At 49.2% G+C, this 115,343-nt stretch carries 89 protein-coding genes and 1 pseudogene (2 of these 90 running past the window's edge); 16 read left to right on the forward strand and 74 right to left on the reverse strand.

Annotated features, from left to right (window positions below):
- The 3 genes from ACFQ0N_RS12445 to ACFQ0N_RS12455 all read right to left on the reverse strand — a co-directional run.
- On the reverse strand, window positions 1-642 hold the 5' portion of the coding sequence (locus ACFQ0N_RS12445; RefSeq protein ID WP_379326413.1) for an ABC transporter substrate-binding protein. The gene continues 798 nt to the left of window position 1, outside the view; 642 of the gene's 1,440 nt are visible here — the first part of the coding sequence; the start codon lies at window positions 640-642; the stop codon falls past the left edge of the window.
- Between the two features lie 76 nt (window positions 643-718).
- Window positions 719-1,843: a glycoside hydrolase family 183 protein gene (locus ACFQ0N_RS12450; protein WP_379326415.1), complete on the reverse strand. Its 1,125-nt coding sequence runs from the start codon at window positions 1,841-1,843 to the stop codon at window positions 719-721.
- 31 nt (window positions 1,844-1,874) lie between these two features.
- Window positions 1,875-2,984, reverse strand: a complete 1,110-nt coding sequence (locus ACFQ0N_RS12455) for a glycoside hydrolase family 172 protein (protein ID WP_379326417.1) — start codon at window positions 2,982-2,984, stop codon at window positions 1,875-1,877.
- Between the two features lie 317 nt (window positions 2,985-3,301).
- Between ACFQ0N_RS12455 and ACFQ0N_RS12460 the strand changes: the two genes are divergently transcribed.
- Both ACFQ0N_RS12460 and ACFQ0N_RS12465 read left to right on the forward strand, forming a co-directional pair.
- The gene (locus ACFQ0N_RS12460) at window positions 3,302-4,171 is read left to right on the forward strand and encodes an AraC family transcriptional regulator (RefSeq protein WP_379326419.1); all 870 of its coding nucleotides are present in this window, start codon (window positions 3,302-3,304) and stop codon (window positions 4,169-4,171) included.
- A gap of 224 nt (window positions 4,172-4,395) precedes the next feature.
- Window positions 4,396-4,719 (forward strand): DUF2642 domain-containing protein, encoded by a 324-nt coding sequence (locus tag ACFQ0N_RS12465; RefSeq protein ID WP_379326421.1) that lies wholly within the window; start codon window positions 4,396-4,398, stop codon window positions 4,717-4,719.
- 690 nt (window positions 4,720-5,409) lie between these two features.
- On the opposite strand, the gene ACFQ0N_RS12470 is transcribed toward ACFQ0N_RS12465, so the two are convergent.
- From ACFQ0N_RS12470 to ACFQ0N_RS12500, 7 genes are all read right to left on the reverse strand, one after another.
- A complete protein-coding gene (locus tag ACFQ0N_RS12470; RefSeq protein ID WP_379326423.1) occupies window positions 5,410-5,796 on the reverse strand; it encodes a LytTR family DNA-binding domain-containing protein in 387 nt (128 codons plus the stop codon).
- A gap of 23 nt (window positions 5,797-5,819) precedes the next feature.
- Window positions 5,820-5,942: a cyclic lactone autoinducer peptide gene (locus tag ACFQ0N_RS12475; protein ID WP_379326425.1), complete on the reverse strand. Its 123-nt coding sequence runs from the start codon at window positions 5,940-5,942 to the stop codon at window positions 5,820-5,822.
- Window positions 5,943-5,947: 5 nt separating this feature from the next.
- Complete coding sequence (locus ACFQ0N_RS12480) at window positions 5,948-6,463, reverse strand: accessory gene regulator ArgB-like protein (RefSeq protein WP_379326427.1); 516 nt, start codon at window positions 6,461-6,463, stop codon at window positions 5,948-5,950.
- Window positions 6,460-7,086, reverse strand: a complete 627-nt coding sequence (locus ACFQ0N_RS12485; RefSeq protein ID WP_379326429.1) for a hypothetical protein — start codon at window positions 7,084-7,086, stop codon at window positions 6,460-6,462. The genes ACFQ0N_RS12480 and ACFQ0N_RS12485 overlap by 4 nt, the downstream gene beginning before the upstream one ends.
- 533 nt (window positions 7,087-7,619) lie before the next feature.
- A complete protein-coding gene (locus ACFQ0N_RS12490) occupies window positions 7,620-8,075 on the reverse strand; it encodes an 8-oxo-dGTP diphosphatase (RefSeq protein ID WP_379326431.1) in 456 nt (151 codons plus the stop codon).
- 775 nt (window positions 8,076-8,850) lie between these two features.
- Window positions 8,851-10,110 (reverse strand): Glu/Leu/Phe/Val family dehydrogenase, encoded by a 1,260-nt coding sequence (locus ACFQ0N_RS12495; protein ID WP_379326664.1) that lies wholly within the window; start codon window positions 10,108-10,110, stop codon window positions 8,851-8,853.
- Between the two features lie 181 nt (window positions 10,111-10,291).
- Entirely contained in the window at window positions 10,292-12,229 is a 1,938-nt protein-coding gene (locus ACFQ0N_RS12500) for a DUF2207 domain-containing protein (protein ID WP_379326433.1), read from the reverse strand.
- 467 nt (window positions 12,230-12,696) lie between these two features.
- On the opposite strand from ACFQ0N_RS12500, the gene ACFQ0N_RS12505 reads away from it, so the two are divergent.
- The 3 genes from ACFQ0N_RS12505 (at window position 12,697) to ACFQ0N_RS12515 (ending at window position 14,304) form a co-directional block, all read left to right on the forward strand.
- Entirely contained in the window at window positions 12,697-12,936 is a 240-nt protein-coding gene (locus ACFQ0N_RS12505; RefSeq protein WP_379326435.1) for a DUF362 domain-containing protein, read from the forward strand.
- 240 nt (window positions 12,937-13,176) lie between these two features.
- Window positions 13,177-13,812 carry an iron-containing redox enzyme family protein gene (locus ACFQ0N_RS12510; protein WP_379326437.1) on the forward strand — a complete coding sequence of 212 codons (636 nt, stop codon included), beginning with the start codon at window positions 13,177-13,179 and terminating at the stop codon, window positions 13,810-13,812.
- A gap of 42 nt (window positions 13,813-13,854) precedes the next feature.
- Complete coding sequence (locus ACFQ0N_RS12515) at window positions 13,855-14,304, forward strand: hypothetical protein (protein WP_379326439.1); 450 nt, start codon at window positions 13,855-13,857, stop codon at window positions 14,302-14,304.
- A gap of 99 nt (window positions 14,305-14,403) precedes the next feature.
- Here the strand turns inward: ACFQ0N_RS12515 and ACFQ0N_RS12520 are convergent, their stop codons facing one another.
- Together ACFQ0N_RS12520 and ACFQ0N_RS12525 are read right to left on the reverse strand one after the other, a co-directional pair.
- Entirely contained in the window at window positions 14,404-14,760 is a 357-nt protein-coding gene (locus ACFQ0N_RS12520) for a HesB/IscA family protein (RefSeq protein WP_379326441.1), read from the reverse strand.
- On the reverse strand, window positions 14,750-15,286 hold the full coding sequence (locus tag ACFQ0N_RS12525) for a riboflavin kinase (protein WP_379326443.1): 537 nt from the start codon (window positions 15,284-15,286) through the stop codon (window positions 14,750-14,752). The genes ACFQ0N_RS12520 and ACFQ0N_RS12525 overlap by 11 nt, the downstream gene beginning before the upstream one ends.
- A 146-nt stretch (window positions 15,287-15,432) precedes the next feature.
- On the opposite strand from ACFQ0N_RS12525, the gene ACFQ0N_RS12530 reads away from it, so the two are divergent.
- Both ACFQ0N_RS12530 and ACFQ0N_RS12535 read left to right on the forward strand, forming a co-directional pair.
- Window positions 15,433-15,693: a DUF1450 domain-containing protein gene (locus ACFQ0N_RS12530; protein WP_379326445.1), complete on the forward strand. Its 261-nt coding sequence runs from the start codon at window positions 15,433-15,435 to the stop codon at window positions 15,691-15,693.
- Window positions 15,694-15,878: 185 nt separating this feature from the next.
- A complete protein-coding gene (locus ACFQ0N_RS12535) occupies window positions 15,879-16,091 on the forward strand; it encodes a hypothetical protein (RefSeq protein ID WP_379326447.1) in 213 nt (70 codons plus the stop codon).
- Here the strand turns inward: ACFQ0N_RS12535 and ACFQ0N_RS12540 are convergent.
- From ACFQ0N_RS12540 to ACFQ0N_RS12620, 17 genes are all read right to left on the reverse strand, one after another.
- Window positions 16,066-16,275 (reverse strand): hypothetical protein, encoded by a 210-nt coding sequence (locus tag ACFQ0N_RS12540; protein ID WP_379326449.1) that lies wholly within the window; start codon window positions 16,273-16,275, stop codon window positions 16,066-16,068. The two genes, ACFQ0N_RS12535 and ACFQ0N_RS12540, sit on opposite strands and share 26 nt — an antisense overlap.
- Window positions 16,275-17,000, reverse strand: a complete 726-nt coding sequence (gene gpmA, locus ACFQ0N_RS12545; RefSeq protein ID WP_379326451.1) for a 2,3-diphosphoglycerate-dependent phosphoglycerate mutase — start codon at window positions 16,998-17,000, stop codon at window positions 16,275-16,277. The genes ACFQ0N_RS12540 and gpmA overlap by 1 nt, the downstream gene beginning before the upstream one ends.
- Window positions 17,001-17,039: 39 nt before the next feature.
- The gene (locus ACFQ0N_RS12550) at window positions 17,040-17,648 is read right to left on the reverse strand and encodes an HD domain-containing protein (RefSeq protein WP_379326453.1); all 609 of its coding nucleotides are present in this window, start codon (window positions 17,646-17,648) and stop codon (window positions 17,040-17,042) included.
- Window positions 17,649-17,934: 286 nt separating this feature from the next.
- The gene (locus tag ACFQ0N_RS12555; RefSeq protein WP_379326455.1) at window positions 17,935-20,712 is read right to left on the reverse strand and encodes a DUF4855 domain-containing protein; all 2,778 of its coding nucleotides are present in this window, start codon (window positions 20,710-20,712) and stop codon (window positions 17,935-17,937) included.
- A gap of 100 nt (window positions 20,713-20,812) precedes the next feature.
- On the reverse strand, window positions 20,813-21,733 hold the full coding sequence (locus ACFQ0N_RS12560) for a carbohydrate ABC transporter permease (protein ID WP_379326457.1): 921 nt from the start codon (window positions 21,731-21,733) through the stop codon (window positions 20,813-20,815).
- A gap of 117 nt (window positions 21,734-21,850) precedes the next feature.
- The gene (locus ACFQ0N_RS12565; RefSeq protein ID WP_379326459.1) at window positions 21,851-22,750 is read right to left on the reverse strand and encodes a carbohydrate ABC transporter permease; all 900 of its coding nucleotides are present in this window, start codon (window positions 22,748-22,750) and stop codon (window positions 21,851-21,853) included.
- A 1-nt stretch (window position 22,751) separates the two neighbouring features.
- On the reverse strand, window positions 22,752-25,343 hold the full coding sequence (locus tag ACFQ0N_RS12570; RefSeq protein WP_379326461.1) for a DUF5696 domain-containing protein: 2,592 nt from the start codon (window positions 25,341-25,343) through the stop codon (window positions 22,752-22,754).
- A 16-nt stretch (window positions 25,344-25,359) separates the two neighbouring features.
- Window positions 25,360-27,417 (reverse strand): YIP1 family protein, encoded by a 2,058-nt coding sequence (locus ACFQ0N_RS12575; protein ID WP_379326463.1) that lies wholly within the window; start codon window positions 27,415-27,417, stop codon window positions 25,360-25,362.
- A gap of 15 nt (window positions 27,418-27,432) precedes the next feature.
- Window positions 27,433-28,308, reverse strand: a complete 876-nt coding sequence (locus ACFQ0N_RS12580) for a carbohydrate ABC transporter permease (protein ID WP_379326465.1) — start codon at window positions 28,306-28,308, stop codon at window positions 27,433-27,435.
- Window positions 28,309-28,310: 2 nt separating this feature from the next.
- Window positions 28,311-29,261 (reverse strand): carbohydrate ABC transporter permease, encoded by a 951-nt coding sequence (locus tag ACFQ0N_RS12585; RefSeq protein WP_379326666.1) that lies wholly within the window; start codon window positions 29,259-29,261, stop codon window positions 28,311-28,313.
- A 5-nt stretch (window positions 29,262-29,266) separates the two neighbouring features.
- Window positions 29,267-32,194, reverse strand: a complete 2,928-nt coding sequence (locus tag ACFQ0N_RS12590; protein ID WP_379326467.1) for an extracellular solute-binding protein — start codon at window positions 32,192-32,194, stop codon at window positions 29,267-29,269.
- An 84-nt stretch (window positions 32,195-32,278) separates the two neighbouring features.
- A complete protein-coding gene (locus ACFQ0N_RS12595; protein WP_379326470.1) occupies window positions 32,279-33,682 on the reverse strand; it encodes an ABC transporter substrate-binding protein in 1,404 nt (467 codons plus the stop codon).
- Between the two features lie 173 nt (window positions 33,683-33,855).
- The gene (locus tag ACFQ0N_RS12600; RefSeq protein ID WP_379326472.1) at window positions 33,856-34,800 is read right to left on the reverse strand and encodes a helix-turn-helix domain-containing protein; all 945 of its coding nucleotides are present in this window, start codon (window positions 34,798-34,800) and stop codon (window positions 33,856-33,858) included.
- Window positions 34,801-34,999: 199 nt separating this feature from the next.
- Window positions 35,000-36,556, reverse strand: coding sequence for an extracellular solute-binding protein (locus ACFQ0N_RS12605; RefSeq protein ID WP_379326474.1), 1,557 nt, complete (start codon window positions 36,554-36,556; stop codon window positions 35,000-35,002).
- A 112-nt stretch (window positions 36,557-36,668) separates the two neighbouring features.
- Window positions 36,669-37,535, reverse strand: coding sequence for a carbohydrate ABC transporter permease (locus ACFQ0N_RS12610; RefSeq protein ID WP_379326476.1), 867 nt, complete (start codon window positions 37,533-37,535; stop codon window positions 36,669-36,671).
- A gap of 73 nt (window positions 37,536-37,608) precedes the next feature.
- A complete protein-coding gene (locus ACFQ0N_RS12615; RefSeq protein WP_379326478.1) occupies window positions 37,609-38,544 on the reverse strand; it encodes an ABC transporter permease in 936 nt (311 codons plus the stop codon).
- Between the two features lie 207 nt (window positions 38,545-38,751).
- On the reverse strand, window positions 38,752-40,959 hold the full coding sequence (locus ACFQ0N_RS12620; protein ID WP_379326480.1) for an AraC family transcriptional regulator: 2,208 nt from the start codon (window positions 40,957-40,959) through the stop codon (window positions 38,752-38,754).
- A gap of 270 nt (window positions 40,960-41,229) precedes the next feature.
- Between ACFQ0N_RS12620 and ACFQ0N_RS12625 the strand changes: the two genes are divergently transcribed.
- Entirely contained in the window at window positions 41,230-42,993 is a 1,764-nt protein-coding gene (locus tag ACFQ0N_RS12625; protein ID WP_379326482.1) for a DUF6528 family protein, read from the forward strand.
- Between the two features lie 189 nt (window positions 42,994-43,182).
- On the opposite strand, the gene ACFQ0N_RS12630 is transcribed toward ACFQ0N_RS12625, so the two are convergent.
- From ACFQ0N_RS12630 to ACFQ0N_RS12755, 26 genes are all read right to left on the reverse strand, one after another.
- Window positions 43,183-46,791, reverse strand: a complete 3,609-nt coding sequence (locus tag ACFQ0N_RS12630) for a DUF4855 domain-containing protein (RefSeq protein ID WP_379326484.1) — start codon at window positions 46,789-46,791, stop codon at window positions 43,183-43,185.
- Between the two features lie 204 nt (window positions 46,792-46,995).
- A complete protein-coding gene (locus ACFQ0N_RS12635) occupies window positions 46,996-48,627 on the reverse strand; it encodes a helix-turn-helix domain-containing protein (RefSeq protein WP_379326486.1) in 1,632 nt (543 codons plus the stop codon).
- Between the two features lie 291 nt (window positions 48,628-48,918).
- Window positions 48,919-50,079, reverse strand: a complete 1,161-nt coding sequence (locus ACFQ0N_RS12640; RefSeq protein WP_379326488.1) for an RNA-guided endonuclease TnpB family protein — start codon at window positions 50,077-50,079, stop codon at window positions 48,919-48,921.
- Between the two features lie 132 nt (window positions 50,080-50,211).
- Window positions 50,212-50,676, reverse strand: a complete 465-nt coding sequence (locus tag ACFQ0N_RS12645; RefSeq protein ID WP_379326668.1) for a DMT family transporter — start codon at window positions 50,674-50,676, stop codon at window positions 50,212-50,214.
- 291 nt (window positions 50,677-50,967) lie between these two features.
- A complete protein-coding gene (locus ACFQ0N_RS12650; RefSeq protein WP_379326490.1) occupies window positions 50,968-52,074 on the reverse strand; it encodes a glucuronyl esterase domain-containing protein in 1,107 nt (368 codons plus the stop codon).
- A 266-nt stretch (window positions 52,075-52,340) separates the two neighbouring features.
- Window positions 52,341-56,258: a sugar-binding protein gene (locus ACFQ0N_RS12655; protein WP_379326492.1), complete on the reverse strand. Its 3,918-nt coding sequence runs from the start codon at window positions 56,256-56,258 to the stop codon at window positions 52,341-52,343.
- Between the two features lie 131 nt (window positions 56,259-56,389).
- Window positions 56,390-58,045 carry an extracellular solute-binding protein gene (locus ACFQ0N_RS12660; RefSeq protein WP_379326494.1) on the reverse strand — a complete coding sequence of 552 codons (1,656 nt, stop codon included), beginning with the start codon at window positions 58,043-58,045 and terminating at the stop codon, window positions 56,390-56,392.
- Between the two features lie 111 nt (window positions 58,046-58,156).
- Window positions 58,157-59,032, reverse strand: a complete 876-nt coding sequence (locus ACFQ0N_RS12665) for a carbohydrate ABC transporter permease (RefSeq protein WP_379326496.1) — start codon at window positions 59,030-59,032, stop codon at window positions 58,157-58,159.
- A gap of 37 nt (window positions 59,033-59,069) precedes the next feature.
- The gene (locus ACFQ0N_RS12670) at window positions 59,070-60,035 is read right to left on the reverse strand and encodes an ABC transporter permease (protein ID WP_379326670.1); all 966 of its coding nucleotides are present in this window, start codon (window positions 60,033-60,035) and stop codon (window positions 59,070-59,072) included.
- Between the two features lie 337 nt (window positions 60,036-60,372).
- Complete coding sequence (locus ACFQ0N_RS12675; protein ID WP_379326498.1) at window positions 60,373-62,619, reverse strand: AraC family transcriptional regulator; 2,247 nt, start codon at window positions 62,617-62,619, stop codon at window positions 60,373-60,375.
- Between the two features lie 554 nt (window positions 62,620-63,173).
- A complete protein-coding gene (locus ACFQ0N_RS12680) occupies window positions 63,174-66,545 on the reverse strand; it encodes a carbohydrate binding domain-containing protein (RefSeq protein ID WP_379326500.1) in 3,372 nt (1,123 codons plus the stop codon).
- A 54-nt stretch (window positions 66,546-66,599) separates the two neighbouring features.
- Window positions 66,600-67,433 carry a carbohydrate ABC transporter permease gene (locus tag ACFQ0N_RS12685; protein WP_379326502.1) on the reverse strand — a complete coding sequence of 278 codons (834 nt, stop codon included), beginning with the start codon at window positions 67,431-67,433 and terminating at the stop codon, window positions 66,600-66,602.
- Complete coding sequence (locus ACFQ0N_RS12690) at window positions 67,426-68,307, reverse strand: carbohydrate ABC transporter permease (RefSeq protein ID WP_379326504.1); 882 nt, start codon at window positions 68,305-68,307, stop codon at window positions 67,426-67,428. The genes ACFQ0N_RS12685 and ACFQ0N_RS12690 overlap by 8 nt, the downstream gene beginning before the upstream one ends.
- A complete protein-coding gene (locus ACFQ0N_RS12695; RefSeq protein ID WP_379326506.1) occupies window positions 68,300-69,625 on the reverse strand; it encodes an ABC transporter substrate-binding protein in 1,326 nt (441 codons plus the stop codon). The genes ACFQ0N_RS12690 and ACFQ0N_RS12695 overlap by 8 nt, the downstream gene beginning before the upstream one ends.
- A gap of 304 nt (window positions 69,626-69,929) precedes the next feature.
- On the reverse strand, window positions 69,930-70,946 hold the full coding sequence (locus tag ACFQ0N_RS12700) for a LacI family DNA-binding transcriptional regulator (protein WP_379326508.1): 1,017 nt from the start codon (window positions 70,944-70,946) through the stop codon (window positions 69,930-69,932).
- 148 nt (window positions 70,947-71,094) lie between these two features.
- Window positions 71,095-71,280: a stalk domain-containing protein gene (locus tag ACFQ0N_RS12705; RefSeq protein ID WP_379326672.1), complete on the reverse strand. Its 186-nt coding sequence runs from the start codon at window positions 71,278-71,280 to the stop codon at window positions 71,095-71,097.
- Window positions 71,281-71,555: 275 nt separating this feature from the next.
- Window positions 71,556-73,166 carry an ABC-F family ATP-binding cassette domain-containing protein gene (locus ACFQ0N_RS12710; RefSeq protein WP_379326510.1) on the reverse strand — a complete coding sequence of 537 codons (1,611 nt, stop codon included), beginning with the start codon at window positions 73,164-73,166 and terminating at the stop codon, window positions 71,556-71,558.
- A 140-nt stretch (window positions 73,167-73,306) separates the two neighbouring features.
- Window positions 73,307-75,256 carry an ABC transporter ATP-binding protein gene (locus tag ACFQ0N_RS12715; RefSeq protein WP_379326512.1) on the reverse strand — a complete coding sequence of 650 codons (1,950 nt, stop codon included), beginning with the start codon at window positions 75,254-75,256 and terminating at the stop codon, window positions 73,307-73,309.
- 84 nt (window positions 75,257-75,340) lie between these two features.
- A complete protein-coding gene (locus ACFQ0N_RS12720) occupies window positions 75,341-75,616 on the reverse strand; it encodes an aKG-HExxH-type peptide beta-hydroxylase (RefSeq protein ID WP_379326674.1) in 276 nt (91 codons plus the stop codon).
- A 544-nt stretch (window positions 75,617-76,160) separates the two neighbouring features.
- Window positions 76,161-77,489, reverse strand: a complete 1,329-nt coding sequence (locus ACFQ0N_RS12725; protein ID WP_379326514.1) for an ABC transporter permease — start codon at window positions 77,487-77,489, stop codon at window positions 76,161-76,163.
- Complete coding sequence (locus ACFQ0N_RS12730; RefSeq protein WP_379326516.1) at window positions 77,482-78,384, reverse strand: ABC transporter ATP-binding protein; 903 nt, start codon at window positions 78,382-78,384, stop codon at window positions 77,482-77,484. The genes ACFQ0N_RS12725 and ACFQ0N_RS12730 overlap by 8 nt, the downstream gene beginning before the upstream one ends.
- A 24-nt stretch (window positions 78,385-78,408) precedes the next feature.
- A complete protein-coding gene (locus ACFQ0N_RS12735; protein WP_379326518.1) occupies window positions 78,409-79,314 on the reverse strand; it encodes an ABC transporter ATP-binding protein in 906 nt (301 codons plus the stop codon).
- Window positions 79,315-79,725: a GntR family transcriptional regulator gene (locus ACFQ0N_RS12740; RefSeq protein ID WP_379326520.1), complete on the reverse strand. Its 411-nt coding sequence runs from the start codon at window positions 79,723-79,725 to the stop codon at window positions 79,315-79,317. It abuts the gene before it with no gap.
- A 45-nt stretch (window positions 79,726-79,770) separates the two neighbouring features.
- The gene (locus tag ACFQ0N_RS12745; RefSeq protein WP_379326522.1) at window positions 79,771-80,499 is read right to left on the reverse strand and encodes an ABC-2 transporter permease; all 729 of its coding nucleotides are present in this window, start codon (window positions 80,497-80,499) and stop codon (window positions 79,771-79,773) included.
- A gap of 162 nt (window positions 80,500-80,661) precedes the next feature.
- The gene (locus tag ACFQ0N_RS12750; protein ID WP_379326524.1) at window positions 80,662-81,549 is read right to left on the reverse strand and encodes a hypothetical protein; all 888 of its coding nucleotides are present in this window, start codon (window positions 81,547-81,549) and stop codon (window positions 80,662-80,664) included.
- A 329-nt stretch (window positions 81,550-81,878) separates the two neighbouring features.
- The gene (locus ACFQ0N_RS12755; RefSeq protein WP_379326526.1) at window positions 81,879-83,693 is read right to left on the reverse strand and encodes a glycoside hydrolase family 13 protein; all 1,815 of its coding nucleotides are present in this window, start codon (window positions 83,691-83,693) and stop codon (window positions 81,879-81,881) included.
- Window positions 83,694-84,293: 600 nt separating this feature from the next.
- Here ACFQ0N_RS12755 and ACFQ0N_RS12760 point away from each other — a divergent pair.
- The 3 genes from ACFQ0N_RS12760 to ACFQ0N_RS12770 are packed head-to-tail and all read left to right on the forward strand — an operon-like array spanning window position 84,294 to window position 87,771.
- Window positions 84,294-85,610 (forward strand): sugar ABC transporter substrate-binding protein, encoded by a 1,317-nt coding sequence (locus tag ACFQ0N_RS12760; protein WP_379326528.1) that lies wholly within the window; start codon window positions 84,294-84,296, stop codon window positions 85,608-85,610.
- A gap of 20 nt (window positions 85,611-85,630) precedes the next feature.
- Window positions 85,631-86,938, forward strand: coding sequence for a sugar ABC transporter permease (locus ACFQ0N_RS12765; RefSeq protein ID WP_379326530.1), 1,308 nt, complete (start codon window positions 85,631-85,633; stop codon window positions 86,936-86,938).
- Window positions 86,935-87,771 carry a sugar ABC transporter permease gene (locus ACFQ0N_RS12770; protein WP_379326532.1) on the forward strand — a complete coding sequence of 279 codons (837 nt, stop codon included), beginning with the start codon at window positions 86,935-86,937 and terminating at the stop codon, window positions 87,769-87,771. Before ACFQ0N_RS12765 ends, ACFQ0N_RS12770 begins: the two co-directional genes overlap by 4 nt.
- A 129-nt stretch (window positions 87,772-87,900) precedes the next feature.
- On the opposite strand, the gene ACFQ0N_RS12775 is transcribed toward ACFQ0N_RS12770, so the two are convergent.
- The 6 genes from ACFQ0N_RS12775 to coxB form a co-directional block, all read right to left on the reverse strand.
- Window positions 87,901-88,362 carry a DUF420 domain-containing protein gene (locus ACFQ0N_RS12775; protein ID WP_379326534.1) on the reverse strand — a complete coding sequence of 154 codons (462 nt, stop codon included), beginning with the start codon at window positions 88,360-88,362 and terminating at the stop codon, window positions 87,901-87,903.
- A 55-nt stretch (window positions 88,363-88,417) separates the two neighbouring features.
- A complete protein-coding gene (gene ctaG, locus ACFQ0N_RS12780; protein WP_379326536.1) occupies window positions 88,418-89,338 on the reverse strand; it encodes a cytochrome c oxidase assembly factor CtaG in 921 nt (306 codons plus the stop codon).
- A gap of 140 nt (window positions 89,339-89,478) precedes the next feature.
- A complete protein-coding gene (locus ACFQ0N_RS12785; RefSeq protein WP_379326538.1) occupies window positions 89,479-89,796 on the reverse strand; it encodes a cytochrome C oxidase subunit IV family protein in 318 nt (105 codons plus the stop codon).
- A gap of 3 nt (window positions 89,797-89,799) precedes the next feature.
- Window positions 89,800-90,420, reverse strand: coding sequence for a cytochrome (ubi)quinol oxidase subunit III (locus ACFQ0N_RS12790; protein WP_379326540.1), 621 nt, complete (start codon window positions 90,418-90,420; stop codon window positions 89,800-89,802).
- Window positions 90,417-92,285 (reverse strand): cytochrome c oxidase subunit I, encoded by a 1,869-nt coding sequence (ctaD, locus tag ACFQ0N_RS12795; protein WP_379326542.1) that lies wholly within the window; start codon window positions 92,283-92,285, stop codon window positions 90,417-90,419. The genes ACFQ0N_RS12790 and ctaD overlap by 4 nt, the downstream gene beginning before the upstream one ends.
- A 9-nt stretch (window positions 92,286-92,294) precedes the next feature.
- On the reverse strand, window positions 92,295-93,332 hold the full coding sequence (gene coxB, locus ACFQ0N_RS12800; protein ID WP_379326544.1) for a cytochrome c oxidase subunit II: 1,038 nt from the start codon (window positions 93,330-93,332) through the stop codon (window positions 92,295-92,297).
- Window positions 93,333-93,685: 353 nt separating this feature from the next.
- Between coxB and ACFQ0N_RS12805 the strand changes: the two genes are divergently transcribed.
- The 4 genes from ACFQ0N_RS12805 to ACFQ0N_RS12820 all read left to right on the forward strand — a co-directional run bounded on the left by ACFQ0N_RS12805 (window position 93,686) and on the right by ACFQ0N_RS12820 (window position 97,168).
- The gene (locus ACFQ0N_RS12805; protein ID WP_379326546.1) at window positions 93,686-94,426 is read left to right on the forward strand and encodes a hypothetical protein; all 741 of its coding nucleotides are present in this window, start codon (window positions 93,686-93,688) and stop codon (window positions 94,424-94,426) included.
- A 193-nt stretch (window positions 94,427-94,619) separates the two neighbouring features.
- Window positions 94,620-95,072 carry a MarR family winged helix-turn-helix transcriptional regulator gene (locus tag ACFQ0N_RS12810; RefSeq protein ID WP_379326548.1) on the forward strand — a complete coding sequence of 151 codons (453 nt, stop codon included), beginning with the start codon at window positions 94,620-94,622 and terminating at the stop codon, window positions 95,070-95,072.
- Between the two features lie 78 nt (window positions 95,073-95,150).
- Window positions 95,151-95,936: a pirin family protein gene (locus tag ACFQ0N_RS12815; RefSeq protein ID WP_379326550.1), complete on the forward strand. Its 786-nt coding sequence runs from the start codon at window positions 95,151-95,153 to the stop codon at window positions 95,934-95,936.
- A 254-nt stretch (window positions 95,937-96,190) separates the two neighbouring features.
- Entirely contained in the window at window positions 96,191-97,168 is a 978-nt protein-coding gene (locus ACFQ0N_RS12820; protein WP_379326552.1) for an alpha/beta hydrolase, read from the forward strand.
- 328 nt (window positions 97,169-97,496) lie between these two features.
- Here ACFQ0N_RS12820 and ACFQ0N_RS12825 read toward each other — a convergent pair whose 3' ends face one another.
- The 7 genes and pseudogenes from ACFQ0N_RS12825 to ACFQ0N_RS12855 form a co-directional block, all read right to left on the reverse strand.
- The gene (locus tag ACFQ0N_RS12825; RefSeq protein ID WP_379326554.1) at window positions 97,497-97,691 is read right to left on the reverse strand and encodes a hypothetical protein; all 195 of its coding nucleotides are present in this window, start codon (window positions 97,689-97,691) and stop codon (window positions 97,497-97,499) included.
- 7 nt (window positions 97,692-97,698) lie between these two features.
- A complete protein-coding gene (locus ACFQ0N_RS12830) occupies window positions 97,699-98,259 on the reverse strand; it encodes a GNAT family N-acetyltransferase (RefSeq protein ID WP_379326556.1) in 561 nt (186 codons plus the stop codon).
- Window positions 98,240-98,821: an Rpn family recombination-promoting nuclease/putative transposase gene (locus ACFQ0N_RS12835; RefSeq protein ID WP_379326558.1), complete on the reverse strand. Its 582-nt coding sequence runs from the start codon at window positions 98,819-98,821 to the stop codon at window positions 98,240-98,242. The genes ACFQ0N_RS12830 and ACFQ0N_RS12835 overlap by 20 nt, the downstream gene beginning before the upstream one ends.
- On the reverse strand, window positions 98,805-98,906 hold the full coding sequence (locus ACFQ0N_RS12840) for a PD-(D/E)XK nuclease family transposase (RefSeq protein ID WP_379326560.1): 102 nt from the start codon (window positions 98,904-98,906) through the stop codon (window positions 98,805-98,807). Before ACFQ0N_RS12840 ends, ACFQ0N_RS12835 begins: the two co-directional genes overlap by 17 nt.
- Window positions 98,907-99,089: 183 nt before the next feature.
- A complete protein-coding gene (locus tag ACFQ0N_RS12845; RefSeq protein ID WP_379326562.1) occupies window positions 99,090-99,965 on the reverse strand; it encodes a permease prefix domain 1-containing protein in 876 nt (291 codons plus the stop codon).
- 31 nt (window positions 99,966-99,996) lie between these two features.
- Window positions 99,997-100,708, reverse strand: a pseudogene (locus ACFQ0N_RS12850) (IS4 family transposase); the annotation flags it as partial.
- 831 nt (window positions 100,709-101,539) lie between these two features.
- Window positions 101,540-103,876, reverse strand: a complete 2,337-nt coding sequence (locus tag ACFQ0N_RS12855; RefSeq protein ID WP_379326564.1) for a glycoside hydrolase family 31 protein — start codon at window positions 103,874-103,876, stop codon at window positions 101,540-101,542.
- A gap of 170 nt (window positions 103,877-104,046) precedes the next feature.
- Here ACFQ0N_RS12855 and ACFQ0N_RS12860 point away from each other — a divergent pair, with 170 nt between their 5' ends.
- The gene (locus ACFQ0N_RS12860; RefSeq protein ID WP_379326566.1) at window positions 104,047-104,424 is read left to right on the forward strand and encodes a hypothetical protein; all 378 of its coding nucleotides are present in this window, start codon (window positions 104,047-104,049) and stop codon (window positions 104,422-104,424) included.
- 79 nt (window positions 104,425-104,503) lie between these two features.
- Here ACFQ0N_RS12860 and ACFQ0N_RS12865 read toward each other — a convergent pair whose 3' ends face one another.
- The 6 genes from ACFQ0N_RS12865 to ACFQ0N_RS12890 all read right to left on the reverse strand — a co-directional run.
- On the reverse strand, window positions 104,504-109,279 hold the full coding sequence (locus tag ACFQ0N_RS12865) for an Ig-like domain-containing protein (protein WP_379326568.1): 4,776 nt from the start codon (window positions 109,277-109,279) through the stop codon (window positions 104,504-104,506).
- Between the two features lie 93 nt (window positions 109,280-109,372).
- On the reverse strand, window positions 109,373-111,298 hold the full coding sequence (locus tag ACFQ0N_RS12870; protein WP_379326570.1) for a type 2 periplasmic-binding domain-containing protein: 1,926 nt from the start codon (window positions 111,296-111,298) through the stop codon (window positions 109,373-109,375).
- 83 nt (window positions 111,299-111,381) lie between these two features.
- Window positions 111,382-112,272: a carbohydrate ABC transporter permease gene (locus ACFQ0N_RS12875; RefSeq protein WP_379326572.1), complete on the reverse strand. Its 891-nt coding sequence runs from the start codon at window positions 112,270-112,272 to the stop codon at window positions 111,382-111,384.
- A 12-nt stretch (window positions 112,273-112,284) separates the two neighbouring features.
- A complete protein-coding gene (locus ACFQ0N_RS12880; protein WP_379326574.1) occupies window positions 112,285-113,028 on the reverse strand; it encodes an ABC transporter permease subunit in 744 nt (247 codons plus the stop codon).
- 302 nt (window positions 113,029-113,330) lie between these two features.
- Complete coding sequence (locus tag ACFQ0N_RS12885) at window positions 113,331-115,061, reverse strand: sensor histidine kinase (RefSeq protein WP_379326577.1); 1,731 nt, start codon at window positions 115,059-115,061, stop codon at window positions 113,331-113,333.
- 15 nt (window positions 115,062-115,076) lie between these two features.
- Window positions 115,077-115,343 carry the final stretch of a response regulator transcription factor gene (locus ACFQ0N_RS12890; protein ID WP_379326579.1) on the reverse strand. The gene runs 1,344 nt beyond the window's last position, so only the last 267 of its 1,611 coding nucleotides appear in the window; its start codon lies beyond the right edge, outside the window — the gene reads right to left on this strand; its stop codon occupies window positions 115,077-115,079.

The following is a 115,343-nucleotide window of genomic DNA, read 5'->3' on the forward strand; positions in this document are numbered from 1 at the left end:
TTCCGCCCAAGTGGCCGGCGGCTTCTCCGGATCCAGTCCAGCATCCTGGAACATGTCTTTCCGGTAGAAGAGCACCGCGGACGGCTCTACCAGCTTCGGATATGCATAGTACTTGCCGTTTACCGTAACGAACTCTTTAACGTTGTCATACAAATCGTTGAAAACGGCTGAATCCATCAGATCGTTCAGAGGTAAAATCTGTTCCAGCTTGGCGGCGTTCGCGATGTTGCCGTAGCTCATCGTCGTAATGTCGGGCGCTTTGCCCGCGGCCTGCGCGGCTTTCATCTTCTGCGCCCAAGCGTCTCCGGGGACGATCGTCAGCTTCACTTCGACGTTCTCATGAGTTTTGTTGAATTCTTCCGTCCATTTCTTGAACCAAGCGTCTGTGGTGTCCTCAAATTTCTGCGCCCAGAATTCGAGTTTGACCTTCTCGGCGGGGGTATCGCTTTCGGATGCCGAAGGCTCGGCACCCTTGCTTGGCGAACCGTTCTCGCTGTTGCCGCCGCTGGCGGCAGGGCTGGCATTCGTACCATTCGTACCTTTGTCGCCATTTCCGCCGCATCCCGCTGCCGTCAGCGCCATGATGACAAGCGCCGATAACAGGGCCGTGTATGGCTTTGACTTTCCCCATTTTCCTTGCATGAATGAATCCTCCCTTTGTTTAATCATGCTATTTAAACGCAGAAGTGCTTAAAGCGAATGAAAAATGGATACGCTTTCATTTTATTAACGAAGCCTTGAACCAAAAGACGTTATAGGGATCCCACAAGGATAACGCGAAGTAAATGGTTTTGCCGCCGTCGGCCGTATACCGGTCGTTCATGAAAGGAGCGTACAGACCGGGATAATCGGCCGGACTGACCAGTTCAAGCTTATCGCCCCATGGTCCCCATGGGGTAAATCCTTCGCGGATCACGACCCCGTTGCCTTCGTTGAGATAAGTCATCAGCCAGCGCTCCAAATATGGATTCCAGACGACCGACAACTCGCCGACCGAATCCTCCACCACCGTCTTGGCTTGGGCCGGATCCTCAATCCAGACCGGGGCCCCCTTATCGTCCGTTCCTGCGAAGTAGCGGTATTTCGCCGGTTTCTCCACGTCGTTCTCGGCGACCTTCATCACTTGCACGCCGCCGAAACGGCCGGAAGGAATGCACCAGAAATAGATTTCAGGCGGGTTATCGCCGTCTTGCACCTTATAAGGGCTCACCTGAATGAAGTTGCTGTCGCCCGGCCATTTCACGTTATCCAGCAAAGTCCAGTTCTGTCCTTGATCCGTAGACTTGGCCACGCTTGCGTAATTGGCATCCCAGCGGCCCGGATCTCCCCAGTGATTGACCGACATGTAATAGAGATAGAGAGCGCCGTTCGCGTATAAGCCGTGCGTCGGAATTTTGGTCATTTCATCGTAATCAACTTTGGCGGACGGCAGCAGTTCCTTGGCAAGCCCGAGCTCGTCGACAATCATGCCGTCGAAGGAAATTCCGTCGGAGGGATCTTGATCGGTCGCATACGCGATCGTATTGGAACGCCAGAAGCTGCCCCCTCCGCCGGTCATACCCGCAGGCCGTTCGCCGAACGTGTCCCCGAACACGAAATACGTCCGATCATCCGCGTTGATCATGGAGCCAAGATCCGTGCCGTACACGCCGAAGCGATCCGTCTTGTTCGGGGAATCCGCCCCGGTCAGCTGCCCCACCTGCGTAAGATCCGATATGCCTTTCAGAATGAATTCCTTGTCCTTCGCCTCCAGCATCGGGTTCGGTTTCTGCTCGCCCGAGCACGAGACCAGGGCGAGGAGAACTGTGATAGCCATAACGGTAATGCCCGACGATTTTGTCAAAAGCCCCCCTCCTCTCCTTCACGTCTCCTGATCATGGATTTAAATGCCCGAAAATACGTTTAATGCTCGTATCATCGAATGGTTTAAGGTCGGAAAGCGGCATCCTTTCGGCGACCTTCGGCAACGGGCGGTTCGGGCGATGCGGCTCTTCCTGGTACCAATACGCCGTCGAGGACACGTCGTCGCTTCTGTGGTTATTATGGCCGTGCTCGATCGTCACCCGGATGCTCTTCTCGAACATGATCGGATCGAGAATGTGATAGCGGTACGTCGAAATTTTGCCGCTCCAGTTCCATCCGCCGCCCATAATGATGCCGTGATAGGGTGTGCATACTTCCTGCTGCGGGCACCACGCGGTATTGAAATAGTCTTCCATACCCGTACCGTGAATCGCAGGCGGCCAGGACTCACCATCGATGAAAATCATGTCGTCCCCCTCTCCGTACCAGTTCCACTCCCGCGTCTCGCGCAGATTATGAACGTTGAAATTGCAGCCGACGTAGTGGCCTCTGCCTTCCGCCTCCAAAATGACGTAATTCCCGTCCCCGGTCACATTTTTCCCGCCGAATTCGAAATACGCGTTGTCCATCCCTTGATCCGGAACGCCATCCGTCGGGCACTCCCTGCGCCACTGGGCATGAAACCGGAGTTCGTCTTCCGGCAGCCGGTCATACTCTTCATAATCGATATAAAAGTAGAATTTGATCGCTTCGTCCGTTTCGCTTTCGACTTCGATTCTGGCTTCGGTCGCGTAAGGCATCCGGAAAAAGCAGTTGAACGCTTTGCCGTCTTCCGGACTCATCATCAGCGCGGCGGACGTGAAGTTCCGCGTTACCCCGTGACCCATGCCGAAGAAATCCCCGATAGGCGCTTCCACACTCGGTTCAGGCTCGTTGTCCCAATACATTCGCAGGATGATCTTGCGGGGTAAATACTCTTCCTCCCGTGGGCCATCCGTCGCCATCGTCATCCAAATATGCGTGATCGCTCCTGCGCCCTGAATCTGGCAGATCGTCTTATTTTCTCCCGGAAAGATCGAAAAGTAATCCTTGTTTCCTCCCGACCGATCATAGCTAGACTCCCGTTTTCGTCTGCCCGTTCTCGCCAGGCTCAAGGAGGAAAGTTGTTGTGAAATGTGCATCTGCTGCAGCTCCTTTTGTCGATGATTGCGCATTTCCGTCTGTTGACGACCAGCGCGAAACAAAGTGAATCCAATCGTGACCCTCACCTGAAATATACGAATATTGTCGTACGAGACCGAAATGCTTATAATGAGAACAGCGCTTACAACTGTTATTTTATAAGAGGAATTCGAAATATTCTTTAGCTAAATCGATGAGATATTTAACCCAAATTGCTCTATTCGAATCGCATGCAGCTTCAGCGCGGGATGTGGCGCTGATGATAGCGGCCGATCGACCGCATGCATAATTGAGGAGCGAAGGAGGAGGACTGGATATGGACTTGAACTCTCTCTCCCCGTACATTCGCGTGGCCTGGGACAGCACCATCTATCCTCCGGTGAACATTACCGAGAGGATTATTTTCGACTATGAGCTTATGTTCGTGAAGGAAGGGGAATGCGAGGTTACCGTGGAGGACAATAAGTATCATGGGGTCCCGGGAGATTTGTTCCTGTTCAAGCCGAATCAGGTCCACTCCATCTACCTGCTGAACGGCAAACCTCTCCGGCAGCCCCATCTGCACTTCGATCTCTTTTACCAACCGGACAGCCCGGAGGTCAAAGTGTCGTTCAAGCCGTATTCTTTGCTGACCGAGCAGGAAAAGCATTGGATTCGTCCGGACATACTTACGGAGATGGACGATCCGCTGCCCAATCACATCCGCTTGAACAAACCCGGCGTCATCGAACAGCTGATTCAAGAGATCATTTTCGAGTTCGATCGCAAATTCCCTTATTACGAAACGACCGCGAAAGGACTGTTCATTCAGTTGTGGGTGCTGCTATTGCGGGAAATTCATTGGCAGCACAACGCGCATCTTCATTCTAACTGGGAGCAGCTCGATCGGGTCAAAAATTACCTGGCGCATCATATCGCTCACGATTTGACGCTGGATGAGCTGGCCGCTCTGGCCAACATGAGCAAATATTACCTATGCCGGTTGTTCAAAAAAGCGTACGGCATGACGCCGATCCAATACCACGTCTCCATCCGTCTGGAGAAGGCCAAGCAGATGATCCAGTTTACCGGCCAATCCCTGACGCAGATCGCCGACGAGCTCGGATTTCAGAGCATTCACGCCTTCAGCCGAACGTTCCGCAATTGGGAAGGCCAATCTCCTTCCGCCTACCGTAAAAAGAAATGACTCGAACATGCTCCACTTGGCTTAACAAAACACTTCACGTCTTTATACGCTAGTGAGCCCCCAGTTTCGGTCGCCACCAGCCGAAATTTTATAAATATAATAGCAATAACCCCCCGCCAGCCGAAGCCAGCGGAGGGTTTTTCTCCACTCATTGGAACACCACATAGGTATTTGTCATATGTTATAGATATGTTTTCAATTTATGACAAAGGAGTATGCAACATATGAATATACCTGTGTACTATGGCTATCCGCAAACCTATGCCCCATTCCCAGCCCCGCAATATTATCGGAATGAAGACGTACAGCGCAAGGAAGCTCTGGTATTGCCCAAAAATATTACGTACACAACAGCTGTGGAACCCACATTCACCCAGCATTTGATCCAACACAAAGGGTTAATGGTTAGCATCACGACAACTGTCGGTAAATTGGTAGGCACTCTGGACGATGTTTTTATTGATCACGTAGCTCTTTCAGTTCATGGAAAAACGCATCACATCCGATTACGTGAAATCGTTTATTTTGAAAAAGCAGATGAGAAATAAGCCATGAACGAGAGTCATGTGTTACCGAAAATGGAAGAGCCTCAATCGTTCACTTTAATGAGAAAAACGACTGACGACGCCCTATGGCATGTGTTACCGGCAGGCGGAGGTCAGGGTGTTAGCCTGGGTTGAGCCCCGTTTCATCTTACGGAAGCCACAGACGTTATTTCTCCAATAATTCCCATTTTTTAAAATCTAACGGAAGTGGGCGGTCTTAATTTGGCGTTTTCTTGCGAAATCGTGCGCATGACCATCAAATAGCGGCGCTCAGTTCCGTTACAATTTCAGATCAGTCGATTTTTCGCAAATAGCGGCCGCGACATCCGTTAGCATTCGTTCATCACGAACGAAGCGGACCTGAGCGGACTCGATCCGTTATCTGTGAACAAACCTGCCAAAACGACTTCCTCGCAGACCGTAGATCCGTTATTGATCTCAAAACGCCGCGAAAACCCGGCAAAACCAGCAAATAACGGATCCTGTGTATCCTGTGTCCGCGAAACCTCTGAATGGGTCGGTATTCGACAAAATAGCGGATCGTGTGTCCACTTGGCTAAGAAAACACTTGAAATTCTCCTACGCTAGGGAGTTACGCCCGCCCAGATAAGACCACACCAGCCGAAATTTTATAAATTCTATAAAATGAACGATAAAAAACCACCGCCTCTTCGACGGTGGTTTCACGTTTTACTATGCGAAACTGATTTGTCCTTTACCTGAAAGCTGACCCTCAACTTCTGCAAAGTGTTTGCGAGAAAATGTACAGCCTTTTGAATGCTTCGTAACCGGCCATTCAAAATAAGCCATTTTGGTTGAATTGTCCATATAGACGACGTTATCAATATTGGCCGCATTATTACGATCGACCAGTTTGAAATTGAATCCGCTGCTATTCAGCGATTCTACAAAATATTTCAACGTTCCCATCGTGTAATAGTGCTTGTCCAAAGTATGAACAATTATTCGATTGATAATACTGTCATACTCGAAGTAAGTGATGTCACGAATTTCTACAAGCTCTAGCCCTTGGTTCCCGTCAATATCGAGCGTGACAGACAAATGATTGCATTCCTGCATCTTTTGACCATCCCCTAAAAAATTTACTTAAGCAGCTCCTCTGGAGTCTCGGGCTGATGAACCCATCCCCAACTAGCTGTGGATACGACCAAGACAGCCGCCGCTGCAAGTGCGGTTGCGATGAATGAATAAAGCCGTTTTGTCACCCTGATCACCTCCCTATCCGAATCAGCGTCAATGATTGTGCAAAAAACGTCATAGCTAGAACAGGATAGGAAATAACACCGCTAATAATTATTAAACACAACGCCATAACTTTGAGCAATGGAAAATAACGAGCCGGAATTCTAGTCTGGCGTTCGATTCTTGATGGTGCAAACATAAGGACTAGTATTGCCGAAGCTATATTTAAGCTCATCGTTACAGTTGAGTTGCAATCAGTAAATGATAACAAAACGATTACCGTTGTTGATATAATAATACATAATAGTCCCGATTTCAAATGATATCCGCCAGATACTTGCCTCAAAACAGCAAAAGCGGTTAAAGCCACGAAAGTTTCAAAAATTTTGCCCGTAAATAACGAAATACACATTGTTAAAACAATAATCGATAAGGAGTTTAAAATAAATAAAAGAGAGTATTGCAAAACTGCAACACTAGCTGGATGTTCTGGTACCTTTGACTTGATTCTGATCGCCAAAATATTTGCCAAGGAGTTAATCAACTTTCGATTGTCTCCTTTCTAATAGAATAGAAAAGGAAAACAATCAGACAGATCAAAAAACCTATTAATCCACCAAAAACATTCAGGGAATACATCATTAATGTTAGGAAAAAAATAAATACAATAATAAGGACTATGACTAATATATGCTCCCACTTTATTCGAAGTCTCTCAAAATCGAAAGTAAAACCTATACCTTGTCTATATAACCCCCATCCAATAAGTACACCTAGCACACCCGTTAAGAATTGAAGTGTATAGCCTTTAACTGGAATACTCTGAACTTCTTCAACTGAAAAGAATATGGTAATTAATGCTGTCTGCAACGCAATATAGGCCGCATATCCAACTGAGGTCATTAGAAGTGACCAAAAGAGAGGGATCCTTACAATCGTTCTTAAAAACAGCACCGTGATGAGGAAGTTAATGGCAGGTGCCAAATATGACAAAGACGCCACTTCTTCACGCGTCAAAAAGTTTTGCAAATTAATCAGCTCAATAATTACAAGCGAATGCCAGAAATATTTACGAAAATCCAGCCTGAACGTATACAAAGTCAGTGCATACACCGCAAACCCTTCAATCGTTGAAAACAACATAAACCAAACAAAGTTCATCCCCATTATCATAGCAACCCGTCCCGTTAAGCCCAAGGATCGTCGCAAAGGGGTCTACATACCCCGCCGCCCTTCCTTCGCTTCCATATATTCAGCGTGATCTCTTTAGTCTCATTTGTTGTCTATTTATATCGACACACTGCTAGCAATATAAGCTCCACTCCCCAACAGCGCGGCTTCATCCTGTTTCAATAGTCCTCTTACCCGAACAGAGTCCTTCGCATACCCTGCTCCAAAGGTCTCCATCTGATTTCCGCGGCGAAAGTATGTATCCGACTGATATCTCCCCCTTATTCCTCAACATGATGGTGTCTGTTATAGGATTGAAGAACTCAAGTCATCATCTGCTTTGTCTGTCGTCTTCAATATACGACTTTCTCTACTATTTCGCAACAATTTTCCACTTTTCTTTCTACCTTTTACATTCGTTTAAATCGACACTTTTTCCTGCTACCAATTTCCGAAAAAACAAGAAAATCATTATGAAAGTTATGAATTTGGAACTATTCTCAAAAATAGCTCTTTAGACTTAATCTCCTCTACTTCCATACCATGGCCTCTTTACAATTGTCATTCCACACGCCGAAGCCTTCGGCAAACTTGTCCCCAAAAAACATCGGCAGCCGCTCGCCAAAACCGGGCGCGAGTGCCAGCGAGGCCAATTCATTTTTGTCGACCCAAAAATGCCGCCCTTCCTCCGTCTCCTCCATCAGCTTGCCTCTAAAGACTGTAGTGCGGTAGCTGAACACCAAATAAGTCTCGTCCGTCTCATTATTGTACCAATGAACGATTCCGCATAACTCCAGATCGCTGACATCCAGTCCGGTCTCTTCCTTCACTTCTCTGATCGTTGAATCTGCGATGCTTTCCCCGTTTTCTACATGTCCCCCTGGAAAGGTAATTCCTTTCCATGATTTGATTCTTTCCTGAACAAGCACGCGGTCTGTCTCTTTATCGTAAATCATGCACATATTCGTCATTTCCACTTTAGACATTTACTCATCTCCTGTTACTGCAACTTCATCTTTCTATCATATACCATTATGGATATACATACACCTGTCCAAATGAAGCGCAAACGAAAAGCAACCTCCCCGAAAATTGCTTTTTTGAGGAGGTTGCCTGTGCAAGGAAGGCGTACCCTAGCTCGAGTCCCGTTCATTGCGTAATAACATGGAAAGGTTCACGGTCCAATTGTTGTAGAAAATACAACATTCGAACCTACATTCTGCCGTTTTAGACGGAATTGTTGTACGTTCTGCAACATTCATCGCTCTTTAAGCCCCCTGGAGGAGCGAATTGTTGCATTTCATACAACAATTGGGAGCATACTTACCTCCTGCCATCAATTTTTTGCAAAAACTGCAACATTTGAGGGTCTTTTTCACTCATCCAAGTATCAACTATGTTGAGATACCTCTACAAATAAAGAATCTACGGAGGCTATCGATTTTCTGTGGACAACGATTTTTTGTCGCAGGTGCAGGCAACTGTGAGCCATGCGGACACAGGATCCGTTATTTTGTCGAAACCCGGCTCATTCGGAGGTTTCGCGGACAACACACGATCCGTTATTTGCTGGCTTTTTCGGGTTTTCGTGACGTTTTGAGGCAAATAACGGATCTACGGTCCGCGAGTCAGCCGCTTTAGCTGTTTTGTTCACAGATAACGGAACCACGGTCCGCTCAGGTCCGTCCGGGGTCTCAAACCGGCACAAAAAATAACCGCCAAAGCCATTAAGCTTCAGCGGTTATTTCATTCATCATTTCATTACACCCAGCCGCGCAGCCTGCTTGCCTCAGCAAACTTCTTCACGCCGACCATATATGCAGCCAACCGCGGGGTAATGTTGCGGCTTTGGGCCATGTCCATCACCTTATGCACCGCCTCAACCATTTTCTTCTCCAGCTTCTCATTGACTTCTTCTTCAGGCCAGTAGTAGCCTTGATTGTTCTGCACCCATTCGAAGTAGGAGACGGTAACGCCGCCGGCATTTGCCAGCACGTCCGGAATAACAAGCACGCCGCGTTCGTGCAGCTTCTCCGAAGCCTCGATCGTGGTTGGGCCATTGGCCGCTTCGACGATCATCTTTGCGCGAATGTCGGCAACATTGTCCAGCGTCAATTGATTTTCCAGCGCGGCTGGTACAAGCACATCACATGGCAATGTCAAAAACTCGTCATTGCTCAAACGATTGTCAAACAGACTGGTAACACTGCCGAAGGAATCGCGGCGGTCAAGCAGTTCCGGAATATTGAGTCCCTGCTCGTCATAAATGCCGCCATGCACGTCGCTGATGCCGACAACCAACGCTCCCCATTCATTCAAAATGCTGGCCAAATGGCTGCCGACATTGCCAAAGCCCTGCACGCACACCTTCAGCCCTTGCAGGCTCATTCCCTGCAAAGCCGCGGCCTCGCGAATCGCGATCGCAACCCCAAGCGAAGTAGCCCGTTCGCGTCCTCTGGAGCCTCCGAGCACAATAGGCTTGCCCGTAATAAATCCCGGGGAATCATTTTCCCGTAAAATACTATATTCATCCAGCATCCAAGCCATAATTTGCGCATTGGTATATACGTCCGGAGCCGGAATATCTTTATTCGGTCCTACAATCTGGCTAATCGCCCGCACATAGCCGCGCGCCAGCCGCTCTACCTCGCCAAGAGACATCGTACGGGGATCGCAGATAATACCGCCTTTGCCGCCGCCGTACGGCAAGTCAAAAATACCGCATTTCAATGTCATCCAGATCGAGAGAGCAGATACCTCTTCCGCAGTTACGCTCGGGTGGAAGCGAATTCCGCCCTTCGTCGGGCCGACAGCGTCATTATGCTGTGCCCGGTAGCCTGTAAACACCCGGAGCTGACCGTCATCCATCCGTACCGGAATCCTTACCGTCAGCAGCCGCATCGGCTCCTTCAGCAGCTCATAGTATTCCTCGCTGTAGCCTAGTCTCGTCAGCGCTTCGTGAATCACTCGTTGCGTCGAATCCAATACGTCGTTGCTAAGAGCCGGCGTGTCCGCCCCCATCAAAATCCGTTTGTTCTCGCCCACTGATTTCACCTGGTTTCTATAATTTTGTACTAGGACTTATCGTCCCTTCCTATCCAAGTTAACGACACCTGGCAAGCAAAGTCAAGGTATAATGATGACAATCTCACTTTACAGGAAATTACCGCTTGCTAAACCGGCCATCTATGCCCGTCACATTCTAATAGGCACCCGTGCCGCCGCCGTCCGAGCTGCTGCTTGAACTGCTGGAGCTAGCGCTTGTGCCGCTCGAATAATAATCGCCAGTGCGCGCCTTCCTCCCCGAACTTAGCAAATGACGCTGTGTATACATAATGATCGGCTCAACATTCAAGCTTAACGAGTCAGGTGCGGCTTCTGACCCTGCTTGCCCATAACGCACATAAAGCTTCTGCTGCACCTTCGCCCCGTATCCAAGCACAAAAGCATGGCCCAGCAGCTCTGCTAATTGCTCTGTTTCGTACCTGTCGGCATTTATACGATTGCGGTGCCAAGCCCGGCGCTGCCCGGCAACCGCCACCCGCAGACAGCGCGCCTCCCATGAAATGGAGAACTGCGGCAAAAGGAAGACGAGCAGAATGGACGTTAGGGCAACCAGACCATACGAACCCGATGGAACCTCCCCGACAATTTGCGATTCAATTACACAGCACAGCAAAAAATAAATAATGGCATATTTTTTCTTCCGGTGTTTGAAAGCTGCGAATATACCGCAGACGCCGGCAGCCAGAGTTGCCGCCCAAAACGCAAATGCAGAAGCAAGATCGAATTTATATAGTAAGGTCACGGCCAGCCAGTGAAAAATTATAAGCCCGATGACAGCCCATTTTCGCCCCTTGTTCGGCCAAATAGAGCTATTGAACGGTGCCGATTCTGTTACGGCTTCCTCCCATTGCTCAAAACCTTTATGGAACCGCCTGCCCTTATTTATATAGTAAGCTTGCCTACGGCCGCCAATACGCTCTTCCTTCGTCGCTCCGACCAGATTATCGAGACGGCACGTCCAGCTCTTCCCTCTCCTCGTAAACAACCATCTCACTAAGCGCTGATCAGCCTCGTGCAAAGATTCAATATCGCCCGTAAAAGCAAACTTTAATGTTGTGTCCGGCGCGTTCGAATGCAATAGCCGCTCGTTCATTTCGATCTCTTGAACGGTTATGAGCCCGCGGCGGTGCAAAGAGAACAGGCCTGCGGCAAAATCGCGCTTCAGCAAACGCCCTTTGCGAAGCAGATAGGCCGCCATTAGCGGGTCGCTCTGCTCTGCCGCTTGCTTATATTTTCCGCGCTGCAGCCATACCAAAATCGTTAAAGGGGACAACAGCAATAGCACTGCAGCTGCAAACAAGGCAATCGCAATATGGTCCAGCACATCATCTGCCAGCTCCAGACGATTCATCCGCTCTCCCAGCTTGAGCTGGTAGCTTTGCTCGGCTTCCAGTTCCTTGGAATAATTCACTTTGGCTTCATCCTGCGGCATTTGTGCCAGCAGCCGCGATGGAAAGAACAGGCGAATTTCTGCATCGCCATTTTCGGAAAGTACCTCGTTATGGTAGCGAATGCTTTTATCCATCCCGATTATCCTTCCCCCGCTGCGATCACGCAAAAAAGCTTGCACAGAGCCTGGGGCAAAAGCGCCTGATAAAAATATGTTCAGATGGACTTGATTAAGCTTTTGATCGTTGCGCTCTAAAAACGCCCATTTCAATTCACCGTAATCGGCATGACGCACCGCTGCGCTCTCGATGCGATAGCGATAGATGAATCGCTGCGTACGATCCTGCTCCCGATTCGCAATATAATAGGTCTCATTTTCCTCATCGTACTCGACGGGCAGTTGCTCCAGCGAGTCATATGAAAATGTCCCGAGTCCCTTGCCCTCCGGTGCAAGATAGGCCTCAAAAAAAAGATGGGTCTTATCTTCCGGCAAAAAGCGCTTCACGCCATTGAATTCGCCTTGAAATGTATATGTAAACAACTCCTCCACATACAAATCACCGTTGTCTTCAACATATGCGTTTATGTCTACTTGATCAATCGTATATGAACGGCTTTCGCTGCAGCCTGTCATGATGGCGGCCAAACATATGACGAGGAACAGCGGCAGCAGTTTCCTTCTCATCCCATCACCTCTGGTTGTCTGATACTCAAGTTGCTGCTCTCATAATTTTAACCTACCGGCAGTATAGAAGCACGCTGCAGCATGCCTGCTTTAACAAATCTTTAAGTATCATTGAGAATCATTCCCGATTAAGAAAAGGCTTTCATTTGGAAATTAATCATGCTATAGTAATATTACAAATCGATTCAGGCAACAATGAATCTATAGCAGACAGTCGTCAGTCAACTTCGTACATGGCACATACAGCACATGCAGGGTTGATTATTTTTTATTTTCATTATTATAATTTTTATAGTTTTATGTTGACTATGTTTTCGATTAGTTTTAAACTTATGCTGTATTAATGCTAATCAAGGCATTTTTTATGATGGACATGCATAAATGATAGATATAAGTTCAGTCCATCGTCGTCAAATTGCCGGATTGGATTAATGCAAGAGAACATCATTCGATAAGGATGTGAAGGTATGCCATTCGTTATTTTGGGCGCATGTATTGATGAGAAGGCAGCAGATTGTGTAGATGTATGTCCTGTAGATTGTATTGCAGAAGGTCCGGACCAATATTTCATAGACGTTGATACGTGCATTGATTGTGGCGCTTGTGAAGCTGCATGTCCTGTCGGAGCAGTCGTATGGGATGAAGACATGTCAGACGAGGATCGCGTCTACTTGGAGAAAGCCGCGCAGTTTTATCAGAACCGCTAATTAACCTGGATCCATACGCAAGAGTCAGCATCCGCCCCATCGCCGATTCCACCGCTGACTCGGTTTAGGCTATCAGGCCCATAGATGAGCAAAAGAGCCCAAAGAACAAATTGTGTCTTTGGACTCTTTTTATTTTGTTCAAATTAATTATGTATAAATTGTGAAATATTTTTGTAAGTATTCATTCCCATCCTCCTCCTGCCGATAATTGTAAGGTGAACCATAGAGAGGAGAGAATATATGACCATTGCAAATTCACAACTCGTAGTCGACAGTATTAGTTCCATCATCTCGTCAGAGCTTGCAAGAGTGAAGCGCGAAAATCCTTTCTTTCTTCACTTCCCGCAAGAAAAAGATCCTTCCTACTTTGTTTGGTGCAACAATTTGTATCATCTGTCCAAACATTTTGGTGAGCTGCTCAAGCTAAGATGGGAACGTTTCCCGGATGTAGATCACGATGTATTCTCCACTCACTACGAGGAAGAGAAGGATCATGCAGAGATGCTGCGCAAATGGATGATTGGCATCGGCCTCGACGACCCTGAGCTTCATCCTGCCAACTATGAAACCGAGCATTTCATCTCGCTGCAGTATCGCGCAGTTGCCGCTATGGACGAAAATCTTTCTCTGCTCATTATCAATTCTACGAGCGAAGGTTTCGCCCATGCCGTTTATTTGCATGCTCACGCTATTTTGCAGCGCACCGGCTTTACCGATCTGGAATATTGGGCGATTCACTGCGAAGCAGATGAGGAGCATAGCGATGTGTATCATTTAATTAAAGGTATGAGCGAACAACAACTAGATGAAGCCAAGCATCTTGTGCAATACACTTGCCATACGCTGGATGTCATGCTGGCCTCGTGGTTCAAATAACGATCATAACGAAACTTTCATACAATCTACTGAGGTGAACGCATGAGTACCGCGCTTAAAAGCAAATTCGTATCGCATATGGATACAAAAACACAAGTATTTTCCTGGCAAGTGCTTGATAACTTGACATCAGAGGATGCGCGAGCGGCTGCCGATATCATCGTCAACACGGTAAAAGCCAATTCTTCCTCCGTTAAAGTAAAGCTGCTTGTCGATAACCGCTTTATGGAACGCAACGGCAGGGCGATTGTTTTCACGCCGGAAGTGAACGAAATTTGGGAAGAAGCGCAGCGGGCGGTCTTCCCTCACGTCTCCCATATTGCAGTATTGTGCAGCAGTATTTTGATGAAAATGCAGATGGACCGGCTGTCGCGCAATTCCAATATTACGGATGTCAACCAATGCTTTTGGAACGAGCAGGATGAGGTTATGCTGAAGGAAGCTTTCGATTTCCTTGGCATTGATGCTAACCCGCTTGTTACAGCCCGCTAACCGCTAGCGGCTACGCAGAGGCTGCATGAACAAGAGGCTGTCCGGGAAGTTATAGATATAACTTTCGGCAGCCTCTTCGTTTTTTTGCCACAAAAGAAATCAGCACTTTTTCGGAGTCCCCTTATAGTTCGCAGTACGGAAGCTCGCGCCGCAGCCGCAGCTGAATTTTGCATTTGGATTATCCATCGTAAATCCTCCGGTCATGCCCTGCATCAAGAAATCCACCTTCAAGCCGTCAAGGTACGGCCCGCTGGCCTCGTCAACCACTACTTTGACGCCCCTCTGCTCAATTACCTGATCTCCTTCGGATATCGAGTCGTCAAATTTCATATTATAAGATAGGCCGCTGCAGCCGCCATCCTCTACCCCAATGCGCAAATACATATCCGCCATTTCATTTTGCTCCAGCATTTCATTAATTTTTTCCGCTGCCATGTCACTGATTTCAATTTTCATTTTTGCTCACCCCTATATTGTTAGGATTAATTTGACGCTGCAGCGGCAAACCGAATTTTTGCCGGGCCAGTTGCTCATCGGCATGCATCTGCTTTATGAGATCGTCCGTTGACGTAAAATGCAATTCATCGCGAATCTTTTCCAGAAAGGAGACTGTGAGCTGCTTGCCATATAAATTACCCGCATAATCAAGCAAGTAGGCTTCCACTTTGTACGAACGCCCGCCCACAGTCGGCCGGTAGCCTGCACTAATCAAACAATTCCAGTGAAAAATTCGCATATCGTCTGCCTGCTGCTCTTCCCATTCGACACTGCCCAAATATACGCCCGGCTTGGGATGAATAAAGTCGCCGCTCAATTCCAGATTAGCTGTCGGAAAGCCGAATTTGCGCCCCAGTTGGTTCCCGCTTACGATCCTGCCGCTCATACTGTACGCTCTGCCCAACAGTTGACCGGCAGTCTCCACCTCGCCCCGGGTAATCAGCTCCCGAATATGATCATGACTTACATGCTGTTTAACGGACATCCTGCCACTCCTCCGCATACATTTTATACTTTTATATTTAATATATATCCTTTCGATCAAAGCGTCAACAGGTTGGACATACTGATATTATTCGCGTAGCATATAGAGAGATATCCATCATCACGAAAAGAAGGAAGGTATCGCCGATGCTTCCACCAGGGTTAATTATTGTTGAGGTCTGCCAGCGCAATGCGATTAATTCTGCCGAACTGGAGCAGTTTGAACAGGATATGCCGGAAGTAACAGTAATGCGCATGGAATGTCTCAATCATTGCACGCTTTGCACTGTACAGCCGCATCTTCAGGTGAACGGCAAGCTCATCACTGCACGCACTGCAAAGCAATGCTTCGAGCGGGCCGGACAAGCGATCGAGAAGGAAGTTGCATTCTTCACTGGCGAGAAATGATCTTATAAATTTGTGGATTTTGCCTGGTTTTTGCGGCGATTTGGGAGACGATAGCGGAACCACGGTCCGGCAGACGGAAAAGGTGATCAAATGTTGCAGTTTGTGCAACAAAGCCACGGCGGGAAGCAAGCATGCCCCTGAATTATTGTACAAAATGCAATAATCTACCCCCTTAAGGGGGCCAAATGGCGATGATTGTTGCAGATCGTACAACATTTTGGGACAGTTCGCCTGAATCTGCTTCAATTGTTGCATTTTGTGCAACAATGCGCAGGCACTATGCCACGGTGCCCTCTGCCGCCGCGCGGCACATGAAAAAAGACCATCCCCTTGCAGCAACATATGCGCTGTCAGAGGATGGTCTTCACCGTTTCACGGTGTTCCAAACCAGAACATAAACATAAACACCAGAAGAATACAAACAAAGGTCACGACAAAGCTAATGATCACATTGACTAGAAACGGGCGCTCCTTGCCTCCGGAATCAGCATGCTGCCTCGCAACTTGCTCACTTAGCCAGGCCACTCTGGCTTCGAGAATAGCCACCCGCTCCTTCAGTTCCGCGGTCTCTTGCGTATCCATTATATTTTCTCCCGAATGTCGCCTGCAGGAAGCTCGCCTTCCATGCCGAGATAATAATGACGGATCGGTTTCAATTCATCATCCAGCTCGTAAACGAGCGGCACCCCCGTCGGAATGTTCAGCTCGACAACCCCGTCGGCTGGCAATTGGTCCAGATACTTGATGAGCGCCCGGATCGTGTTGCCGTGAGCGGAGATGATCACCTTTTTGTCCTCGCGGATCGCCGGGGCAATTTTCTCATTCCAGTAGTCCACCATACGCGCCTCAGTATCCAGCAGATTTTCGGTCAACGGCACCTTGACCCCTTTATACTTGGGGCTGCCGGCTTCATAACGCGCATCCTGCGGATCCAATGCCGGCGGTCTGATGTCGGCTGATCTCCGCCACACATGCACTTGATCGTCGCCATATTGTGCAGCCGTCTCCGCTTTATTCAATCCCTGCAAAGCGCCATAATGCCGCTCGTTGACCTTCCATGATTTCTCGATCGGAATCCACATCAGATCCATCTCATGCAGCGCAATCCACAGCGTGCGGATCGCCCGCTTCAATACCGATGTATATGCCTGATCAAATGTATAGCCATTCGCTTTCAGGATCCGTCCCGCTTGTCTTGCCTCTTCAAGCCCTTGCTCGGACAGATCGACATCTGTCCACCCTGTAAAACGATTCTCAAGATTCCATACACTTTGTCCGTGCCGGATCAGCACTATCTTATTAGTCATTGCCATAACCTCCTGATCGATAGCTAGTTGTCATTTCGTTTATTGCTCGGATTTCTTTTCCGCCAAAAAACCTTTTTGTACGGCGTCTTCGATAAAAGTTTGCGCATACTGCCACAATGCTTCCGATCCGTTCCCGATATGACGGTTGCGCGCGATCACCTGATCGCTGGTAATCCCATATTCTTTCCACGAATGGCCCTCTGTATAGTAATTTAGGAGCATCGGCGCGAGCCGGTCAATCGCTGCGGCAAATTGAGATTCCGGCGTCGCTCTCGCCTCGAACTCCTGCCACAGTTCCATCAATTCGCATCCCTGCTCTTCCGGCAAAATACCGAAAATGCGCTCAGCCGCGGCCAGTTCCCTGTCATATTTATCTTCATGACCAGCGTCGTCGTAAGCAAACGTATCTCCGGCATCGATCTCTACCAGGTCATGAACCAACACCATCTTGATCACCCGCAGCGGATCAATGCTCTTTGCATTCGCGTGCTCCAGCAGTACGACAGCCATCATCGCCAAATGCCAGGAATGCTCCGCATCATTCTCCTGCCGCGATCTATCGGTTATAATCGATTTCCGATAAATGCTTTTCATCTTGTCAATTTCCATAATAAAAGCAATCTGCTGCTGCAACCGTTCCAAATTCATTTGCAAAACCTCGCTCGCTTGTTATTTGTTCAATTGTTGACCGTCTGCAACATTCTGGTTTGTCTTATTTTACCACACTTCCGGCAAATAGTTACCCCGGAGGTTAAGAGGAAACTGCTTCGCCGTCCTTTGTCAGTATTATGTATAAAAACAAAAGCCATAGGTCACAGCGTGGAAATAACGCTGCGTCCATGGCTTTTTTTACGAATCATATGTTATCATGCATCATGACGCGGCAGATCAGGCCGTATGCCATCGAATTCTGAGCTCGCGCGGGAAATAAACATCAGTCCTTTTTGTTGTATTCGAATGAAATCTTAAGGGGAGCCGACATTCCCTCCGTAGAGAGATAGGCGTCGCAGGTTCCCTTCAGATTGCCGGTAAGCTTGATCGTAAATTGGAAACTCCCCGTTTCCGTGCTTGTCGTCCGGCCTTCATAGCGAACTTTCCCTTTCGAATCGAGCACTTTCAAATTCACTTCGGACTGGCTGCCGTTCATTACCAGACCGTCGATCGTCAATTTCTTCGCAGCGGCATCCACCGCGGCTCTTGCGCCGTCGATTGTTACCTCGCCGCCCCCCTCAAGGCCGTCAATGCCGAGAACTTCGATTTCATCAAGGAAGACCCAGGTGTTGACCGGGAATTCGACCTTGACATAGCGGGCGTACACTTTATCGGCTCCCGCTTTCCCCGGCACGCCGTCTGTTACCCCGCTCCATCTCACGAACTGGGCCGAGACAGCATCTTGTGCCGGTGGCGGAGAAACGGTTGCCAGCGTGCTCCAGGTTTGGCCGTTAGTTGAAACGGAAAAAGTAACGTTCTGAGGGAAATAGATGCCGGGTCCTTTATCTTGAAGAAAATGGGCTCTAATCAGCCCGATCGATTTGTTGCTGCCCAAATCAAATGTAATTGTGCGGCTTCGTTCCTCAGGGTAATCGCTTCCCGCATGGCCCTGCCACTGCTCGTTGCGGTAATCCGTCCCGCCGAATAGGCCGTTCGTAAGTTCGTTCCCGGAATCGGGATAGTTGCTGTTAGGCGGCCGTGAAATCGTATAGCTTTTGCCAAGAACCAGATTGCTAAGCCCCCAGCCGTCAGACCAGGTTTGAATGAGAACTTGGGCGTAGGTATCAAGCATCGTTGCTGCCGAGGCCGAAATCAGCCCTTGCGCTTGCACGGCCGGGTCGTGAATGTGCGCGAGAAAATCCTGCATATACGTTACGGCGTCCTTCGGCTTGTTTTGGTCCAGAAGAAGCTTGATGGTCTGCAAACGATACGACAACTCATTGCCAAAAACCGAATTGATTTCGTTCGATGCGACATAGCCCTGTACAAGCTCCGCCATCTTCTCCGGAGACGGACTGCTGTCAATGGCGTACGTTCCATTCAAATACTGGTACAGCCAGTCATACATTAAACGCAAACCCGGATCCTTGCTTACCCCTAAGTTGTATACTGCATTATTGCCTTGATAGTAAGCTCTGAAACCGTTTTGCATCAGCCCGGATCTGACACCGCTGTCCAAGTATTCGATAAAACGCTGGCGGAGTACGGGGTCTGTCAGCATCCCGTCATCAAATTCAACCTCGTTTCCCATCCCGAACCGCTTGGCATTATTCGCAGCATCTTCCAGACGGTCGGCATCCATTCCGCCAAAGAAGTAATTCGGCTGGTAAGCCGCGGCGTCCACGCCGACGTCTTTCCACATAAACATTTTGTAAGCCATAGAGTGCGGAATCCAGAAAACCTTCATGTTCATGGCGTGCACTTTTTCAGCCATCGCGCGAATCATGTCCGCTCCCGATTCGGATATCTCGATTTGTTCCGGCATCCAGTACATGCCGACAAGATCAAGATTGGAGTAGCTCGCGGCCTGCCATCTTTGCTGGACCTGATCCAGCCACCACTGCACCGCTTTTTCCCTGTTTTCAAACGCTTTTTCTTTGCCTGCGACGGACTCGTTAAAGTTTAAGGAACCACTGCCGTCAATATCGCCAAAATCGGTTAAGGATTCCCCAGGATTCGGAATCATTAACACAACCTTGACTTGGTGATCGGGCTGGTTCAGCTTGGCTCCGACTTCCTTGGCAGCCTCGTTCAACTGCTGCATATCCCCCGATGCCGCAAAGGTTTTATTCAAATACCAGTTCCAATCGTCCAGATTCGTTTGCCCAGTGCCGAAATCGCGGCCGGCAGGCGATGCAATCCCGAGATAGAGTACGCCGTCAAAAAGCCAATCGACCGGCTCGCCGTCTTTATTTACATAGCTAATGTTAGGGATAATCCGTTCCTTGTTCCAATCGCCCAAACCATTCGCGTATTGCCCGTTATACAGCAGATTTAGATTTCGGATACCAGCTGTAGCCTCCCCCGGCTCCAAAAAATGAGGCTGCTCGGCAGGAACCTTTACCGCACCTTCAACCTTGCCGTCCATACCCATGATTTCGATTTCGTCAATATATTCCGATAGCGAATGATGCATCGAAAATGCTACTTTAACGTAACGGGCATAAGCAAGCTTGCCATCCGTATTCCCGCTTTTGATTCCGTCCCGGCTGCCATCCCATTCAAAGGTCTCCTGTCTGGGCGGTCCTCCTCCCCAAAGCAGCTGCGTAGCGTTATGGGAAAGCAGCCCCCAATTTTCCTTATCGTCGGAGACATACATCGAAACCGACAGCGGCACGAGAATCGAGTTTGTCGGAAAATCTTGAAAAAAATGAGCGGTTATTTTCCCAACCGACTTTTCCTCCCCCAGATCAAATACGACTTCACGCGTTTGTCCGCGCAGATGTCCTACCCATGCCGGGTCATTCATATCCAATTCGCCGTATTTTCCGTCCGTAAGCTTGTATCCGTCATCGGGATGCGAAGCATCCGGCGCTTCAGACCATTCATACGGGAGACCTGCCGCGAGATTGCGGAAATTCGTCTGCTCCGCTGCCGATGGTGCCGCCGCCTGATTTGCGGCCGCAGCCGCAACAGGCGATGTCGCCTGCACCGCAGAAATCGGGGTTATCAGCAAAGCTGCTGCCATCAGGATCGATCCCCATTTTTTGTTCGTAATCATCTGATCAGCTCCTTTTTCTCTCGAGTATAAAAATACAAAAAACCTGTGCCCGCTGTTATTCGATTCCCAACCTGTACATCACCTCCTTAACGGCATTAAATCAGCCGACGATGCCGGAGCGTTCGATCCCTTCGACAAAATATTTTTGCAGGCATAAGTAGAAGATGACGAGAGGGATGATGACCAGCACAATGCCCGCATTAAGCCGAATGGAGGTCAGCATATATTCAGGCGTTTCGGCAGCCAGCAAACCGGGGAGCGAAGCAAGCTGCATCGACAGCACCTTCGTATCGGTCAAGTACATCGAAACGTAGAAGGCGTCGTTGTACTGCCAGACAAATGAGAACAGCACGACAGTAATGATCGCCGGCAGCGCATTCGGCAGCATCACCCGGTAAAAGGTTTTGAAGACGCCGGCGCCGTCCACGAGAGCGGCTTCCTCCAGCTCGCCGGGAAGCGAGCGGAAAAACTGTCTGAAAATATAAATGTATAGCCCGTTTTTAAGCCCCGTCGCCGTGATCGACGACAGGACAAACGGCCAGCGTGTATCAAGCAGATTGACGCCCTGCCGTCCGGTAAACAGCTCCACCAGCCCCAGCGGGTCAAAATACCGGAAATGCATGTACGTCGGAATCATAATCGTCTGGGGCGGGACGATGATCGTGAAGATGACCAATGCAAACAGTATACTCTGCCCCGGATACTTCAAACGGGCGAAGCCGTAGCCGGCCAGGGCGCAGGAAGCCGTCTGCAGGACAGCAGCCATCGCCGAGATGCCGACCGTGTTCAGCAGTGCGTCCAGATAGTGCATTTTGTCCAGCACGAACAGCAAGTTGTCGAAGGTGGCATGCTTCGGAAACCAAATGATCGTTTGATCGTAAATATCTTCTTTTCCCCGCAGGGCAAGTGAAACTTTCAGCAAAATCGGGTACAGAATGACATACCCGATCCCGATTACGAGGACTGTGCGGAACAACGCCCATGACCAAGCCTTGATTTTACTGGCGGCTGTTATAAGCATGATGCCCCTCCTCCCAATGTAGTGTAGCTGTGCAAGCTCCCTGCAAGCGAGTCCGCCCGGCAAATTCTGACGGCAGCCCGGACCCGGCGGCCAGCGCGTTCCATACGCTATGATGCGCTATGAATCGTAATAAAACGCCCGGCGCGAAATGACCGCCGCAAACAAACCGAGCAGCACCAGGATAACGCCGAAATAGATCCAGGACATCGCGGCGCTCAAGCCGAAATCGAACAGCTTGAACGACGTTTCTTTCAGCAGGCCGGCCATCTGGCTGTTCAGGAACGAATCGATGATCGTATAGATCACATTGGTCAAAATGAGCGGCGTCATCATCGGAAACGTAATTTTCCAGAAATTTTCGTAGCCTGTAGCTCCCTCGATTCGCGACGCCTCATACAGGGATGGAGGGATCGACTGCAGCCCGGCCAAAAAAATGATAATTTGCACGCCGGATGAACTGATGATGTCATAGATCCGCTCGACCGCATCCGCCAAATAATTGACGAGTCCCCGGTTCATTCCCATATCATAGAGAAAGCCTTTCAGCTCGAAGCTGCCAAGCCCGCTGAAACCGCCGCCCTCCGCAAGCGTTTGCCCGATCGCCTGTGACATGTAGTCGGCCCAGCCCAGGCTGGAGATGACTCCGGCCGACACGATGACCGGCAGGAAGAAAATCATGCGGGCGATGGAGCGGCCCCGGAATCTCTGGTTCAGCACAGTAGCGATAAACAGACTGAAAAAGATGATAAGCGGCACGTTCACGGCCATACCGATGACCGACTCGGTCAGCACGCGGTTGAACGCCGCATGGACGTAGAAGGCGTGCTTGTAATTTTCCCATCCCAAATATTCAAGCTCCAGACCGCTTTCCCCCAGCTTGAGCTCATGCAGGCTGAATTGAAAGGATTGCATCAGCGGAACAGCAAAGAGAAAAATGAATCCGATCAGCCACGGCAGGGTGAACAGCACGCCCATAAGCGCCCTCTTGCGCGGCAGGGTGAAACGGAGCAGACGCATGTCACTTCCCTCCTATCCGGTAACTTAGCGCACCGACGGTATAGCCGTCCGCGGAAATCGGTTTGTCGTTGTAATTGACCGTAAATGCCGTTCCATCCTCATATGTCGTCCGGTAAACTCCCTCGGCAAGCTGCTCATGCCGGGAGATGCACAGGTGCCGGACCGGCTTCATCGCCTCGTTCACTTCCTTGTAGGCCGCAGCCGCTTCCTTCAGCCAGTCGGCATAGCCGGCCGCGTACAGCTCGCGTGCTGTGGCAGACTTCAGCTCGGACGGCGCGCTGTATGTCCAGCGATAGTAAACGCTTGAGCCTGTCTCGATCGCCTTCAAAATATTTTTGCGGACAGACTGGTCGTCCGCCTGATTGAACGGCTGTCCGGCCAAATCCGCGTAGCCGTGAAGAACCATCTGATAAAAAGGGACTTGTTCATCCTCCAAATTAAAGCCGCTCGAAGCGGCAGGCGCATTCACGATCGTCTGCGCATACGGCAGCATATAGGCGTTTCCTCCGCTTGCCATCAGATCCGGAAATTCCGCAGACAGCTCCAAAAGCTGGGATTCGATGACCGCAGCGCTCTGCTGGCGGTCAACCGGCTTTTTCTGGTCGAAGTCGGAATAGAGCGCGTCGCCCAAATCCCGCAGTGAAAGCCCGCTGATGCCAAGCGTCTGCACTTCCTTGGCGAAGCTGCGGATAACGGCAGGCAGCCGAACGGGAGATAAAGGATAGTGGGAAAATGCTTCCCCGTCAAGAATAAAGCTCGGCATGTCAACAAGGTACACGCCCGCAGTCTTTTGCGACATATATTTGATCGCATCCCGGCCGGTCTTGAATCCGGGACCGCTCGCATAGACGTTCAGAAAGGCTGCGTCCGGATAGAACCCGAAGCCCTGGCCGCGCAGCGTCTGCGCGAACTCGGCAAACTTTGCGCGCCCGCCGATCCCTTCATCGACCGCGACCCGCGACGGATAACGATGATCAGCCCCGCCGTTAAACCAGCCCGTATAGCGGAGCTTGACGGCCGTAACCTGTTCCTCGCGCAAGGCGGCAAGCACCTCCAGCGCCTGATCAAGCGTTGTCAGCGGCACAACTGCGTCATACGGCACGCCCAGCATCGACTTTCGCGTCTCCAGGCTCCCGATAAGCTCCAGCATGAACGGGGTGTCTGCCGCCGGCTCCAGCCTCCGCAGCCCGCGGCGTTCGGCCAGATAATCGCGGTACAATGCCGCCATACCGGAGTAGTCGGCCTCGCCGCCTTCCAGAAAACCGTACCGGACGACGATGTCCCCGGCATACGGCGTTGTCTGGTGAACCGGATTCGTGCTGGTCGCCGTATTTCCGGCGATGATGATCTTATCCTTGCTCGCCAGCGTGAATGACGGGGCGATATAGTTATAGCCGTTCAGCCTGCCGGCGACGTCAGCCTTGATGGCAGCAACCGCATCGCCCTGTTCGATAATGCCGAGCCAGGCCGCATCTCCCGCCTTCAGCCCGAATACGGGCAGACGAACCGTCTCATGCTCCGCCAGCTTTTCCTCCTTGGTGATCGCTCCGTCCTCGCCATACACCGGAGCAAGAAAAGGCTGCTCGGCGGTTCGCCCGTTGTTCAGCCGTATGAGCGCTCCCGACCCGTCAGGGACGAACATATAGCCGGACTGCTGCGAATCGGCCGCCCCGAAAAACTCCAGCAGCGTTAAAGTATGCAGCGGCATCTTCCCCGTCTGCTTAATCGCTCCGGCATCGATGCGGACGGCCAACTGCTCCCCGTCCAGCTTGTATTCGACCGGAATGGAGAACTGGGGCCGTCCGGAGCCGGCTTCCGGCTCCAGGCCGTTTTCCTCGTTGTCGTAAGCAAGCTCCTCCTCCCCGTAGCCTATCTGCTCCAAAATGCCGTTCACAGCATCCACCGCCAGACTTGGCAAATCCCGCCGCGTATACACATCGCGGTCAGCCTCGTATTTGAACCGCTTTTTTATCTCGGCAACCGCCTGCTCATCCGTCAACCGGCCGATAATCCGCTCCTCAAAGCGGCTCCTGCTCAGCACTCGCGGTATAGACTCAATCCCGCGGACAACCTTACCGACCGTATAGGTCACCTTTACCCCGTTCTCGATCGGCTCTGCTTCAAACTGCCCGAGCGCAACGCTGTCCGCATAGCTGTCATATTCCTGCTCCTGGCCCGTATCCAGCAGATAGGACAGTGAAAACAGGGATGACAGCCGCTCTTTGTGACCTGCCGACGCGATCGGGTCCGCTTCGCGGCCCGCAGGGTTGGAGTACCACAGACGGCCGCTTTCCTTGTGCCTGACGGCAAACGCCGTCGTCTTCCGGTCCATGAACAGCGTCAGCCTGCCGTTCTCGGCCGCCTTCTCCATCCCGTCCGGCACGGCGCCCCGATCGGGAATCCAGGAAAGCGCGGACGACGAAGCGGCTGCCGCCAGCCGGCTTGCCCCGATACGGGCTTCCGCTTCTGCAATTACAGCCGCCGGGTCTTCCGGCGCAGACAGCGAAGACAGGAGAACGGCGGCCAGAAGCACAAGCGCCGAAGCTCCGGCCGCGACGACAGCCAGCAGCATCCAATGCCTCGTCATTCGCATCAAGCGCATCTCCCCCTCACATCCGTAATGATAGTTCCTGATAGGCGGTCGAAATAAAGACGACCAGCTGCTGAATCAGGCTTAACACCAGCAGGGCCAAAAAAACGATAATGGCGATAACGACGACGGTCAAAATCATCGTCACAACCGTTTTTAGCGGCGTGTACTGATGCACCGTCAGTGTGGCCGCGAATAGCAGGCCGGCAAACCACAGCAAGCCGATTGTGCCCAGCAGCGAATAGAAGCTCAGCTCCTGTGATGTAATGATCCAGCCGAGCACCAGCTGCAGCGCGCTGGCCAGCAGCAGCGGCAGCATGGCATAGCCGCTTGCGACAACGATTTCCCTGAACGTTCCTTCCCCGTCCATAAGCGTCGTCAGCGACCAGTTGGCCACGCACCAGATGAAAAAGGGAATGACAATAAAGGAGAATTCCTTCACGCTGCTGATCTGGCCCCATTGCCCGCCCGAGACGAGATAGCCGGAGTAGAAGGCGCGCAGGACAAACACGAAGCCGGCAAGCGCGACGATGGTCAGCGCCACCCAAAGCCTTCCCTTCCCTTCATATTTCAACTCCCAGAACAATTTGAACGGCCTGACGGCCGCAAGCAGCGCCGTGCGCACCGGGCCGTAATTGTCGTCGTCCGCAGCCCGCTTTGGCGCAAGCCGTCTGCCGAGCATGAGAGCGGCAAGGACTGCGGCGAGACCGGCGAACAGCCAGGTAAAGTTATTCCACAGGAACGCTTTGCGATGGCCGGCGAACGCCTTGGAATAGTACGGGCGCGAATCGCCAAGCTTAAAGCTCGCCATCGCGGCTTCGTAATTCCCTTCCTCCAGTTGGGCCTTGCCGATGCCGATATAGGCCAGCTCAAGATTGCCGTTCAGCTTGATCACTTCACCCCACAGCCTTGCCGCCTCCTCTTCCTTGCCGTTGTAGTAAGCCGAGGCCGCATCAAGCACAAGCGAGCCGTAGCGCGTCGGCTTGAACAGCGTCAGCCTGCTCAGCGCGCGGTCGAGTACGAGAATATCCCTCCCGAACCAGGCGGCATCCGCCGGCGCGCGGAAATTGCCGGCCTTGTCGCCAAGCTGGCCGAATTGGAACAGCAAATTCCCGTCGTAATCGTAGGCGAACGTGCGGCCCCGCTTGGAATCCAGCGCGAGGTAAATCTGGTCGGCGTTGACATCGATGGAGGTCAGCGTAGAACTTCCTCTCAGGCTGCCAAAACTCGGAAAGCGCAAATCTCCCATAATCGGAATCATGCCGTCATGGCGCAGTACGTTGATCCCTGAAGGATTGAGCCGCTTCACCATATCATCGGAAACCCTGTTATCCGTCGCCGTTGCATAGACGAATTGCTCGGCGTCGACGGCCAAATTATTGAATTCGGTCGGCACGTACAGCGCCATCTGCCGGCGCTGCGCATCGGTGGCAATCTGCTTCCAGAACAAGTCCGCCGCACTGAAGCGGACCGGATTTTTGCCGAAAAATCCGCTAAACGCCCCGTTGGCATCAAATTCTACGATGCCGTCGAACACGCCCTGGCTGACGGCGAACAGCCGCCCTGCGGAATCGAGTGCCAGCTTCGTCGGCAAAAACTTGAAATCCGGACGAATCGCCTCGGACTCGGGCCTTCCTACGATACGCACGAGCTTCCCTTGCCCGTCCAGCTCGACGATCCGGCCGTTCTGCGTATCGGCCACATAAACATGCCGCTTTTTGTCGACGAAGACGCCTTGCGGCTTATTGAACGCATCGTCCCTGCCTTCGTGCTTGAAGGTATCGATTACCCGGACAAGCCGCCAATTTTCGTCCAACACGACGATGCGGTTGTTGCCCGTATCCGCGATATAGACGCGCTTGTCCGGGCCGACGAACAGATCCTCCGGATTGTTGAAGGCGCCGGCAGCTGTTGCCGCGCCATAGATGACCTTATCCGGCATATACGGCAGCGGAGCCGGCACGGCTTCTCCGTAGGAGGAGTAATGGTAGCCGTAATAGGGAGCCGCTGCGGCGAGCGGAGGTACGGCCAGCGCAAGGACAAGCATAACGAGAAGCGGCAGCCAGATCCGTTTCATTCCGTTGTCCTCCTCTCAATCTTTCATGCCGGATGTCGACATCGTTTGGATAACGTTGCTTTGCGAAATGATGAAAATCGCGATAGGTACCGAAATCATCAGCAGCGTTGCCGCCATCGAAGGTCCCGTGCGCACGATGCCGCCCGCCAATATTTGCCCGAGCGCATGGTCGAGCGTCTTGAGCTGTTCGCTGTAAATGTAGATTTTGCCGGTGCCTCCCGCGCCCCACAGCCCCTGGAAGGAGAAAATAACGAGCGTCATCCAGGCCGGTTTGACAATCGGCATCACAATGCGCCAAAAGATCCGGTACTCGCTGCAGCCGTCGATGCGGGCCGCCTCCAGCAGCGCGTCCGGCACCATTTGCTCCATAAACTGCTTCATCAGGAACAGGCCGAGCGAAGAGCCGAGCGCCGGGACGATGACCGCCCAGTAGCTGTCGAGCAGACCGAGCCATGACATCGTCATATAGTTGGGAATGGCCGTCACATGCCCGGAAAACATAAGGGAAAGGACGACGATGGTAAAAAGCGCGCCCCGTCCCCGAAACCGCCGTTTGGCCAGCGGATAAGCCGCCAGCGACGCCAGTATGACATGGCCGGCGGTACCTGCGACCGCGATAAAGACCGTGTTGAAAATATAGCGCGTATACGGCACCCAGAATGAGGACAGCAAATAATATAAGTCCGTAAAGTTTCGCAGCGTCGGATACCGGACGAAAAACTTCGGCGGAAACAGGAAGATTTCGTCAAGCGGCTTAAACGCGTTGCTGACGACAAACAGCAGCGGCAGCACCATAAAGGCGCCGACGCCCGCAAGCGCCAGAAACAGCAGAAGATCGACGGCAAGTGAACGATTCCATCTTCGGTTACGGCGAATCCGTATCGTCGCCAACTTTATTCACCGACTTTCTTGAGCAGCTTTTGAACAAACAGATTGGAGCCCAGCATCATGACGAACAGCACGGTTGCGATCGCCGACGCGTATCCCATCTCATACCGGATGCCGCCGTAATCGTCCAGATGGGTGACAATCGTATGGCCGGCGTACTGCACGCTCGGAAATCCGGCGATTTCGGTCGAAACCTCGGCGATAGCGAACGAGGCGGTAATTTGGATAACCGCGCCGAACATAAGCTGCGGGCGCATCGACGGAAGCGTGATATACCACAGCTCCTGCCAGCGGTTGCGGACGCCGTCGATGGCGCCGGCTTCGAACAGCGTTTTGTCCATCCCCTGCAGTCCTGCGATGAACGCCAGAAAGCTCGTGCCCAAACTGAGCCAAAGCTGGACGATGATCAGAATCGGCAGGATGTAGTTAATGTCGGACAGCCACAAAATAGGCTCCATAATGATCCGGTTGCTCAGCAGGAAGGCGTTGACGAAACCGTAGGAATCATTGGCAAACAGCAGCTTCCAGACGATAAAGGCATTGCCCGACAAGGACGGGGCGTAGAATACGAGCGTGACGAAGGCGCGGATCTTCGGCGATACTTCGTTGATCAGCCAGGCCAGGACAAAACAGGCCAGATAGCTGATCGGACCGGTAATCGTCGCGAGCAAAATCGTATTCTTTACTGCGATGAGAAACACTTCATCGTTAATAAATAAGCGCGCATAGTTATTCAGCCCGACCCAGTTCGGAAACGCCAGCATGTTGAAATCCGTCAGGCTGAGCAGCATAGACATGACAACCGGCAGAACAGTAAAAGTAAAGAAGATGGCAAAGAACGGCGCCAGCATCATATAATCCTGCCTGCTTGCCTTCAGCTCAAGCAGCAGTCCGCGCAATCGGGTCGGACGTCCCGTCCGCAGCGGAGCCGCACTTGAATTCGTCTGTTTGGACAGTACGCTTATGGCGCATCCTCCTCTCTAACTGTCGGCAGATGGAACTCGCGGCGCTTGACCGTAATTTCCTGGTTGATTGTCCGCACGTAATCCTTCAGCGTCTCGCGCGGGTTGGCCCCCTTGTTCAGCACCTCGAAAAACGCATTGTTCAAATGGCGCTGCGTAAAGTAGCCGCCAGGCACATCCGGAACGCCACGCACCCATTCCAGTTGCTCCTTGAGCCGCTCAAAATCTTCGGCCGGCCAAGGCAGCTCCCGCAGCGCCTCCAGATTGGCCGTCGGGTACCGGGCCGCCGCGCCCATAAGCGCCTCCAGCTCGCGGCCGTACGCCAGCTGGGCCTCCTTGCCCGTCCACCAATCGATAAACGTCCAGGCATTATCCTTGTTCCCCGCACGCTTGAACATGACGGAGCCGAGCGTGACGGACGCGGTTTCGCGGTGGACGGCTCCGCCGCTTCCCGCTGTTCCCGGCACAGGGGCGAAAGCCCACAGTCCGCGGATTTCCGGAGCGAAGACGACCAGGGAGTTATAGGTCGTATAATCCGCGATGCCTACCGGCATTTCGCCGATGCGGAACCGGTTGATGAAATCAAATTGCTGCGGCGCCTTGTAATTGACATACAGATCCGTCCACCGCTTGAAAGCCGACAAGGCTTCCTCCGAGTCCAGCCCCGACGCCTTGCCCCCGTCCTTGTAATAGGCGCCGCCGCTCTGGTACAGCAGAATGTCCATCGTCAATTCCGGCGTCAATCCGACGGACAGCTGCCGCTTGTTCAACACCGGAATAAGCGCATACAGCTCCTCCCATGTCTGCGGCACCTTCGCACCGATCTCATCCAGTACATCTTTGCGGTAAAAGAGCATCGGGAACGTCTGCTGCTCCGGAATCGCGTAAACCCCGCCCTCGTACTCGAAAGGAACGAACGCGCTCGCCGCAAACCGCGCCTTCACATCCTGGAATGAGTCGAAAACCGACAGATCCTGCAAAGCGCCGCGCAAGGCAAAATTGATGACGTTGTTGGACGCAAGCGCCACATCCGGCCCGGATCCGGCCAGCGTTGCCGGAAGCAGCACCGACGGGTCGACAAGCCGCAAATTGACTGGAATGCCGGTCCAGGGCGTGAAGGAGGTGTCGATCATCGATTTGATCAGTTGGGCCTGATCCCGCCCGCCTGTAATCCAGACATCCACCGCCTCCGTCTCCTCGCCGGTCACGCCAACCGCATCGTAATCGGTAAAGAACGACAGCAGAAACTGCCGGACGCCGTGTTCCGCATGGGCCAGCCATGATGCGTCAGCTTGCGGCAGCCGGGCCTCCCCGGAAGCGATGATCAAATAATCGATTTCCAGCGGCAGCTCTTTCGCTGTCAGCATCCATGTCCCCAAGGCGACAATATTGGATTTGAACGCGTCCAGGCGCTTCGCGATCGATTCCGGATCTTCCGCCAGATCCTGGAGCTGGAACGCGACTGTATTCAGCACCGCCATCCGTTCGCCCTTGCCGCCGTACATCTGCTCCATGCTTCCAATTACGCCGCGCAGCACGCGGCCCTGTTCCTCGAATGTCTCGCGCAGCTCGGGAATCCGCTTCTGCAGCTCGTAGTCGCGGAACGGGTCCGGGGACGCGCCTGTAATCATAATGATTTTGCGGTACAGCCGGTTCAGCTCCAGCACGGCTTGCTCGACGCTGTGAAGATGCGGCGCCATTTCGCCCAGTGTCACCTCAAGCGACAGCCGGTGCTTCCCTTTCGTTAAATAAAACAAATAAGGCTCACCGTTTTCGCCCCGCTCATTGCCCAGCTCCATCATTTGCCAGCCGCCGCCCGGCTTAAAGCCGATCCGGTTCGCCTCTGCGAAGGGTACCTGGCCGTCGATCCTTAGCCGGCGCGGCACTTCCAGCGACTGCACAAAATGCTGCCTGTACTTCACGGCGATCTTGTACAATCCGTCTTGCGGCGCGTCGAATGTCCACGTGATAGACTGACCGGGAATGCGCCAATTGTTGCCGCCGATCGTGTTCAGCCGGATTTTCGTCGGATGGAACGGCTCGGTGGCGGGACTGGACCGGTCTGCAAGCGGATACAATGTCGGGCTTGATTTAAACGCGGCGTCTTCGCCCTGCACGGTAATCATGACGCCGGCGGGACTGCCGTATCCAAGCCGCTCGTAGTCTGCCCGCAGGTCTTCGTAAGCAGGCGTATCCCGGGCCGGGCGCAGCGCCAAATAATCGATCAGCATCGGCTCCCGTACGGAACGGAGCGTAATCCGGTGCTTTCCCTTGGTGAAATAAAACCGGTACGGTTCCTCGTAATAGCCGTCCGCATCGGAGAGCGCCAGCTCTTCCCATGCCGGAATTTCCACTTGGGACGGCCGCAGGTCGTTTCCGTTCGCATCCTGGCGAATGCGCTCCTCCTTATTGCCCCAAGCCCTTGGAAACACCAGCCGCTCCGCCTCGTTAAACGGCAGCCGGCCGTCGATAAGCAGCGCCCGCTCGATCGCTTCGCTCCGGCCCTCAAGCGAATAATAGCGTACAAATAGCTGATAAAGGCCTTCCTCCTGAACGTCGACATCCCAGCTGATTTCACCGCTCTCGCCGGACAAAACGGCGCTTCCTTCGGCTCCCTCGCGCTCCATGGCGGCAACAACACCGGACCCGGCGATCGGCTGCCTCTCAGCATCGATACGTATTTCGGCTGAGGGAATACGCCCGTCCGCATGCTCCCGAAGATAGCGGGCGTACGCGCCCTTCTCCCCTTCGCCGGTCTTCACAGGGAAGGCAGGCTTCGAGGCCGCATCCGTCACTGCACCCGCCGCCGCGTCCGTCGCCGCCAGCGGTTCGAAACTCCCGCCGGGTAACAGCAGCAGCACGGTCAAGCCAAGCACTCCGCACAGCGCGGCCAACAAGCTTCGTTTCCAGACGACTTGAACTCTCATTCCCTGTTCCCCACTTTGCCCCGCGAACGCGCGCGGCATCCGGATGCGTACTTTCGGGTGTCCGGACGCCGCGGATGTTCGCCGTTATTTCTGCGCTGCATCGAGCAGCCCTTCCAGTACCGGGCGGACTTTCTTCATAGCCGTTTCCGGTGTTTCCTTGCCTGCGCCGATATTTTTCCACGAATTGCCGATTTCCTGGCCGAAGTCAGGGATTCCCTCCCAATCCTTCGGCGTCATTATTTTGCCCATCTCGATATAGTTGTCAAGGCTCTTCCGGTCGGCAAACAGCGATTCTGTCCAATCGTCCAGCTCGCCCTCTTGCGGCATGTAGCCGATCAGATACTCGGCATAGATGCGAACCGCATCCGGATTCGCCCCCTTCGGCACGAACCAGAGCGTCGGCTGCATCGCGTTGTGGTAAGCGGTCGCTTTCGGCCCTTTCGGGATGAACACAAAGCCGTACTCGCTGCCCAGGTTCGTCTGGATGCCTCCCCCTTCCCATCCTTCTCCGTACCGCATCGCGACGATGCCTTCGTTGAAGGCGTTAATGTAATCGTCCCAATTGTCAGTCTGCGGTTTGACGACTTTGTGCACATTGCTTAAATCGCTGTAAAACCGAAGCGCTTCCATCGCATTTTCGTCATCGCCGGCGAATGCCAGCTTGCCGTCGACCACCTTCGTCACGTCGCCGTCATTCGACGCGATAAATGCCGGTACGAAGTTTGTCGGGGTAAGGGCAAGCCCGTACTGGTCAGTTTTCCCGTCTCCGTTCGTATCCTTGGTCGTCTTCTTCGCAATATCCAGAAACGTATCCCAGTTCCATTCCCCTTTGTCCTGCAATTCCTGCGGGTCCGGCAAGCCCTCCTTTTTAAGAATCGCCTTGTTGTAATAAATGCCTCCCCCGCCGCCTACTGCTGTCGAAAAGCCGTATACTTTACCGGCAAAGCCTCCGGTCTTTCGCAAATCGGCAGGCCACTGCTTGCTGTCAATATCGAGTATGCCGTCAATCGGCTGCAGGAAATCCTTCTGTAGCATCGACGGGAATGCCCGGGAACGCTCCAGCAAGAAAACGTCCGCGATCGGCTCGCCGGCTACGACGGACGCTGTAATTTTATCCTGAATATCGCCCCAGGGAATCTGGTCGAATTGAAACTTTGTATTGTACTTCTTTTCCAATTCTTGCTCGAGAGCGATTCGCTCCTCGCCCGCCTCGGTACCCTTTTCGCCTCCGGCGTATCCCCATGACAGGACGCGTACAGGCTTCCCCTGCATATCGATCGTTTGCTCCGGCTCCGGTTCTGGCTCCTGCTGTTCTTCCCCGTTCTTTGGCGGATCCTCCTGCCCCTCCTTTTGCCCGGTTTCGGCCGCCGGATCCTTCGGCTTCGGCTCGTTGGCGGGACCGCTTCCGCCCCCTGTGCACCCCGTCAAAAGAGCGATAATAACAAGCACTACAACAAAAAGCCATTGCTTCTTTCTTTTTTTACTCATTTCTGCAATGCCTCCTCTTCGCTTATCCTTCCGCACTTGCCGGGCTGCCCGGTGTCTCTCGGGGCTCGCTTGCGGAAGCGATTACATTTTCTCCTAACGATTATAGCACCGTCCCTATTTCTCTCCTTTCACTATCGTTCAAACTTGTTGGATAATCGTACAGCCAGATGAGGCTAGCAAAAGCAGGCATTCTTTTTGTATTGGGCGGGAGACATTCCGGTGTGCTTTTTGAACATGCGGCAGAAATAAGGCAGCTCGTTGAAGCCGACCTTGAAACAGACGTCCGTCACGGTCGCAGCGGGCTGCGTCAGCAGCTCCATCGCCGCACGGATACGGCGCTCCGTCATGTAGCGGCTGAACGTCGTGCCGGCAACCTGCTTGAACAAATCGCAGAATTGAGTGCGGGAAAGCATCGTCATGGCGCAAAGCTCCTCCAGTCGCAGCGGCTGGTCATAATGCGCGTCAATGTACCGGATCGCCTCCGCCATCGCCGCACGCCGGCTGTCCGCGACGGCGTCCACGCTTCTCGCTCCGCTGTTGCTGCCTGCATGCTCCCGCACAAGAATCGTCAGCAGCTTCAGCAGGTTCGCCTTCAGCAGCATTTCAAAACCCGTCGCCTTGTCGGCGTATTCGGCAAGCATCTCCGCGAGCAGCTCAGATACCGTCTGGTCTGCGGCTCCCGTCAGCGTAATCTTGGGCAAAATCCGCTCCTCCTCAGTCAGAAAAGGCGCAATAAATGTCAAATCGAACGGCATATCACCATCCGCTGGCGTCTCGAGCCGTTCATTAACAAAGGAAGGCAAAAATTCACAGCCGATCACCTCTGCCTCGCGGCCCGGAATCCAGTCCACACGATGGACTGCGTAGGGCGGCATGACGAAAATATTTCCCTTAATCATGTGATAGTTTCGCCCGTGAATGGTATGCATAAACTCGCCTTTGCTGACATACCAAACTTGAAAATAATTATGCATGTGATCCCGGATACTGCCCATTTGCTCCGTAATCCGGTACATTTTGCACTGCAGGCTGTCCGCCATTTCCGACTCGGAATGAAAATACACGATCCCTCTCCTTGTAAATTCAGCCAAATCGGCATGAATCCAATGAATCGCCATCAGTCATCGTCCTCCTCGAATCAAGAATTCGCCGTGCGCGTTTCTTGCTGCGATCACGAAAGGCACCTCCGCCAAAATACAATGCAATTCAGGGAGGTGCCGCTTTCGGTTCACATCATCGGGCGGTCATGAAGCATGGATGAGCAACCTCGATTTTCCTTCTTCCAAACGATTCTGTTATTTTATGTTCTTTTCCGTTCTATTTGCCCTTCGCCGCCAGAAACTCATCGATCTGCTTTTGCAGCTCCTGCTGAATTTTTTTGAGGGCAGGACCGGCCTCCGCTTCGAATTTCTTCAACGTATCCTCCGGATCGATAACGCCGTTGAACAGCGCTGTGTAATATTGTCCATCAACTGTATTGTACTGGCTGACCTCGTTTTGCACCGGGGTACTGTCAAATTCAAAGCCGGCCAAAATATCGGTGGTGAACATGTCGGCATCGCGAAGCACGGCATCCAATTCATCATTCTTCGGGTCGCCACCTAAAGCACTGCGCTCATCGACCGGATTCCACAGCCAGACATAGCCGAATGCATTGTAGCCGGATGTATCCAGGTTTTTCATTTTGTCCTCGCCTACCGCTTCCCAATGCTTCCCTTCGATTCCGTAAGAGAGCAGGTCGTAGTTTTCCTTCTCATTCGCCCAGTTCAGGAACATAATCGCCCGCTCCTTGTTTTTGCTTACCTTCGGAACAGCCAGGAAATTCCATTGTTTAAAATTGGTGAGATTTGCGCCTTTTTCCGGGTTAAAGAAGGTGACCGTTTCCAGCTCGCCGTCCGGTACATTGTTCTTGAATGTTTTCTTCAGGGAATCGCCGATGCCGAACGCACCGTTCGTGACGATTGCCACTTTGCCTGCCGAGATCGGCTGATGAAAATCTTTCGTCGTCAAAATGTCCTTGAAAATCAGTCCGTCTTTAAACCATTTGTGCGTGTTCGCCAGCCACGTTCCGATCGGCTCCCGATCCTCCAGCAAATTGTAAACTTTGCCGTCATTGTTCTTGTAGTAGAGCATCAGGCTGTTGCCCAGCGCGTGGGTCGGTCCAACATGAGTGTCGTAATCGTTCAGCGCATGGTGAGCGACAAAGGAATATGTGGCGGAGCCTGCGGTCATCGGGATGATGCCTTTCTCCTGCTCCTTCACCTTGTAGGCGAAAGCGATCAAATCTTCATAGGTTTTAATCGGCGGTACGCCGAGCTTCTCGCGAATGTCTTTGCGCACCATATAGGAATTGCCGGACATGTAACTGACGCCGAGCGGAATGGCCATAATTTTGCCGCCGTACTTGTTGTAGTCCCACATTTGCGGCGGCCGTTTCTCCAGCACTGTCTTGCCGTACTCGGCCAGCAGGTCGTCCAGCGGCTCATAGAAACCGCTTGCAATCATCTGGTTAATGTGCAGCCACGGCGCATCGAAGATAAGATCGATGTTCTCGCCGGAAGCAAGCGTCACCTGCGTCTTTTGCGCCAAATCGGACCAAGGCACGAACACGACGTCAAGCTTGACATTGATCGTATCCTTCATTCGTTTCTCCGCTTCGGCAATGACCAAATCCATATCCGGCGGCCGGTCGCCCGGAATCATAATTTTCAGCGTCACCTGCTCCAGCTTGGCGTCGCCGCCGGCGCCGGTACTGTCTCCGGTCTTGCCCGAAGGCTCGGACGGCTTCCCTTCCCCTTCGTTCTTGCCTGTGCAGCCTGCAAGCGCGACGAGTGCGATCAACAGCACAAGCGCAGTGGACAAAAGTCTTTTCATGGTTGATTCCCCCTGTTTTGGAAAATAAAGAAAATAGGCGGACGGGCCGGTTTATAAACGGATGCAGCCCGCAGCCCGAACGGCCAAACAAGCCGCAACGCTTTTTGCCTTTCTACCCTTTTACCGATCCAAGCGTCAAGCCTTTAATGAAAAAGCGCTGAATGAACGGATAGACGAACACGATCGGGCCGATGGTAATGCAGACGATCGCCAGCTGCATGCCGTAGGTCGGCACGACGACGTTGTACTGCGTCTGGCTGCCGCTCACATAAGCCATCACATTCAAATTGGACATCAGCTGGCGGATCATCATCTGCAGCGGCAGCATTTTGTAGTTGTCGATGAACAGCAGCGACAAGTACCAGTCGTTCCAATACTGCAGCGCATAAAACAGGCTCACCGTAGCGATGGCGGGCAGCGAGATCGGCCAGATGATGCGAAAGAAAATATAGAGATCATTGGCGCCGTCCACGGTCGCCGCTTCATTCAATTCATACGGCAGCGTCCGGTAGAAGGAGACGAGAATGAAAGCGTAGAACGGATTGAGCAGATAGGGCAAAATGAGCGCCCAAACCGAGTCTTTCAGATGCAGCCAGTTGGCGATCAGCATATAGAAGCCGACAAGTCCCGCGCCGAACAGCATCGTCAGAAAGGTCAAAAACGATAAAACGTTGCGGTATTTCACTTTCCGGTGGCTTAGCGTATACGCATAGGCGGCTGTCACAAGGACACCTAGCGCAGTGCCAGCGATCGTCACGATAATCGTAATGCCGTAGCTGCGAAACACTTGCTTGCCGGAGAGCAGAAATTCGTACGCATGGAGGCTGAATTTGCTCGGCAGCAGCTGATATCCCGCCGTTTGCAAAAGCGATTCATCGGCGAACGAGTTGATGAACACAATCCAGAACGGGATGAAGCAAAACAGCGCAAACGCGCACAGCACCGCGTACATGAAAACAAGAAAGAACCGTTCTCTCACGTCAATCACACCTTAAACTGTCCGGCGAAAAGGCTATTTGCGCCGAGCCTCCGCCCGCTTCGCCGAACCCTTTTTAGAATAGTCTTGAATCCGCGTCCACCTTGCGCGCTATCGCATTGAAGATCAGAATCGTGACAAGCCCCATGCAGGACTGGTATACGATGACGGCGGAGGACATGCTGAAGTTGCCCAGCTGCCGCAGCGCGCGGTACGCATACGAGTCGATGACATCCGTCGTTGGAAAAAGTACGCCGTTATCTCCAATGATCGCGTAAATCATGCCGAAATCGCCGTAGAAAATGCGGCCAACGCCGAGCAGCGCCAATACCATCACGATCGGCCGCATGAGCGGCAGTGTAATGTAGAGCATCTGCTGCATCCGGCTCGCGCCTTCGATTCGCGCGCTCTCGTAATATTCCGCGGAGATGCCTGTAATGACCGCCAAAAAAATAATCGAATTATATCCGGCGATCTTCCAGGCGCTGATTACGGTCAGGATGTACGGCCATACGCCGGGCGTCAAATACCAGTCCACGCCTTCAAAGCCAAGAACGGCAAGAGCGCGGTTTATCAGCCCCTCCGATGTGCTGAACAGCGTTAGCGCCATCATGCTGACGACAAGCCATGAAATAAAGTACGGTAAAAAAACAAACGATTGCGCAATCCGCTTGAACAGTCTGTTTCGGACTTCATTCAGAAAGATGGCCAGCACAACTGCGCTGCCGAGACCGGATACGAGAAACAGCGCATTGAGGAACACCGTGTTCAGTGTCACGCGCAGCCAGTCTTTCCCGTTGAAGAAAAACTCGAAGTTTTTGAATCCGACCCATTCGCTCCCCCATATTCCATCCGATAGCCGGTAATTCTGGAAGGCGAGCAGGTGCCCAAGCATCGGCATATATGCGAATACAGCCAGAAACGCGATGCCGGGCAGCGCCAGCAGGTACAAATATCTGTTCCGCGACAGCTCGCGCACGAACGCCCCGCCAAACCTTCTCCGTCGCTCCAAAAGCGTTCCTCCTTTCTTATTTGGCTTGCAGGATTCGAACGATGTCATCGTAGCATTCACAATGAGAAGCTGCCTAGTTCTCATTGGCCTTATCCGGTTCTCGATCGGCCGATTTGCTCGTATTGGCGGGTTATTATTTGCCCGGCAAGTTCGCAATTGCCTGATTCGCCTGCCAAAGCGCCGGGCTCTCGGTCATCCCCGCATCCGCTAGTTCGCCGAGTTCCCGGTCATCCGCTCGACCGCCTTGCTGTCGCGGTATTGGGTCGGCGTCATGCCGGTCGCTTTCTTAAAGGCGGTGAAAAAGTGGCTTTTCGTCTGGAAACCGGACTGCTCTGCGATATCGGTCACCTGCAAGCTCGTCTGTTCCAGCAGTTCCTTAACCTTGCTCAGCCGTTCGTTCAAAATAAAATTCGATAGCGGCATGCCATATTGCTCATGAAACAGGTGCCGAACGTATTTGCTTGTCAACGCGATATGATCCGCGATCTCTTCCACTGACAAAATCGGGTCATGAATATGGTAGCGAACATATTCTATTATTTCCTCGACCAGCTTTTCTTTGCGGTTGAAGCCTTTTCGGTCGCTGAGCAGCCGAATGATCCGGCCGCTCTCCTCCTTTAGCCATTCACGGACGTCGGCAAGCGTGGCAAACTGCCTCAAGTGATGTTCAATCCCTTCAACACTCTGGATGGACGTCATTTTGCTGAACGATTTGACGATCGCAAACAGAAGCAGCTTTAGCTGGAATTGGCACTCGGTATATTTCATCGTCTGCAAGCGTACGAACAACTCCTCCAGCATCGCCAGCGCCTTCTCCTCTTTGCCGCTGCGAATCGTCTGGATCAGACTTTCATGCACGGCCTCCTCAATCGGAGCCTGCAGATCGGCATAGCGCTCAAAGTCCTGTTCGATGTAGATTTTGTCATCGCCGCTGACAAACTTGAACAAAGTCAGTTCATTCATATCATCGTATACTTTGCGCAAATCATCATGCACGCGGCGGGCATCGCTTTCCGCGATCGTGACGTCCAATTTGACGTAGCTGGCAACTTGCCGGCGCAGCTCCTTCAGCTCTTCGGTCAATTCAGGATCAGGCGAGGAACTGGCTGCGCCAACGAGCACAACGAGATGGTCCGAACCGAAATCGACCACCTCTATCGGCCGTTCCGGCCGGCCCAGCAGCTCCTCCGCGATGTTGCCGATTGCATACTTGAGCAGCTTGCGCGAGACAAAATCGTACTGCTCGGACATTTCATAATAGGAATCAATTTTGACAACGGCCAGCCGAAGCCATTCGTAGTTAAGCAGACCGGATTCACGGACAATCGCCGCTCTGGCGCTATCGGTAAGCCTGCCCTGCAGCAGCCACTGCCGCAAATATTCGGTCTTGATCAGCGGGTAATGATCGCGAAGCATGACGACTCCCTTTTCAATGACGCCATAATCGTTCTCCCCCTTCACGCCCAGCATCCGCTGCAGCTGATCTGCCAGCCGGCGGAATGGCCCGACGAAACGGCGTGAATTCCAATAGGCGATCAGGAGCAGCGCCGCAAGCAGCAGCAGCGAGCAGGCGATAATGACGGTTTTGAACGCATCGGCCTTTTCCCGGAATTGCTTCATCTCCGTGATGGATATTATGGTCCACCCCAGCGATTCAAGGCGGGCATAATTAACGAACGCTTCCCCTTCGGCACGGTTCAGCTCGAATGATCCCCGCTTCAATCCAGTCTGGACGTTACTAACGCTCTCCTCGAGCCGCTCATCCGATTGCCCCAGGATCAGCCTGCCCTGATCATCCACAATCGAGAGCAGCGCATCCGCCCTTCCGCCGCCCGAGATCAAATGCTTTTGCAGCTCCTTCTTGTCGAACAGGACGACAAGATACCCGTCGCGGTTTTTCTGGACAGGAGTCGAAGGAAGCTGAAGCGCCAAATACGAGTTTTTTCCTATTTGGTGATCAAAGTAGCGGAGGAAGGACCCGGGATTACGCTCGATCCGCTGCAGCATCGGCTGATCGGCGAACTCCTCGAACGGGAGCAGTCCAACTTTGGAGTCGATGACCTCACGTTTGCGCATGCTGAATAAGTAAGCGGATTCAATATAAGGCTCATTAGATAAATACTTGGTTAAAACCCGCATCGTACCGGCATTTTGCAGCAGATTTTCGGCGGAAGCATATATCCAGCTTTGAACGGTATTGTCTTCATACATATTCAGGCTGTACCATTTCAGCTTGGCCAGCATAAACTCCGTCCGCTCTGCCATTTCATCGATGCGGTCCTGATTGAACGTTCCCATCTGAGAGTATGCGAATTGAGAAAATCGGTTAGCCAGAAACAACGAAAACGGAATAATCGTAATTGCGAAGAAAATGCCGCTGATCACAAATATGCGCCAGGATGTCGATCTGAACATAGCTGATAACCCCTTTCCCCCTTCATCATTAAAGGTTCTCTTTTGACCGGTATGTTCTATCTTATAGTAGCCCCTTCCTATTTGCCTAGTCCTCATTTGTCCGTCAAGTTCTGATTTACCGATTCTGCCCTGCTCTGCATGTTTTTAATCCTATTGTTCGGAAATGACATGCAGGAAGATACGAAGGGACTGACGAAAGGAACAGGCGTAGAGCATGAAAGGCAAACCAGTGTTGAGATCATGAAAGATGAGAAAATGAGGAGGATGGAAATGATGCGCAATGAAAACTCACGGCCTGATCAAGGGCAGGAAAGGGCTGTTCGCTCTGCCCTGGCTGCTCCGTCCGCATGGCTGCTTGGAACCTCGCTGCGAATTGGAGCGGAAGCTGTTCTTTCAATGGAACTAAAGGATATACAGGCCGCAGGCATCCATTATGTAGAGCTTGCATGGCGAAATGATGAATTCGACCTGACAGATCCCGCCAATGTACAGCGCTGTACCGCAATCGTAGATCAGGCGCGAGCATTAGGGCTTGAAGTGTGGTCCATTCATCTGCCCTATGGGCCGGAATGGGATGTGTCCAGCACACGGACCGAGGAACGGGAGGCTGCAGTTGCGCGTCATTCGCAGCTGCTGCGGCAAGCTGCGCAGTGGAATATTCAAACGGCTGTCCTTCATCCCAGCTGGGAGCCGATCCCTTTTGAGGAAAGAGATGAACGGCTGCGCGGCTGCAAGCAGGGATTGGCAAGGCTGACGGGGATAGCAGCTGGGCTTGGCATCCAGCTCGCTGTAGAATGCCTTCCAAGAACCTGTTTGGGGAATACAAGCAGTGAAATTGCGCAGCTGCTGGAGGCAGACAAACGGCTTGGCGTATGCTGTGATGTGAATCATTTGCTTCAGGAAGCGCCGGAGGATTTCATACGAAAGATTAGCTCCCGCATTTATACGGTTCATATGTCCGATAACGATGGCGTGGATGAACGGCATTTTTATCCTGGCGAAGGAGTGATCCGCTGGAATCATGTGATCGCCGCATTGGCGGATAGCGGCTACCAGGGGCCTTTTTTATTTGAGGTTCGTCCCGTCGATCCTTACAAGCTTAGCGATTGCTGGAAACGCCTGCTCCAATCCTATATGGATGCGCATGAACGCTACATTGCGGTAACGGACCAACAGGTAAAGCAAATTATTTTACTTGATCCGGAAGCTGAAAATTGGGCTGTCTCCACTGCTGTATGGACATGGGCGCCTGAAGAAGACAAGGGATTTGCTTCCTTGCTGTCTGCCTGGGGACTGCCGACTGATGCGAAGCTGAGGTGGAATAGCGTTTATGAGAGCTATTCGATGATTGTTTCTGATTCTGCAGGCTTGGCAGCAATCGTCGCTTATCCTCAAGGAGACAAGCAATGGGGGCTGAATGTCGGAGACAATCCTCATTCTGTCGAGCTGCTGCCTGACGGTAATCTGGCGGTCGCCGCAAGCCATAGCGGCTGGGTGCGCATCTATCTTTCATCGCTTGGAGCGGATGCGGCCGATTATGCCGAATTTTCTCTGGCAGGCGCTCATGGCGTTCAATGGGACCCGCAGCTCCAACTGCTTTGGGCAGTCGGGGATGATGATCTGGTTGCGCTGGAAATTGCAGGAACAAGTGAAGCGCCGGTTATCCGGGAGGCCAGGCGGACAGCGTTGCCGACAAGCTCAGGGCATGATTTGCAGCCGGTCTACGGTAATCCGGACCGGTTATGGGTGAGCACGGAGAGTCATGTCTATCAATATATAAAATCGCGGAACGAATTTGATGAAACCTATCCCGGCCACGAATTCATTAGCCGCGCAAATGTGAAGAGCGTGGGCAACATGCCGTCAGGCCAGGTCGTATCTACGGTTCCGGATCAGCTTGTACGGACCGAAACCGGGTGCGGATTGAATGACTGGTGTACAGACACGGTTGACTTTTCCATCTCCAACAAGAAGGCAGTGCTCCCAGGGGCGGCGATCTATAAAGCGCGTGTCTGGCGCGCCAGCTACAATTAAAATCGGCCACAGCTTTGCCTGAAGCAAGTTGGGGCCTGAAAGCCTTGTTGATCCTGCCCTGTTTCAAATATAGAAAAAGCCGCCATCCCGCTTTCGGCGGGGGTTGGCGGCTTTTTCACCCTGGATTTGGGATAGTTATACGCGGGCGCTTCCCATTCTGACAGCCCGCCGGCTGCGATTGCAGGTTAGCTACAGCATCCGCGCGATGCGCAGCAAAATCGTCGCTGCTTCGCTGGCGATATGTTTGCCGGCTTGCGCCTCTACCTGATTGATAAAGCTTTTGGCATTGCCTTGCTCCAGCTTGCTCTGCAGGCTGTTGGCGATCCCTTTATTGTCGATCCAGCCGTCGGTATAGAATTTTTGCACCAGCTGTTTTAAGCTGTCCAGACTGGCGGCAACTTGGAAACGAACGACGTTGCTTGCCGTATTACCCGCCAAATCCGCGGCCGTAACCGTAAATTCATGTGCTCCCGGCTCCAGCTGGTATAAGTCGATCGCAGCACCGGCCTGCACTGCTTTGCCATCCAGCAGCGCTACAGTCTTGGAGACATCTGCGCCTGATAAAGCGTCGCTTACTGCGAACTGCAGCGTTACTTGCTCGGCGCTCGTATACGTTCCGTCAACCGGAGAAGCGATCGTGATGACAGGAGCGGCTGCATCGATCTGGAAGCTGACCGCCTTCGCCTCTTCCACGTTTCCTTCGTTGTCTGTCGAACGGTAGCTGACGCTGTAGCTGCCATCCTTGTCAAAAACAAGCGGCTGCGAATAGACCTGCCAGTTCGTCCCGCCATCCAGGCTGTATTCGGTTTTCGCAATGCCGGATTCCTCATCCTCGGCCGTCAGGCTGACCGTTACCGCCTGTTTGTACCAGCCATTTTGCCCATCCGGCTGTTCCGGAGAAACTGCAGCAGTTGTGACCGGAGCCGTCTGGTCCGTCTGCTTATACTCAAACCTCACTTTTTCCGGCTCAATCATGCCATTCGTGGACAATTGAGCTTCATACACGCCTTCAGCGGCAGCGGCAAGCGGAATGGCAATCTGGAAGCTGCCCGCTTCGTTCACGGCCGTCTTGCCTTCATAATAAACCTGACCTTGCGGATCAAGCACTTTCACATTGACCTCGGCAAGCTTGCCGTTCATGATCAGACCGCTCACAACTGCCTGTTTAGCCGCTGCGTCAACGGTTGCGCCAACACCGTCAATCGTGGCGATTGTTTCTTTTTGCGCCAGGTTATAGACGCCGAATTCGTAGAAGGAGTAGCCGTAGAAGGTTTCCCTTTTCAGGCCTACAAATTTAATATATCTCGCTTTAACCGGAGCGAACAGTACGGTTTCCTTGCCATCCTTGGCGGTAATGATTCCGTCGTTTTCCGTAATGACACTGCGCCAATTTTGCTTATCGTCGGAGACGAGCAGCTTATAGGTTTTGGCACGGGCATATTCCCAATCGATCCTAACCGCATCCATTTCGGTCACTTCGCCAAGATCGACCTGGAACCAGACATCGTCCACCGTATTGCTTGCCCAGCGTGTAGCCGGGAAGCCGTCAACAGCATTGCCAGGGGCAAGCGTTGCCAATCCGCCCTCTACCGAGGACGCTTCGGCCGGCTTATCCTGTGCCAGACTTCCTGCCAGATGGTATACGCCCTCTTTGAGCTCCGTATAAGCACCGGCTGAGATGCCCTGCTCCTTCGTCAGCTGATCCAGCTTGGCATTAAAGCCCTTCAAGTACTTCGTAACCTTTTCCGCATCGCTGCCTTCGTAACGCTTCATCAGCTCCAGATGAGCCTTGAGTGCACGGATGCCGTCGGCATTCGTAATTTGGTTGCTTGCTTGATATTTGTCGACCAGCTTCATCATGCTGGAAGCGTCCATAGTTGCTTCAATAATGTAGGAAGTTGTCTTCGTTTTACCTGCCGCTACAGTAATGGCCAGCTCATGCTTGCCGGCTTTGCCCACCAGGTCGATTTCCGCGCCTGCCGTATACGGCTTGCCGTCGAATTTGGCCGTTACTTGCGCCAGGCCGCTTTCATCCTCATTTTTGAGCGCCCATGTGAAGGAAATCTTCTCGTTATCCGGCACGGAAACGCCGCTTTCCAGCAGCTGCCCGTTCATTTGAACCTCAACCTCAGGCGGAGCCGCGTTGTTGACTTGATAGGTGCCTTTTACAAACTGATAGAGCCAGTCATATAATACACGCGTTGCAGGAGCGCTGCTTACCGCTGTGTCATATACCGCATTGTTTCCTTGATAATACGCCTTGAAGCCGGACTGCATCAGTCCCGTCTCCACGCCGCTGTTCAAATAATCGATGAAGCGCTCGCGGAAAATGCCGTCATTCACCATACGGTCATCAAATTCAAGCTCAAGCGACATTCCGTATCGTTTGGCTATATTAGCTGCATCCTCCAGGCGGTCTACTCCCATCTCCTCGAAAAAATAATTCGGCTGGAAAGCTGCTGCGTCAAACCCTACATCCTTCCACATGTATGATTTATAAGCGAGGGAATGCGGAATCCAGAAAAATTTGAAATTGCTGTCATGTACAATTTTGCTGACCAGCTTTAACGTATCAGGACCGACAGAGCTTGTGCTAATTTGCTCCTCCAGCCAGTATAAGCCGACAAGCTCGAGATGCGCGTAATTTTTTTCCGCCCATTTCTGCTGTACCAGATTCACATACCATTGTACCGCCTTGGCCCTGTTCTCCAGCGCTTTCTCTCTGCCTACATCGGACACTCTAAAGTTTTCAACGATGCCGTCGCCATCGACATCCCCGAAGTCCTTCATATATTCCCCCGGATCGGGAATCATCAGCACTACTTTTGTTTTATGCGCTGCATCATTTAATTTGGTCCCGACTTCAGCGGTTGCCGCATCCAATTGGTCCATATCGCCATTGGCTGCAAACGTCTTGTTCAGATACCACTGCCAGTCATTCATGTTGGCGCTTCCATCGAAGCCGTGTCCTTCAGGAGTATGTAAGCCCAGGTAGAGCACGCCATCAAACATCCAGTCCACCGGCTGGCCGGACTTATCTACATAACTGATGTTCGGAATAATTCTTTCCTTGCTCCAGTCACCTTTGCCGCCTGGATAATGGCCGTTGTACAGCAGGCCCAGATTTTCAATGCCGGCAGTAGCCTCGCCTGCCTGCAGCAGCCCCGTCTGTTCCGGCGGAACGACTACCGCGCCGGCCAGCTTGCCATCCGCACCCATAATTTCGATTTCGTCGATCAGCGTCCATGCCCGCGTGTGCATGGAGAAGGTCACCTTCACATAACGGGCATAAGCCGCCTCGGCATTCAAGTTGCCGCTTCTAATCCCGTCTCTGCTGCCTTTCCAGGTATAAATCTCTTCCCTTGGCGGGCCGTCTCCCCAGAGCAGCTGGGTGGCGTTATGCGAAAGCGTCCCCCAATTTTGCTTATCATCAGAAACGTACATTGATACCGTAAGCGGGACAAGCGTTTCGTTGTTCGGCCAATCCTGCAAAAATCTAGCATTAATTTGCGAGATCGATTTCGGTTCACCCAAATCAAAAATGACTTCACGCGTCTGTTTCTGTCTGTGCCCAACCCAAGCAGGGTCTGACACATTCAATGCGCCATGCTGTCCGTCTGTCAGCTTGCTCCCGTTATCAGGACGGCTTGCCTCCGGCGCCTCTGACCACTCGTAATTCATACCCAAGGCAAGATTGCGAATTTCAGGCTGTCCCTCTTGCGCTTGAACAGCCGGCACTGCAGACAATAGCATTGCCGAGATGACGGTGATTGCAGTCCATTTCTTGTTTATTCTCATGTATGTCAGCTCCTCTGTAGTTTAGAATAACAAAGCTTATATGTGCTGCCGCACCGCTCCTTTCCCGTTAATATCGTCGCCCAGATTATAAAACGCTTTCAAAAAGAGCTTTAACATAACAATATGAAATTTGAGCCATCATGCAAAGAGATTAATCATTACTTTGATATACAATTCTTTACCCTGATCGTTTTACTGTAGAAACTATTGAATAATTGAAGCAGATGAATTCCCCCCGGCCCCCTCGCTCCCGGTAAGGACATTCCCGGCGTGAAGGTCGCGATACTGCTGTGGACTCATCCCCAGAGACTTCCGGAAAATTTTCGTAAAATATGGCGGATATTCATAACCGGCCATCCTTGCAATCTCATATATCTTGTAATCCGACTCGCGCAGCAGCTCCGCCGCCTTATTAAGCCGCGCTTCCTGAATATATACGTTCAAATTGATTCCCGTCACCCTCTTGAACAACCGGGACAAGTAGGAGGGATTCAAGCGGCTTACCTCCGCCAGACGGACGAGTGACAAGTCCTGCTCCAGATGCTCCTGCACATAAGACTGCACGAATAGAATGACGGAATTGACCCGGCTATCCTGCTCGTGCTGCCTCCATTCAAACAGCAGATCCGTAAATGTGCGGAAAGCTTCTCCTGCCCGTGCGGGAGCAAGGGCAGGATTATACACAAGCTGCAAATCCGGCTCCAGAAGCTCTGTCAGCTGTTCCTCCATTTTCCAGCCCTGCACATGTGCAAGCAGCATGAGCGAGAGCGGATAATAGATGCCCAGCGCGGCTTGCGGGAAATCGGCGGCGACAGGACGCTCCGCACTGCTCAGCATTTCCTCCAGCAGCTCCGAGAAAGCGGTCTTTTGCCCCGACTCGAGCAAGCTGGCCAACAAATCAAGCTTCTTCACCTGCAGCAGCGCCATATCGTGCGCCCGGGCCTTGGGCACCGGGGAAAGCGCAGCAGCATATCCGGCTATACTCCCCTTGCCGCCAACCGCGGGCAAGCTGGCGATTTCCTTTCTAAGCGCCGCAAATCTGTCCGCTACTTCCTCCCATTTTGCACGCCTGTCATCAAGCAGAAAGTGAGCGGACACGCCAAACGTTTCCTCGCACGTCTCCAGCGCCAGCTCCAGATTGCCCTTCAACTGGCAGGTTTCGCTGTCTTCATCCGGTTGTTCGGGCGTTGATGGCGCCGGCTGCAGCAGCCAAATCAGCGTTCTGTCTTCCCAGATGAGAAAAGCTTTGCTGTACTTGCCTCCCATGTAGCGCTCAATCGCAAGATCGAAGCGAAATGCATTCTCGTCAGCCGTTTCCCCGGAAATCTCCATACGTGCAAGCAGCAAGCGGACTCCCCGCTGAGCATCTAACGGAAAATCCAGTTGCCCGAACCGGCTGATTCGCCGCTCGGCCGTAATCCGCCCGCCGCGCAGAAGCCCAGACAGCATCTCTTTATGCAGCATAGGCAAGGCGAGCTTCATTTGATGGTCGGCCGTTGCGATCAAGTCCGCCTTCCGGTGCGCCTCGTCGATTTCTGCAATCGCAGCCCGCACCAGCTCCAGAATGGCATCGTAGCCTTCCGTTTTCAGTAAGTAGCGAACACCGTCATAGCGTATCGCTTCATATACGTAGTCAAAGGCATTGTGTCCCGTCAGCAATATCACCTTGCAGTGCGGCCAGCGCTCCTTGATGAGCGTTAGCAGCTGCAGTCCGGACATTCCCGGCATTCGGATATCCGTAATGACAATGTCCATTTTCGTCCGCTGCAGCCAATCGATCGCCTCATCGGCGGAAAACGCCTTATATACGTCAAGCTCCAGCCCCGAGTCCAGCATCTTGACATCCTCCCCCGCCTACACTTTGCTTAGAGGCGGGGGATTCCCCTTATTCCCCTCATTAGCGTGAAGCAGGTTCAGTTACCATTACCTTAGGATTTTGTTCTATGATCACAGAGGAGATGCGTACTCTCATATCTGTATCCGAGCAAACTCCGGGGTTCAGTTCCGTCCATGTTGAACGTCTTTGGTGTGACGGATAGAACTTCTCGGTTAGGTATTCAGCACAGTCAGGTGCCTTATGCAAGGTATCTAGCCCTGCACAACGGCTTTTTACGCCGTCGTTTTGTCTTATATGACAAGAGATGGTCTGCGGGATATGACGAAGGCGGCATTGACGTCCGCGTTATCGTGATAGCCGCATGAGCATTGGAATTGATCTTTCCTGCGATGGTTCTTCCGAATGATTCTGCATTGACTGCATTCCTGTGAGGTTTTATAGGGATTCACCTTTTCCACGTTTAGCTCGGCTAACGCGGCTTTATAGGTGATCTTTCGTTCCAAATCATAGAACGCCCAAGCATGAATATTGCGATCTGCACGCTTCCAATATTTTTTCATCGAACGAATGTGGCTCAGGTCTTCCAGCTTGATGATGGACGCCCCGCCCATACTCGCAAATTGCACGATGGTTTTGGCCATCACATGATTCCAATATTGCATCATGCGTCGTTCTTTATGTTCGAGTCGTTTGAGCGCTTTCATGTTTTTCGCTTGCTGGATTTCCCTTCGTAAACGGGCATACCGCCTCCGGATATGGCCAATACGTTTCCCGTTAAAGGTCAGGTAGTTCCCCGTATCGGCATCGGCGGCAACCGCAATGAGGCGTAATCCGCGATCAACGCCAATCGCTTTGTTCGTTTTCGGCGTTTCCCGAAGTTTGAAGGAAAAGGTGAAAGCAAAATACCACTTTCCCTTACGCTCAAAAAGCTGCGCATTCCCTTTTTTCGGTTTCGAGATTCCTTCGTAAGAAGGTTTATAGTGTTTGCTGTTTGGATCCATTTCCCCGGTCAGAAGGTAATTCACCCAAAATAAGGAGTAATCGTTGGTGCTCACAGGCACATATTTATCGATGGTTAAATGGCCTTCGATGGTGGGGATGCCGATTTTCAGGCGTCCTTGATTGAAACGGAGCCGCCAGTTCTGATTGTCAAACAGAATCGAGATATTCGCTCGAAAGGAAGGAAAACCCTTGGTATTTTCATGCTTCCTCCAATCTTGATACCGGCTGACAGCCAGTTTTCTTGCTTCTTGAAGCAGTGTGGATGGTAATGGTATGGAACGAAGCAGGCGATCCAGCTCTGTTGCCTTACGTACTGGGACTTCCTGTAGGTACAGAAGGGCTTGGTTGCTAGCTTGTGAAAAGTGGGATCGCATGGTTTTATACATGTCTTGTTTCACCAATGTGGGCCGATACAAAGGAAGTTTGATCGTAATCGTATTCAGACTCATTTCCAATCCCCCCATATCTACCATTATACCAGAACACTAGTTCGATTTCAAATAGGAAAGAAACTGCTTGAAAATCATGTCGGACAATTGAGATGGCAAAATTGCCACCCTTGTCCGAAGACGATTCATCTCCTACCTAAGCTTCCGCTTTGAGGAAGGAGTCTTCTCGTCTGTATTTGATAAATTAATGATGTTAAAGACGATTGCAGAGGTAACACTCATAAATGCTGTAATTTCCATAGAGCTAAATGAAGCTGAGGCCTTGCGCGAAAAGGCAAGAAACAAACTTCCGCTTAATACCGCTAATAGCAAGAACAATATTCCCTTTAATTCATTGCTTCCTTCTTGTGTTGAATTAAGGAAGACAATGATGATGGCACCCAAAATACCCAGACATACAAACGGCTGTTGCAGCAAGGTCGTTCTCTCCCGCAGAATGATGCTTTCTGTTATGAGAGTGATTAGCGGCATTAAGGCTAAAATAATACCAGCCATCACAGTAGAGGTTTGCTGAATTCCCAATGTTTCAAACAAAAAATATCCAATCGGCTCAAAGATTGCACAAGAAGCAAAATTTAACTGGCTTCCCCTGAAAATGAAGCTTGATTACTCCAAACCGGACTAATACAAAGATGCCAAGTGCACTTAAAAGAAAGCGCAGTGCTAACACATCAAAGACCCAATATTGTGCAGCAATCTTCCGAGCCATAGAACAGATAACCCATAAATGAAAGCTTTCAGAACTAAAAGAGCGTAGACAACAAATTTTTCAGCCTGCATATGTACGCCCTCCGTTCCATTCATCTGTGCTTCCTTCAGTCCAACTGCTTACTTGTAACATCAATAAAGCCTCTCTTTCGCATTAAAAAATTGTGTCAGCCACAACTGCTACTTCTTCAACCGGCTGTCTGCAAAATCCATAAAATATTGCCAATCCAATTCCGTTAGGTCATGTATGCCTTCTCTAAGATGATAACCTGTCCGCTCTGTGCAAACTTGCACGCCGGGTTCCGGCATTTTAGAGACAGATTGGACCTTTAACCCGTACAACTTGTACACCTCTTCCGCAAAGCACAACGAGCTGTATTCGGCTTCAGGATCCGCCCATGCGTCCGCCGATGCGCTTGAAACATAAAGCAAACGCGGGGCGATTAGGCTAAGCAGCATATGCTGATCGACCGGCAGCCCATTTTCCTTCCCGTTAAACAACTTGTAGTTAGCAGCAAACCAATGCGGAAAAGCTGTATTGATATCTTCAATTCTCTCTCCTTTGTTTTGTCTGGAAATCGCTGCTCCTGTGGAGCCTGAGTTATTGCTTATGGCCATGGCAAACCTTTCATCTTGGGCAGCCGCCCATAATGCCGTCTTGTCGCTGCGTGAGTGGCCGGTTATAGCGACCCGCTTCGCCACGATATCCTGATCTTGTTCCAGCGCATCGAGCACACGTGAGGCTCCCCAAGCCCAGGCACCGATTGTTCCCCATGCATCGCCGGCTCGCTGCCTGTTGTCAAAAATACCGTGCACACCGTTGAGAAAACCGTCATGCTCATCCGGGTCAATATGGCTGACATGAAAAACAGCCGTCGCATAGCCTCGCTCAATTATTTGCTCCGCCGGCCAAAAACCGCTTATCACATTACGATTCGAATCCGCAGCATGGGGCTCGCGGTTGTTAATTAGAAGAAATACAGGTACGGGTTCTTTTGCATTAGAAGGAATAAATACTGTAAACGGAATGTCCAGCTTGCCTCCTGGCCCTGTAATTGTAATTGTGCTGCATTTACGGATAGCGCGGTTAGCCATCATTACCTCCGTACTATTCAAAACCACCCTCATATAATCTGGTTTTTCAATCAGCGCTCTTCCGTAGACATGCTTGCGGAATAACTCCAGCAGTTCGTTTCTTCTCCGTTTTTGCCAATCGCCTATGCTCTTTATTCTCTTTCCTTGCTCATCCGCCAATATATTCGGCAATTCAACACCTCTATATCGCAAGTTCAGCCTCTCCTTTACGCAAGCAGCGCTGAAGCGCTGCCATTGCCTTTTCTATGTCTTATCTGCTTTGGCGCTAAGCGTACAAGAGGGCTGCCCCGAGTCATAACACGACTTTGGACAGCCCCCCTTATGCTTTATTGCTTACTCAGCATGTGCAAAATGACGACTACCGCTTCGGCACGTGAAGCCTGCTCCTCCGGTGCAAATGTTTGCTTCGTGCCGGCAAAACCGCTGAAATTCACACCGGCTGAGCCGCCGTCAGTATGCTAGTTCTTCCCGTTATTGCCTTTGTTGCCATTGTTGCCGCTGTTACCATTGCCATTGCTATTACCGTTGCCATTACCATTACCATTTCCGTTGCCATTACCATTACCATTACCATTACCATTACCATTACCATTTCCGTTGCCATTACCATTGCCGTTGCCATTGCCATTGCCATTGCCATTGCCATTGCCATTGCCATTGCCATTGCCGTGACCGTTGCCGTTACCGTTGCCATTGCCGTTGCCGTTACCATTGCCATTCCCGTTGCCTGGTTTCTCCTTCAATGTTTGCGCACTCCCGCGAAGCTCCTCACTCTCATTTCCGGCCGCATCGTATGCCTTTACCGCCAACTGATAAGCAGTACCCGGCTTCAAGCCGGCAATAACATATTCGCACCTGCCTTCCGCCGCGCCCGCTTCCTGTCCTGCACAGCCGGCATCCCCTGCGCTAATATCGTGAGTTACGGCTCCATCTACATAAATCCGGTATCCGGCTACGCCGACATTATCAGCCGCCGCCGGCCACTGCAGCTTCATGCTCGTTTGCGCGACATCCGCCGCGGATAGCTTACTACCCTCCCGCCATACCGGCGCTTCGGTATCTGCCAGCGGTTCGCTCTCCGCACCTGTCAGCCTAACCGGTTTGAAAAGTGCCGGGTTCTTGGCAGTTCCGATCCCTGATCCCCATTCGACATACCCCTTTCTCCCTTGACCGTCATTATCATTGACGAGGAAGGACAGGCTGAACAATCCGTCTGCCGGATCGATCGGACTTATTTCCTCCCATGGCAGGGCGAATTGATAAACGGTTTGCCGCTTGTCATCGTCACGTTTAACAACCAGTTGCCCATTTTGGAGGCCGGGACTTCTCCCATGTGCATACCAGCTGTAAATTTGCGGTCCTTCCGGGGTTAGTGCGATCCCATATTCAAATCGTTCCTGACGCTCTCCCGGATACCCGGCCGCCAAGGCAAGCTGAATGCTGTCCCCTTCCCATATCTGATCCCCTGTACCCGTTTGTGAAAAAACATCATCCTGAATTCGCGCGCTGAAATACAAATTTTGCTGATCCCAGCTCAGCCACGCCTGACCGCTTAAATCCGCTGCGCCATTGTATGGCGATAACCGATTGTTGCCCTCCTTCATAATATCGATTACAGGTAAATCTGAGACCTCATCAAGCGTGCCGTCCATCTTGATCGTCTGCTTTGGAATCTCGGTCACAGCAGCATTGCCAGCGATAACGACCTTGCCGTTATAACTCAACATTTCACTTTGATGTGCAACCAGTTTCAGTCCAAAATCATAGGTTTTGGGCCCGTCAAGCTCACTTAATGGAAGAAGCACATCAATGCTCGAACGGCCTGGAACAGATTTCTCAAGCGGCTCGATTCCATTGCTGCTGCCGATGCTCCACACCAGACTATCTATTGACTGGGAGGCTTCTGATTGATTACTGATCGTAACACGCAGAAATTCGGCATTCTGCTTTTCATCCCACTGATGCTTCGCCTGAAGGGTAAAAGGCCGTTTAATCTCCATTTGCGCTTCCAGTCTGCCGATCACTTGGCCATTCATGACCAATGCTCCCGCTACTGTCCATATACCAACTTGATTTCGCGGCGGCAATGTGATGCTAATTTCCTCGCGCACACCAGCGTCCACCTTTACCGGATAGGTCAATTCTCCGATTTTCAGCGTGGCATCGATCGGTTTAGCTGCTGGAGATGTATTGCTCACCGTCAGCTTCGTCGCAATCGGTTCGCCAATCAAAGCTTCACCATTATAGAGAATATATTGGCCGCCAGTTGTAACCGCTGTAAGACTGCCTCGAATATATACGGGATTCGCGGAGAGAGACAGATAAATATTGCCAGTTCCATCAGGCGTATAGGATTGAGTCACACCCATCATATCGGTAACCGTAATCGGTGACGGCGCTTTCAAAGTAATCTGCTGCGGCTCAGAAGACCACATGACCCGGATATCCTGATTATGATCGCTGAACAGATAACTGCGTATCGAATTTCCTGGCGTTTCCTGCTGTACGAAGCTTGCCTCGCTCAGCTCTCTGGCCATTACCCCATAGGTTACATACGCCGGTTTAGGTGTATACTTCCCAAGCTTGCTCCCTGAGTTGCGAATAATACCGAAGTTTTGTTCTCTTTCGCTGGCGAGCACCCCATCATTCATAAAGTCATACCAGAAATATTTTTCAACGCCATTAGCGAGTGCCAATACATAACTGTTGACCAGATATCTTGCCTGCGTCTGTTCGCTTATGCCTTCAGGCCCTTGGTTTGAGGGCCAGCCAAGTTCGCTGAGCCAAATTGGCTTTGTTTGTTGGTTATTATACTTTTTTATCAGATTTTGAACATTGTTCAAATCCGAAACGAGCAATTCCTCTGGAGAATGCGGATAGCGATACGGGTGAATGGATACTGCATCCAAGTACTGCAGCCCGCCAAACTTAAATAACTCCTCCATCCAAGAGATCTCCGCCCCCCCGGCAGTTGCAGGTCCCACAATTGCAACATCCGGATGCTTCGACTTGACTTGCTCATAAGTCTCTTTGAGCAGCTTGAAGTAATACTCCGCATTTGATTGGGGTGTATTGCCAATATTCCAATGGTTGAACTCATTATAGACCTCAACCCAATCAATTTGATTCGGATAATGATCCAGGATTGCGTTCCCATATTTGGCAAAACCGTCGCGCCCGGTATCGGAATAGGGTGTTTTTCCCTCGTCATAGAGCGGATTGCCATAAGCTAAAATGATAAAAGGATTGATTCCGTTCTGCTCAACCGCATTCATATACATGTCGTGCTTGGACAGAAACTCGTACTGGCCTTGCGTCTTCTCAACGTTGCTCCAGTAAATTTCGTCCCGAATGCTCTTGGCTCCCATCTTGCTGATCAAGGGAACCAGTTCTGCATTCCATGTCTGCCCAAAATGTGTGGCCAGTCCAAAAGGCGAGTCGTCAAATTGCGTGATGTCAAATGGATCAAGCATGGCAAATGACGTTTCCTCTGCCGCCAGCTGTACTCTGTTTTGCAAAGCCGTTACTTGCAAGGAGTAATAGCCGTTTGCCGTCACTGGTAGTGTAATTGAAGCTGTCCCGTTAGGAGTTGGAATCGTGCCCTCCGCTACTTGGGTGCCCCAAAAATCCACAGCGCGCCAGGATATTTCATCACCAGCCGTTACTGCTTTTATAATCGATTGCTCCCCTTGTATAAAAATATTGCCAAGCTTCGTTTGGTCAAGCCTGAGCGGCGGCATCGGAGCGAAAGCGGTTACATCACTAACCTCAATCTGCCCGACTTTTTTATTATCTTTAAGATCCCTACGCTCCAAAATAAGTACAATTCCTTTGGCGGGAGCGTGCCAGATTCCGTCATTGACACCTCCCCAATGAGAATAGTCAATTCCATCGTTAAATACATTGACTTCAATCTCCTCATATTGACCATTCGCAGATAAAGCAAGCTTTTGCTGGTGAATCTGCCCGGTGCTATCCGTCATACGCAGACGAACAAAGGAGGTATCTTCTGTTTTCACGCGCAGACCCAGTTTCTTAATATCGAGCGGATCAAAGGGACGCCGGGCGGCTACATATAGCCCCCCATTCGTAAAGTTACCCGTCAGTTTCGCTATATAGCCATCTGTTCCAATGTTTGAATCTGTCTCCTGCTCTTGCTGAAAAGAACCGACAGCTCCAGGAAACTCTGGTCCATTTTCAAAAATCCATCGACCGAAATCATCTTTAAAATTGCCCAGTGTGTGAGCCTCTGTGTTCACAGTTTTAGCGACAGCAGCGTCAGCTGCCAGGGCTGGGCTAATGGAGGTAAGAAACAGCACCAAAGTCAATGCTGCTGCAATGACTTCATGTATTTTTCTGTGCCTGCTCAGTTTCATTCTTCTTCCTTCCTTCACTTTAAATTTGATGATGCCAGATATGCCCGGCCGCAAAATCTACTATTGTGCCAAGCTGCAGCAGCCGGGTATTCTTTCATAAAACAGAAACGGGATAGCAAAAAGACGAGCGGTTAAAATTTCATATTATAAAGATCATCCATAAATACCCATTTATCCTTATTTTCGTTGTACCAGCTCTTATGCCAATCTTCCGCCTTCTGTCCTCCCGAGCTGTACCATGCATCCTTAATTTGTTGAACAGCCTGATCAAGATCGCCATTGCTGACAATAGCCTTCAGAATGATGTCATGCCACTGTGTCCAGCCACCGTCTACGGTAGCATTAATACCCTTTTCTAAATTCGGCCTGATTTTGAAATGCGTGTAGCCTGGCGTTGGACGACTCGGATCAACATACATCTTATCCATCTGCTGGGAAATTTTAATCCATTCCTGGTCAAACGGATCTGTAGAATTCAACGCTACGCCATCCTTCTGATATTCCTTCATGGCATAGCTTGACATAAACATCTGGTAATCACTGTTATAGTCAATTTCTTTCGCTTTTTTATCTCTGTCAATCACCTCAGGCGTACCGTCTGTTCCCTTTGTATAATAAACGCCCTCTTCTCCAAACTGGAAATATTCCATTGTAGATGGCTCCAGCATGAAATCAATATATTGCATCACAGCTTGCGGATCCTTTGCATTCGCATTGACAACCCCTACAACATCGAGCGGCGAATTAAAGTCGGGGCTGTATTTTCCAAAGGACGATTCCGGCAGCAGAATGGGAATAATATCAGCATTCGGATCATTATCTTTCAAAATTCCATAGTTTTTCTTGATGTTTGCCACATAGTCGACAAAAATGCCTGTCTTGCCATTAGCAAAGTCCTGCTGCGCCTTTTGCCCGGTCTTATCGGTTAGAAAATCCTTGTCGACAACTCCGTTTTCAAACAGCTTCTTCTTAATCTCGGCAGCGGGCTTGATCCGGTCAAACTGTCTGACCAGCTCTCCATTTTCTATAATAAACAGCTCGCTGCCAAACATTTTATCGATAATCGTATGCTGGTTCATATTAAAGCCGTACGTATCATCCTTGCCATTGCCATCAGGATCTTGATGGGCAAATGCATAGGCGACATCATAAAATTCGTCTACCGTTTCCGGTACCTTCAAATTCAGCTTATCCAGCCAATCCTTGCGAATAACCATGGCTATAAGTGCTGTAGGCTTCATTACTTTACCAATTTGGTAGGGCTTTCCGTCCGGCATCGCGGTAATACGCTTCAACTGTGGAAATTGCTCGAGCAACTTCTTATAATTTGTACTATATTTATCAATCATCTCGTCCAACGGCATCAATTGTTTTTGCACCCACAGTTGATTACGCATGGTGGCACTATATTCCAGAACAAGGTCGGGAGCAGTGCCAGATGCGAAGATCACCGGAATTTTCTGGTCAGATCCCGTTCTTGGCACAGGCACATAGGTGACATCGACCGGTCCGTGCTCATTGACCCATTTCGTCCAGCGATTGTTATCGTAGGTACCCTCATCAGGGGATATCTGTCCGCGATCATAGATCGTCACACTTACTTTTCCGCGCTTCCCCGTCTCCGGTGCTGAGCCTTCTTTTGTTTGTTTTTCAGAATTGCCGGCAGCGGGAAGCGGGTTGTTCTTGCTGCCCTCCTCCTTGCTATTGCCGCAGCCAGCCAGAACCGTACCCGCCGCCAAAATTACTGCAAAAGCTGTCGAAAAAACGTTCATCGTCTTTTTTCTCATCCGTGCCCCTCCATCGTCTTTGTCCCTCAGGACTACTATTCAATGCTAGCCGTTTAACGCAACCTGAGCTCTCCTATCAGCTCTTGGCATCCCCCCTCTCACATCGTCCCCTTATCCCTTCACTGCACCAAGCATAACGCCTTTGACAAAATATTTTTGCAGGAATGGATAGACCAGCAGCATAGGAAGCGTCATGACGATGACACTGGCCGATTTGATCGACTCCGGTGTGAGCATTTTGTAATCGTCCGGATTCAAATTGCTCATTTCGGTCAGAAGCGTCGCACTTTGAATCATATTTTGAACCAGGACGGAAAGATTGTACTTATTCGAATCGTTAATGTAGATCATGACGTTGAAAAAGGCGTTCCAATGCGCCACACCGTAGAACAACGTCAATGTCGCAATGACCGGCAGGGACAACGGAAGGATAATCTTCAAAACCAGCTTCCACTCGCTGCATCCGTCTATCCGTGCCGCATCCTCCAGCTCCTCGGGAATCGCTGTAAAAAAGGAGCGCAAAAGCAACATATTGTAGACACTAATAAGTCCCGGCAGCCACAATGCCCAATAGCTGTCAACCAAATGCAGCGACTTCACCAGCATGTAGTCGGGAATAAGCCCCGCCTTGAACAGCATTGTAAATACAATGGCCAGTGTGAAGAATCGTCTGAAGTAAAAGTGTTTTTTAGACAAAGGATAGGCGGCCAGTATGGTCAACAGCATATTAAAGGCCGTACCAGCTGCCGTGATGACCAGACTGTTCCGGAACGCCTTGACAATATTCGTCCCCTCTATCATGCTCACATAAGCCCGCCATGAAGGCTCGACAGGCCACAAGCTGACCTTCCCTGTCGAAATCGCAGTGTTACTGCTGAGTGAAACCGCCAAAATATGAATAAGGGGCAGCAAGCAAACCAGTGCCGCAGCAGCCAATATGAGAATATTAACGGCGTAAAAAATCCGTTCTCCTAAAGAAGCTTTCATCCTTGATCTCTCCCTAAAATTATTGCTTCCTCCTGCCTTACCACAGCCCCTGATCAAATTTGCGGGCGATTGCATTCGCAGTTAATACGAGGATCAGACCAATCAGCGATTCGAATAGCCCCAGTGCCGTACCATAGCTGAATTCCCCGGTTCCTAGCCCGTACTTGAAGTTCCAAGTGCTGATGACCTCCGAAATATCGGCTACAAGCGGATTTTGCAGGACAAACACTTGGTCAAAGCCAACCTCCATCACATGCCCAATGTTCAAAATAAACATCAGTACCACGGTAGTCCGTATGCTCGGCAGGGTGACATGCCATATTTGCCGCCACTTGTTGGCTCCATCAATGTTGGCCGCCTCGTAGAGACTCGTATCAATGGCAGTCAGCGCTGCCAAATAAATAATGGCGCTCCATCCGGCCCCCTTCCAAATGGCAGAGCCGACATAAATCGAAATCCAGGAAAAATGCTTATACAAAAAAGGGTAGGCGTCTCCCGTTATTGCTTTCACTGCATGATTGACGATCCCGGTCTCTTGTGCAAATACCATTACAATCAAGCCGCCAACAATAACCCAATTCAGAAAATGCGGTAAATAGACCAAAGTCTGTACCCATTTTTTAAACCATGCCTTTCGGACTTCATTGAGCAGGATCGCCAGCAAAATCGGAAACGGGAAGCCGATCACGACATTAAGCAGACTCAATATAAATGTGTTGCGGATGACACTCATCATTTGCGGGTTGCTAAACAAATAATTGTAATTATCAAAGCCTACCCAAGGACTTCCCCATATCCCGTCCGCCATGTTGTAGTCTTTAAAAGCGATAATAATACCCAGCATGGGGATGAACTTGAAAATAACAAAATAAGTGACAACTGGAATAAACATTACGATCAGCGGCTTGTTCAAATTCCATATTCGGCTGCTCGCGGGCCGTTTGCGGCTGGCTGGCTGATTAAGCTGAGCCGATGCAGGCCCAGCATCAATTTGATCTCCCATCATATTCGCCCCACCTCTCTATCTCTCTTGTTCCTGTTGCATCTGCCCGGTCGATACAGTTGCATTATAGTTCGCCTGTCGCCGCAGTGACAACTAACACCTTTTGCAGCAGGTAACAGAATTGGAATCCTCCCTTCAGCTGGTTAATAACGGTTAATTCGGGGCCGTTATCTCTTTTTTTGCGGGGTAACCAAAATGAACGGCCGGCCAGTTTTTAAATTTCTATACAATCAAGAAGAAACATTGGACGCCGTCCTTTAGGCGCAGCAAGTTTCTTCCCTTAGAAGCCAAGTTTACGGGAAAACTTATACTTTTTTGTATTTCAAAAAGGACGCCCTTATCGGACGTCCTCCCTGCGGTAATCCCCCGGTGTGACACCGGCAATTTTCTTGAACACACGATTGAAGGATACATAATGGCTGTACCCGGCCAAGCCGGCAATTTCTTGCACCGGCAGCTCGGTTTGCTTTAACAGGCGCATCGCCTGTTCGATTCGAATACGCGCTAAATAATCAACAAAGTTTTCTCCGGTCTCTTCCTTAAATAACCGGCTCATATAGTTGGACTTAATATGAAAATGCTCGCCGATATAGGTCAGCGACATATCAGGGTTATGGTAATGCTCCCCGATAAAGGCCCGTACCTCTTGAATGACCGAATGGGAAGCCCGCTGCTCCCGAATTTGTCCCAGCTGGATATCCAGCTCCGACAATACCTCCGTTACTTGCCTGGACAATTCCTGCAGCGTCTCCATACGGCTGATGGCGCGCTCAAGAGCGGACGCTGCTGCAGCCTCCCAATATTTGCGAAAGTCTTCAGGCAGCTCCATTAACTCCTTGTTAAGCTGATACAGCATATAATTCATCAGGTTCACAATATCATCTCTGGAAAACAGGTGTTGTTCCAGCGCCCCCATTACTTGTTCCAAGAGCTCCCGCCATTTTTCCTCCCCAAGACGATATGCCGTAGCCATGGCGCGTATCGGCTGCAGCTGATTATAAACATCCCCCGTGGATTGCACTGGCATATCAAATTGGGTAATTACGCGGTTGTTGCCAAGCACAGATTTATATTTCAGCGCTTCCGCCGCGCTTTCATAAGAGAGGCCGATATCCGCCGTTTGTTCAACAGCTACGCCTAAGGCGACCGTAACCGTTATACGCAGGTTTCCCTCCACCCATATAATCATGCCGTTCACAGCGCGAAGCAAGGAAGCCTCGTGATCTATCGGATTCTCCTCATGAAAGGGAATCAACACCCCCATGCGCTGGTTTGATATCCATTCGGGCCAAATGGCCAAGCCCTGCTGCTCTGCCAGCTCTGAGATCACATTGGTAAGAGCGAATCGCAGAAGCCCTCTGTCGCGCTGGCTATACTCCTGGCAAAAGTCCTCGTACCGGTCGATATCCATAATGCCGGCCTGAAGCCTTGCCGCCGACTTTCTCCAGCCCAGGCTGCGCGTATGTTCCTCCCATTCTTCTCCGGCGATGATCCGGCTCCCTTCAAAAAGCTCCTGAAAAAACAGCCGGCGCTTGAATATCACATCTTCGCCGGTTTGCTTGATCAGATCGTCCAGCGCCTTGGCAATAAAAGATAACTCATCCTTGCCTCCGCCGTTCCACAGCTTGGGCGGATCCGCAGAACTGTATGCCTCTATTCGCTCCATAATTTTGCCTATCGGCTTGTAGTTGCGCACGGTAACATATATCATCATGCCCATGCCGCCCAGCACCGCCAGAATGGCCAACGTTATCCATGAGCTTGAAGGAAAGGAATAGACGGCTGCATAGCCTTCATTCTTCAATCCGCTATGCACCACCCATCCGGTATATTCCGATTTAACACTGGAGAGTACCCTGGATCCCGTGCAAGCCTCTGCTCCATCGGCATTAACAAAGCGCCGGCCTTCGGAACCTGCCATAAAATTGCCTGCCTCGTCGCAGAGCATAACGAAGCTCAGCTCTGAGTTCGACAGCCCGGCCAGCAAGCTCCCAATGGCTGAAGTTTGGAAATTGACTACCACCATACCATTCTCCCCCGAAAGCAGAGGATAGCGGAGAACGAGTGAAAACAAGCTTCGCGCCGGCATACCGGCATTTTGCACGGATCGGGGGCTGGTCCAAAATCTTAAATTATCGGACTGGCTTTCGGCCTGCAGAATAAAGTCCTTATCCGGCAAACTGTCGAAGCGAAGCATGGAATAGTTGGTCATAACGATTTGATCTCCCAAGCGAACCAAATAAATGGAATCGATAAGCGGATAATTGCCGACAATCCCAAACAGCTTATTGGAGAGTTCATACTCGATCAAATATTTGTTGGCTCCAGCAGGCGGATTGAAGAAGTTGCTCCAAGCCTCATTCGATCCAAGCTCATTAAGCATCATTTGATCCACTGTACGCAAGGAAGAATCGACAGACTGCAGCACCTGTCGAGCAAACACCTGATTGGCGCGTGCCGCTTCTCTTTTTCCCTCTTCAATGGCCGCCAGCATGAATATACAAATGAGAACGGCTGAAATCCCTATAAGAACGGGCAAATAGGAGAGCAGAAGCTTTTTGAACCAAGGCTTGTGCATGAGCATTAGCTGTCCTCCCATCTATTCAAGGGAAATGGTATTGCTCCCTTTCCTCTTAATACCGCTTGTATCAATGATCAAATCCGCTGCTCCCGCGGCTATCCGGCTGATTTCCGTCCTCCCCCTGACACCTAGCCTCTGCCCTTCTTATTTCTCGGGTAAACATTTTCGACTATCAATTGTTCGCCACTCGTAACAGTAATCCTCCCATCCCCGGCATTAACCTCCCCTTTTATCTGAAGCAGCCATTGGAATACGCCTTCCTTGTCTCGTTCCTTCATCCCTTACAGGTAATGAAAGCAGCGCCTGCAAGCGCCCGTTTCTTTGTCCACTTTATGCGATTAGCGAATGCTGCACAACTTACAGATTTGGAGCGGGTAACATTTTTATACTTCTAGATCCATTAGGTCAAAAAAGACCTATTTGCGGGCGAATAAAAAAATGGAGTGCGACCCCAACAGGGTTCGAGCACTCCTTTTTTTATAGCTTATATGGCCGGCGGTACGGCGGTAAAAGAGCCGCCTGACGCGGAAATGACCAAGACACCTTCTCCTATACCGCTACGGAACTTCCCTCAGCTCGACATCATCAAGCCATGCCGGGCCGTTGACCGCTTGATCTACTTTGAAATATACCCACAGCTTTACAGTATTCGGCTGAATCGTAACAGGCAGCTCATATTTCGTCCAATCGCTGTTTGCCGCTGCTGCTATCCAGGTATATTTAACCGAGGCATCGTTGGCATCCGCTTGCCTCAGCCCTAACTCTACCAAACCTGCCGACGATCCATTTTTAACCCAGCCGGATAAAATGTATTTTTTGCCCGGAACGGTATCAATGCCCCGGCCCACTCCAGTATTAATGGTATTCCAGTTATTATTCGCATCCGGATTTAGCCGGACAGAGGAGCGGCCGCTATGTGCCACTTCATGATTCCATACCCCATTGCGCAGCAGCCAGCCGTCTAGTTGACCGGAATTAGCCGCTGCAAGCTCAAAGCCCGGGTTATAGACAAGATTGGGATCTGTCTGAATCTGCAGCGGGACTGTCTCGATCAGCTTGCCTTCAACCCGCACTTCAATATTAAGCTGGTAGACAGCTTCAGTAACTGTTGTTCCAGCAGGAAGTATAATATTGCCGGTGACCGCTGCCGATCCCCGATCTTGCAATGTAACAGATGCGGGCAAATCGACTGTAAGCTGGTCCGCTCCCTGATGAGATAGGCTTACATTTACAATCCGCGAAGCGTGATTGACAAGCTCTACCGTGAAAAGATATGTTCCAGCTGCATGAATGCGCAGCTTCTCCGGATTGCTCTTGGCTGACAGGAGCGCAGAAACTTTAAGCCCCTTAATGATTGACGCCGTTAGTTCTACACCGTTATACATGTAGCTCGCTGTCACATTGACGGAATAATCACCAGCGGCCGTTGCTGCCGGGATCATTATAGATTCTGAGACGGCCGAATTCGTACCGCCTGCCAGCAGCCCGATTTCTTTTTCAACCGGCTGCATGTCAGCTATGGAAGCACCGATTACCAGTTTGATGTTCTCGAGATCTGCCTGCCCATCGTTACGCAGGCTCACCGCAACCTCCAGCGCCTCGTCGGCAACAACATTATCTGAGGAAAGATTGACGTCTATCTGCAGCACAGCCTGAACCAGCCGCTGCAAGCCCGCCCTCACCTCATCAAGCACAGCCAGCATCGCAGCCCGCTTGTCAGCCGGTATCGCACCTTCTTGGCTATCGACCCACACCTCCGCTGCAGAGATTCGCGCCAAAATTGCAGCAGTATGTGCAAGCACAGCATTCATATCCAATTCTGCCTGCTCAAGCTCCGGCTTCAGGCTGTTCAACCCTTGCTGCAAACCTTGAACAATGCCCTGCCATTCACTGCTGCCCGATAAAGCAGCGGCTGTCTGTACTTTTTCAGCCACAGCGCCGATCGCAACGCTAAATGGCGAGACCCGATAGACGATAGCCTGCTCCGACTGCAGCGTAACCTGCAACGCATCATCTGCAATGCTCCATTGTGCCACCGACGCGCCATGCAGCAGCTCAATGTAATTGCCGGACTGCGGCAATGGCACCGTCACCGATTGTGCAGCTTGCGTCATATTGATCGCCACGACATATTGCTCCGCACCGTTCTGCCATATACCCCATTGTACATTGCCTTCGATATTCTCGGCGATCTTCGTTGCTTGCGTAGCCAGCCCGCTAATAAGCGGCAACTCTTCTTTAAAGGCTTTGAGACCCGGCCATAGCTCCGAATCCGGCAGCCTCCAGCCCGGATCATTAATCGAATAGAAAGCGAAGCCTTTACTTCCGGCCAGCAAAGCCTGGTAGCCCATATTGCGCACTTGGGTAATGCTCGGTAAGTAGTCCCAAGCCGTATTTGGCATACGGAATGTCTGCAATACGGTCCACACCGGCTTAATATTGTCTACGTTGGCTACTGCCTTTCGGACCCCGTTGCCAACTGCGGAAATCGGCTGCATTCTCTCCTTATTATACGGATAAACATCGGTTACAAGAATATCGGTCGCCTGACCGGTTGAGCGGTAAGCCTCCAATTCGGATTCGACCATATAAGTTGGATGAACCGGGTCAAGGGAGCGGATCATTCGATAGGCATCAAGCAATTCAGACTGCATAATACCGTTCAGCTTCGGTTCATCCATAATCATGTAGCCCAGCACAGCCGGATGATTTTTGAATTTTGTTATGATCTGCTTGTTTCTTTCCATATTTTCTTTGACAAGCATGCCTTCATATAAAGTAACCATCACCTTTAAATCATTTGCATGAGCAGCATCAAGCAAGGCTTGCAGCCCCTCGTCGCTTAGCCCATTCATTCCTTGGACAGTGTTGACGCCAATTTCACGCAACAGCGGGTAGTCCGAGATATTGGCATGATAAGCAATTACAGGGAAGAACGGCTTCTCGTCTACTAGAACAGGCCCATTCGCCGGAAGAGCTGCCGGACGCTCCAATCGATACAGCGTCTTCTCCTGACGTTCGACCAAATGGCCTGCTCCATCCTTTATTTCGGCATACAGCAGGTAGGGCTTATTCAGTGCCATGATGGACGGATCAAAGACTGTCTCCCACTCTGCAGCAGCAGCCACACCGCTTTTTGTGAAGAGTGCTTGGCCCGTGCCTGTATCCACAAGCTTTACCTCCATTGTCTTTCCGGAGAAGCTGCCATCTCGTGGCGTGAACTTCACTTGAATATTGCCTGACATTAAGTCGGTGTAATAATAAAGCTGATTAGGCAGCAATTCTAGCTGCGGCGCATCTTTTGTTTTGCGAACGGATGCATCGTCGAAATAGACTTTGCCGGTTCCATACAGACGCAAGTACACATACATATATTTTGCTCCGGGCGGCGCCACCATCTCAGTAACCATCTCATGCCATTGTCCGTCCATATCGGCCACAGGCGCCCGATAGGAATAACCTTGCAGCGCTGTTTCCGGCGACACAACCTCTGAAGTGTAAAATTCAATCTTGTATCCTGCCTGCCCGTTCACCCCGGCAGATTTGAACCAGGATAGCAGCTTGTAGGTCGCTCCCTCTTCTACCTGAATCGGCTGATTAACCCACGGATTATTTGCTATATCCGTTTTAATCATCAGGCCATAGCTGCCTGTTCTGGCCGCTTCGCCGGATACCTTGAAGCCTTCATGCCATACATCGCCCATGACCGCCCAATGCTTCGGCACACCCGCTTCATCCAATTGCTCAAATCCGCCATTCAGCAACAGCTCTACTGGTTGAATATCGCTCATCACTGCCTTTCCCTGACTTTGAGCTTGATCAGCGCCATACACTGCAGCTGTTCCCCAGGCAGAGCTGAATAAAGACAATACCAGCCCTGCTATGATCACTGCCGCCAATTGACGGCTATAATGACGAAAGCTTCTCATATGCAGCCTCCTGAAACGTATTTGGTTAAGTAGGCTTCTCTCTCCACTTACGCACTACCCCTTCAAGCCTGTTGTCGCAATCCCTTGAACAAACTGCTTCTGTGCGATCAAATAGACAAGCACCACCGGAATCGTAATGATCGTCGCTCCGGCCATGACCAGCGCTGTATTCACCTCTGTATCCGATTTCAGGTAGAGCAGTCCTAACGGCAAGGTGTAAAGCTCCTTGCTCTGCAAATAAATAAGCGGGCCGATTGTATTATTCCAGGCGCCCATAAATGTAAAGACCGACAAAGCCGCAAGCGCCGGCTTGCACAGCGGCAAATATATTTTCACGAAAATGCCTGGCGGCGAATAGCCGTCAACAACAGCCGCTTCGTACAGCTCCTTCGGCAGACCCTTTATATATTGATGCAATAAAAAGATGCCGAACGCGCCGCCCAAAAAATGCGGAATAATTAATGGATAATAAGTATCCAGCATGCCAAATGTTTTCCAAATAAAGTAACTCGGAATGAGTGTCACCTGAAAAGGCAGCATTAGCGTAGCCAACATGATCAAATACAAAGGCTTCTTTAATTTAAAATCAAACATCGCCAGCCCGAACGCAACCGCCGCACAGGAAAGCAATGTACCAATCAGCTCCAGGACGACGAGAATGCTGCTATTAAGCGTATATCGTCCGAAGTTGACCTTCCGCCATACGATCTCGTAGTTTTCCAGTTGAAACGGGCTTGGAATCCATTGCGGCGGCAATTGTGAAATAGCGCCCAACGTTTTGAACGAGGTGGACACCATCCAGAAAAATGGCAAAAACATGATGGCAGCGCCGATGATAAGCGCCAAATAAATCAATGTTTTTCCGAGCCATGAGGAAGCTTTAGTCATAGTGCACCCACCTTTTCTCAAAATATTTTTGGAAAAGCGTGATGCCCATTATGATGATAAACAATGCCCAAGCCATTGTTGACGCCGGCCCCATCTTGGATAGCATGAAGGCATCCCGGTAGATGAGCAGGTTCGGCACCAGGTTGCGTTCAGGAACATTGGATACATAGCTGCCCCACATCGCCAGAAACACATCAAAGGCCTGAAAAGCTGAAATCGTCGATAAAATCATGACCAAATAAATCATCGGCGACACGAGCGGAAAAACAATCCTCATAAAATACTTCCACCCGGAGGCGCCGTCAATCTGGGCCGCTTCATGCATTTCCTTCGAAATGCCCTGCATGCCGGCAAGCAGCAAAATCATCGAAGAGCCGACCCCTTTCCACACATTGACAAGGGCGATACTGCCGATGACAAGCCACCATTCCTTGCTGTTCAGCCAATTGACCGGTCCGAGCTGCACCGTGCTGAGCAGCCAGTTAATAAGCCCGTATTTCTCGCCATAAAGATACACCCACAGAACGCCTCCCGCCATCCATGGCGTAACGACAGGCAAAAAATAAATGAGACGGAAAAGCGTCTTGCCCTTGATCGACTGATTAAGCAAATGCGCGAGCGCCAAAGCGATGCACGTCTGAAGCGGCACAAAAATGAGCGCAAAATAAAAAATATTGCGAATGGAAATCCAGAATGCTTTTTCCTTCATCAGGCCGCTCCAATTGTTCAGCCCCGCCCATTTGACCGGATTGAATAAGTCCCATTGCGCGAAGGACAAGGATAGTGAGAAGAATATGGGAAAAGCCGTAAACAAAAGAACGTTCAAAATAAACGGAAAGGTAAAGAAATAACCCCAATATCCCTGTCTACGCATTTTGATCCAGCACCGCTTGCACTTTTTCCTGAATCTCCTTGACAGCATCCGACACCGAAATTTTACCGTCATAAATGTCTGTAATAATCGGCTGTGCTGCGCCCCGCCATTCATTCCAGCTTGCATTTTCATCTAGCGTTGTCCCTGATTCAGCAATCCCTTCGGTAAATGCTTTTTTATTCAGCGGTTTATTCGTGTTTTGCTCGACCTTCGCCAATGCCGCTTTGTTGACCGGCAGAGCTGCTCCACTCTCTGCGAGCAAAGCTTGGGCCTCTTCACTCAAATAATATTTCAAAAACTCCCATGCAGCCTCCTTCACTTCCGGCTTTGCTTTGGAATAGATCAGCCAGGAGTTCGTGACCATCGGCACATAGCGGTTGCCATCTACGCTTTTGGGAATTTTGACAACGTCCCAATCGGCATCCGGGAAATTCCGGTTCATGGTGACCTGATTGCTATACTGTATAATGTACATTGCGGCTTTGCCATTGGCCAAGGTCGCCTGATCACCGCCCTGCGCCTCAACGAACTCACGTGAGGTGAAGTAACCCTCTTTCACCCCATCCTGCATCGCCTGCAAACCGGCAATCGTCTGCGGGTTATCAAACATCGCTTTCGTTTTCGTTTCATCCAGCGCTTGCCCTCCGGCCATTTTGATAAACGGGAACCATCCCTGTGTTATACCCGCTGTCCCTGCAAGACCGTAAATTTCGGTTTCGCTGCCGGCTTCCTTTTTCGTCAAAAGCTTGGCGTTCTCAATCAGATCATTGAACGTCCAATCATCCGTCGGCAGTGAAACGCCGGCAGCGGCAAATACTTTTTTGTTAAAAGCAAGAGCTGCCGGATTAATGCCATGCGGTACGCCATACACATGACCGTCCGGAGTTTTGGCTGCATAAAGCGCTTCAATATAATCCTCTTCCTTTAAATCCCGTTCAATATAGGCGGATAAATCCTCGGCTACACCGCGCTTTCCGTAGCCCAGAATAGCCGCATTCTCCTGAAACCAAATATCCGGTGCCGTATTCCCGGCGATTTGCGTCGCAATTTTAGCCGTAAAATCGCCCCACGGCGCATCCTGAACATCAACCTTAATATGCGGATGCGAGGCAATAAAGCCGTCTATAATTTCTTTTCTTGTCGCATCGTAAGCAGCTGGCAGCCCGATTTTGAGCTTTACTTCTTTGAGCGTGTCAACCGTTTCGCCGCCCACGCTGTTCCCGCTATTCCCGTTGTTCCCGCCTGACGAGCAAGCAGCCATCATTGGCACTAACATTAACGAAAGAACAGCCGCCATTCTTCTTTTCCCTTTTTTCATCTTTAACCCTCCAATAATCTTGCTTTCTCTTCCTTCTGTTCATGACGCCATATCCAGCAATCAATCCACAGCGCCCCCCCTTTACAAGCGAAAAAATAACACACGTGTTCATAAATTGCAACAGTTTTACACCAAATAATTTAGCACACGTGTACATTTTAAGCAAGCGTTTTCTTTGAAGATTTTTCCTCCATTTTAAAAGCTGTCTCTTTTTTAAAGAGGCAGCTTTATTGCTTGGAGTTTATTTAGTCGCAAACGCACATCGCCGTTAATTTCACAATGAGCCCTTTTTCATAACGCTCCATCACTCGGCTCCCAGTCTGGCTACGGATTGGCGGACGATCAGCTCTGACTTCACTTCCATTGCCCTCCATCTTCCGTCCTGCCGGGCAGGCGCTGCGCTGCCAGGCTCATCTTTCTCGGTCAGCATTGCGATTGCCTGCTTAGCGAGAAGCTTGAGCGGCGGGCCGATTGTCGTGAGCGGCGCCTCGTACATTTGCAGCTCCGGCACATCGTCATACACGATTAGCGACAAGTCTTCCGGAATGCGGATTTTATAGCGGCGAAGCAGCTTGACCAACTGGAAGAAGACGACTTGACTATCCAGCACCAGTGCAGTTGGCCGCTGCTCCCCCTGCAGCAGCTCCAGCGCCAGCTCTTCATCAAATGCATCTCCTGCCAAATACGATTCTTCGACCGGTATAATATAATTACGTTTAAATTCCAGCTTACTATCGACGATGCCTTGTGTGAACCCGACCAGCTTGTCAGTCGTCTGCCCGATAAAGCCAATCTCCCGATGGTTTTCCCTCGCCAAATAACATACCGCCTCATATATGCCATGCTTCCGGTCAATCGTCAAACAATGCGCTTCCTCGACCGCCCCGCCGCCCATCAGCAGCATATCTCCTTTGAACAATTCCTTCTCCTTTAAAAATGCCGCAGGCGCCTTCCATTCCGGCACCGCCCAATAAATGACATGATCGACAAACTGTTGATTCAACGCGCGCATCGCCTCAACCGGATCAGCAAGCGATAACAGCACGGTCATTCCCTTTTTGGCCGCTTCATACTGAATTTCCTTGCATAAATTATAGAAAAACATCGATTCAAAGGTCGGCCAAATCATGCCGATACAGTTGGATTTGCGTTCTGCCAGTCTTCTCGCAGCCAGATTAGGCACGTAATTCAATTGTTTGGCAATTTTCAATATTTTCCGCCTTGTCTCATCATTCACCCCGGGATCATTATTTAACGCCCGGGAGACAGTCGGGTGGCTGACCCCCGCCAGTTTGGCAATATCTTTTATCGTTACAGTCATCCGCTCGTGCTCCGCCCCTTCCTGGCCTTACCAAATATGCTTTCATTATTATATTACACGTGTTCATAAAAATCGAGCATCCCTTCAAATCATTGTTGATGCAAACAACCCCATCGTTGCTCAACTCGCAACAATGGGGCCCAATAGATTACTTCATCGTAATCGCAATATTCTCATTCTGCTGACTCCACTCCACCTTTGCGCCGAGCGATTCGCTAATAAAGCGCAGCGGCAGATAAAAGACGCCGTTTACTGCAAAAGGTTCATATCCTTGCTGCACCGTCTGCTTGTTCAGCTTCATCTCTTCCGACTTAAAATCAATTACAATCTCCAGTGCGGGCTTGTCGGTGTTAGCACCTCATTAATAAGATTGTATATTGCATAGTGACAATACATCCTACTAACGAGCTTAGTTGGAAAAAAGTTGCAGATAGCATTCGTCGGTACTGGATTATTTTACAATCCGGTTGGTATCCGGCAGCGGCTTTCGGCCTTTGGGTTTAGGCTTTAAACCGTCGAACCCATCCTTACGATACTGGGCCAAGTACCGGCGCAGCGTGTGTAAACAAGGGAACTTGAGTACCAAATTAAGGATTGGTCCGCCCACCATTAATATTCTACTCTTCTCTTTCTCTTGACTTCTTCTAAGTTCCCTTCATATCCTAATATTTTATTATTTTCTATCCAGTAAATTCGATGAAACATCTTATTCAGAAAAAATCGATCATGAGATACTGCAATAATTGTTCCATCAAAATCTTCAAGTGCTTTTTCTAAAACTTCTCTTGAAGCAATATCTAGATGGTTCGTAGGCTCATCAAGGATAAGTAAATTTAGGTCTTGATACATAAGCTGAGCTAGACGCAGTCTCATGCGTTCACCACCACTTAAATTGCGTATCTTTCTATGTAATACATCTCCAAAAAAAAGAAATCCTGAGAGTAATTTTTCTGCTTCATCTTCATCGACCTTCACTTCATCTCGAAAAACATTTATCAATGTTTCATTATTAAAGTTATCGAATTCATTTTGTGAAATATAACCTTTCTTCACCCCGGGTCCGATGTATACAGTACCTAAGTCAGGCTGTAACTCACCTTGAATGATTTTAATTAGTGTTGTTTTACCAGTACCATTATTCCCAACAATGGCTACCTTCTCTTTATATCTTATTATTATGTCCACTTCTTCAAAAAGAACACGATCACAAAATGATCTTGAGACGTTATTGAGAACAACTACATCTTGACTTGAACGATTTTCAACATTAAAATCAATATCAATTTTCGGCCGCTCTAATATTGGCTTTTCAATTAGTTCCATCCGTTCTAATGCCTTTTCCTTACTATTTGCCCTACTATATAACCCAAATTCTCGCAAACGTTTAATAGATGTTTCTATTTTCTGAATTTTTTTTTGCTGCTCTTTATAATTATGATACTCAGAACCTAGTTTATTTTCCTTTGCTGAAGTGAAATAAGAATAATTCCCATAAAAAGGTGTTATTTTCCCATCCTCAATGTGATAAATCTTTTTTGCTATTCTATCAAGGAAATATCGATCATGAGATATAACCATAATCGTACCTTTATATTGGGACAGATAGTTTTCCAGCCATTCAATTGCGGTTAAATCTAGATGATTGGTCGGTTCATCCAAGAGTAATAAATCAGGTTCATGTAATAATACTGTGGCTAGTTCGATTTTTGTCTTTTCCCCTCCACTTAAAATACCAAATGAACCTTTCGTGATCCGCTCGTCAATAGAAAGACCCTTTAAAACCTTCGCTATCTTTGTTTCAATAAGATACCCGTGTTTCTGATCAAATTCTTCTACAAGTGATGTGTATTGTGTCATTATCTCGTCTAAGCGCTGATCATCCGAATTTAACTGAGTCATTTTCGTTGCTAACAAATCTATTTCCTTTTTTATTTCCAATAAATTACTGAATGGTTGTATTAATACTTGCATAACCTCAGTTGAACTACAGTAATCTGGGATTTGTTTTAAATAGCCCACTTTTATATTCTTTTTGATAAATATTTGCCCAGAATCAGGTTCGTCAACTCCAGATATCAATTTTAATAATGTTGTTTTGCCACTTCCATTCTCACCTACAATACCGACACGCTCAGCATCTTGAATTCGTATATTTATATCCTTGAATATCCAATCCGAACCATACATTTTTCCTATTTCATGCATTGAGCATACAATCATTATATTATTTCCTCCTGAAACTGATTGCCCTCAAATATATTCAAATTGTTCGTCTACTCTAGGGATTAGAATCTTTTTCACAATTATTTCAGGCGATGCGCATAATAGGAGGGAATTTTTTTAAGATCTATTTCTACAATTTACTGATCTGCATAACTACTCGCTTGCTTCGTGAACATAGTGTAGTACAACTCTTTTTTGTCCATTAATTCTTCGTGCGATCCTATCTCCACGATTTTCCCACCGTCCATGACCACAATTTTATCGGCATGACGGGCCAAAGATAAACGGTGACTAACAACAAAACTAATTTTTCCTTCTGTCATTTCCCTGAATAATTGAAACACATCATGCTCTGTATTTGGGTCCAGCGAGGCCGTAGGCTCATCGAGCAATAATATTTCAGCTTGTTCATACCGCAATAAAGCACGTGCTATCGCCATCCTCTGCCATTGACCTCCTGAAAGATCAACTCCATCCTCTAGTTCTTTACTGAGAGGAGTTTCGAGCACTTTGGGTAAAGATTCAATAATCGCTTTAATTCCGACTTTTTCAGCTGCACGCATAATTTCGCGATCATTCTCCAGAAACTCCAGAAAACCGTAACCTATGTTTTCCCTTACAGTTGCCGGAAAACGTGAAAAGTCTTGATTGACAACCGCAATTTTATTTCTTAGTTCGTTAATATCTAAAGTTCGTATGTCGCGGCCCCCCCAGATAATTGCCCCTTCGTTTGGATCGTATAACCTACACAGCAGTTTAGTTAAGGTAGTTTTGCCAGCACCATTCTCCCCTACAATAACAACCATTTCCCCTGGGTCTACTGATAAATAAATATCTTTAAGAACATCCCTATTGCTTCCAGGATATGAAAACGAAACACCACTTATGGTAATCCCTGCAGTATGGTTTGCATCTTTCTTCGAAATTTTTTCTTGCTCTTCATATGTTAGATCTTTCATGCTAGGCTTCATATCCAATAATTCGAATATTGCTATAGATGCCTTTGTAACACCTTGAATATCTGTTGTATTTCCAATGAGCACAAATAAGCTCCTACGCACTTGAAACACAAGTCCGGCATACATTGCAAGATCGCCGATGCTAAACTGGCCACTTATAGCCATTAACACCACAAAAAGATAAGGAATTCCAGCCCCTAATCCGCTAACAATAGACCAAAATGTTACACTGATGGTTCCTTTCTTTCTCACCTGAAACATCTCGCGAAAAGCTGTGTCAAATAAGTCGCGCCATTTTCTTAATAGTAACGATTGAAGCCGAAATTGGCGGATTTCTTTTGCATATTCTCCACCTGTTAACAGCCTCTCACTAATGCCCATTTTTCTTGCAAGAGCTGCTTGTGCTTGTACAACACTCCATGTAATTTCTTCGTAACGAAGCTGTACCCAAACAGATGGGATTGCCGTTACAAAAATAACAATAGGTATCCACCACGAAATTGAAAAGGAAAGAATGAGAACAGGAATGAATACAAAAAAACCAGTGATTAAATTTGTTATTACATTAGAAAGTTGAGTGATTCTAGGAATACTTTGCTGAGCAAGTTGAAGTATATTAAGTAGTTTTGGACTTTCAAACAGCGCTATATCCTCAAATTCTGAGATTTTATGGAATACTTTTGCCTTAATAATACCCTGTAATCGATCACGTAATGAGGAGAAAACAAAGCCGTTAATAGTTTCTACAGAGTCAAGTATAACGTTTAATATTATGAAAGCGACAACAATCCAGATCAAATGATTATTTAAGAGCAGTGTGGCCATAGCATTACCATTAAAAAACTTAGATAAATCTTGAGTTTGATCAATTACTAATTTCCCCAAATAAAGTAAAACTGCCGGTCCACTTCCGAATACTGCATTGATAGCCATTGATATTAATATCTCTTTAGGAGCGGATTTCGATATAAGGACAACACTCCGAAATAAAGAAAAAATAAACAAATGAGTTGTATTATTTTTTGTTGAGTTCATTTCAATGGATCCTTTCCCTGATACTCTTTTCAACTTTTTAACAAATAAACTACCGGTTAAAGTCAATTTAGATTTTTCGGTAATGGTATCCAAGGATTCCTCTACTTACTTTTTGTACAACTCAACTCGATTTTTAACTATATCTAAATATTCACTTCTTTCCTTCGCAATTGTTGCCTAAGCATATCGTACTAAGGTAAAAACATAAGCTCCGTGCAATAGCCCCTCCATTGGTCGTAAGTCTGTACGCCAAGGTGAAGGATAGAGATCTTCTTGTGAAGAAGGCTCAATAAGAGGATGTAAGTCATTTAGAATATCTAGCTTATTATGTCCGTTTTCGTGGACAAGGTGATCAATGGTCTCTAAAACATTATTCTCTGACGTTATAAATATTGCTCCTCGGAGATGATTTAAGCTAAAGCCCGTAAGGTGGGGAGTATTAACTGGTGATATTCAGCAACATTTTTCTCCATCAAAGCACTCCAATTCTTTTTTGTAATTAATACGAAACGAAAAAGCAACTCTGCACCGCGCAGCTCCCAGCGTGCGGTGGGGCGCTGCGTGTTGGCAGTCATCCACACGCCGGCATGGAAATTATACCATATCACCCAGGTTACTACTTGCACTTTTGTCCAAATACTTTAATTATATTCCAAAAATAACAAGGGAGTACTGCTCTTCAAAATCATTAAGTTTACTGAAAATTCTGATTTTTTTCGGAGCAATGAGGGTCCCTTTTTTACTAGGCATCTTTCGAGGGAAGACCTTCTTTCGATTTTCGATTTGTATCACTTATAATTATAAAGCAGCTCAAGCAAATGCTATCATAATAAATGCTTGTTGGGAAGAGTTGGTATGAAAATAATCGAAAAGAAAACCCTTGATAAATCAATAATATTGATCTATCAAGGGTTCCAATTTGTCTCAAACATCTATTAACAAAAGTCTCAAATATTAATCAAATATATCTCAACTATAATCATAAACTACTGCACAGTTACACTTTATAAGCTTTCATCGCTTTGCGCAGCTCTTTGAACGAAGGACGTTTGCCGTACATGAGCACACCCGCGCGATAAATACGGGCGGACAGCCAGCCGGCCACATAAATCGTAGCAAACAGCAGGATGATCGACAACCACACTTCCCATAGTGCCGGATCGGACAAGCCAAGACGGACAACCATCGCATAAGGCGAGAACAATGGAATGAAGGAGGAAACCTTCATCAGCATAGAATCCGGATTGTTTAATCCGCCAAACATACAGATGTAGAAGCCGGCCAAAGCAATCATCGTAATCGGCAGCACCGCTTGCCCCAAATCCTCAGTGCGGCTGACGATCGAGCCGACTGCGGCGAATAATGTCGCAAACAAGAAGTATCCTGCCAAGTAGAAGATCAAGGCGTAAACCAACAGTACAGGGTCAATATCGCTTAAGCGGATATTGAGCGCTGCCAGCGGTTCGGCATTATGCGGCAGTGTCATATTGATGATAATGACAGCGACATAGACTAATACTTGCGTCAGACCGACAATGAACATGCCGAAGATTTTACCGAACATGCTTTTAAGCGGCGAGACACTTGTAATCAGAATTTCCATGACGCGCGAGCTTTTTTCAGCTGTAATTTCACTGGCAATCATTTGGCCGGTTATCATAATGGCCATAAAGAGCAGAATGATGATCACATAGACGACGCCCATATCCATCGCTTGCTGAGAATTGCTTTTGCCTTGACCGACAGATCCAGCACCTTCAGCGGTCGTAATTTGTACTGCATTTACTTCAATCGGATCATTGAGCATTTTTTTCTGTTCGGCAGTCAGGCCTGCATCCTTCAATACACTGTCCGTTTTAATGGCTTGCAGTGCTATTTTGAGTGCTTGTGTATTGCCGTGCTCCATCAGCTTTTCAGATTTATAGATGACATCCGGAAAACCGGTGCCGGCATTCGGTGCAAATTCGATATAGCCTTTTATTTTGCCGTCGCTAATCGCTTCTTTTAAAATCTTCTCATTGCTTTCTTGCGCCCCGGTATCGGCGAACGGCACCATCTTCAAATCCGGTTTTTCCGCCGCATTAAAATAGTCGGACAGCATGGCAGCAACCTGCTTTTCGCTAAACAACCCGCTTCCTTCACTTTTCTCAATATAACCGATTGCCGTCGCGTTGCTCTCGCCGCTGCTAAATTGAGAAATGATATATGGCATATTGATGCCGATGCTCATAATTAACGCAATGATGACCGTCGTTATTGTAAAAGCTTTTCCTTTAAACTTATTGCGTACTGTAAACCCGACGACTGTCCAGAAATTGTTACTCATGCCGCTCACCTACCGTTTTAATAAAGATTTCATTCAAAGTTGGCTCCATGACTTCAAAGCGCTGTATTTCTGTTTGCTGCATGGCCAGCTCCAAGATCGGCCTCCCTGCATCCTCACGGTCAATAAACACTTCATACCCGTACTCATGGCGCACCACTTTGGTCACGCCTGCAACCTTTTCCAGACCAGTCACTTCGCTGCCAGTGCCCAGCAGCACCCGCTCGCGCGGGAATTGCTTTTTAATGTTCTTCAAGTTGCCTTGTAAAACAGGGTTCGATTTGTGCAAAATCGTAATATTGCGGCATAACTCCTCCACATGCTCCATGCGGTGCGTGGAGAACAAGATGCTGGTGCCGTTATCGCGCAGCTCCTTGACCGTCGACTTCAACAATTCCACGTTGACAGGGTCCAATCCGCTGAAGGCCTCATCCATAATAATAATTTTCGGCTCATGAATAACAGCGGCTATGAACTGGATTTTTTGCTGATTGCCTTTGGACAGCTCTTCTACTCTTTTGCCATAATATTCTGGAACTCCGAAGCGGTCCAGCCAGCGCTTTAAACTGCGGTCCGCATCCTTGCGCGACATCCCCCGAAGCTGTGCCAAATATAGAATTTGATCACTGACCTTCACTTTCGGATACAAACCGCGCTCCTCCGGCAAGTAACCGAGCGCTTGCAGCTGCTGGGCGCTATATGGTTTGCCATGATAAAAAATTTGTCCACCATCGGGATAAATCAGGCCAAGCACCATGCGCATCGTTGTCGTTTTGCCTGCTCCGTTGCCGCCAAGCAAGCCGTAGATCTCCCCTTGACCGACTTCAAAGCTAATGCCGTTAACCGCAGTCTTCTCCCCATACTGCTTCATAATGTTTTCTACTTTCAATGGAACCATTATCGTTTTTCTCCTTCCTCTTGCTCAAGATCGGATTTGCTTTCTTTCCTGCTCAATGAGTACAGCGAGTATATCGTCCAGCTCAAGCTTTTGCCGTCCAAGCAGCTGAAGCTCCTCTGTCTGTAGCCATTCTTCTGCCCGCTGTGCATCATTCGAGATCACTTTCACCCGATTTCCTCCCTGCTCCTCTAAGCCGCAAAAGCCGGGAATCGACTTCCAGCGGTTAAAACCGCTCCGTGTATCGATATAGTATGCATACCAGGATTCAAGCAACGCGTCCTTCTCATATACCCCCAGCACCCGGCCGTGAATGATGAACACAATATAATCGGCCAAACGTTTAATTTCATCAATAATATGCGACGCTATGAGAACTGTCCGATCTCCCCGTTCCATATAATTTGTTATCGCATCGATCATCGTGCGCCAAGCGATCGGATCAAGCCCGGAAGACGGCTCGTCGAGCAGCAGCAGCTCCGGATTATGGGCTAGTGTGACAAGCAAATCGAATTTGCGCCGCATCCCTTTAGACATTTTCCCCAGCTTTAATGACGGGTCGATCTCAAACCTTCTCACCAGTTCCTGATATCGATTCATATCCCAGCCCGGATACCACTGACTTATGAAAGCTGCTTTGTCTTGGCCCCGCATTTTATCTTCCAGTTCGTACGGCTTTTCCGGCAAATACCCGATACGCTGCTTGAGCTCCTTATCTTCTCCGCCAACCGGCAGGCCGAGAACCTCGATTTTCCCGGACTCCGGCTTGCCAATATCCATCATCAAGCGGAATAAGGAGCTTTTCCCGGAGCCGTTAGGCCCGACGATTGCCGTCACATAACCGCGGGGAATTTGCAAATCGATCGGACCAAGCTGAAAATGTTTCCTTTTTAATCGTATGCCTTGTATATCAATTGCGATTTCATCCACCATTTATTCACCTCCGCCTTCTGTCTCCATTTGTCGTTTGCGCTGCAGCACTTCCTGCAAGATTGTCAGCATTTCTTCATCTGAGCACTGTACTCTTATCCCAGCATCTACAGCCGCTTCAAACGCTTCAATAACTGCGCTCCGGCGCTGCTGGTCCCTTACTTCGTCCCCGACCTTGGCCACGAACGTTCCCGTTCCTTGTCTCGTGCGCAGCAGCCCTTCGTTTTCAAGGTCCTGATAGACGCGCCGAATTGTAATGACACTGCATTTTACAGATTGTGCCAGCTCCCGGATCGAAGGCAGCAATGTGCCTTCTGCCAATTGTCCGCTGAAGATCAGCGCCCGAAGCTGAACTTCAATCTGGTGATATAGCGGCTCGGCGCTCAATTCGTTAATCTGAATCGGTATCCACACTGTTGCCTGCTCACCTTCTTCGCTTCTGACATTTCCATATTCAAGTTAATCTAAAATACTGCGTACTTCCAGTCTCTTGCGAAGCAAATGCCCCATTGTAAACAAGGACAATAAACCTGCGGCGGCCATGACGAGCGAACCTGTCCAGTTATATTCAATTGCCCATTTAAGCGAAAGATTGAGCGGCTTAATATCCAGCAGGCCAAGAATAAGCAGCAAAGCACCGTAAACTAAAAAGTACGCCCAGCAGATCATAAAATAAGTCTTGCCATTGCTGGAGAGCTCCCAGTACATATATGTGGATCCCATAAGGAGTGCGTAGCCTACCCAGAAAAGGACAAAGTTCAAATATTGGCTAAATCCCATCATATCCTGCATTTGCTTCAGGAGCACATATTCTAGTGAAAAGTAAAACAGACTCATCAAAATTAGAATGACAACAAGCAGCGCCATGCGAGCAAACACAATGGAGTTAAGGCTGATCGGCAGTGTGCGCCAATAGGCGAGCTTGTTACTGTACGTATCGTTTTTCCAGTAACGGAGCGCAGCGAAATTCATAGTGAAGCCAAGGCTTGGGATGACCGTTAAGAACACAAAATCTCCCGCCCAATGCCACAGCTCAACCTTCTGTCCGTAGCTATCGAAAAACGTACCCAGTAAAGGAAGAAAAACGACGCCCATATACCCGAAAAAAACGGCTGTCACTAAAGCCCCGGTCAATGAGCCGCGCAGCTCATGCAAAAACAACTGCCTTGTACTTTGCCAGGTGGTCAACCAAGCTCCCTCCAGTCATCATACTGTATATATCTTTATACACAGTATAATCACAGTGTGTTCAGATGTCAAATCCTTTTTTTTGCATAAAAAAACGCTGAAGATCACGAATTGATCCCAGCGATTTCGCAACACTTTTTTCCGCCGCGCACATGATTTTGTTTAAATCGGCGACATATAACGGCCATCTCTTAAACCTATATCTTGAAGCTTATCCTCTTGCTGCTGCAGGAAGAACACGTTCTCCCCTTCAGCCCCCATCCACTTTACACCCAAGAGCAGTCCTGAGCCGGTCTTTGCCGCGAGCAGAATCGAGAACATCCCTTCAGAAATTTCGCCCCCATCGTCAACTCGCCATGTGGAAAATTCATCATATTCTGCCGGATAATCTTGAAACAGGAGCGTCCCATCCTGCCGCTCAACTGCCAAACTTGCAAGCATATCGTTGTCTTGTCTTACAAATTGCATGACATAAATCGTCCGGGGATGTTCTTCGCCCACCTCTGCTATTGCCCAGATGGACTCAATTTTTCGTTCTTTTTGTTTTTCAATCTGCTTTGTAATGGCGGCGTCTACTGTACGATCACTTTTCACTGTCACGGTTAGTAAAGCTTCCTTTGGCAACACAGCATCAGGGAGCAAAAAGTACGTTTCATTAGCTTCCGCTTGCCCTTCAGTAAGCTCAAATAAATCACCAGCCAGATTAGCAAAATTGCCCGCAGTTTGCCTCCCATTATCTTGATCAGTAGCTTGCTGGGCACCAATGTATCGTACTGATACAATTTGACCGCCAGCCCCAATCGCCCGATTCAAGCCTTTCAACTTATCTTGATCCTCATTTGCCGCACCATCGTTATTGGTTGTTAGCAGCTTAGTCCCGCTTTCATCGGCAAAAGCAAATCGTCCCTCCTTCCACTGCCCTGCATCTACTACTCTCTGACTATCAGCCTTTTCTTCTTCCTTAACAATTTGTATGCTTTCCTCTTTTGTACATGCAGTCGTCCCCATCACTACCACTGCTGCAAGCACGGCCGTCAATAGCGATTTCATCTTACTCCAGTCACTCCTCTCTGTCGTATCATTATTGACGACAAATCCCCTTTACAGGTTTCAGCATTTATTCTGAGAAGAAACGGCTGACGCCGTCCTTGGTGCGGAAAGGGCAAGCCGCAAAGCGTTTTTTCTAACGGAAGCCATGGACCTTATTTCGCCAATTACCTTCCTTTTTGAAATCTAACGGATGTGGGCGATCTTAATTGGACGTTTTTGGGCGAAATCGTGCTCATGATCATCAAATAACGGCGCACAGTTCCGTTACAATTTCAAATCGGCCAAATTTTCGAAATTAGCGGCCGTGACATCCGTTAGATTAGGCCACGTTATACTTGGGCCAGACGCTTCTGCCCGGACAGGATAATTTCCTCAGAGCCGCTGCTTGCAGGGGCGTGCAGGATGGCATAGCCAAAACCAGGGAGCTCAACCTGCACAACCCCATCAGACCATTGGACATCGCCATCGCTGCCGGCATCCAGCCATAGCGCGCTCTGTCCGCCAGTTTGCACCGTGACCGACAATGCGGCCGCATCATTGTTCAGCAGAAGGAGGAAGCGCTCCTGCTCATCCATCCGCTCGTAGGCGAGCAGCTGCGGCTGCCCGGAAGCCGCCAGAAATTTCAGTCCGCTGCCGCGCAAGCAGGGATGGGATTTGCGAAGGGCAATTATGTGGCGGAAAAAGGCGAGCAGCTCCCGGTCCTGCTTCGCCGGGTCCCATTCCATACATTTGCGGTTGTAGGGATCATGCTCACCGTCGAGACCGATCTCATCCCCGTAGTAGATGCAGGGCGCTCCCTGAAAGGTTAACTGGAACAGCACAGCCAGCTTCATCTGCCGCACATTGCCGCCGCATAAAGTTAACAGCCTTACCGTATCATGACTGCCCAGTAGATTAAAGGCAGCCTCAGTTACCTGCTGCGGAAAGCTGGCCAGCTGGGTGTTGATGCTCTGGGCGAACTGAATGGCGTCGGTGCGCCTTCTGGCAAAGAAATCAAGCACAATGTTGGTGAACGGGTAGTTCATAACGGCGTCGAACTGATCGCCCTGCAGCCAAGGCATCGCGTCATGCATAATTTCGCCGAGCAGGTAAGCGTCCGGGTTCACCCGCTTGATCTCGCGGCGGAATTCGCGCCAGAATTGATGATCCACCTCATTGGCTACATCCAATCGCCAGCCGTCCAGGCCCAACTCGCCAATCCAGTATCGGCCCACCTCCAGCAAATAAGCTTTGACCTCCTCATTGCCCGTGTTCAGCTTTGGCATAATCGGCTCAAAGCCGAAGGTAGCATAGTTCGGGATGCCGTTCTCCACCTTGAGCGGCCATTCCTTTATGTGGAACCAGTCCGCATAGCGGGAGGCCAGACCGTTCTTTTGCACATCGACAAAGGGCGGGAATGTATGGCCGCAATGATTGAATACACCGTCCAGAATCACCCGTATATCCGAGGCGTGACAGGCGTCGATCAATTCCTTAAGCTTCTCGTTCGTACCGAATTGAGGATCGACGAGCATATAATCGCGCGTGTCGTACTTGTGATTGGTTGTAGCGAAGAACAGCGGATTAAAATAAATCACATTGATGCCCAGATCCGTCAGATGATCCAGACGATCGATAACCCCTTGCAGATCGCCGCCAAAAAAGTTGGTCGGGCTTGGCACGCCGCCCCACTCCAGCACACCCTCCGGGTCGATGGACGGATCTCCTTTGGCAAAGCGCTCAGGGAATATTTGGTAGAAGACCGCTTCTTTGACCCATTCAGGCGGGGAGTGAACATCCTCGCGATTAAGAAAAGGAAAGTCGAACAGCCCTTCATACAGAATGGCTGGGGGCGTATCGAAAAAGCCTTTCTCCAAAAAGTAAACGGTCTGGCCCGCTTCCTCCTGGAGGGCAAAATAGTAGACGACCCGGCGAAACCGCGGCCGAATGGCTGCCTGCCAGTAATCGAACAACCCATCCGAAGCAAACCGCTCCATGTTAACGGACTCATTATATTTCTCCCAGCTGTACTTGTCACCGCACACCAATTGCACTCGTGCCACATTGTCCCGCTTTGTGCGCAGGCGGATGTGGACCGTAGATTCATGGTACGCATAGGACCAGTTAAGCCCGATGCGATGGTATACCGCTTCCAGCATAATCATCAATGATGGCCTCCTTCAGGCATGAAAACGTGAGAAGAAACGGCTGACGCCGTCCTTGGCGCGAGGCAAGTTTCTTCCCCTGAAATTTTATAGAATTTACCCTAGTGAAACTTATAAATTCTATAAAATCAAAAAAGGTCCAACCTCTGAATAGACCGAGGTTGAACCCGAAAGTTTCATTGCCTTTAAATTTTCTCCATGGTATCACATTGTTTCCGCGATGGCAATCATTTTGATGCTCGGGCGGCAACGAGAAGTAATTTCAAAAAAACCGGCGTATGGTGGAGGAAACAGGTAAAAAAGTGAGGTAATCAGAGATAATATTCAAAAAACAGGCAGAATTGATTGCTGGACCGATTTGCAAACGTTTTTATGCTTGCTGTATGATGGGGGCACGTAAACAGTTATCCATCGCCTATGATAATTTAAAGGCAATGTATCCAGAAGGGTACAACCTCGGCTTATGCTGCAGGTTGTACCCTTTTTTGCTTTTATGACTGCTTCTGTGAAGGGTAATGTTTGCAAGAGCAGTGGCATGGAACGTCCCTCATGTGTCACACCAAATGCGTCACCAAATGAAAAAGAAAGGGCGGTTGTACGATGTTCAAAACACCGAAGGGAAATTGGAAACTCATTTTTATTTGTCTTGCGCTGTTGCTGGCCATGACAGCCTGCAGCGGCAATGGAGGCGGCAATAAGCCGGGCAACAAGCCGGTCAATACGGGCTCCGAAGCTGATCCGGGCAAAAATGCGGAAACGGCCGGGGATGAGGAATACGCCCCGGAGGAGGGCGCGAAGCTGGTCGTATGGGAAGCGAAAGAGCAGCTTGAGTATATGCAGCAGATTGCGAAGTCCTTTGAAGCGGAGTATGGCGTCCCCGTCACAGTCGAGGAGCTGGCTGGCGGCCAGCAAGGCGGGCGCCTGGCGACCGACGGCCCTTCCAAGCTCGCGGCGGACGTGCTGACGCTGCCGCATGACCAGATCGGCCAGGCGGCAAAGGCGGGACTGCTGCTCCCAAATGATCTGTTCGAGGAAGAGACGCGCGCCACGATGGTTGATGCGGCATTGGCCGCCTCCACTTATGAGGGGGTCCTGTACGGCTACCCGAAATCGGTAGAAACCTACGGCTTGTTCTATAACAAGGACCTGATGCCTGAGGCGCCGAAGACATGGGATGATGTAATCAAGTTCGCAAACTCCTATAACGATCCCAAGCAGAACAAATTTGCGTTAATGTGGGAATTTGTCGGCTATTATACGTATCCGTTTATCGGCAGCTTCGGCGGGTATATCTTTGGCGACAACAATACGAACCCTGAAGACATCGGCCTGAACAAGGAAGGGACCATCGAGGGCTTCACCTTCCTGCAAAGCCTGCGTGACATTTTACCGATGAAAGCGGGAGATGTGACCTATGATGTCAAAACCCAACTGTTTCAAGAAGGGAAGCTCGCTTTGAATATCGACGGCCCATGGTCGGTTGCCGCCTTCAAGGATAAAGTCAATTTCGGTGTTGTGCCACTGCCTGCAGCACCTAACGGCAAGCCTTCGATCTCGTTTTCCGGGATCAAATCATACTATGTCAATTCGTACACCAATTATCCGATTGCCGCGCGAATTTTCGCGCACTTTGCGAGCAGCAAGGAAAATCAGCTGAAAAACTATGAGATGACTGGAGCTATTCCGGCCAATAAAGAAGCCGGGGAGTCGCCGGAGTTGCAAAACGATCCGATTATGAGCGGGTTCTTCCAGCAGTTCCAGCAGTCCGTCCCGATGCCTTCGGTTGCCGAGATCAACTCGGTATGGGACCCTTTGAAGGCCGCCTTCATCTCGGTATGGGATGACCCAAAGCTGGATGTGAAGCAGACGCTTGACCAGACGGTGAAGACCATTAAGGCGGATATCGACTCGAAATAACATGGAAGGTGGTTAACGGAATGCAGAGCAGAACGAAAGCCGTTATCCTTTCCATCCTCATGATGGGTCTGGGACAGATATATAATCGCCAATTTGTCAAAGGGCTGCTGATGATGATTGGTTATGCGGCCGGGATATATGGTATAGTGTTTCATCTGAAGGATTATTTGTACGGCTTGATTACACTGGGGGTTGAGCCGAGCAGACTGGTCAAGGTTGGCAAGCTGACCAAGATGGTCGAGGGCGACCATTCGATCTTTATGATGGTCGACGGCCTGATGGCGTTGCTTGCTCTGTTCCTCTTTGCAGCTGTCTATCTGCTAAATGTCAGGGATGCTTACCTGGTTGGACGTTCGCGCGACCAGGGGGGGCAGCCCCATCATTTCATTCAGTCGTTGCGGGAGCTAAACCGCAAGCACTTTGCCTATCTTGTGCTGGCGCTGCCTGCTGTGGCGGTTCTCTTCCTGACGATTCTGCCAATTATTTTTTCGATTCTTCTGGCTTTCACCAATTATGCCGACCCGATTCTGCCGCCTGCCAATCTGGTCGATTGGGTGGGCTTCGGTAATTTTGCCAAAATGGTCAATCTGCAGGTGTGGAGCTCAACCTTTGTCGGCGTATTGACCTGGACGCTCACCTGGGCGGTCATTGCGACCTTCACCACCTATGTGGGCGGCATTCTTGTGGCAGTGCTTATTCAACAGCCGGGCATCCGGTTCAAGAAGCTGTGGCGCACCGTATTGGTCGTCCCGTTTGCGATTCCAAGCATGATTTCGCTGCTTGTGATGCGCAATATGTTCAACAGCCAGTTCGGTCCGGTCAACGGTTATTTAAGATCCTTGGGGCTGGAGGGGCTTCCTTGGCTGACGGACCCGTTCTGGGCCAAGGTGACGGTTATTCTGGCCAATATGTGGCTGGGCATTCCGGTAACGATGATTCTGGCGATCGGGGTTCTGACGACGATCCCCAAAGATATGTATGAAGCGGCCGAGGTGGACGGAGCGGGATCATTTCAAAAATTTCGCATGATTACCCTGCCCATGATGCTTTTCACTACAGCGCCTATCCTGATTATGCAATTTGCCGGCAATATTAACAGCTTCAACGTCATTTATTTGCTGACGAGCGGCGATCCGGTCAACTCCAATTACCAGTATGCCGGCCATACTGACTTGCTCGTCACCTGGCTTTACAAGCTAGCCCTTAACCAGTCCCAGTACAGCTTCGCATCGGTCATCGGCATCGTCATTTTCCTGCTTGTAGCCGCCTTCTCCATCTTGAGCTACCGCAGAACCCGATCCTATAAAGAGGAGGACATGATCGTATGAACAGACGCGCGGCAACGAAAGCGAAGTTATCCATCAGTTATTTTCTGCTGATCGTTCTTAGCTGCATTAGCCTGTTTCCGGCTCTCTGGATTATCATGTCCTCACTCAAGACGGGCAACAGCTTGTTCAGTGATACGCTTATTCCGCGAGAGCTCACCCTGGAGCACTACCAGGATCTGTTTCAAAATACACGTTACCCGCTATGGTTCATGAATACGCTCAAAATTGCGGCTCTGTCCACAGTATTAGGCACCTTCTTGCTGCTGCTTTCCTCCTACGCCATATCCCGTTACCGCTTTGCAGGCCGCAAAACAACCTTGACCACACTGCTGGTTCTGCAAATGTTTCCGGGCTTTATGGCAATGATCGCGATCTATGTTCTGCTCAATACGATGAACCTGCTCAATTCTCACTGGGCGCTTGTACTCGTATATAGCAGCGGCGCCATTATTACTAATATATTTGTCGCAAAAGGCTTTTTTGATACGATACCCCGAAGTCTGGAGGATGCGGCGAGAATCGACGGCGCGAGCCATATGAGATTGTTCTTCTCGATTATGATTCCACTGTCTAGGCCGATGCTCACCTATGCCAGCCTGATGATATTCAACGGCAGCTTCGTCGATTTTATTTTTGCCGATCTGGTGCTGCGCACAGAAGAGCAGCGGACGCTCGCAGTAGGCTTGTATCAGATGGTGAGCCAACGCAATTCGACGGAATTTACACTGTTCGCAGCAGGAGCGGTGCTGGTCGCCCTCCCGGTAACGCTGCTGTTTATGTTCCTGCAGCGCTTCCTCGTTGAGGGATTGACGGCAGGCGCCTCCAAAGGGTAATCTCTTTAGCTTCCTCCCGGCGCAAATAAAGAGAGCCTTTCAGTCCATCTATATGGTGGACTGGAAGGCTCTTAGTGCTGTAAGTTATTTTCTTAGAATTTGTCCCGCGAAATTAGAAAATCCCGCATTTTACCCAAACAAAACATCAAGCACCGGACTCGTATGTCCACCCGGATACATAATATAGAGCAATGTATACACAGTGACTCCGGTAATTGCCGTTGCAAACCATACGACTGCCGTTATCCGTCCCCATTTGCGATGTTTGGCAAAACGTTCACGGAAGGCAAGCGTTAAGGTTGTAATGCCGAATACGGCTCCTACAGTAGCCAAAATGATATGGAAGAACAGGAACACTTTATAATACACTTCCAAATCTGGAGGTCCGCCCCAATTTGTATTGCCTACAAATATAGTTCGCGACATATAGACGATAAAAAAGATCAACGCCGCAATCGCCGCGGCGATCATCACTTTCTTGTGCGCTTCTGTTTTGCGCTTAATAATAAGCGCCCAGCCGATCGCAACCAATACTGCACTGATAACAATGAAGCTCGTACTGATCATCGGCAAAATTTCATACATGGACATCGTAATCCCACCAATTCATTCACTTAATTCATATGCGTCAGCATATTTTATGTCCTCAACTGCTCGCACCTGCATGACCTGCCGGACCGGGATTCGGAAGATCATCGTCAGAATCCGCATGCTCACGTTTATACCATTGCTTGAACACATAGGCAAGAATGGCGCCATACATAATCTCCTGGATCAGCTTCATAATGACTCCGCCAGTCTGCTGGTCTTCAAGCGGCTTCATAATATTAAAGAAAGACGGCCCGTTAAATTTCTCAAGCAAATAGCTCGGATCACCGGCAACGCAATACCCCATCGCCTTTACCCAGACCTGTGGATCATTGTAAGTGGCATAAAGCGTACTGTCAGCAAAAATGATTAACGCACAAGCTGGTGTTAGCAGCAATCCATTCGCAAAAATATAGGCCATCTTTTTCACATCAACCAGACGAGCCCATTCCTGCACAGGAGCGACGATTTGCCACCACATCATCATCGAAGTGACGAACAGCACGACATAGTATAAACGGTGAATTGTATAATGTGTCATGACATAATCATGAACCAACGGAACATGATACAGCGAAAAAATAATATTGAATGCCAGCAGCGTAAAGATCGGATTCATAAACACTCGCAGCTTACGCCAAAACGAATGTCCAAATGCGGCCTTCCATAAAAATTCAGGTATACTTAGAAGCAGCAGCGGCGGCACGATCAAATACGATATGGCCATACTGGACATATGAAACGTGAACGTCAAGTGGCCTAATAAATCAAGCGGCCCTCCCTGGGCAAGATAGAAAAGCGCTGCCGCTGAAATGAATTGGAACTTTTGCTTACCTGTAACAGTCGGCGCAGCTGCAGCATGTTTCTCCTTCCACGGGCCGACCAAATAGAAATATAAAATAACGACCGCGGCCATAAAAAAGAAAAACAGTGGACTCCATTGTTCCTCAAAACTAAAATATTCCAACCCTAACATCATGGATGCCCCTTTCTATGGATAGAAACATGCCGCGCGGCAGCGCTCCTCACTTTACACTAGCCCGAGACAGTTGTTTCGTCCATTCTTGTTACAACAAAAGAGGGGGCCGATTAGGACCTCCCTCTCTTCAGTTCACAAACTTACCACCAAACCCAATATAGAGCCATGATCACGCAAAGTAACGCAACGAATCCGCCTGTCAAAATTCCTAAAATAGCGAAGAAATGGCCACGATCCTTCATATGCATCCAGAAGCCCATTTGGATAAATACTTGAGCGATCGCCATACCGATCAGCACAATATAGGTGAAGGTTTGATTGATTTCGCCAGCAGCGACTGTCGCAAATGCAAGCACCGTCAAAATAATCGAGAACACAAAAGCGATAATATGCTTACGCGGCCCCTCGTGGCGATGGCGGCTTTGATGTCCTTGAACAGCAGATTGTTGATCTGACATTGATTAGCCCACCTTTCCCATCAGATAAACGACAGTGAAGATGAAAACCCATACGACGTCGATAAAGTGCCAGTACATGCCTGCTACATATACTTTAGGCGCAGTAACTACAGTCAGACCTTTTTTGAAGATCTGAAGAATCAGCAGCGTAATCCAGCCTATACCGAACGCAACGTGAGCACCATGGAATCCAACTAACGTATAGAAGGATGAACTGAATGCACTAGTCGTAAAACCATGCCCTTCCTTTACATAATGGAAGAACTCATAAATTTCCAAGCCCAGAAAGCCAAGGCCAAGAACAACCGTAATAATTAACCAGCTAAGCATCGCTTTAACTTGATTACGGTGCATAGCCTGAATGGCAAACACACTCGTCAAGCTGGATGTTAACAAAATAAATGTTGCGGCAGCAACCAATGGAAGCTGGAACAGCTCCTGCTCTGTCGGATTGCCGTCCCCTACTTGAGAACGAAGTGCTAAAAACGCTGAAAACAACGTACCGAACAATACAGTTTCGCCGCCAAGGAATAACCAGAAGCCGAGCACTTTATTACGGCCTTCAAGGGTCGCTTTCTCCGGCTCGTGCGGCAAATTGCCGTCTACGTGCGAATGTGCGCTCATGCTTTTACCCCCTTGTCATGCAATTCTTCAGGCTCGATATGGTAACCATGGTCATCAAAAATCGAGCGCAGAGCCATACATCCGAATGTTATAACCAGACCTGCAGCACCAAGAATATACTGATGGTACATAAAACCAAATCCGGCAATAAACAAACCTACAGACATTGCAAATGGCAAGATCGTCGGTGACGGCATATGAATCGAACCAAGCGGCTCGGCAGGCGTCATTGTTTTTCTGCCATCCATTTTTTCTTTCCAATATGCATCATATCCACGTACAAGCGGAGTTTGAGCAAAGTTGTATTCCGGCGGCGGCGAAGGAATCGTCCACTCGAGCGTACGTCCGTCTTCCCAAGGATCGCTAACGGCATTGCGCGGCTTCATGGAAGTAATCACAATGTTCAGCAGGAACAGAATTGTACCTACACCCATCAACAGCGCACCAATCGTACTAATGAGGTTCAGCCCATTCAAGCCCATACCGTCGAGGTACGTCCAAATCCGCCGCGGCATCCCCATCAGGCCAAGGAAATGCTGCACGAAGAATGTCATATGGAAGCCAATGAAGAAGAACCAGAAGCATAACTTGCCTAATGTCTCATTGAGAACACGTCCGAACATTTTTGGCCACCAGTAGAACAAGCCGGCAAAAATACCCAGTACCAACCCACCGACAATAACGTAGTGGAAGTGAGCAACAACGAAATACGTATCATGATATTGATAGTCTGCCGGCGCTACCGCAAGCATAACCCCGGTGACGCCCCCCATTACGAATGTCGGTACGAAGCCGACCGCAAACAGGTTCGCTGTTGTAAAGCGGATCGAGCCGCCCCACATGGTGAAAATCCAGTTGAAGATCTTGATACCAGTCGGTACCGCAATCAGCATCGTAGCAATTGAGAAGAGCGCATTCGCTACAGCTCCAAGACCAGTTGTAAACATATGGTGAGCCCAAACCATGAAGCCCAGGAAACCAATCAGTACGGTCGCAAAGACCATAGAGCTGTAACCGAACAACCGCTTGCGCGAGAAGGTACTGATAACTTCCGAAATAACGCCGAAGGCCGGCAAGATGAGAATATATACTTCAGGGTGTCCGAAGATCCAGAAAATATGCTCCCATAATACAGCATTACCGCCATTGCTGACTTCAAAGAAGTTCGCCTTGAAAATACGGTCAAACATCAAGGCAGCCAAGCCTACCGCCAGCGCCGGGAAAGCGAACAGAATAAGCGCTGAAGTAATGAATGTCGCCCATGTAAACATTGGCATACGCATAAAGCTCATGCCAGGAGCACGCATCGTAATAATGGTAGCCAGGAAGTTGATGCCGCCAATAAGCGTACCGATACCAGCGATTTGCAGGCCAATTACATAATAGTCGACCCCACTGCCCGCGCTAAACTGATTTGTCGCCAGCGGTACATAGGAAGTCCAGCCTGCATCCGGAGCGCCATCACCAGTAAACCAGCTGATGTTAAGCAGTAAGCCGCCGAAAAAGAACGTCCAGAACCCAAGTGCGTTCAAAAAAGGGAATGCAACGTCGCGGGCACCGATTTGCAGCGGAATGACCGCATTCATCAGCGCAAACAGCAGCGGCATCGCAGCAAGGAAAATCATCGTCGTGCCGTGCATCGTAATTAGTTCATTAAACGTTCCGGCTGCAACAAAATTGTTCATCGGCTTCAAAAGCTGGATCCGAATCAAAATTGCTTCCAGACCGCCTATCAGGAAGAATAGTCCCCCTGCAATTAAGTATAGAATGCCAATTTTTTTATGGTCAACGGTCGTCAGCCAATCCATCAGGCCGCGATACCGTTTAACCTCATGAGCATGAGCCAAAATAGGTACCTCCTTCATTCGCTAATGTTAATAATCGAGTTTCAATCCTGCCAGATATTCAGCAACGCCTTTGATTTGGTCTTCAGACAATGGGATTTGGCCCATCATATTGCCAGGCTTCACCTTGTTGGTCTCTCTGAGCCATCTTTCAAGGTTCTCTTGAACCGTTCCTTCGTTGGAATACTTCTTGTTGTCCGTATTGACGAGAATGCCGCCTACTGTCTCACGGCTGCCAATACCAGTCAGGTTCGGTGCCCAGTTATTGCCTTCACCAATGGCATGGCAAGTCAGACAGGTTGCCAATGCTTCGGCTACTTTTTCATCTTTCGGCATTGCTACCGGCGCTTTTTGCGCCAATATCCAGCGATCGTAGGAAGCCCGATCAACAACTTTAACTTTAAAGTCCATCAACGCATGGGAAGGGCCGCAAAGCTCGGCACATTTGCCAAGGTATACGCCTGTTTTAGGCGCTTTAAAGTACATTTTGTTCACATTGCCGCCTGGGTTCGTATCCATTTTGCCGGCAAGCGACGGAATCCAGAAGGAGTGAATAACGTCGGCAGTCTTCGCTTCTACAGAAATAACTGCATCATTGGGAATAATAAGCTCTTGCGCAGTTTTAACGCCTTCCTTAGGATACTCGAACTCCCACCAATATTGGTGAGCAGTAACTTTAATCTGAATCGCATTCGGATCTTTGCTGTAGTCTTCAGCAAGGCCGAAAACGGTTTTGATTGTAGGAACCCCAAGGATGATCAGCATAATGATCGGAATGACAGTCCAAATGACTTCAAGCTTGTGATTGCCCTCAACCTGTACCGGGATTGTCTTGTCGCCTGGACGACGCCGGAAACGAATAATTACATAAATCGCGAGTAAAAACACAACAACGACAACAATCGTCATTATTGTAATGGACAGTTTCATAAGTCCAAACTGTTCCTCGGCAACCGGTCCTTGCGGTCTGAGCGCCGACAAGTCAGCTCGTCCGCATGCTGACAGCAGCAACACCATTCCGGCAAGAAGCGGCATAAGCCGTTTTAGAACGTGCCACCGATTCATCATCAATCAACCCCACTTTTTACGTTTTCGCAATAGGCCGTAATGGCAAAAAAAAACGACCATCTGCGTGAAATCCTGGATATGCAGACAACTTCCGCAATCTAATCACTTATTAAATATAAAGTTGAAGGTGCTTTTTGTCAATGTTCCTAGAAGAGTTCACAAATTGTTCGCAAAGCTGTCAAAGTCCCATTTTTTCTGCTTTTGCAAACCTTTACATGCTTCTTGCAAATGACAACACCCTCCTTACATTGTGTGCAGCAACCATGGGTCTTTATGTATACAAAATTAGCGTATATTTCTGCGGGGGAGGCCAATGATAAAAGCAATCTAAATTGAAGGGAGTCTACCCGCTTATGAAAGCCAGTCCGCTTCAGCAGCTAAAAGTGCTGATTTGCTTTGTGATCGCCAGCCTTTCACTAACCGGCTGCAATTATGTCCGACATTCGCAGGATAGCACTTACGACTACGGCTCCAAGCAAAAGGGCGATCCTAAAATGATCGGCAGCCGCATGTACGGCACCGCAAACAACAATCCCGAGCAGCATAACAACCGCTGGTTTGAATACAGCTCGCAGCTTTCCACAATAGTAACCAACATTAACGGCGTCGCTGCCGGTATGGTTTTTTTGACGGATAAAAACGCTTATGTCGGTATGACCCTGGATCGCACCGCGGTCGGCACACGTAAAACCGGAGGCCGAAAATCCAAGGAACAAAATAATTCCGGCGTAACTTGGGGACCATTCAACCCGGATACCGGCAGCCCCTACAGAGCCAATCGCGTCCAGTTTGCCAGTCCATATAACTCGTACTACACGGTCAACGATCATAATGAAATCTCCAGCGAACTCAAGCAAACCATTGCCGTTCAACTTCGCAAGCTGGCTCCTTTGATTCAGGAAGTGCATATTTCAGCCAACATGGAATTTGTCAATCATTTGGCGCAATATGCCTATGAGGCAAAAATGGGGCATTCTTTAACACGATGGCTTCCTTCATTCAACATGCTTGTCCAACATCAATTTGCCGGCGGCGACCTGGTGCCTGAGCCATTAGATGTCCAAAAAAGAAAATTGCAAAAATCGCAGCACTAATGTATATACTTTCCAAAGGGTTAAAGGGAAATACATCTCTTTGACCCTTTCATTCTAAACCGAGCCGGATAAGTTTCTTCTATTATAAATGGTATAATTACGAACAAAGACTGAATTAGCAGGTTGACATTATCGTTCTTTTATCTTAAAATTAAGATATCAAATCTAAAGATTGTATCAGGAGGTGATTCTATTGGATCAACAATCCAATACACCGGATCGCGCACTTGAATTATTCATCGTCCTGTCTCGCGCACATCAATGGGTAGTCGCTCACGCTCAACGTGATATTCGCCGTCATGGCTTAAATATAACCGAGTTCGGCGTGCTTGAAGTATTGTATCATAAGGGCGAACTGCCTTTGCAGCAAATTGGTGAAAAAGTACTCATGACCAGCGGCAATATTACCTATGTCGTTGATAAATTGGAGCGCAAAGGTCTTGTTAGGCGAAAAATGTGCGAGTCGGACCGCCGCGTTATCTTCGCAGAAGTAACGGAACAGGGACGAGATTTAATTCACGCTGTCTTTCCTTCTCATGCAGAGGTCATCCGGAACGCAGTTAGCGGCCTGACGGATGAAGAACAGCAGCTCATTATTCCTTTGCTAAAAAAACTCGGCATTGCCGCGCAAAAAAGCTTGCCTTAGAAATCTACCCTTAAAGCTTTCCATAGCGAGTGACAGCACAATCGACATGAATTCACCAAAAATAAGGAGGCAATTTCAATGACTGCACAACCAATGATTTATGGCCCGTCCTTGCAAGGTGTTGGAGCCTTTGACGGCGGGAAAATTACAGAGCAGAAGCCAATCGGCTTTGGCGGCGAAGGAGCAGTTGTCAAGCGGGTAGGACCGTTGTTTTATTGGGCTTGGGCTCAATCTAAGGAGGAAGGCTATATTCCGCTGCATCCTCATCAGGCCTTCGAAATTATGACTTATGTTATAAAAGGTCACGCTCAGCACGGTGATACGCTAGGAACAAAAAGTGTTGTTGGCGCAGGCGGCGCGCAAGTCATGCAGACCGGCTCAGGCGTCAGCCATGAAGAGCGTTTTATCGGACCCGATATGGAAGGCTTTCAAATATGGTTTGAGCCGTATATTCAAGAGGCGCTGCAGCGTCAACCGACCTATTCCCAATACGAGCATGATGAATTTCCAATATTGAAAGGCGATGGCTTTGTAAGTAAAACCGTTCTTGGCCCTGTATCTCCGATCTCCCTGGTGGCAGACGCACAAATGTGGGATGTGCAAATCGAGCCAGGAAAATCCTTTCAACACGCAGCTAAATCAGGCTATACGTTAACAGCACTGGCAATCCGCGGCAGTGGCAATATCAGACCGGCATCGGACAATGCGGGAACCGCTCATTCCTTGCAGCATAAAGACTTTATGACCTGGCGCGCAGATTCCGAGCTGGAAGCTGTATTCACAGCCGCTGACGACGAAGCGCTTCGGCTGATTATAATAGAAGTGCCTACTCAAGTGTCCTATCCTTTGTTTCCAAAACGCTAATAACTGCTGTGAGAAGCAACGGCTGACACCATCCCAGGCGAGGCAAGTTTCTTCCCCTAAAGTTTTATATAATTTATCGATTGATACTGTCCCTGCAAACACTTAACCGTGCAGCCTGAGGGACAGTTTTTCTTTTTCAACAGATGCTGTGGAAATCATTTGAAATCTGGTCTACAATCGAAATAGCAGCTCATAACGAGACTGCTGGGCGGGTATTCTAATAGTCACATTCGGACAGAAATGGGGGTCATTGTATGATTTACATATTTGCCGTTTTGATATTATTATTCGCGGGTGCAATTGGTTACCGTTTCTCGAGCATGGTTCTTCTTATTCCTACAAATAAAGACGATCATATCTATAAGTCCGAAGAAAAGTCAGGCACATTGCTGCGTAAAAACGTGGAGCAGTTGGTTAAGGAAGAGCTGACCCTTCCCTCATCCCATAACTATAACATGCGCGGCTGGTTTTTTCCGGCTGATCGCGATGAAGGCAAAGCGGTAATTTTGGTGCATGGCGTTACCTCCTCGCTGATTGGCTGCCTGAAATATATGGATATGTTCCGCCGCAGAGGCTTTCATGTATTGACTTATGACCATCGGCGGCATGGTCAGAGCGGCGGACCCTTCACAACATATGGCTATTATGAGAAGCAGGATCTGAAAGTTTGGGTTGACTGGCTGTTCAACAAATGCGGTCCCGCCTGCAAAATCGGTATTTTAGGCGAATCAATGGGAGCTTCAACTGCCCTGCAGTATGCTGCAACCGATCCGCGAATCGCTTTTTACATCGCCGACTGCCCTTATTCAGACTTAAAAGCGGAGCTTACCCACCGGCTAAAAGAGGACTTCCATCTTCCGCCTTTCCCTCTGCTCTATTTGGCTGAGCTGTTCGTCTGGCTTCGTTCGGGAATCAAGTTCCGGAACGTCTCACCAATTAGAGACATTGCACATGTAGAGACGCCAATCTTATTTGTACATGGCGAAGAGGACTGTTTTACACCGAAAGAGATGACAGTCCAGCTATACAATGCGAAGCCTGGGTTCAAGCGAATCCATATCATGGAAAAGGCAGACCATGCTGAATCACTCGCCACAGATGCGGCTTTGTACGACCGCGTAGTCGGCAGCTTCTTAAGCGAAATCGGGCTGTCAGACGATCCGGTTCTACCCGCGGATGCCAACGAGCAGCCCCTACGCTCAAAAAAGCCAATAAGTGAATCCTATGCCTGACGTCGTCCCTGACGGGGCAATTAGCGGACGGAAAGAGCGGGCAGGGGCGCGAAGAAGACACTGATGGGGTGCTGAGGCACAAGTGTTGCAAAGAATACAACATTTCAACCATGATCAAGCCGAATACTCCGGAAATGTTGTACGTTTTACAACAATCATTGCCATTTCGTCATCTTGGAGAAACCGATTGTTGTATTTCGTACAACAATTAGGGGGTCTGCTAGCTTTCCGCCGCTGCTTTGTTGCACAAACTACAACATTTGAGCACTTTTTTCCGTTCCTCTTGCGGTGTCAGGCAAATTCCACAAATAACGGACCTTCTAACAAGTCAGTGACCAATGCTATGAGCTAATTCTGCATTTACCTGCATAAACGCTACGACGATAAAACCAATAGCCATCGCCAGCACAGCTGCTCCAGTCCAACGCACCTGCCTATTCGTGCCTTTAGAAGAAGGGCGCCTGATCAAAAGCCATCCCCCAGCCATTAATAGCATAATAATGATTCCGGCTTGTATATACATTAGCCTTTCACCTCCCAGACTGCAGCATTTTATACCAGTACACCGCAACCTCATCGCGATGCTGGGGAATCCCTCGATATAAATAAGCATCGAAACCCCCGATCACAAATCCGCAGCGCTCATAAAATTTACAAGCCGGTACATTGTTCGTCTGCGTCTCCAGCGTTAATCCGGCCAATCCGTGTTTTTCAGCCCATTGTGCGGCTTGGTATATGAGCCGTCGTCCGATTCCATGACGGCGAAATCGTTTATCTACTGCGATATCTTCAATATAAGCAAAATGATTCCAATGACGGGTCAGCACAATTCGGCCTACCGCCTGCTCTCCGGCAAAAGCAGCATAAATCGTTGGTGCAGCTTCGCCCACCAGCTTATCTGAAGATTCATCCATTTGCTCCTGCAGGGACGAATCAGTATAGCTTTTCTCGTACGCCGGGACGTCTTGAACGGTATAATGGATCTGATTATCCTTCATTGATAGAACCATTACCGATTCCACTAGAAATCGATCATCCAGCTCATCCAATCTGCCATACTCCAGATCAACTTCACGAATTACAATCTCCATTGTCTGCATCCCTTCTTGTCTGCTGCAGCTGACTGAGCTGCTTGTCGTCCAAACCCGTCAACCGCCTGATGAGCTTATAGTCCAATCCTTCCTTCAACATATTTATGGCCATTTCGTATGTCATTTTCTCGATGCCTTGTTCCATTCCTTGTTCTATTCCTTGCTTATATCCACGCTCTATACCCTCTTTAATTCCTTCATCTCTTGCATCTTTAAGCAAGCTTGCTTTGTCGTGCAGCGCCTTTTCACGCAATGCATAGCGCCGCCTAGTCTCTGCATCACTAGCTAAATAAGCCAGTCTTTCTTCCGCTTCCCTAATCGTATCATCCATTCTCATCAGCTCCTCCAATTGTTCATTGGTTATATGCTTTTCCATGAATCGCAGCCAGCGGTGCAATGGATCGTTAATATTGAATGGCAGCTGCCGAAATTTTGAGCACTCAATAAAATGCAGTTCGAGCAGATCTGTTAACATATAGTGTCGTACTTCATCCTCGTACAAATGAAAAGTATTATGATATTTTTCTAAGGGCAAATAATGATGATCAAGAATGTATGGCATTTAGTAAGCCGACCAACAATCTTTTACCATCATTTTCGCCAAACAAACGCTTGAATAAAAAATCATTTTTCGGGTTTAGCCTCATCTCGCGTTCTCCCCCTATTGTACCATATCCCGTACCGCAAACTGCAAAGAGCCGGCAAACAAAAAGCACACACTGTCCATTTCCCTTGGCAGCAAGGAAAATGAGCGGCGCGTACTTCGCGACTGATTTATATCCAGATTGTTTTCATTATAATCTGACAAATTCAGGCTGAAAAGCATACTCTTATGCCACAGACCTTCTCTTCCAATAACGAATCCCCTTCTCAATACAAACAAATAATGCAAACAGGATAGTGATGATTGCCACCTTCAAAACAATATCAAGTACTCTTTTACTATTGCCGCTCAGCACATGTGCATAGCTGCTTACTACCGGAGAGGTCAACCTCGAGTAAAAGAAAAGATAGGTTTGAATCACAATAGCGTGCGTTAATGTAAACACAATGGACCACGCCAACGGCATAAGTGCCACATATTTATTTCTGCTGACAAGATACAAAATGAATACAAAGCCGATAAGGATCAGACTGCTAAACGTTATCGACCCATAATTTTTATCATAAAGCACGCTTGAAAAATGAAATTCGAACAGCATAAATTCAAAGCCGTCTCTCCGATAGACCAAAAACTTGAAGTATGATTGCAAAAATCCCACTACAAAAAAGATTGGCGAAACAATCAAGCAAATACGGTCGATCCTTTTGCGAGTCAGTGTAAGAGACAACGTCATCACCATTGCCCCAATTCCCACGATAGGTGCCAGTTCAATATACCGGTTATGTATGCCATACTTATTCAGAATTAAGCCGCTCAAAAAAGTGAGAAGCGCAAATAACAAGCTAATCCCTGCGATCTTCATTATCATATCGCCAGACAGACCAAACGTTTCCTTCGTTACTTGCTGACGCAGCTTGTCCGGCTCCCCGAACCGTTCTATCGCTCTCTTGACGGCTTCCTCCTTCGTCATCCCCATTTGCTGCAAATCATCGATAGAAGAGTGAAGATGTGCCTCCATCTCCTCTTTAAGTTCCTGCTTCTCTTGTTTTCTTAGAAAGCTGCCCTGCAAGATACTACGAACGTAGTGCGAAATTTGCTCCACTACCCGCCCCTCCCAGAAAAACATTAATAACTCAAGTTTCGCAGCTTAATTTATAGCTGGGCAAACTTGAAATCCATTGCTGTACTTGACCTAAAATAGCAGACTTCTCCCGTTTGTTTTTCGTTTGGGAGAGCTCAAGGAAGAAAGCGAAGATTTGCTGTAAAGCTGCTTTCAGATCGAGGTCTCGGATTTCATCGGAAAACAAGAAAAATAACCCGCCAAGTGAACGCTGATCCTGATGCCCACGTCGTTCCCACTCCATTAAAAGATAGCGAGTGAAGACGATTGTCGTATGGCTGATCAACATGTCAAAAGAGCGGCCTTGGAACTCGGTTCCCAGTTTCAAATAAGATTTTGTGAATTTGAAAAAGGTTTCGATGCTCCATCGTATCCCGTAAATGCGGACAATTTCAGCATCTGCCAGTTCAATATCCGTGCTCAGAATGGCAAGCCATTCCCTGCGGCAATTGCGATTTTGAACGAAAACGATTTTGATCGAAAGTCCGCAGTCCGTTCGTATGATGATCGAACCGAGCACTTCTTTCTTTGTCGACCGAGGTAGTCCCGCGTGTAGTTCTTTTAGTGACATTCGCTTGTCGCCTACCCGGTAGCGCTGTTTCATATCTTTGATCATGCCGATGACATGCAAGCCTTTCGACATCAGGCTACGGAGCAACGGGGCTTGGGTGAACCAACTGTCCATCAAGACGAAATCCGCCGCAAATCCAAGCTGAAGGGCAACGTTTTTCGACCATGTTTGCTACTTTGAAATTAGGTACCTTACTCCATCAAGCGGGTATACGAAAATCGTTTGGTCTTCCGGCACTTGCTGTTTTCCAGCTCATCTTCACGTTGGTTTTTCAACAGCGCAGACGATCCAAGAGTTCCACGACGGCATCCGGCTTGCGAGAAAAAGCTTCCATACGCCGTTTGTATCCTTGCGTACGTCTGGACAAACGCTCCTTCATTTCACAGAAACGATTCGCTAGTTTGGCGGAGCTAAGCAAAGGTGTTTTTCTGTCAAGTTTGTTAGTTTTAAGCCAAAACGCCAGTAGAATCAAGGGTTATATGCGTTTTCAGGCTGCGAAACTTGAGTTAATCATTTAACGGAATTTTATCGAAGTGTAACTACAAGTTGAAAAATATAAACAACCCACGATGATTACGTGGGTTGTTTATATAGAAAGGAGTTGATATTATTTTATCCTATTCCGTTTAAGGCGATCTGTCGGGAAAATGGAAAAGCCGCACTATCTGCGACTTTTAATGAGATCATGTTCTTGTCACCAGACATGAAGACAGACAAACGAGCTAAACCAACATACTTAACGGTAATACTCATTTTTGTTTGATAGCTCTGCCTCGGGTTGAAAAGGTTAAGTCTAACTTCCAATCTTCCCAGAGGTAACCTACGTGATAACAAACAGGACGTCGGTTTCGTCCTTGATAACTATTGTTGACCTAAATACCACGATATATGTCAACTTGGTAGAATACAGTTCCGTTCTCTTTGCTAGCACGTTCAAAAACCGATACGGCCTTCGCCGCATCGGTCTGCTGCCACTGCTATTACTTCATAAAGTAACTACGATTTCTACAACGTCCTTCTTCCGTTCATCTTCCTCGGCAATCAGCCGAACCGTACGCATGCTTTGATCGAAAACCCAGCCTTCTCCTTCGACGCCGAAAGCGGCATCATCCAGATTACTCATCTCCACTCGTTCCGGCAGCCTCGCCCCATTGATTTCAATGCAGGCGGGCTTCGTATCCGAATGTATCAGGATATCGTAGCTGCGGTTCTCCGGCATTCCCTCGTACCTTCCGGTTCGAGGACTTATTTGCAGGACGACGGCATCCTGTAGTTGTCGGCATTCGATCCGCGTCTCGGCAACGTCCCCCTCCTCATACAGAAAAGTCGTCCCGTCGTCCTCATACAGCGTAAAGTTGCTGTCGCCATGCGGGTAAACACGCACCCCTATACGTTCAACGGTCTTCTCTCCAACGTAGTCCATTTCGGGCCATTCGGGGATGATAGCTCCGGCGCGAACGAATAAAGCTCCTCCCGCATAAGCGGGAATCTTGCTGGCGACGGTTTGCGGGCCCGTGTACCGCTCCTTCGTCCAATAATCGATCCACTCTCCTTCCGGCAAATAGACTTGGTCCGTAAAAGCGGCGACGAGGAAGGAATCGCCAAACATATACTGTCCGAGCAGGTCGTCCGACTTCGGATCGTTCGGATACGCGAGCGGCATAGCACGGATAATCGGCATTCCCGTACGAGCGGCAACATGCGCCGCGGAATAAATGTACGGTAGAAGGCGATACCGCAATTTCGCGTACATCTTGAACATAGCCAGCATCTTCTTATCCAGCAACCACGGATGGCGCCAGTAGGCCCAGCTATTCACCTGCGACCATGGCTGTAAAAAACCGAAGTGGAGACCGGCCGGAGTAAACACCTCCATATCGCAGCTTGTATTGACATGTCCGGACAACCCGAGATTCAGCAGCGATACGAGCGGCTTCGGTCCTCCGCCTGTGTCCCCTGCCCAAGTGGCCGCATATTGCTGGATACCTGCAAACCCGCCTGCCGTATAAATCATCGGTCTGCGTCCCGTCTGCTCCTTAAAGCCGAGATGCATCTGTTTGGCTAGCAAAATCGGATACAGATTGTGCATTTCTTCGTCGATCATTCCATTGCCCCAAAGCCGGTCGGGGTGGTCGAGAACTTGCAAGGCGCCATCCAGCTTAAATGCGGAAACTCCCTGCCTCACAAACTTGGTTAAATGCGCATACCACGCCTCGTCGAGCTTCGTAACCTTATCCATATAGACCGGGTATTGCAGATTCGTATCTTGTTCATAATCGTCCGGATGAGTCCTTTTGAAGCCCGCATTCCCCGTACTCAAGCCGCTTGAACCGCCGCCGGCATTTTCTTTCTCAAGGATCTGCCGCTCCTCATGCAAACTCAAGTCGTAGTCGGAGCATAGCCACAAACTCAATTTAAAGCCGAGTCGTTCCAATGCGCCGAAGAAAGTGGCAGGTCCGCCGTCAGGCAACCAATTCGGAATCGCAAACCTCTCCGGATGCCAGTTCTTATCCACAGAATAATCGTAATGTTTGTCCATCCAGCCCGGTTCCAGCCCGATCAAGTCGCAAGGGATGCCTTCACGGCGAAAGTTCAGCGCATCGTCGATCATCTCTCTCGCATTGGCCTGTTCATTGCACACGAAAGTAAGGCCGTATGCCCAGATCGGGAGAACTTGCGGCTTACCGGCGACGGACGTGTAGCTTTGCAGCAGATCGGCAAACGTTTCCCCCGCGAACAAGAAATAGTCCAGTTCGCCGCGCCGGCCCCAAAATCGCAGCCGATCATTCACCGCGCTGCCGATATCTACGGCGTGGCGCCACGTCGTGTTAATAAGGAGCCCCCATCCTTTGCTGCTCATAAGAAATGGAATCGGCGCATAAGCTTTCACATTCGCCACCCACATGTTCGCCCGATGACCGCGTTTTTGAATTCGATCACGCGTTTCGTCGCCCAATCCGTACACCCGTTCTTGTTCGGCCAACAGAAATTCCGCTCCGAACCCCCGCTGCGGGTCGGACCACGGCGGTATCGCATGGCGTGTTAGCATTTCGTCTCGTGCATTCATAAGTTCGATGAGGCCGCTTCTTTTCTCCACTCGAAGCTGCGCTCGTTCCGTACGGATGTCCAGCACATGCTCTCGGTCGTTAACCGTACAAACGGGATCCCTTTGCCGGCTGTCCAATATGCCGTAACGGATCAGCGCGGGTTCGCGGAAATCGTCGGCCGCGCTTAAGCGGATGTGGAACGTATCCGGCGCAACAACTTGAATGCGCATATGCCCGCCGCTTTGCAATGTAATGTTCAGAAATTTATTTTCCACGCTTTACACCTCTTCTCCGGGTTATGTGCCTGTTTCGGCTTTGCCTTATTGCTTTCTCTGCTTTCGTGGAATTACAATCATTATATATGGGATCGCATACACTTTCGTAGGACGATCGATTGCAACCAATAGTCTATCGATGACTGTTTTGGAGAAGGAAGCATAGCGAGTTGTACGCAAAATCGAACGGTATCGTATTTGAAATTGCCAGTGGCGGATATTTGCGCGTAGATTCGGTATCCCCCGGTACGCTGCGGATTCGCCTTCATGAAACGGACGACTTTCCGGAATCCGCCCTCGAACGCTACGGAATCGTCTTACATCGCAGCTCGTGCGACTACGCGCTCGAATACGACGGTCCTACTTGCACAATCCGAACGGACAAAGCGGCGCTTACGGTCGATACGCGAAACGGCTGTCTTTCTTTGCGCAATGAACGCGGCGAAATGTTGACGTGCCAAGCCGAACGTCCCTGGTCTAAATCTTTTAGCTTCTGCGTTCCAAAGCTGCTGCAAGGCGATAGCGCTGGCCAGAGAGCACCGAGGTAGTTTTGGCGAAACCCGCCATCATCACGGCCGGACCGATATGCGGACTCGCTGGCATTCCAGAGGCAGTTGTTCGACTACGTTATTGCGACGTCTGGAATACAACCGTTGCATCCGGGCCCGTATTCTGCGTTTTCTCCAAATAGCTTCCCAAGAAAGACATACTAAACGTATAGTTGCCCGGCAACAGTTCTTTGCTTGCCGTTCCTCCGGCCGTGGTCCCGAGATCTTTCCATCCGGCGGCATAATATTTTACGATTCCACCTTCGAGCGGATTCCCTAGGCTGTCCTTCAACTGGACTGTCGTGTTGACTGTCTGGAACACTACTGTCGCATTAACGCCTATGTTCTGCGGTATTTCCTTATAGGTTCCGAGATAAGACATGCTAAACGTGTAGTTGCCTGGTAACAACTCCTTGCTTGCCGTTCCTCCGGCCGTCGTCCCGAAGTCTTTCCATCCGGCGGCATAATACTTTACGATTCCGCCGTCGAGCGGATTGCCTAAACTGTCCTTCAACTGGACTGTCGTGTTGACTGTCTGGAACACTACTGTCGCATTAGCACCTGTGTTCTGCGGTATTTCCTTATAGGTTCCGAGATAAGACATGCTAAACGTATAGTTGCCCGGTAACAACTCTTTGCTTGCCGTTCCTCCGGCCGTCGTCCCGAAATCTTTCCAGCCGGCGGCATAATATTTCACGATTCCACCGTTGAGCGGATTCCCTGAACTATTCTTCAACTGGACTGTCGTGTTGACTGTCTGGAACACTACCGTCGCATTAGCACCTGTGTTCTGCGTGATTTCCTTATAGGTTCCTAAGTACGATACGCTGAACGTGTACGTTTTATCGGGTAAGTTCATACTTATATAGCCGGCAGCATCGGTTACCCCAAAGTTTTTCCATCCGCCATCATAATACTTGACCGTTCCTCCGCTCAACGGATTGCCATTACTGTCAACCAATTTAACCATGACGGCATCCTGGTCCAACACTTGCACCGTACTGACAGCCGTTTTCAATCCCTCCAGCGTCATTGCCGTGATGGTTGCCGTCCCGGTGCCGGTCGCCTTAATCGTCACAGTGGTCGTACCATCTACGGAATTATACACCGTATTGGTTACCGATACGATCGAACTGTCGCTTGAGGCAAATGAAACCGTCTTGTTTATGGCATTGTTGGGACTCACGGTGGCCGTAATCGTAGCCGAATCACCGATATTCAACACATCGGACGTTTTATCGAGCGTTACTCCCGTTACAGGATTTGATGGTATTTCGACAAGCCCATCATCAAAATCAGGATCGTCTTGAGGAATTTCCACTCCATTCTCTTCAATGAATCGGAACGCATCGAAATAGAAACCGTTATTTACAAACTCTATTTTGGCTGTATGCTTACCTGCAGTAAGGTTAACCTTTCCTAACGTATAACGTGTAATCGCTAACCAATCTTGCGCATACGGAATCGGCGCCGCAAGAACCTCAACATCGTCAATATACACCTTCACACCCGGTTGAGCATTACCAGCCGGCCAGGCATGCGATGCCTTAATCTCAAAATCATAAAGGTCAGACTGAGCGATTTCAAGCTCGTATTTCAGCCACTCGCCCGCGAAATCTTCGTGTACGACATATCCGTTGCCCAGAGGAAGACTTGCAATCAGCGGAACGCCGTCAGGTCTGTATGTGTTATTAAAAGGCTTCTCGACTATCTTATAGTAGCCAACATTTTGGCCACCTTTCATAAAATCCTCTGCTTCAATCCACGTATTTCCACTGTATTTACTTTTGAAGGCTTGCTTGGGAACGGTTTTCGTTACGCTTCTCATCCAGGAAGGATACTCCGCTTTAGCAAGCAGGTTTTGGTATGATGCTTCCACGCCGGCATTTTGCATGATGGATACCGCTTCCCCAGGCCATTCGCCATTGCTGATTACGTGGGTGTTCGTGAGCTTATTTGTAGGCGATCGAAGCACGATATTCTTTGCTACTTCTACATAGTTGTTATCCGCAACTAAATCATGTGTATTATTCAGACCTACAAACCACATCGTTGGCGTATCTTGAAACACATTGCTTTGTATGTTGAAATATCCGCTGCCCGAGTCAGTATACACACCGCCGAATGGCATGGCGCCCGGCCCGCTTTTCTTGAAGTAGTTATTGGAAATCACGCTTCCCGGATTGGACCCCAATGTGTACAGATGTGCGCCATCTTTCAAGGAATGCACAGCATCCTCAAAATAGTTATACGACACATTGATGTTCCCGGCTGTCCTCGAATCATAAGCGCCCCAGCCCCAACCAACGCTTACGCCGGTGTATGGCATTTCCATAATACTGTTGTGCGTAATATTAATGCCATATTCATAATAGTCACTGATCCCTACCGTGCCGCGATATTCGTTTGCTGCGCGCCGGATGACATTATTTTTAATCGTCACGTTTTTAACCGTTTCCATTCCCGGCTTCACATTCTGATGTTCCCATGTTCCAATGATGATGCCGCTTCCGCTGACGTCTCTGATGACATTGCCTTCAATTTTCGAGTCACTTACCGCATCTACCATACTGATTGCCGCAGAGCCGAGGTTGGAAAAGCTGCTGTTCAAAATTTTTATATTCGTCGCCTTATTCACAGCAAACTGCGCAGGCATCATCAAGTTTGATAACAAGGACGATTTGTCGTTAATATTCTGAATAGCATCAGCCTGAACTTGAATTAGCCCTGTGGTACTTACTTCATTCCAGGCACCATAGCGAATATCAAGATTATCAAAGACAAGATTGGAAACTTTATTGGCGGCACTGCTGCCTTCAATTCGGAACATGAACTCCAAGTCGCCTACAAAAATGTCACTGCCATTCAAATTCTGCTCCGTGTAAGGATAGTAATAAATATACTTTTCATCCTTGGAGTAGTAAAACTCACCCGGCTCATCTAAAAGTTCCTTTGCATTTTCAATGTAGAAATGTTTTCCGCGAGAAACGGTAGTAACATGCGTACCAGGTGTATTTTTGCCCGACCAATAAGGCTGCTTCATGATAAAATGGACCTGATCGCCTTCCACTGCCATATCCTCGACAAGCGTTCGCTGCGATGCCCATTCCAGATCCCAAACCAGCTCAATATCGTTCGCATGGGTTACATTTTTGGGAAAGTTGATGGCAGATGTCGTAAATCCATCGTTTTCATTTGCGCTGCCTGCCACTTTATAATCCTCGTTGTACGTATAGGTGTATTTACTTCTTGCACGCACCGCCGGAAACCCGTCTATATATAAATTTCTTACCGTTTCCTCTTGATCGAGGCTAGCTCTCCAGATGGAACCATCTACCTGCTCCCAATCCGTTACCTTCTTACCTCCGCTAATGAGCGGCGGTGAATCTTTACTTACACCGCGATAAACGATGTTAAAACCATTTTTGCCGCTATGCGTCTCGTCGAACCGTTCCGTTTCACTAAGCTGATAATAACCAGGCATGATGTTAACGACAATATCGCCTGTCATCGCATTGCTTAATGCAGCTGCTTCCTGCTTGGCGCGTGATAAGGTTTTAAAAGGACTGCTCTGCTCGCCCGTATTTGCATCATTCCCGTTATCACTGACATACAAGTTCATGTATACAGGGTTCTCAGCAGGCTCAAAGCTTACCGATTCGAAGGAATAGCCGCCAATCACGTTGGTTATGCGAATGGTATTTTTACCCTTCCTCAGCAGCGTCGTTGCGGCAAGTCTCGGCGCTGTAGTCAGATAATCCCCTGTTGGCTCAAGAAATCCGCTATAACTATTGGTACCGTTTACAAGTACAGTGACTTCTTTCGTTCCTTCGGCATTTGGCATACCTACTGTCATGAACAATTTGTAATTTCCATCCGTTGGCGCCATCACGTCGTACTCCACCCACTGGCCGGTCTGGAAGCTAAGATATTGGGCTTCTTGTGCGATTCCGCCGCTGGAATCCGAGTACTGATTTGCCGGGGCGGTAGTTGTCACTTCATTGGAAAGATTGATGAGTTCAACAGGCTCAAAACTTACCGTTTCAAAGTAATAGCCGCCAATCACGTTGGTTATGCGAATGGTGTTTCTTCCTGCTTTGAGTTGCATGGTTGCCGCAAGTCTTGTCATTGTAGAAAAGTAATCCCCCGTTGGCTCAAGCGTACCCTCATAATGATCGGCATCGTTCACCAGTACGGTTACTTTTCTTGCGGAACCTGGCATCCCTGCTTTCATGAGCAGATTGTACGTTCCGTCCGCCGGCGCTATGACGTCATACTCCACCCACTGGCCGCCCTGAAAGCTAAGATATTGGGCTTCTTGGACGATTCCGCCGCTGGAATCGGAGTAATGATTTGCCGGAGCGGTGGTTATGGCTTCATTGGAAAGGGGAATCGTCTTGTCTGCAACAAAGCTGACCGATTCGAGATAATAGCCGCCAACCACGTTGGTAATCCGAATGGTATTGATCCCCGCATTCAGTTCCATCGTTACCGCAAATCTCGTCATTGTAGAAAAGTAATCTCCGGTTGACTGAAGGTGCCCGCTATATGAAGTGGTACCGTTTACAAGTACAGCAACCTCTTTGTCGCCTGGCATCCCTACTTTCATGAGCAAATTGTACTTCCCGGCTGTCGGAGCTACGACATCATATTCCACCCACTGATTGGTCCGAAAGCTAAGATATTGGGCTTCTTGTACGATTCCGTCGCTGGAACGCGCATAATTATATCCCGCAACGGTCGTTTTGGTTTTGTTGGAAAGGCTTACAGGCTCTCCTGCGGCAAAAGCAAGGCCTGGACTTATACAGGAAAGCAGCAAGGCAATCATCAAAAAAGCGGCAACCATTTTTTTCATTTCTACTACGCCTCCCGCCCATTTCGTATTGTACTCGGGTTAAGAAAATCAACAGGAAAGATCAATACGATCTTTCCTGACAACCATTATCCACTACTTGGCACGTTTCTCAAGCAAAGGCAAGGCAACTTTCGTCTGCTCTTCCAGCATTTTATCGATATCTACGACTTTTCTCGCATTGGCTAGCGCCGCATCCCATTTCTTATTGAACTCTTCTTCATTCTTAGCCGTCAGCGTAACCTTGAACGGATCATCCCAGGAAGCCCGCGTCGCCCACAGCTTCTGCACTTCCGGAATGTTGGCATATTCAGCTGACCATGCCTGGATGTTAGGAACAGGGGTGAATCCTTTGGTCCACTCGCTGCCTGAAGGAATTCTCATCGCTCTGGCCAACGTTTGGAAGCTGATTTTGTTATTAAAGAAAGCCGGTGAATAAATACTTGCCGCGCCCCATTGCCCAACGCCTGTCCAGAAACCTGGTGTGCCGCCGGAGTAAGGCTTATTGTTGAAATTCAGACCTTTCGCATCCCGCCAGTCCATCGCCTTCATATCCCCATCGACCAAAAGCTTTTGCATGTTCGCATCTTTGAACGTCCGTGTGCCATCGGCGTTCGCCGTATATAACGCAGCTTCCTTGGTTCCCCAGAACTTGATCTCTTCCCATTCCTTGGTGAACTGCGTGTTGATCCAATTCAACACCTGCGGGACTTCATCTTCCTTCAACGTTTTCAATAACGATAACGTTTCTGCGAAAGTAGGCGGTCCTTCTTTAAACGCCAGAAATTCCGGAAGCTGTGGAACCTGCGTAAAGAAAGGAACATAATGATAGGTTTTCCCGGATTTCTCCAACTCCTGGTTCACCTTATCAATCCCGCCTACCCAGCCTGGGGCAATAATCGCATATTGACCATTCATAACCTTTTCTTTGAACTTTTCCGCGTTATGCACCAGAGACTCCGGATCAATGACCTTATCGTTAATCATTTGGTTCTGGATGCTCCCTGCTTGCTTGATGACAGGGTTCGCATAACCGAATTCCATCTTCTTCTGCGGGATATTCATATACCCCGTATAGTAATAGCCGCCTTTATATCCTAACATTTCAGCTCCGAGTACAGCCAAAGCCAACCAGTTATCGCCGCCGTCGTATCCGAAGGAATAGACCGGCTTGTTCCCTTCTTTAAGCCCCATATCCCTGATGTCATACATCAGCTTTTTGTACTCTTCTGTTGATTTGATCGGCAATACCAGCTTGTCTCCGATCGGCGCATTATTCGCTTTGATCAGATTCATAATTTCTGCATAGTCCTTGGCCGTTGGTATAAGCTTTTTCAGAATATCATCTCTGATGGCCAGGGGGTTGGTTGAGGTGCCTGACCAAGTCAAACGGTCTTTCGGCGTCGAGAACGCATCCACGAATTTATCGCTTAATGTCGCATCCATCTCTTTATCTACCATTAAAGAGAAAGGAACACCATATATTTTTCCGTTTATTTTGATAGACTCCCAAATATATTTCGGTACCGCCTTCCATACGTCGGGAGCGTATTTCTGGAGCATCTCTGGCGTCAGCTCCCAGTTCAAATCCCCTTCATGCAGCTTCGCATGATGCGCCGGCCCTTGTTGGGACTGGGTGAGAACGAGGTTCGGCAAATTACCGCCTGCAACGAGCGCTGTCAGCTTCGGTTCCCACTGCTGCCCGCCATTTCCGTAAAATTCTTTAATTTTCACCTTTGTTTTTGCGGCAAGCCAGTCTCCCGGAATATCCTCCTTCGGTTTCTCGACCGCCTGCACATCCGTCCCTTGCGTATTCCAGATGGTAATCTGAAGCTCCTTCGAAGGCGTATACCCCACAGGCGCGGTTGAAGATGCTTGTGGGCTTGTTGATGAACCTGATGGTGACGGCGACCCCTCCTTTTTGCTTCCGTCTGACGTACAGCCTGCAAACAGACTGCCCATCATCGCGACAGTAAGAAACAGACCAACCGGCTTGGCAAAGCTTCGTTTCATAGAACCCATTGAACCCCTTCCCCTTTCCTGTATTTAGAAATTAGAATATGATAAACACCTTGCGGCATTATATCCAGCATCCAGCGCAAAATCTACTCTTTAACGGCGCCAATCATGATACCCTGGATAAAATATTTTTGCAGAAAGGGATAGAGCAAGACGATAGGAAGCGTTGCCACGATCAGCGTAGCCGCCTTTACGGATTCCGCCGTAACCTTAAAGCTTTGTGCGTCTCCCCCGGACATTGCGCTTGCCTTTGCCATTTCATTCACAAGCTCCGCTTCCTTGACCACCTTGTACATAATAAATTGCAGCGTGTAGAGATTTTTTTTCGTTACAAAATAAAGCGAGGTTGTCCAGTCATTCCAGTGTGCCACAGCCAGCCATAACGTCACCGTCGCCATAACCGGCATTGAAAGCGGAATCATAATTTTAAACATGATCTGCACTTCATTGGCTCCATCGATTAACGCTGATTCTTCCAGGCTTTTCGGTATCGACTGAAAATAGGTGCGAACGATGATCATATAGTAAAAAACAAAAGCCATCGGAATCACATAAACGAGAAAATTATTCATCAAATGCAAATACCGGTATAACATGTACGTCGGGATCAACCCTCCTGAAATAAAGGTCGGGATAATCAGAAAGTTGATCAGGAAATTTTTCCCAGGAAGGTCTCTTTTCGTCAAGGCATACGCCGCGCCTGTTATTAACAGAATCCCTAATGCCGTTCCTGAAACGACTCGGAGGAAAGAAATCATCAAGGAATCAAGAAAACCCGCATTCGTAAAAACCGTACGATAATTTTCCCAGGTAAATACTCTTGGAAATAACGTAATGCCGCCGAATATCGTGTCCTCCCCATCATTCAAAGAAACGGCAAGCTGATTCAAATAGGGATAGATCGTAATCACACTTAAGACGATCATGAACATGATATTATAAACATTGAACATCCGAACGCCTATGCTCTGTCGCACGATCCTGCTCCTTTACCAAATACTGATACTGCTTACTTTCCTCGATACGCGGTTCACGATATAGACAATAAGGAAAGAGACGATGCCTTGCGCCAAGCCAAAGGCTGTAGCCAACGAATAATTCCCTTGCTGCACACCCAGTTTGTAAACCACGGTATTGACAACCTGCGTTTGCTCTACGGTGTAAAGATTTTGGAATCCGAAAACCTGTTCAAAATTCGCCGTAACGAGACCGCCGGAATTGAGAATAAAAATAATCATCGCCGTTGGCAGTATTCCAGGCAGCGTGATATGAACAATTTGCTTCCATCTGCTGGCTCCATCCACTACGGCCGCCTCATAAAGCTGGGAATCGATTCCGGCAATAGCCGCCAGGAAGATGACAGACGACCAACCAACATTTTTCCAGAGATGCGAGCCAAAGAGAATGCCTGCAAAGTTGTCGGGGTCCATGAGGACATTCGTCCGTTCCGCGCCTTCTCCGAAGAGGAAAACCTTGAAATCATTGAATGGGCCGCTCATTTCAAAAAAGCTGTAGAACAGAGCAACTACCGAAATCCAGGACAAAAAATAAGGTAAATAACTGATCGTTTGCACGACCCTTTTGAAATATTTCCCTCTCAGCTCGTTAAACATTAACGCGAGTATAATCGGCAGGGGAAAACCGAGAACGAGAATAAGCGAGCTATACCAAATCGTATTGCCTATCGCTTTCAAAAACATCGGATCCGTGAAAATCGTCACAAAATGTTTCAACCCGACGAATGGGCTCCCCAAAAATCCTTTGAAAATGTTAAATTCCTGGAACGACATGATAATCCCAATCATGGGCAAATAACAGAAGATGACTGTCCAGACAAATGCCCCCGAAATGAGCAGGTATAAAAACCTGTACCGAATGATTTTGTCGATAACGATAAGTAGGGCTCCCTTCTCTTTGTTGTACTTGTATATCTTGCGGCACACTCTGATTGTATGGAATTGCCTAGGTCGTTTCCAGACAACAATCTCATGAAAACTATCACTATTTGCTTGAAAACAAGAAAAAGCGAGGTTCGTCACGACGAAGCCGTCCCGCTCTTCTTTCGGCCCGTCAATTCTTGTTCATTCAGAGCCGCTATTGGAACCAAAACCATCGTACCTTTGCCGATTTCGCTCTGTATCTGGATGATATATCCATTTCCATAATAAGCTTGCAGCCGTCTCCTTACATTTCTGATCCCGTACCCGCCAAAGCTTGCCGATGCCGAATACGTATCGTTCATCAAATTCGCAATCGTTTCCTGCTCCATTCCTCGCCCATTATCGCTAACCTCGAATACAATATCTGATTGATTCCAATATCCCTTAATCGTAATCCTTGCATCTTCTTCCTTTCCGTTGAGTCCATGCAGGATGGCATTTTCTACAATCGGTTGAAGCAAATGCTTAAACGTATAATATTGGGCTATTCCTTCCTCAAGCTCAACCTCCAGACGATAGTCGCAAGAATGCGAATGAACGTTAATCTTTACATATTCCTCGATCATTTCCAGCTCAGCGCTTATTTGAATGATTTGATTCCCTTTATTTAAAGCAGTCCTGTAATATTTGGTTAAGGCATTGACGATATCAATCGTTTTCTGATCTTTGTTCCAGGATGCCGTCCATTTAATGACAGACAAAGAATTATAGAGAAGATGCGGGTTGATTCGTGATTGCAACAGATCGATTTCCAGTGCGTTGTTATGCTGGTATATCTCATTCATTCTGCTTATGAGGGTTTTAAATTTCTGTTTGATGATCGCAACCTCGTCATCCCCCTCGATCTCAATCAAATTTTCATTCAGCAAGAGGCTCTCCTTCTGCTTGATCTGGTTAATAAAGCTTTGCAAATTTTGCGTAATTTTCCGGGAGGTGAAATGGGAAGCAATCAGCATAAGCGCTACATACACGAAAAAAAACACCGATAAAAGCAACAGGGTCGTCAAGGTTTGCTTATATATTTCTTTTCTGGGGAGAGCTACGGTTAAGGTATGCCCGTTTTTTAATTTTTCGCTCTGCATCACAAAATTTTCAGGTGTAATGTCATGGACGTTGTTTACTATTACATTGGAATGGTTGGTAAATTGCAGGACATCCCCCTGATCGTTCACTAAAAATATCAACGCATTCCCCTGGATTCCGCTATTGTCTATTATGGCTTCCAGTACTGTATAGGGGATATTCACTTCCAGAATGCTAACAGAAATATTAAAGTCTACTATATTGCGATAAAAGGTGACATACTTCTCCTTGTTTTTCAGCGTCAGCTGCTGCTCCCACAAAATTTCTGTGGCGGGTGCGCTCGCGGCTTTGACAAGCCAATCATTCGCGCTTGTTTCTTCCATAACATGGACAAATTTTCCTTCATATAGCGACTGATTGGAAGTATGAATGATGTAAGGACTCTTGATATGACCGCTAAAGGGCTCACTGATCATCGCGTTTATATTGTCCATGAAATAGATCATCTGCTCCAGATTGCCGCTGTAATCTTTTTGAAGATGATTAATCAGATACTGATTGGTAATAATCGAGCTGCTTTTATCAATATACTTGACCAGTGTTTCATTGATGAAGTTGCTGCTTTCATTGATACGCTCTCTCACATGATCTGAATATTTTTTCGTAATATCGTGATACGTATTTATACAAATGATGACGGCAATCAGCACAAAGGGAAGCATGGTGAATGCAATCAGATTTTTGAAAATTCTGCTTTTCAGCGTGGAAGTCGGTACAACCGATCTAATCAGCTTTGTTATCAACTGTTCCTCCCCATTTCACGTTGAGTGCCGATCCCTGAACTGCTTAGGTGATAATCCGGTATATTCTTTAAATACAGATGCAAAATAAGAGTTCGTTTTATACCCCGACTTCTCTGCAATCTCATAAATTTTCATTTCGGGATTCAACAGCATCCCTTTAGCAGCTTCCATTCTTCGCATAATCAAATAATCGAAAATCGTTTGCCCGGTTTGACTTTTGAAGATGAAGTTGGCATGGCTTGCGCTAATATATAGTGAACTGACGATTTGACTCACATTGTC

It is taken from the genome of Paenibacillus sp. GCM10027626 (assembly GCF_042676285.1).
In the GTDB taxonomy this organism is placed as follows: Bacteria; Bacillota; Bacilli; order Paenibacillales; family Paenibacillaceae; genus Paenibacillus_Z.

Coding starts and splice junctions, on each gene's coding strand:
- ACFQ0N_RS12530 (WP_379326445.1), top strand. CDS start 15,433: ATGCTTCCACCAGGGTTAATTATTGTTGAGGTCTGCCAGCGCAATGCG.
- ACFQ0N_RS12710 (WP_379326510.1), bottom strand. CDS start 73,166: ATGATTGTATGCTCAATGCATGAAATAGGAAAAATGTATGGTTCGGAT.
- ACFQ0N_RS12695 (WP_379326506.1), bottom strand. CDS start 69,625: ATGAAAAAAGGGAAAAGAAGAATGGCGGCTGTTCTTTCGTTAATGTTA.
- ACFQ0N_RS12595 (WP_379326470.1), bottom strand. CDS start 33,682: ATGAGTAAAAAAAGAAAGAAGCAATGGCTTTTTGTTGTAGTGCTTGTT.
- ACFQ0N_RS12730 (WP_379326516.1), bottom strand. CDS start 78,384: ATGGTTCCATTGAAAGTAGAAAACATTATGAAGCAGTATGGGGAGAAG.
- ACFQ0N_RS12655 (WP_379326492.1), bottom strand. CDS start 56,258: ATGAAACTGAGCAGGCACAGAAAAATACATGAAGTCATTGCAGCAGCA.
- ACFQ0N_RS12870 (WP_379326570.1), bottom strand. CDS start 111,298: ATGGGTTCTATGAAACGAAGCTTTGCCAAGCCGGTTGGTCTGTTTCTT.
- ACFQ0N_RS12670 (WP_379326670.1), bottom strand. CDS start 60,035: ATGGGAGATCAAATTGATGCTGGGCCTGCATCGGCTCAGCTTAATCAG.
- ACFQ0N_RS12510 (WP_379326437.1), top strand. CDS start 13,177: ATGACCATTGCAAATTCACAACTCGTAGTCGACAGTATTAGTTCCATC.
- ACFQ0N_RS12605 (WP_379326474.1), bottom strand. CDS start 36,556: ATGAAAAGACTTTTGTCCACTGCGCTTGTGCTGTTGATCGCACTCGTC.
- ACFQ0N_RS12690 (WP_379326504.1), bottom strand. CDS start 68,307: ATGCGTAGACAGGGATATTGGGGTTATTTCTTTACCTTTCCGTTTATT.
- ACFQ0N_RS12770 (WP_379326532.1), top strand. CDS start 86,935: ATGAACAGACGCGCGGCAACGAAAGCGAAGTTATCCATCAGTTATTTT.
- ACFQ0N_RS12590 (WP_379326467.1), bottom strand. CDS start 32,194: ATGAGAGTTCAAGTCGTCTGGAAACGAAGCTTGTTGGCCGCGCTGTGC.
- ACFQ0N_RS12785 (WP_379326538.1), bottom strand. CDS start 89,796: ATGTCAGATCAACAATCTGCTGTTCAAGGACATCAAAGCCGCCATCGC.
- ACFQ0N_RS12775 (WP_379326534.1), bottom strand. CDS start 88,362: ATGTCCATGTATGAAATTTTGCCGATGATCAGTACGAGCTTCATTGTT.
- ACFQ0N_RS12735 (WP_379326518.1), bottom strand. CDS start 79,314: ATGGTGGATGAAATCGCAATTGATATACAAGGCATACGATTAAAAAGG.
- ACFQ0N_RS12540 (WP_379326449.1), bottom strand. CDS start 16,275: ATGGATACGCAAGAGACCGCGGAACTGAAGGAGCGGGTGGCTATTCTC.
- ACFQ0N_RS12630 (WP_379326484.1), bottom strand. CDS start 46,791: ATGAGAATAAACAAGAAATGGACTGCAATCACCGTCATCTCGGCAATG.
- gpmA (WP_379326451.1), bottom strand. CDS start 17,000: ATGACTAATAAGATAGTGCTGATCCGGCACGGACAAAGTGTATGGAAT.
- ACFQ0N_RS12765 (WP_379326530.1), top strand. CDS start 85,631: ATGCAGAGCAGAACGAAAGCCGTTATCCTTTCCATCCTCATGATGGGT.
- ACFQ0N_RS12685 (WP_379326502.1), bottom strand. CDS start 67,433: ATGACTAAAGCTTCCTCATGGCTCGGAAAAACATTGATTTATTTGGCG.
- ACFQ0N_RS12570 (WP_379326461.1), bottom strand. CDS start 25,343: ATGCGAATGACGAGGCATTGGATGCTGCTGGCTGTCGTCGCGGCCGGA.
- ACFQ0N_RS12840 (WP_379326560.1), bottom strand. CDS start 98,906: ATGAGGCTAAACCCGAAAAATGATTTTTTATTCAAGCGTTTGTTTGGC.
- coxB (WP_379326544.1), bottom strand. CDS start 93,332: ATGATGAATCGGTGGCACGTTCTAAAACGGCTTATGCCGCTTCTTGCC.
- ACFQ0N_RS12825 (WP_379326554.1), bottom strand. CDS start 97,691: ATGTATATACAAGCCGGAATCATTATTATGCTATTAATGGCTGGGGGA.
- ACFQ0N_RS12485 (WP_379326429.1), bottom strand. CDS start 7,086: ATGGGGATGAACTTTGTTTGGTTTATGTTGTTTTCAACGATTGAAGGG.
- ACFQ0N_RS12515 (WP_379326439.1), top strand. CDS start 13,855: ATGAGTACCGCGCTTAAAAGCAAATTCGTATCGCATATGGATACAAAA.
- ACFQ0N_RS12575 (WP_379326463.1), bottom strand. CDS start 27,417: ATGAAACGGATCTGGCTGCCGCTTCTCGTTATGCTTGTCCTTGCGCTG.
- ACFQ0N_RS12625 (WP_379326482.1), top strand. CDS start 41,230: ATGATGCGCAATGAAAACTCACGGCCTGATCAAGGGCAGGAAAGGGCT.
- ACFQ0N_RS12805 (WP_379326546.1), top strand. CDS start 93,686: ATGAAAGCCAGTCCGCTTCAGCAGCTAAAAGTGCTGATTTGCTTTGTG.
- ACFQ0N_RS12660 (WP_379326494.1), bottom strand. CDS start 58,045: ATGAGAAAAAAGACGATGAACGTTTTTTCGACAGCTTTTGCAGTAATT.
- ACFQ0N_RS12635 (WP_379326486.1), bottom strand. CDS start 48,627: ATGCTGGACTCGGGGCTGGAGCTTGACGTATATAAGGCGTTTTCCGCC.
- ACFQ0N_RS12725 (WP_379326514.1), bottom strand. CDS start 77,489: ATGAGTAACAATTTCTGGACAGTCGTCGGGTTTACAGTACGCAATAAG.
- ACFQ0N_RS12560 (WP_379326457.1), bottom strand. CDS start 21,733: ATGCTTATAACAGCCGCCAGTAAAATCAAGGCTTGGTCATGGGCGTTG.
- ACFQ0N_RS12680 (WP_379326500.1), bottom strand. CDS start 66,545: ATGAGAAGCTTTCGTCATTATAGCCGTCAATTGGCGGCAGTGATCATA.
- ACFQ0N_RS12675 (WP_379326498.1), bottom strand. CDS start 62,619: ATGCTCATGCACAAGCCTTGGTTCAAAAAGCTTCTGCTCTCCTATTTG.
- ACFQ0N_RS12750 (WP_379326524.1), bottom strand. CDS start 81,549: ATGAAATCGCTATTGACGGCCGTGCTTGCAGCAGTGGTAGTGATGGGG.
- ACFQ0N_RS12500 (WP_379326433.1), bottom strand. CDS start 12,229: ATGAGAAGGAAACTGCTGCCGCTGTTCCTCGTCATATGTTTGGCCGCC.
- ACFQ0N_RS12755 (WP_379326526.1), bottom strand. CDS start 83,693: ATGATTATGCTGGAAGCGGTATACCATCGCATCGGGCTTAACTGGTCC.
- ACFQ0N_RS12600 (WP_379326472.1), bottom strand. CDS start 34,800: ATGGCGATTCATTGGATTCATGCCGATTTGGCTGAATTTACAAGGAGA.
- ACFQ0N_RS12470 (WP_379326423.1), bottom strand. CDS start 5,796: ATGCAGGAATGCAATCATTTGTCTGTCACGCTCGATATTGACGGGAAC.
- ACFQ0N_RS12505 (WP_379326435.1), top strand. CDS start 12,697: ATGCCATTCGTTATTTTGGGCGCATGTATTGATGAGAAGGCAGCAGAT.
- ctaD (WP_379326542.1), bottom strand. CDS start 92,285: ATGAAGGAGGTACCTATTTTGGCTCATGCTCATGAGGTTAAACGGTAT.
- ACFQ0N_RS12830 (WP_379326556.1), bottom strand. CDS start 98,259: ATGGAGATTGTAATTCGTGAAGTTGATCTGGAGTATGGCAGATTGGAT.
- ACFQ0N_RS12820 (WP_379326552.1), top strand. CDS start 96,191: ATGATTTACATATTTGCCGTTTTGATATTATTATTCGCGGGTGCAATT.
- ACFQ0N_RS12550 (WP_379326453.1), bottom strand. CDS start 17,648: ATGAATTTGGAACGGTTGCAGCAGCAGATTGCTTTTATTATGGAAATT.
- ACFQ0N_RS12535 (WP_379326447.1), top strand. CDS start 15,879: ATGGCGATGATTGTTGCAGATCGTACAACATTTTGGGACAGTTCGCCT.
- ACFQ0N_RS12835 (WP_379326558.1), bottom strand. CDS start 98,821: ATGCCATACATTCTTGATCATCATTATTTGCCCTTAGAAAAATATCAT.
- ctaG (WP_379326536.1), bottom strand. CDS start 89,338: ATGATGTTAGGGTTGGAATATTTTAGTTTTGAGGAACAATGGAGTCCA.
- ACFQ0N_RS12815 (WP_379326550.1), top strand. CDS start 95,151: ATGACTGCACAACCAATGATTTATGGCCCGTCCTTGCAAGGTGTTGGA.
- ACFQ0N_RS12665 (WP_379326496.1), bottom strand. CDS start 59,032: ATGAAAGCTTCTTTAGGAGAACGGATTTTTTACGCCGTTAATATTCTC.
- ACFQ0N_RS12700 (WP_379326508.1), bottom strand. CDS start 70,946: ATGACTGTAACGATAAAAGATATTGCCAAACTGGCGGGGGTCAGCCAC.
- ACFQ0N_RS12640 (WP_379326488.1), bottom strand. CDS start 50,079: ATGAGTCTGAATACGATTACGATCAAACTTCCTTTGTATCGGCCCACA.
- ACFQ0N_RS12865 (WP_379326568.1), bottom strand. CDS start 109,279: ATGAAAAAAATGGTTGCCGCTTTTTTGATGATTGCCTTGCTGCTTTCC.
- ACFQ0N_RS12460 (WP_379326419.1), top strand. CDS start 3,302: ATGGACTTGAACTCTCTCTCCCCGTACATTCGCGTGGCCTGGGACAGC.
- ACFQ0N_RS12495 (WP_379326664.1), bottom strand. CDS start 10,110: ATGGGGGCGGACACGCCGGCTCTTAGCAACGACGTATTGGATTCGACG.
- ACFQ0N_RS12790 (WP_379326540.1), bottom strand. CDS start 90,420: ATGAGCGCACATTCGCACGTAGACGGCAATTTGCCGCACGAGCCGGAG.
- ACFQ0N_RS12490 (WP_379326431.1), bottom strand. CDS start 8,075: ATGTCTAAAGTGGAAATGACGAATATGTGCATGATTTACGATAAAGAG.
- ACFQ0N_RS12455 (WP_379326417.1), bottom strand. CDS start 2,984: ATGCACATTTCACAACAACTTTCCTCCTTGAGCCTGGCGAGAACGGGC.
- ACFQ0N_RS12760 (WP_379326528.1), top strand. CDS start 84,294: ATGTTCAAAACACCGAAGGGAAATTGGAAACTCATTTTTATTTGTCTT.
- ACFQ0N_RS12465 (WP_379326421.1), top strand. CDS start 4,396: ATGAATATACCTGTGTACTATGGCTATCCGCAAACCTATGCCCCATTC.
- ACFQ0N_RS12520 (WP_379326441.1), bottom strand. CDS start 14,760: ATGAAAATTGAAATCAGTGACATGGCAGCGGAAAAAATTAATGAAATG.
- ACFQ0N_RS12620 (WP_379326480.1), bottom strand. CDS start 40,959: ATGTTCAGATCGACATCCTGGCGCATATTTGTGATCAGCGGCATTTTC.
- ACFQ0N_RS12565 (WP_379326459.1), bottom strand. CDS start 22,750: ATGCGTCTGCTCCGTTTCACCCTGCCGCGCAAGAGGGCGCTTATGGGC.
- ACFQ0N_RS12525 (WP_379326443.1), bottom strand. CDS start 15,286: ATGTCCGTTAAACAGCATGTAAGTCATGATCATATTCGGGAGCTGATT.
- ACFQ0N_RS12555 (WP_379326455.1), bottom strand. CDS start 20,712: ATGATTACGAACAAAAAATGGGGATCGATCCTGATGGCAGCAGCTTTG.